Source organism: Kosakonia sp. R1.Fl (genome assembly GCF_023516815.1).
In the GTDB taxonomy this organism is placed as follows: domain Bacteria; phylum Pseudomonadota; class Gammaproteobacteria; order Enterobacterales; family Enterobacteriaceae; genus Kosakonia.
The window spans coordinates 168816-284158 of record NZ_JAMGSQ010000001.1 but is presented as its reverse complement, the minus strand read 5'-3'; the positions used below and the strand labels follow the sequence as shown (position 1 = coordinate 284158).

Below are 115343 nucleotides of genomic sequence, written 5' to 3'. Positions count from 1 at the left end.
CGACGGTTCGCCGAGCCAGTTAATCGGATCCAGACCAAACACGCCGATAAAGCTGTTCAGCAGGCCATCAATAGCGAACAGTGCGCGCCACAGTACGGCGATCGCGACAGAGCTACCGAGAATGGACGGAATGTAGTAAGCCGTGCGGAAAAAACCGATGCCGCGAAGTTTAAAATTGAGCACAAAGGCAATCCCCAGCGCGAAGGCGAGCTTCAGCGGGATTGTCAAAAATACATACGCAAAGGTGACGCCCATTGATTTCCAGAAGAGCGTGTCTTCGGTAAACATGTAGCGATAATTCTCAATGCCGTTAAATACCGGCGGGCTCATCAGGTCATACTCAGTAAAACTGAGAAAGAACGATGAGATGAATGGGAAAGCCGTAAAGACTATCAACCCAATAACGTAGGGCGATATCCAGGCCAATCCCAGTAGTCTGTTTTCATTCATACATACCTACCTGGCGAACAATGTGTAATACGGATTCGGAGATTAACTTTTTTCCCCCGCCGCATGGGCGTCCGGGGATTAAAACAGGCTCTGCGCGTGCGCTTGATCACAATAATCAATTGAATCAATACGTTTTGAAACTTTAACCACTGGAAATTACTCACGATATTCCGGGTTTTAAAATCCTGCGAACTTGCGTTCTCAGTTTGTGAAACGTCGTTTTAAAATATTTTATTGCGTTTTGAATTGGCGTCATTCGATTAATTCGTGAAATGTGATCGAAGTCGAAACGATGTTTCAATAAAGTGAGGTGGGTGTCATTTTTGCCGAAAAACAGCGGGTTTATTGCCAATAAGCGTAACGATTTGGGTAACAGCCTAACGTATTAAATATTGCGAAATGAAATCATTGGATATTTAAACGATTATCGGGCGAACTATTTTTATTGGCCTGGAAATAAAAACGCCCCCCCTAATTATGGGAGGCGTTAATTATTTTAGGGCGCGATCAACGTTTTAAAAAATCTTCACGTACCGGTGTAAAGGTATCGAGCAGCGTTCCGGCTTTTAAACACACACATCCGTGCATAATGTGCGGTTCCTTATAAAGTGTATCGCCTGCGGTGACGATATGTTTCTCATCACCAATGGTAAATTCGAACTCGCCGGATAAAACGTACGTAAGTTGTTCATGAGGATGGTTGTGCATTGGGCCGATGGCGCCTTGTTCGAACATAACTTCGACCGCCATCATTTTGCCGTCATGGGCAAGAATACGACGGCTAACGCCGTTGCCCAGGTCTTCAAGCTGAGTGTCTTTATGGAAGATAAACATCGGAGTGTCCTGTAGTAGGTATCGTTAGTGATTACGATAGAGTAAATGATGAAACGTTGTTTCAAAATAACTTATCTCAGCGTTCTATAAAAATAAACGCGAGGCCAGAGAAGTTGAAAGTCGATCACAACTTTGATTGACTGAGCGCTAAACCAGACGGAGACAAGCGATGAAAACGATAGGACTGCTGGGCGGTATGAGCTGGGAATCGACCATTCCTTATTACCGCCTGATTAATGAGGGCGTGAAAGCTCGTCTCGGCGGCTTGCACTCCGCCAGCTTGCTTCTGCACAGCCTGGATTTCCATGAAATTGAGACCTGCCAGGCAACCGCACAGTGGCACAAAGCCGGTGAAATTCTGGCCCAGGCGGCGGCGGGTCTGGAGCAGGCGGGCGCGCAGGCGATTGTGCTGTGTACCAACACTATGCACAAAGTCGCCGGGCAAATTGAAGAGCGCTGCCATATTCCGTTCCTGCATATTGCCGACGCGACCGGGCGGGCGATTGAAAATGCCGGCATGCGCAATGTCGCACTGCTGGGCACGCGCTACACCATGGAGCAGGATTTTTACCGTGGTCGCCTGGAAAAACAGTTTGGCATCGAAACCTCCGTGCCGGGTCCGGAAGATCGCGAGCGCATTAACGACATCATCTTTAGTGAGCTCTGTCTGGGGACGTTCACCGATGAGTCTCGCTACTATTTTGTTAATTTAATCAAAAAATTGGCTGGCGAAGGCGCGGAAGGGGTGATTTTCGGTTGCACCGAGATCGGCCTGCTGCTGCCGGAAACGCATTGCCCGATTAAGGTGTTTGATACGGCGGCGCTGCATGCCGCCGATGCGGTGGATTTTATGCTCTCTTAACGTTCGCCCAGCATGGCAGCCAGCGGCCCGCTAACCAGCGGCATGGCTGCCTGTAAATGGGCGGTAAACGCCTCGACCAGCGCGGAAGCGGGGCGGTGCAGTGGACGGATCAGGCTTACCGTAAACGGCACATCAATACTGAAACGACGCACGGCGACACCGCTGGCCGCGTAATCCAGTGCGGTCAGCGGGTTCACCACCGAAATGCCCACCCCGGCGCGTACCATCGCGCACACTGAGGCGGCGCTGTGCGTTTCCAGTACCATCCGCCGCTTCACCTGATGTTCAGTAAACAGCGCGTCCAGCAACTGTCGGTAACTGTCTGAGCGCGACAAACTAATGTAATTCTCGCCCTGAAAATCTGCTGGTGTTAATACCGCTTTGCGCGCCAGCGGATGATCCTGCGGCATGACGCAGACTTCATTGCAGGTGAGTAGCGGCGTGCGCTCGGTGCCCGCTGGCGTGCTGAGTGTTTCGGTTAAACCCAGATCGTGGCGCTGTGCCGACAACCACTCCTCAAGCAATGGCGACTCCTGCGGTACAATATTCAGGCTGACATCCGGGTAGCGCGCCAGAAACGGCTGCAGCAGTAGCGGTAAAAAAGACTGTGAAAATACCGGCAGGCAGGCGATGGAAAGCTCACCCTGGCGGAACTCACGCAGGCTTTCGGCGGCGCTGACAATCCTGTCCAGCCCGTACCAGGAGCGCTGCACCTCTTCGAATAACCGCAAGCCTTGCACTGTGGGTTGTAAACGCCCGCGCGTGCGCTCGAACAGTTTCAGCCCCAGCACTTTTTCAAAGCGCGCCAGCTCGCGGCTCACCGTCGGTTGCGAGGTATGCAGCAGTGCGGCGGCCTCCGTCAGATTGCCGGTGGTCATTACGGCGTGAAAGATTTCGATATGGCGCAGATTGACAGCGGGCATCGGCAGATCCAGTTTCAGTAGGTTATCCATATCATTTTTGCATAGAGTCGCGATAAAACGATATTTTTTATTCTTTTCGCACTGTGGCGTAATCAGTAAAAATTTTGTTGCCCGGAGTCACCATGCCACGCTCATTACACCAGACTGAAACCGACCTTAACGCCGCAAATCTGCTGCGCTTACCTGCTGAATTTGGCTGCCCGGTATGGGTTTATGACGCGCAAATCATTCGCGCGCAAATCGCCAAACTGCGCGCCTTCGACGTGGTGCGCTTTGCGCAAAAAGCCTGTTCGAATATTCATATTCTGCGTCTGATGCGCGAGCAGGGTGTGAAGGTTGATTCCGTTTCGCTCGGTGAGATCGAACGTGCGCTGGCAGCGGGTTACGATCCGCAAACGCACCCGGACGATATCGTTTTTACCGCCGATGTGCTGGACGAGGCGACCATCGCGCGGGTAAGCGAACTGGGTATCGCAGTAAACGCCGGTTCGGTGGATATGCTGGAACAGCTTGGCGCGGTCTCGCCGGGGCATCGCGTCTGGTTACGCGTTAACCCTGGTTTTGGTCATGGTCACAGCCAGAAAACCAACACCGGCGGCGAAAACAGCAAGCATGGCATCTGGTACAGCGATCTGGCCGATGCGCTGGCGGTAATGCAGCGCTACCAGTTGAAACTGGCGGGCATTCATATGCATATCGGTTCCGGCGTGGATTATGGTCATCTCGAGCAGGTGTGCGGGGCGATGGTGCGCCTGGTGGTCGATTTCGGCCAGGATCTGCAGGCAATTTCCGCAGGCGGCGGTTTGTCGATTCCCTATCACGAAGGGGAAGAGCCGGTGGATACCGCGCATTATTTCGGGTTGTGGAACGCGGCGCGCGAGCAAATCGCCAAACATCTGGGGCACGATGTGAAACTGGAGATCGAACCGGGTCGTTTCCTGGTGGCGGAATCGGGCGTGCTGGTTTCACAAGTGCGTAGCGTGAAAAACATGGGCAGCCGTCACTTTGTGCTGATTGACGCCGGTTTTAACGATCTGATGCGCCCGGCGATGTACGGCAGCTATCACCACATTACCGCGCTGGCCGCCGATGGCCGCGATCTTCGCCATGCGCCACTGATTGATACCGTGGTTGCCGGGCCGCTGTGCGAATCCGGCGATGTCTTTACTCAGCAGGAGGGCGGGAAAGTCGAAACCCGTGCGCTGCCGGAAGTGAAAGCCGGGGATTATCTGGTACTGCATGATACGGGGGCGTATGGTGCGTCAATGTCATCGAACTACAACAGCCGCCCGCTGCTGCCGGAAGTGTTATTCGATAACGGCGTCGCGCGCTTGATTCGCCGCCGCCAGACCATCGAAGAGCTGATCGGTCTGGAGCTGCTCTAAGCCTTACTGCCCGGTCCCGCCGCGACCGATTCACGCAATACCAGTGTGCCGGTAAACGGTGGGATCGCGGCGATCTGTTCGTTGTTCACCAGTTTGATCGCCTGATCAATCGCGGTGGTGATCATGTTGTCGATCGGCAAATAGACCGTCGACAGGCCCGGCTCCAGCCAGCGGGCGCTCGGCGCGTCATCAAAGCCGAACAGCGAAATATCCTGCGGAATACGCAAACCCGCCTGCCAGATGGCCTTTGAGGCACCCAGCGCCATATCGTCGTTACAGGCGAACAGCGCGCTGAATTCCACCCCTTCCTGCAACATCTGCCGGCACAGCTCATACCCGCGCGTCATGGTCGAGTCGCCGTACTTCACTCTGTGCGGATCCCAGGGAATGCCGTGTTTTTCCAGCGCCTTGCGATAGCCCATCAGCCGCGCTTTACCGGTCGGTGTGTGGATCGGCGCGGTAATACAGGCAATATCCCGGTGGTATTGTGTGATCAGGTAATCCACCGCCTGGAACGCCGCGTCCTGCTGCTCGAAGAACACGCATTTGTCATGCGCCTGGAACAGCTCGCGATTGATGACTATCAGCGGCATTGGCGTGGCGTCAATGAGCGTTAAGATCGCTTTTTCGCTCATAAAGCGGGTGTAAAGAATAATGGCGTCGCAGCGCCTGTCCGCCAGCATCTGCACCGCCAGCTCTTCCCGTTCGGGCGTATCGTGACCGTCGGTGACAATCAGCTGTTTGCCGTGTAATTCCGCCTGACGCGACGCCTGCTGCAATAAGCGGCCGAAATAGAAACCGTCAAAACTGGACACCACCAGGCCAATGCTGTTGCTGGTGCGGTTTGCCAGCGAGCGGGCAAGAAAGTTGGGGCGATAATCCAGCTCCTCCATCGCCTTAAAAACCTGATTGCGGGTGCTCTCTTTGACCTGACCCGTACCATTCAACACGCGGGAAACCGTTGCTTTCGAAACGCCCGCGCGCAGTGAGACATCCAGCATTGTGACCATGACGAGTTCTCGTTTCGCGTAATGAAATGCAGTTTACCACACTCATTTCACGGGTTAAGGCCAGCGGTAACGGTTTGCGCTAAGTGTTGGAAATCCCTGCGAAGCGCAAGGTGGTATGCCAATGTTGTCATCCGTCTCGTTTTGGAATACCAGTAAGCGGGTTGCGAGTCTCGTCACAGAACTTTCCGCCACGCATCGCTATTTTTGGTATGCCAAATGGGACTGTGCTGTATCCCTGCATCGATAAAAAAGCCCCTTTACTGAGGTGTTAACTCATGGCCCTACAAGAAAAGCTCATCGATTCTCTGGGTAGTTTTGCGACAAAGTTCAACAGCTATCGCTATATCATGGCGATCAAAGCCTCGTTCATTACCCTGATGCCGGTGATCATCGTCGGCGCATTTTCCGTCCTGATCTCCAACATGGTGCTGGATCCGAAAAACGGCCTCGCCAGCTTCCAGTCACTCTCATTCCTTGCCGCGCTAAAGCCGATCACCAGCGCGATTAACTACGCCACGCTGAACTTCCTCAACATTGGCGCGGTGTTCTTAATCGGTATTGAACTCGGGCGTATCAACGGCATTAAGACGCTGTTTCCCGGTTTGCTGGCGGTGATCTGCTTTATCTGCGTCACGCCAACCACAGTGGAAATGCTGGTAGACGGGCAGATGCACGTGGTGAAAGACGTGCTGCTGCGCCAGTTCTCCGATACCCGTAGCCTGTTCCTCGGTATGTTTATCGCTATTTTGTCGGTGGAAATTTACTGCTGGCTGGAGAACCGCGACGGGCTGAAGATCAAAATGCCGGACACCGTGCCGCCCAACGTCTCCGCGTCGTTTTCCGCGCTGATCCCGGCGATCATTACCACCACCGTGATTGCCACCTTCGGTTTTGTTTTCCACCAGGTGACCGGCATGTACCTGTATGACGCCGTTTATCAGGTGGTGCAGCAGCCGCTGGAGCGCGTGGTGCAAAGCCTGCCGGGCATTTTGCTGCTGATGTTTGTGGCGCAACTGTTCTGGGTTATTGGTATTCACGGCAATCAGATGATTAAGCCTATCCGCGAACCGCTGCTGCTGGGTGCCATCACCGTCAATATGAGCGCCTTTGAGCAGGGCAAAGAGGTGCCGAATATCATCACCATGCCGTTCTGGGATGTTTATATGAGTATCGGCGGCTCGGGTTTAACCATCGGTCTGTTGATCGCGGTGATGATCGCTACCAAACGTAAAGAGATGAAAGAGATCGCCAAACTCTCCATCGGGCCGGGGGTATTTAATATTAACGAGCCGGTGATTTTCGGTATGCCGATCATGCTCAACCCGATCCTCGCGATCCCGTTCATCATCACTCCGCTGGTGACCGGCTCGATCGGTTATTTCGCCACGGTGACCGGTTTTGCCGGCAAAGCGGTGGTGATGGTGCCGTGGACCACGCCGCCGTTGATCAACGCCTGGCTGTCGACCGCCGGTTCAATGGGCGCGGTGGTAACGCAGCTTATCTGCATTATCACTTCCGTCATTATCTATCTGCCGTTTGTGAAAATTGCTTCTCGCCGCGCCGAACAAGCGCAACTGCAAGCCGAAGCGACGAACAACGCCTGAGGATGTCATGAGCACGAAAACAATTGCCATACCGCCGTCGTTTATTCTGGGCGCGGCGGCCTCAGCCTGGCAAACCGAAGGCTGGACAGACAAGCGGGAGGGCCAGGATTCCTGGCCCGATCTCTGGTACAAAAACGATCGTCACGTCTGGCACGACGGCTACGGTCCGGCGGTGGCGACTAACTTTTACCAGCGCTTTCGTGAAGATGTGCTACTGATGAAACAGGCGGGGCTGACCCACTATCGCACCTCGATCAACTGGTCGCGCTTTCTCACCGATTATGAAAACGGCGTGGTTGATGAACGCTATGCCGCCTATTACGACGAACTGTTTGACGAGATGCAGCGCCACGGCATTGTGCCGATGATCTGCCTGGAACATTACGAACTGCCGGGTTATTTGCTGGAAACTTACGGCGGCTGGGCGTCAAAAAAAGTGGTTGAGCTGTACCTGTTGTATGTCGAAAAGGTGTTTGAGCGTTTTCATCAAAAAGTGACCCGCTGGTTCACCTTTAACGAGCCGATTGTGGTGCAAACCCGCGTCTACCTGGATGCGCTGCGCTGGCCTTATGAGCAGAACACCGGCACCTGGATGCAGTGGAATCACCACAAAAACCTGGCCACTGCGAAAGTGGTGAAGCTGTTTCGTGAGAAGGGTTATCAGGGTACCGTGGGCTGTATTCTCAACCCGGAAGTCACTTATCCGCGTTCACGCGCGTCGCACGATGTACTGGCCGCCGAGCGCTACGATCTGTTCTATAACCGCGTCTTTCTTGATCCGATGGTGAAAGGCCACTATCCACCGGAGCTGTTCCCGTTGCTGGAAAAACACCAGGTCACGTGGGATTACAGCGAGGAAGAGCTGGCGATTATCCGCGATAACACCGTCGATGAGCTGGGCATTAACCTTTACTACCCGCACCGGGTAAAAGCGCCGTCGCGCGCCTGGCACCCGGAAACACCTTTTCACCCGGCGTACTACTACGAGCCGTTTGAGTTGCCGGGCAGAAAAATGAACAAATCTCGCGGCTGGGAGATCCTGCCGGAGATCATTTATGACATGGCGATGCGCATCAAAAACGACTACGGCAACATTCCGTGGTTTGTCGCCGAAAGCGGCATGGGCATTGAGAACGAAGGGCAGTTTCGCAACGTGGCGGGCACCATTGAGGACGATTACCGCATTGATTTTATTGCCGCGCATTTATACCAGACGCTGCGCGCCAGAGAAGCGGGCGCGAACTGCCAGGGTTACATGTTGTGGGCGTTTACCGATAACGTTTCGCCAATGAACGCGTTTAAAAACCGCTATGGCCTGATTGAGATTGACCTGCAAAGCAACCGCGACCGCAGGCCGAAAAAGTCTGCCGGCTGGTTTCGCAAGCTGCGCGACGAACGCCAGCTTACCCTGACTATTGATGACGAATGGAAATAAGGAGCCACCATGAAACGTATTGTGTTGTGCTGCTCCGCCGGGATGTCCACATCGCTGGTGGTGACCAAAATGGAAAAAGCGGCGGCGGAGCGCGGCCTTGAGCTGAAGATTTACGCTATTGCTGAGCAATCCCTGCGCGACGAGCTGCAAAGTTATGCCACCGAGATAACCGCCGTGCTGCTGGGGCCGCAGGTGCGCTTTAAACTGGCGGAAAATAAAAAGTTAACTGACGAATACGGCATTCCGATTGATGTGATCGATTCGGTGGCTTACGGCACCTTAAACGGCGCGAAAGTTCTCGATCAGGCGCTGGCTTTGGTAAGATAGCGCCGACAGGCCGGGGCGCCCGGCCTGCGCGATAACTCAGACTTGCAGGTGATATTGTGGAGAAGGCCGTCGTCCCGCCGGAAAAAAAACAGTACCAGGAGATTGGCGAAGATTTACGCGAGCAGATAATCCAGGGGCATTACCCCGTGGGTTCCCGCCTGCCGCCGGAGCGCAATATCGCCGAAAAATATGGCGTTAGCCGCACCATCGTGCGTGAAGCGCTGTTGATGCTTGAACTGCAAGGCACGGTAGATATTCGCCAGGGCTCCGGCGTCTATGTGATGCGTATTCCGCAGGAGCACGAGAACGAAGAGGAGCGCTTTCTGAGTAGCGATGTTGGCCCGTTTGAGATCTTACAGGCGCGCCAACTGCTGGAGAGCAATATCGCCGCCTTTGCCGCCAAAATGGCGACGCGCGCGGATATCGATAATCTTCGGCGCATTCTTGAGCAAGAGCAGCGCGCCATCGCGATGAACGATACCTCGCAGGACAACAGCAAAATGTTCCACCTGGTACTGGCGGGCGCATCGCAAAACCAGATGCTGCTGGCGACGGTGGAGAGTATCTGGCATCACATGGACAGCAGCCCGCTGTGGCAACAATTCAACGTGCATATCGCCAGCCGCCCCTATCGTCTGAAATGGCTGGGCGACCGGCAGACCCTGCTGGCAGCGCTACGTCGCCGCGATGTAATGGGCGCATGGCAAGCGATGTGGCAGCATCTGGAAAATGTCAAAAAGAGCCTGCTGGAGCTTTCCGACGAGGATGCGCCTGACTTTGACGGCTACCTGTTTGAATCAGTACCGATTTTTCAGGGAAAGATCGTATGAAAATTATTCCCCTTTACGAGGCGCCCCACTTCGCTGAGCAGGTAGTGGACTGGTTATGGCGTGAGTTTGGTGACTCGCTGCCGCGTGATTTTTTCGCCTCTATTATCACGCACAGCCAGACGCCCGGGCAGTTGCCGCTGACGTTTGTTCTGGTTGATGGGGAGCAACTGCTGGGCACCGTCGGGTTGTGGCGCTGCGATTTAATCAGCCGCCAGGATCTGTTCCCGTGGCTGGCGGCACTGTATGTGAAAGAGAGCGTTCGCGGACAGGGTTTGGCCGGGCAGTTACAGCGCTATGTTATCGAACAGGCGCAAGCGATGGGTTTTCAGGAGCTGCATCTTTACTCGGCGTGTCGCGATTTTTACGAGCGTTTTGGCTGGTGCTACATTGGCGACGGTCTCGACTATCCGGACAAGACCGTGCACCTCTATCGCTACTCTTGCGGCGCAATCACCGAATGACGACGCACCAGCGTTGGGTTAAACAGGTGCGTGATTTCTGGCAGCGGGCGGTTTTCCGCCAGCGCCAGCGCCAGCTCGGCGGCCTGTGTTGCCATGGTGACAATCGGGTAGCGTACGGTGGTTAAGCGCGGGCGAACATAGCGCGACACCAGCACATCATCGAAACCAATCAGGGAAATCTCACGCGGCACCTCAATGCCGTTGTCATTCAGCACACCCATCGCACCTGCGGCCATCGAATCGTTATAACAGGCGACGGCGGTAAAGTTACGCCCGCGACCGAGCAGCTCGGTCATCGCCTGTTCGCCGCCGCTCTCATCCGGCTCGGCAAACGTCACCAGCCGGTCATTGCAGGGCAAACCGTTCTCTTTCAGTGCATCGTAATAACCCTGCAAGCGATCTTCCGCATCAGAAATCGCGTGGTTGGAGCAGAGGTAACCAATTTTCGTATGGCCTTGCTGGATCAAATGGCGCGTAGCCAGCCAGGCACCATAACGGTCATCCAGCGCCACACAGCGTTGTTCAAACCCCGGCAAAATGCGGTTGATTAACACCATGCCCGGCATCTGTTTCATCAGCGAGGCGAGTTCATCGTCAGGAAGGGTTTTGGCATGCACGACCAGCGCCGCACAGCGGTGGCGAATCAATTGCTCAATGGCTTTGCGCTCTTTCTCTTCGTTATGGTAGCCGTTGCCAATCAGCAGGAAATTCCCGGTAGCCGAGGCGACTTGCTCGACAGCCTTCACCATGGCGCCGAAAAAGGGGTCTGACACGTCGCCCACCACCAGACCTACGGTTTCGGTGGACTGCTGCGCCAGCGCGCGGGCATTGGCATTCGGGTGATAATTGAGCGCATCCATTGCGCTTTGCACCGCCAGGCGCGAGGACTCGCTCGCTTTGGGCGAGTCGTTAATCACGCGGGAAACCGTTGCGACCGAAACTCCTGCCAGCCGCGCGACATCTTTGATAGTCGCCATTACGCACCTTCCTTTGGGTAAGCGTTTACACGCTGCATAGTGTTACGGAAAAGAGATGTGTAATCAAGGAAGCTACCCGGCAGGTGTCTGCAAACGTGAGCTGACGCGAAGGAAATCAGTGAAACCGTTACACGCGGGAAATTGCAAAGTAATTCAGGCACAACCTTTAGTTACACTTTGCGAAGGGCTGTTTCGATTGTCCGCTGGTGGCGGGTATCCCCCCGTGACAGAGTAGAACTCCCAGAGGTATTGATAGGTGAACGCGGCCCCCAGGGTTGCACACTCGAATTACACCAACCTGCGCAGATGCGCAGGTTTTTTTTTACCTTAAGTCTGTAACAGTAATCGCTAATGGACACACCTCGTTTCACTTCGGCTCACTCTCTTGCTTTTTCCCGCTGGTGAGGCGCGGTGCCGCACGCGACAATCAAGGTCCCAGAGGTATTGATTGGTGATTTATTCGGTACGCTTTTCGTACTCATTTCTTGCACCAACCTGCGCGGACGCGCAGGTTTTTTTTCGCCCGCGTTTTAACCCGCCGCACTTCTCATGTAATCTGCCACAATTTGATAACGTCCTTAATTTACTGGCAAAAGGAGTTGAAATGCTACTGGGCTTTTTCCGCGGCCTGTTCCGTGTGTTGTTTCGCGTACAACTGACCGGCAATACGCAGGTGCTGCACGGCGAACGTGTGCTCATTACCCCTAACCACGTCTCTTTTATTGATGGCATTTTGCTGGCGTTATTCCTGCCGGTGCGCCCGGTTTTCGCGGTCTACACTTCCATCAGCAGCCAGTGGTACATGCGCTGGATAAGCTCGATTATTGATTTTGTACCGCTGGATCCGACCAAGCCGATGTCGATTAAACATCTGGTGCGGCTGGTCGAGCAGGGGCGTCCGGTGGTGATTTTCCCGGAAGGGCGTATTTCGGTTTCCGGCTCATTGATGAAAATTTACGACGGTGCAGGATTCGTGGCGGCAAAATCGGGCGCGACGGTGGTTCCACTGCGTATTGATGGCGCGGAGTTAACCTACTTCAGCCGCCTGAAAGGGCTGGTCAAGCAGCGCCTGTTCCCGCGTATTACTTTGCATATTCTGCCGCCTACGCATTTACCGATGCCGGATGCGCCGCGTGCGCGTGACCGTCGCAAGCTGGCGGGGGAAATGCTGCACCAAATCATGATGGAAGCGCGCATGGCCGTGCGTCCGCGTGAAACTCTGTTCGAAGCGTTGCTATTCGCGCAGTATCGCTATGGTGCCAATAAGCACTGTGTTGAAGACATCAATTTCACCCCGGATAGCTACCGCAAGCTGCTGACTAAATCGCTGTTTGTTGCCCGTATTCTGGATAAATACAGCGCGCCGGGCGAGAAAATCGGCCTGATGCTGCCAAACGCCGGGATCAGCGCGGCGGTCATTTTCGGCGCGATTGCGCGTGCGCGCATCCCGGCGATGATGAACTACACCGCCGGTGTCAAAGGGTTGAGTAGTGCGATTACGGCGGCGCAGATCAAAACCATCTTCACATCCCGTACGTTTATGGATAAAGGTAAGCTGTGGCACCTGCCGGAGCAGCTCACGCAGGTGCGCTGGGTGTACCTGGAAGATCTGAAAGGCGATGTCACCTGGGAAGACAAACTGTGGATTTTCCGTCATCTGCTGACGCCATTAAAAGCGCAGCTGCCGCAAAAACCGGAAGACCCGGCGCTGATCCTCTTCACCTCCGGTTCTGAGGGCAATCCGAAGGGGGTGGTGCATAGTCATAAAAGCCTGCTGGCGAACGTTGAGCAGATCAAAACCATCGCGGATTTCACCGCCAACGACCGCTTTATGTCGGCGCTGCCGCTATTCCACTCGTTTGGCTTAACGGTGGGGTTATTCACTCCGTTATTCACCGGCGCGGAGGTGTTTCTTTACCCGAGCCCGCTGCACTACCGCATTGTTCCTGAACTGGTGTATGACCGTAACTGCACCGTGCTGTTTGGCACCTCGACGTTCCTTGGTAACTATGCGCGTTTCGCCAACCCGTATGATTTCTTCCGCTTGCGCTATGTGGTTGCCGGTGCTGAAAAATTGCAGGACAGCACCCGTCAGTTGTGGCAGGACAAATTCGGCCTGCGCATCCTTGAAGGTTATGGCGTGACCGAGTGTGCGCCAGTGGTTTCCATCAACGTACCGATGGCGGCAAAACCCGGTACTGTCGGGCGGATCTTACCGGGGATGGATGCACGTTTAATGGCAGTACCGGGTATTGAAGACGGCGGTCGTCTGCAATTAAAAGGACCCAACGTGATGACCGGCTATCTGCGGGTGGAAAACCCTGGCGTGCTGGAAGCGCCAGCTGCGGAAAATATCAATGGCGACATGGAAGCGGGCTGGTATGACACCGGCGATATCGTGCGTTTTGATGAGCAGGGCTTTGTGCAGATTCAGGGGCGGGCGAAGCGTTTTGCCAAAATCGCCGGCGAGATGATCTCGCTGGAGATTGTCGAACAATTGGCGCTGGCGGTGTCGCCGGAGAAACTGCATGCCACGGTGGTCAAGAGCGATGCCAGCAAAGGCGAGGCGCTGGTGATGTTCACCACCGACAGCGAACTGACGCGCGATAAGCTGCAACAGCAGGCGCGTGCGCAAGGCGTGCCGGAGCTTGCCGTGCCGCGTGATATTCGCTTCCTGAAACAATTACCCGTGCTGGGCAGCGGCAAACCTGATTTTGTGACCCTGAAAAGCATGATTGAAGAGGAAGAATCGACACATGCATGAGTCAGTAAGCACTAACTCCTCGCTGTGGTCGCGCGGGATGATGGCGGTGATTGCCGCGCAGTTTCTCTCCGCGTTTGGCGACAACGCGCTGCTTTTCGCCACGCTGGCGCTGCTGAAAGCGGAGTTTTATCCCGACTGGAGCCAGCCGATTTTGCAGATGGTGTTTGTGGGCGCTTACATTCTTTTCGCGCCCTTTGTCGGGCAGATCGCCGACAGCTTCGCCAAAGGCCGGGTGATGATGTTCGCCAACGGCCTGAAACTGATTGGCGCGGCGAGTATTTGCGTCGGCATCAATCCCTTTGTTGGCTATTTGCTGGTAGGTGTGGGCGCGGCAGCCTATTCCCCGGCGAAGTATGGCATCCTTGGCGAAATCACGACCGGCGATAAGCTGGTGAAAGCGAACGGTCTGATGGAGTCGTCGACCATTGCCGCCATTTTACTCGGCTCGATGGCTGGCGGTGTGCTGGCCGATTGGCATGTGCTGGCGGCGCTTGCTGTTTGTGCGCTGGTGTATGCCGGAGCGGTGATCGCCAATCTGCTGATCCCAAAGTTGCCTGCTGCGCGTCCGGGGCAATCCTGGCGCTTTACACCGATGACATCCAGCTTCTTCAACGCCTGTAAAAGCCTGTGGCGCAACGGTGAAACGCGCTTCTCACTGGTCGGCACCAGCCTGTTCTGGGGCGCGGGCGTGACGCTGCGTTTCCTGTTAGTGCTGTGGGTGCCGGTGGCGCTCGGGATCACCGATAACGCGACACCAACGTATCTTAACGCGATGGTCGCCGTCGGGATTGTGGCTGGTGCCGGTCTGGCGGCAAAGCTGGTAACGCTGGAAACCGTGACGCGATGTATGCCTGCCGGCATTCTCATTGGCGTGGCGGTGGTGCTGTTTTCCTTGCAACACGCGTTACTGCCAGCCTACGGCGTACTGATGTTGATCGGCATGTTGGGCGGTTTCTTTGTGGTGCCGCTGAACGCCTTGTTGCAAGCCATTGGCAAAGAATCCGTTGGCGCGGGTAACGCGATTGCGGTGCAAAACCTCGGCGAAAACATGGCCATGCTGCTGATGCTCGGCCTGTACTCGCTGGCGGTGAAAGCGGGCGTACCGGTAATTGGCACCGGCGTTGGCTTTGGCGTGATTTTTGCGCTGGCGATTGCGGCGCTGTGGATCTGGCAGCGCCGCCGTTAACCGTTACGGTGCCGGGTAGGTATAAACCTGATGCACCGCTTCGATCTCAGCCAGCACCTCTGCGCTGAGATCGAGATGCAAACTTTCCACGTTAGTTTTCAGTTGCTCCATCGTCGTCGCGCCCAGCAGGGTGCTGGCGACGAAGGGCTGACGCCGCACGAAAGCCAGCGCCATTTGCGCCGGATCCAGATTGTGGCGCTTCGCGATATCCACATACGCCGCGACCGCTTTTTGCGCCTGCTCGCCGCTGTAACGCGTAAAGCGGCTAAACAGCGTGTTGCGCGCGCCAGCGGGTTTCGCGCCGTTGAGATATTTGCCGGTTAGCGTCCCAAACGCCAGGCAGGAGTACGCGAGCAGCTCGACGCCTTCATACTGACTCACTTCCGCCAGACCCACTTCAAAGCTGCGGTTTAACAGGCTGTACGGGTTCTGAATTGTCACGATGCGTGGCAGTTCATGCTTCTCGGCCAGTTGCAGATAACGCATCACGCCAAACGCCGTTTCGTTGGAAACGCCGATATAGCGGATTTTCCCGGCGCGCTGGCACTCGGTCAGCGCCTCCAGTGTTTCCAGTAGCGTCACGACCGGCGCGCTATCAACCCAGCTGTAACCCAGCTTGCCAAAGCAGTTGGTCGGGCGCTGCGGCCAGTGTACCTGGTAAAGATCGAGATAATCGGTTTGCAGGCGCTTTAAGCTATCATCCAGTGCCACGCGGATGTTTTTGCGATCCAGCGCCTGGTTCGGGCGAATACCGCTGTCGTTGTTACGGCTTGGGCCGCTGACTTTGGAGGCGATAACCAGTTTTTCGCGGTTACCGCGTTTCGCCAGCCAGTTGCCGACATAAGTTTCCGTCAAACCCTGCGTTTCCGGACGTGGCGGAACAGGGTACATCTCTGCTACGTCAATCAGGTTGATGCCCTGGCTGACGGCGTAATCGAGCTGTGCATGGGCGTCGGCTTCGCTGTTTTGTTCACCAAACGTCATAGTGCCCAGCCCCAGGGTGCTTATTTCAAGCGAACTGTGGGGGATACGGTGATACTGCATAGCCGGCTTCCTTAAAAGTACAACGTCAGTTGACCTGACAAAGGAATATAAACATGGCAGAGGGGAGGAAAAAGGGAAAGAGAAAAATCAAATAAAGGCCAGCAGGTGACTGACCTTTATAGCAATTTCTTAGCGTTCAATAATCTGGGATACATCATCGCGGTTAATCTGCATCTTATTGCCCTGCTGATCGCGGTAGCTGACCAGCCCGGTATCATCGTCAATTTCCGGTTTACCGTCCGTCAGGATCATCCTGCCGTCTTTTGTCGCCATCACGTAATCACTGCTGCATCCGGAAACGGCGAAAGCTAACCCCACTGCGGAAATAATCACTGCCCATTTCTTCATCGTTCTGATCCTCTGGTGGCATGCGTCTGACAACAAGTTTAGTAATAACTTGCTGTCTGGAGACGAAAAAGCAGGATAATCTGAAAAAAGTTGTTAAAGGCAGATCAAAGATAAAAAAACGCTTCCCCGGTTGAGGAAGCGTTTTGTTTACAGCGGATTCTTCTTATTTCGCATCAGGTTGAGCGTTTCAACCGCGATGGAGAAGAACATGGCGAAGTAGATGTAACCTTTCGGTACATGAATGGAGACGCTTTCCAGAATCAACGTAAAGCCGACGAGGATCAAAAACGACAGCGCCAGCATTTTGACCGACGGGTGGCGGTCAACAAATTCGCCAATCGGGCGCGCAGCAAACATCATCACGCCAACGGCGATAACCACTGCCGCCATCATAATGAACAGATGATCGGACAGCCCCACCGCGGTGATCACCGAGTCGAGACTGAAGATAATATCCAGCAGCATAATCTGCACAATCGCGCCAAAGAACGAATGCACATTGGTCTTCAACCCTTCCTCTTCGCCTTCGATCGATTCGTGGATCTCTTTACTTGCTTTCCAGATAAGGAACAGACCGCCGAGGAACAAGATCAAATCGCGGGCCGAAACGCTGTGATCAAGCACGCTGAACAGCGGGTGTGTCAGCCTTGTCACCCAGGCGATAGACGCCAGCAGCAACAGCCGCATGATCATCGCCGCAGCCAGACCTAGCCGACGAGCGTGATTACGCTGCGCGGTAGGCAGTTTCGCGACCACCAGAGAGAGGAAAATAATATTGTCGATCCCTAAAACGATCTCCAGCAGCGTCAGCGTACCGAGCGCGAGCCAGGCGTTAGGATCGGTTACCCATGCAAATAACATCTCTATAAAGTCCTGCCAAAAAAAGAAGCGCTAATTATAAGCACCGCTGTGGCTTAGGCAAAAATTTAATGCTGTGAGAGCAAAAAGTGGCGCGCCAGCAGTGCGCCGGTGAAGTTCTTTTTCAGGTAAAAGCCGCGCGGCAAGGTCAGAATGGTTTCGCCATGTTCGCCGATGGCTTCGGTCAGCGCTTTGCTGTTGGCCGCCTTTGGCCTCAGTTGCAAAACTTCGCCGTGACGGGCGGTAATGCGGGTAACCTGGCCTAACACAATCAAGTCCATCAACTCTTCCCAGTCGAGCCGTAACTGCTGCTCTTCTTCCGCATTTGGGCTCCAGAGCAGCGGCGATCCGACGCGGCGATCCGCCACCGGGATCTCGCGGGAACCTTCAATTGGGATCCATAAGACGCGCTTGAGCTTATGTCGCACATGGCTGGTTTCCCACACGACGCCACTGTTGCCAGTAAGGGGAGCCACGCAAACAAACGTGGTCTCCAGCGGGCGTCCCTGGTTATCGACCGGAATGGTTTTTAGCTCAACGCCCAGCGCGGCAAAATCCTGCTCGGGTTTACTGCCTGCGCTGGCGCCGAGCCACAGCTCCAGCAGAACACCCGTCCAGCCTTTATCACGCTTTAAATCGCGCGGAACGGGCAAGCCTGCCAGCGCGGCCAGTTCGCCGAGCGTGTAGCCCGCCAGGCGCTGCGCCTGGGCCAGTAATTGCGCTTCTGATTCAGGCGGTGAAGTGAAAGGAGCCAACGCGAACATGTTAAAAACCTTTTGTCTAAAAAGTAACCGCTAGTTTTGCACCGTAGCCAGGCAGTGTACCTTTTTCTGTCCTGTGTGAGCAATTAGATGATTTATAAGGGAATTTAACGAGGGTTTTGATGAGTTGCGCAACTGTGTGCCGGGTTTTCCAAATCTGGTCACTGACAATAAACAGGATCTTACACCATGTTATCCACAGAAAAGTGGGATAACTGGGGAAAAGTGCCACTACTGTTTCGATTTACAGCCTTGACGTGCGAGGAAAATCGAAATTCTGCACAAAATGTGCCTAACTTATTGGCATAATCTGTGGATAAATTCGGCTCTGTTCGATCTTTCATCAGCGCCAGGATCCTTAAGGTGATGATCGTCACATTATGGGGCTGTTATCGGTTCAACAGCTATTTAACTACATGAATTACTGTATGTTATTTCTTTGGCCTAGAACGGGGCTATTCAGACTGTTCCGGGTTTTCCCTGGGTAATTCCATACTTTTTCACAACTCTATCCACAGAAAAGGTGAATAAAAACCGTCGTCAGCATCGCTTTCTGTTTATAACTTTGATGATTACTGTGAGTTATTCAAATGTTATTCGTTCGTATCCCTGTCATAGAGTGGTTTACCGTTTTCCGGGAGTGTGAAACAATCGCTTTATTCAGACTTTTTTTGAGGTAGTCCGGTGATTGATGACGATGGCTACCGCCCAAATGTTGGAATCGTAATCTGTAATCGACAAGGTCAGGTCATGTGGGCCAGACGCTTTGGACAGCACTCATGGCAGTTTCCCCAGGGAGGAATTAACCCTGGCGAGTCTCCGGAACAAGCAATGTACCGGGAACTGTTCGAGGAAGTGGGCTTAAGTCGTAAAGATGTTCGTATCCTTGCTTCTACGCGTAACTGGTTGCGTTACAAGTTACCGAAACGTTTGGTGCGTTGGGACACAAAGCCGGTTTGTATCGGCCAGAAACAAAAATGGTTTCTTTTGCAGTTGATCGGTAACGACAGTGAGATCAACATGCAGACCAGTAGTACGCCCGAATTTGATGGCTGGCGTTGGGTGAGCTACTGGTATCCTGTTCGCCAGGTAGTGTCGTTTAAACGCGATGTCTACCGGCGGGTGATGAAAGAGTTTGCAAGCGCGGTGATGTCGCTTCAGGAAACGCCTCCGAAGCCGCAAAGTGCGCCTGCCTGGCGACGTAAACGAGGTTAAGCCACCCATATTATGCTCACCCGACTGCGAGAAATAGTTGAGAAAGTCGCCAGCGCGCCACGCCTTAACGAAGCGCTGGAAATATTGGTTACCGACGTTTGTCTGGCGATGGAAACCGAAGTGTGCTCGGTCTATCTCGCAGATCACGACCGGCGTTGTTATTACCTGATGGCGACGCGCGGTTTAAAAAAGCCGCGTGGTCGCACCGTCACGCTCGCATTCGATCAAGGGATTGTCGGCCTGGTAGGCAGGCTGGCGGAACCCATCAACCTGGCGGATGCACAAAAACACCCCAGTTTTAAATATATTCCCGCTGTTAAAGAAGAGCGCTTTCGCGCTTTTCTTGGCGTACCTATTATTCAACGCCGCCAGTTGCTTGGCGTGCTGGTGGTACAACAGCGTGAGCTACGCCAGTACGATGAAAGTGAAGAATCCTTTCTGGTTACGCTTGCCACCCAGATGGCGGCCATTCTCTCCCAGTCACAATTAAATGCGCTGTTTGGTCAGTATCGGCAGACGCGAATTCGCGCCTTGCCGGCAGCGCCGGGTGTCGCTATCGCTGAAGGTTGGGTTGACGAAACGCTGCCGTTAATGGAGCAGGTTTATCCGGCCTCGACGCTTGATACCTCGCTTGAGCGCGAAAGGCTCACGGCAGCTCTTGAAGAAGCTGCCAATGAATTTCGCCGTTACAGCAAACGTTTCGCCGCCGGAGCGCAAAAAGAGACGGCGGCAATTTTCGATCTCTATTCTCACCTGCTTTCCGACGCGCGCTTGCGCCGTGAGTTGTTTGAAGAAGTCGACAGGGGCGTGGTGGCCGAATGGGCGGTAAAAACCGTTATTGAAAGTTTTGCTGAGCAGTTCGCAGCGCTCAGCGATGGCTACCTGAAGGAGCGCTCAGGGGATTTGCGCACGCTGGGCCAGCGTTTGTTATTCCACCTCGATGACTCTATTTCCGGGCCAAACAGCTGGCCGGAGCGCTTTATCCTGGTTGCCGAGGAACTCTCTGCCACTACGCTTGCGGAGTTGCCGCACGACAGGCTGGCGGGCGTGGTAGTGCGCGATGGCGCGTCAAACTCGCACGCGGCGATTATGGTGCGCGCGCTTGGCATCCCGACGGTAATGGGGGCAGATATTCAGCCCGCCGTGCTGCAACGTCGCATGTTGGTGGTGGACGGTTATCGCGGTGAGCTGTTGGTGGATCCTGAACCGGTGCTGTTGCAGGAATACCAGCGCCTTATCAGCGAAGAGAATGAACTCAGCCGCCTTGCCGAAGATGATGTGAACCTGGCCGCGCAGCTTAAAAGCGGCGAGCGGGTGAAGGTGATGCTGAACGCGGGTTTAAGCCCGGAACATGAAGAGAAACTGGGCAGCCGCATCGACGGTATTGGGCTTTATCGCACCGAAATCCCGTTTATGTTGCAAAGTGGTTTCCCGTCCGAAGAGGAACAGGTGGCGCAATACCAGGGCATGTTGCAGATGTTTAACGACAAGCCCGTGACGCTGCGTACGCTGGATGTCGGCGCGGATAAGCAATTGCCTTATATGCCCATAAGCGAAGAGAACCCTTGCCTTGGCTGGCGCGGAATTCGGATTACCCTCGACCAGCCGGAAATTTTCCTGGTGCAGGTGCGCGCCATGCTGCGCGCCAATGCGGCGACAGGGAATCTCAGCATTCTGTTGCCGATGATCACCAGCATCGACGAAATCGATGAAGCACGCAGACTGATTGAACGCGCCGGTCGTGAAGTCGAAGAGATGATTGGTTACGCAATTCCTAAACCGCGTATCGGGGTGATGCTGGAAGTGCCGTCAATGGTGTTTATGCTGTCGCACCTGGCGAACCGCGTCGATTTTATCTCGGTTGGCACCAACGACCTGACGCAATACATCCTGGCCGTCGATCGTAACAATACCCGCGTGGCAAATATGTACGACAGTTTGCACCCGGCAGTGCTGCGGGCGCTGGCGATGATTGCCGATGAATCAGAACGGTTAGGTATTGATATCCGTCTGTGCGGCGAAATGGCCGGTGATCCGATGTGCGTCGCCGTGCTTATTGGTCTGGGGTACCGCCATCTTTCCATGAACGGACGCTCAGTAGCGCGCATTAAATATTTGCTGCGGCGCATTGACTGTGAAGAGGCGCAAACGCTGGCGAGACGTACGCTGGATGCGCAACTGGCGACAGAAGTGCGTCATCAAATTGCCGCATTTATGGAACGCCGTGGGCTGGGCGGCCTGATTCGCGGCGGAATTTAGCTGGCTCAGGGATATACATAACTTTTACAACTTCGCCGCCACCCGCTCGCGGTGCCTTATGCTATGATTCGCAGCTTTGGAGCGACCAGCAATTGCGGTCGCGTAGGTGAACCGCTGTCCACTTTCGGCGGAATAACAACAAGTTGTGGTGACAGATGAACAGTGGCTATCTGCATTTTCCGGATTTTGATCCGGTGATTTTCTCCATTGGACCGGTTTCTCTCCACTGGTACGGATTAATGTACCTGGTGGGCTTCGTTTTTGCGATGTGGCTGGCAACGCGCCGGGCGAATCGTCCGGGCAGTGGCTGGACAAAAAACGAAGTTGAAAACCTGCTTTACGCGGGCTTTCTCGGTGTTTTCCTCGGCGGCCGTCTCGGCTATGTGCTGTTCTATAACTTCCCGGTTTTCCTGGACGATCCGCTTTATCTGTTCCGCGTATGGGACGGGGGCATGTCTTTCCACGGCGGTTTGATTGGCGTGATTGTGGTGATGATTATCTTCGCCAGACGCACCAAACGCAGCTTCTTCCAGGTTTCTGATTTTATTGCGCCTCTGATCCCGTTTGGCCTTGGCGCAGGGCGCCTGGGTAACTTTATCAACGGTGAGCTGTGGGGACGCGTTGATCCGTCATTCCCCTATACCATGCTGTTCCCTGGCTCACGGGCAGAAGATATGGCGCTGCTGCCTTCACATCCGGAGTGGCAATCACTGTTTGATACTTACGGCATGTTGCCGCGTCATATGTCTCAGCTTTACGAGCTGGCGCTGGAAGGCATTGTGCTGTTTATCATCCTTAACTTGTTTATTCGCAAACCTCGCCCGACGGGCGCGGTCTCCGGCTTGTTCCTGATTGGCTACGGCGCGTTCCGTATCATCGTTGAGTTCTTCCGCCAGCCCGACGCGCAGTTTACCGGCGAGTGGGTGCAATACATCAGCATGGGGCAGATCCTCTCCATCCCGATGATCGTTGCAGGCGCAATCATGATGATTTGGGCGTACCGCCATCGTTCGCCGCAACACGTTTCCTGAGGAACCATGAAACAGTATTTAGAATTGATGCAAAAGGTGCTGAATGAAGGCACCCCGAAAAACGACCGCACCGGGACAGGCACGCTGTCTATTTTTGGCCATCAGATGCGTTTTAATCTGCAGGACGGCTTTCCGCTGGTGACCACCAAGCGCTGCCATTTGCGTTCAATTATTCATGAGCTGCTGTGGTTCCTGCAGGGCGACACCAATATTGCCTATCTGCGCGAAAACAAAGTCACCATCTGGGACGAATGGGCCGACGAAGAGGGCAATCTTGGCCCGGTTTACGGCAAACAGTGGCGCGCGTGGCCTACACCTGACGGCCGCCATATCGACCAGATCACAACAGTGATTAACCAGCTGAAAAACGACCCGGATTCACGCCGCATTATTGTCTCCGCGTGGAACGTAGGTGAACTGGACAAAATGGCGCTGGCCCCCTGCCACGCGTTCTTCCAGTTCTACGTGGCGGACGGCAAGCTCTCCTGCCAGCTCTACCAACGCTCCTGCGATGTGTTCCTTGGTCTGCCGTTCAACATCGCCAGCTATGCGTTGCTGGTGCATATGATGGCTCAGCAGTGCGATCTGCAACCGGGCGATTTCGTCTGGACCGGTGGCGACACCCATCTTTACAGCAATCACCTGGAACAAACGCGTCTGCAATTAAGTCGTGAACCGCGTGCGTTGCCGAAACTGGTTATCAAACGTAAGCCTGAGTCGCTTTTTGACTACCGTTTCGAAGACTTCGAAATCGAAGGTTACGATCCGCATCCGGCCATCAAAGCGCCTGTCGCTATCTGACTTCTACCAACATGTCATAACCGGTGCGGCAACGTACCGGTTTTTTTTCCCCGATAATTGTTTCTTCGGCCCTGCTTCCAACCCATCTGCAACTCACTGCAACGTGATGCATTTCTTTCGTACCGCCTCGTAACCTCTCTGTTTGCCCCTCGATCTGAATGCATGCTAACGACACACTGCCGCCATGAAAAAAGAAGATGGCTTCACCCTGATTGAAACCCTCGTCGCAATGGTGCTGATTGTTATCCTGAGCGGAGCGGGCATCTCTGGCTGGCAGAGTTGGCAGGCGCAGCAGCGGCTGTGGCAAACCGCGTTGCAGGTGCGGCATTTGCTTGAACGTCTGCGCGATGATGCCAACTGGCACAACCGTTCACAGCTGGTATATGGCATTCGCGAAGGCGAACGCTGGTGCCTGGTGAATTCGCCGTCGCAAAACTGCGCTGTGCAGAACGCTTACTCACTGCAGCCTCAATGGCCTGATGTCACGCTGGTTGATGTGACACCTTCGCTGGGGTTCTTTGGACTGCGCAACACTGCCTGGCCCGGCAATATTCGGCTGCGTAGCAGTGCAGGAGAGTGGCGAGTGGTGGTTTCGGCATGGGGCAGGATCAGAATGTGTCAGCCATCAGCGGAGAATCTATGTTAGACAGGCAAAAAGGGTTTTCACTGTTGGAAACCGTGCTGGCGATGGCAATCGGCAGCGTGCTGTTACTGGCGTCTGCCCGTTTTTTACCAGCGCTACAGCTGGCAGTAACGCAGCACACGCGTATCCAGACGGTGGAAGACGATCTCTGGCTGCAACTGCGTGGCATCGCAAAACATCTCCAGCGAGCGGGATATTGCAATGGTAGCTGTAGTGGCCAGCCGCTGGTTATCAATAGCACTGGAGACTGTGTTATTGCTCAGTGGGACGCCAACAGCAATGGGCGCTGGGAGTCATCGGCAAGCAGCGAACCGGAACAAACCGGCTTTCGGCTGCAAAGTGGCGCACTCGAAATCATGCGTGGAGCAACGTCTTGCAATGGCCGGGGCTGGGAAAAAATCACCGATCCTGCCCAAATGAGCATTGAGCGTTTTCATGTCGCTCAGCGTCAGACGCCGGGGTTTGCACCACAGCTCGCGATCACACTCTCGGCGCGTGTTCCGGGGAATGTCGGGCAACCCTTTACCGCTGATTTAAATGTGACCGGGTACAACTTATGAACCGGCAACGAGGGATGTCGTCACTGGCGCTGGTTTTGCTGTTATTGCTGTTGGGTAGCCTGATGTTGCACGGTTTAAATCTGCAATTGAGCAGCCATATCTGGCGCGTGAACAATGAAAACCAGGGGATACGCAACGCTGCGGAAATCACTTCGGCCATGGAGTGGGCGCGTCATCAAACCTGGCCTGCCCAGCCCGCGCTGCAGTGCCAGCAAAGTGCCGGGCAAAATGTTCGCAGTTGTTTACGCGTTTTTACCGATGGAGCCGCGCTGCTGATTGTCGCAAACGCTGAAACATCGCTGTGGCATCTGGGGCGTGTGGAGGGGGCGCAGGTCCGTTTTTTGTCTCATGGCTGGAGTGATTTTTGTCCACTGAAAGAGGAAGCGCTATGCCGGTTGCCGTAAACAAACAACGGGGCTTTAGCCTTACCGAAGTTCTGCTGGCTATGGTGCTAATGGTGATGGTTGTTACCGCGCTTGGCGGTTATCATCGTGCGCTGGCCTCAGGGTTTGTATCCACCAGCCAGTGGCGACAGCTATGGCGCTACGCCTGGGAACAGGCGCAACCAGAAGTATCATCGTTACCGCCAGGCTGGCAGGTTCAGCGGGGGCAGACAACCACCGGGGGATGTGTCAGCATCAACGTTACCGTTAGTTCGCCAGCGGGCAGGCAGGGGCAAATGACGCGATTATTTTGCCCGAACAGTCAGTAGTCAGGAGCGCTTATGTTAAGGGTTTACCACTCCAATCGTCTGGATGTGCTGGAAGCATTGATGGAGTTTATTGTTGAGCATAACAGGCTCGACGATCCCTTTGAGCCAGAAGTTGTACTGGTGCAGAGCACCGGCATGGCGCAATGGCTGCAAATGATGCTCGCGCAGAAGTTTAGTATTGCCGCCAATATTACCTTCCCGCTACCTGCGAGTTTTATCTGGGAAATGTTCGTCACCGTACTGGACGGCATTCCGAAAGAGAGCGCATTTAACAAACAGAGTATGAGCTGGAAGCTGATGTCGCTATTGCCCGGCATGCTGGAGCAAGACGCGTTCACCATGTTGCGCAATTACCTGAATGACGACGATGACAAGCGTAAACTCTTCCAGCTCTCTTCACGCGTGGCGGATCTCTACGATCAATATCTGGTTTACCGCCCGGAATGGCTAACACGATGGGAAGCGGGTGAACAGATCGACGGGCTGGATGAAGCGCAGCGCTGGCAAGCACCGCTGTGGCGTGCACTGGTGGAACATACCGCCGCGCTGGGGCAGCCACACTGGCATCGTGCCAACCTCTACCAGCGTTTTATCGATAAGCTTGAATCGGCTGAGCAGCGGCCCGCCGGTTTGCCTTCGCGCGTCTTTATTTGTGGGATTTCCGCGCTGCCGCCCATCTATTTGCAAGCGCTTCAGGCGCTGGGTAAGCATATTGATGTTCATCTTTTGTTTACGAATCCCTGCCGTTACTACTGGGGCGACATTAAAGATCCGGCGTTTCTGGCGAAACTGATCACCCGTAATCGTCGGCATCACCGGGAAAACCGACAGTTTCCGCTGTTCCGTGATACGCAAAATGCCGAAGGTCTGTTCAATGCCGATGGCGAGCAGGATGTTGGTAACCCTTTGCTGGCTTCATGGGGCAAACTGGGACGGGACAACATTTTCCTGCTGGCGGGCATGGAGCGCTATGAAGAGCTGGATGCTTTCGTCGACATTACGCCCGGCTCGCTGCTGCAAAATCTGAAGTACGACATCCTGGAACTGCAAAATGGTGCGGTGGCGGGCGTAACGGCAGAAGAGTTTTCCCGCAGTGATAAAAAACGTCTGCTTGATCCCAACGATCGCAGCGTAACGGTGCATATCTGCCACAGCCCGCAGCGAGAAGTAGAGATCCTGCATGACCGGCTGCTAACGATGCTGGAAGAAGATCCTGAACTGACGCCTCGCGATATCGTGGTCATGGTCGCCGATATCGACAGCTACAGCCCGTATATTCAGGCGGTTTTCGGCAGCGCCACTGGTGAGCGTTATCTTCCCTATGCTATTTCCGACCGCCGCGCGCGGCAGGCTCATCCGGCGCTGCAAGCCTTTATCAGTTTGCTCTCCCTGCCGGACAGCCGCTTTGTGAGTGAAGATGTGCTGGCGCTGCTGGATGTTCCGGTGCTGGCGGCGCGTTTCAACATCAATGAAGAGGGGCTGCGTTACCTGCGTTTATGGGTCAATGAGTCCGGCATTCGCTGGGGAATGGACGACGACAACGTTCGCGAGCTTGAATTACCCCCGACCGGGCAGCACACCTGGCAATTTGGCCTGACGCGAATGCTGCTCGGTTATGCGATGGAAAGCCGCCAGGGTGAGTGGCAGTCGATTTTACCGTATGACGAATCCAGCGGGCTTATCGCGGAGTTAGTTGGCCACCTGGCGGAGCTGTTGATGCAGCTTAATATCTGGCGTCGCGGCTTGTCTGAGGCGCGACCGCTGGAAGAGTGGCTCCCGGTTTGCCGTGACATGCTTAATGACTTTTTCCTGCCAGACCAGGACACAGAAGCTGCGCTGGCTCTTATTGAACAGCAGTGGCAGGACATTATCGCGCAGGGCGTTGGTGCCAATTATCACGACGCGATCCCGCTTTCGCTACTGCGTGACGAGCTGGCTCAGCGCCTCGATCAGGAGCGTATCAGTCAGCGTTTCCTCGCGGGGCCTGTGAATATCTGCACCCTGATGCCGATGCGCTCTATTCCGTTTAAAGTGGTCTGTCTGCTGGGCATGAATGATGGTGTCTACCCGCGAGCACTGCCTCCGCTGGGGTTTGACCTGATGAGCCAGAAACCGCAGCGAGGCGACCGCAGCCGTCGGGATGATGACCGCTACTTGTTCCTCGAAGCGCTTAACTCAGCGCAACAGCAGCTCTATATCAGCTATATCGGCCGCTCTATCCAGGATAACAAAGAGCGCTTTCCCTCGGTGTTGGTGCAGGAGCTGGTGGATTACATTGGGCAGAGCCACTATTTGCCAGGCGATGCCTTGCTTAATTGCGATGAAAGCGAGCAGCGGGTAAAGGCACATATTACGCATCTGCATACGCGTATGCCGTTTGATCCGGCAAACTATACGGCTGATGAGTGGCAAAGTTATGTCCGCGACTGGCTACCGGCTGCGAGTTCAGAGGGCCAGGCGCATGCGGAGTTTATTCAAGCGCTGGATGACGTGCCGCTTGAAACGCTCACTTTTGATCAGCTCCAGCGTTTTTGGGCGCATCCGGTGCGCGCCTTTTTCCAGATGCGCCTGCGCGTTAATTTCCGCCCGGAGGAGAGTGAAATTCCGGATGCTGAGCCGTTTATCATTGATGGTCTGAGCCGTTACCAGCTCAATCAGGAGATATTAAATACGCTGGTCGAAGAGCAGGACGCAGAGAAGCTTTTTCGCCGCTACCGCGCGGCTGGCGTACTGCCTTATGGGGCGTTTGGTGAAATTATCTGGGAAACCCAATGTCAGGAAATGCAGGAACTGGCTAACCGCGTCATTGAATATCGCCAGCCTTCTGACAGCCTCGAAATTGACCTGCATTGTGCAGGCGTTCATCTCACCGGATGGCTGCCGCGTGTGCAGCCAGATGGGCTATTGCGCTGGCGCCCGGCCTTGTTGAACGTTTCACAAGGCCTGCAACTTTGGCTGGAACATCTTGTCTATTGTGCCAGAGGCGGCACCGGCACCAGCCGCTTGTTCGTTCGCAAAGAGGGCGAATGGTGTTTTCCCCCGCTACCCGCTGATAAGGCGCTGGAATATCTGGCAACGCTGATTGAAGGCTATCGGGAAGGCATGGTGAAACCGCTCCTGCTGTTGCCGGAAAGCGGCGGCGCATGGATAAAAGTCTGTTATGACGCGGCAAATGATGCCATGTTAAAGGACGAAGAGACGTTACAAAAAGCGCAGAGTAAATTCCTGCAAGCGTATGAAGGCAACATGGTGGTACGCGGTGAAGGCGATGATGTCTGGTATCAGCGCCTGTGGCGAACCCTTGAACCTGAGTACTACGCTGAAATTACCAAACAAGCGCAGCGTTTTCTGTTACCGCTTTATCGACACAACCAGTCCGATTGATTGTATAAAAATTGCGCGAAATGGTTGCATCCATTATCATGCGCGACGGTCACGGACTGATATAACAAGAGTGCTGGCTCAGCCAGCACAGGTTTACCCGGCTTTCTCGATTATCCCTGGGCGAGCCGGAAAAGTTAATGATGAGGTTCGTGAATGCCCCGCAGCACCTGGTTCAAAGCTTTCGTCCTGTTTTTTGCCCTCTGGGCTTCATTCAGTCAGGCAGACAACGGTTGGCAACCTGTTCAGGAAACTATCCGTAAGAGCGACAAAGATACCCGGCAATATCAGGCGATACGCCTTGATAACGGCATGGTTGTGTTGCTGGTGTCCGACGCGCAGGCGGTCAAATCGCTCTCTGCGCTGGTGGTGCCGGTCGGCTCGCTGGAAGATCCGGATGCGCACCCCGGCCTTGCTCACTATCTTGAGCACATGACACTGATGGGTTCGAAAAAATACCCGCAGCCCGATAGTCTGGCCGAATTTCTTAAGCTGCATGGTGGCAGCCACAATGCCAGCACCGCGCCTTATCGCACCGCTTATTATCTGGAAGTGGAAAACAATGCGCTGGAAGGAGCTGTTGACCGTTTAGCCGATGCCATTGCCGCTCCCATGCTGGATAAAAAATATGGTGAACGCGAGCGCAACGCGGTCAACGCCGAGCTGACAATGGCCCGCACCCGTGACGGTATGCGTATGGCGCAGGTCAGCGCGGAAACCATCAACCCGGCACACCCCGGTGCGCGATTCTCCGGCGGTAACCTTGAAACCCTGAGTGATAAGCCCGGCAGCCCTGTTCATGCCGCTCTGCTGGCGTTTCGCGATAAATACTATTCGGCCAACCTGATGAAGGCGGTGATCTACAGTAACCGCCCATTAGCGGATCTGGCGAAAATTGCTGTCGAAACGTATGGCCGTGTGCCGAATAAGAATATCGACAAGCCGGACATCACGGTTCCTGTGGTGACCGATGCGCAGAAAGGCATCATTATCCACTATGTCCCGGCGGTGCCGCGTAAAGTGCTGCGTGTGGAATTTCGTATCGATAACAATACCGCCGCCTTTCGTAGCAAAACGGACGAGCTTATCACCTATTTGATTGGCAACCGCAGCCCGGGCACGCTCTCGGACTGGCTGCAAAGTCAGGGGTTGGTAGAAGGTATTCGCGGTGATTCCGATCCGGTGGTGAACGGCAACAGTGGCGTGCTGGCCATCTCTGCAACGCTGACCGATAAAGGCCAGGCCAATCGTGATGAAGTTGTGGCTGCTATTTTCAGCTACCTGCAACTGCTGCGCGAAAAAGGCGTTGATAAACGCTATTTCGACGAGCTGTCACATATTCTCGATCTCGATTTCCGCTATCCCTCTATTACCCGCGATATGGATTACGTCGAGTGGCTGGCGGATACCATGATCCGCGTACCTGTCGCCCATACGCTGGATTCGGTGAACATTGCCGATAGGTTCGATGCCAAAGCGGTACAGGCGCGTCTTGATGAGATGACGCCGCAAAATGCGCGTATCTGGTACATCAGCCCGGATGAACCGCACAATAAAACGGCCTATTTTGTTGAAGCGCCTTACCAGGTGAATAAGATCACGCCGGAAACCTATGCCGACTGGCAGACGCGCCAGAGCCGTATTGCGCTGAAATTCCCGGAGTTGAACCCCTACATTCCGGATGATTTCTCGCTGATAAAACCGGCGAAGCAGTACGAACACCCTGAATTGATTGTCGATGAGCCGACGCTGCGCGTGGTGTATATGCCAAGCCAGTATTTCGCCAATGAGCCCAAAGCGGATGTCAGCGTGGTGCTGCGTAACCCGCAGGCGATGGATAGCGCAAAAAACCAGGTGATATTTGCCCTTAACGATTATCTGGCGGGGCTGGCACTCGATCAGCTCAGCAATCAGGCGGCGGTCGGTGGCATCAGTTTTTCCACCAACGCCAATAACGGGTTGATGCTCAACGCCAACGGTTATACCCAGCGTTTGCCGCAGCTTTTCCAGGCACTGCTGGCGGGTTATTTCAGCTATACGCCGACGGAAGAACAGCTTGCCCAGGCCAAATCCTGGTATGCGCAGATGATGGATTCTGCCGAAAAAGGCAAAGCGTTCGATCAGGCAATCATGCCGATCCAGATGTTGTCACAGGTGCCTTATTTCCAGCGTGAAGAGCGTCGCGCACTGCTGCCATCTATTACCTTGCAGGATATTTTGCACTACCGCGATGCGCTGAAAGATAATGCGCGTCCGGAATTCCTGGTGGTGGGTAACCTGAGCGAACAGCAGACGAAAGACCTCGCTCATGAGGTGCAAAAACAGCTTGGCGCTAACGGTACGGTGTGGTGCCGAAACCAGAACGTCGTGGTGGACAAGCAGCAGAATGTGAGCTTTGAAAAAGCGGGCAATAGCACGGACTCCGCACTCGCGGCGGTGTTTGTACCCACCGGTTTTGATGAGTTCAGCAGTTCGGCATACAGCGCGATGTTAGGGCAAATCGTGCAGCCGTGGTTCTATAACCAACTGCGTACAGAAGAACAACTGGGGTATGCTGTGTTCGCCTTCCCTATGAGCGTAGGCCGCCAGTGGGGTATGGGGTTCTTGTTGCAAAGCAATGATAAGCAGCCAGCCTATCTCTGGGAGCGCTACAAGGCTTTCTTCCCCACCGCAGAAGCGAAATTAAGGGCAATGAAGCCGGAAGAGTTTGCGCAGCTTCAGCAGGGCGTCATCGCGCAACTTACGCAAGCGCCGCAAACGTTAGGTGAAGAAGCTTCCAAACTCAGCAAAGATTTTGATCGTGGCAATATGCGCTTCGATTCGCGTGATAAAGTAGTCGCTCAGATAAAACTGCTGACGCCGCAAAAACTTGCCGATTTCTTCCATCAGGCGGTGGTAGAGCCGCAAGGTATGGCGATCCTGTCGCAGATCTCCGGTAGCCAGAGCGGTAAAGCAGATTATGCCCGCCCGCAAGGCTGGAAGGTCTGGGATAGCACCAGCGCGTTGCAGCAAACCTTACCGAAGATGACCGAGAAAGATGAGAGAAACGACCGCTGAGACCCTTGATCCCCTGCGCTTGCCGCTCACCGGCGAGCGCCTGATTGAAGCCTCGGCGGGTACCGGTAAAACCTTTACCATTGCCGCGCTCTATTTGCGGCTGCTATTAGGGTTAGGCGGCAGCGCCGCCTACCCGCGCCCACTCAGCGTTGAAGAACTGCTGGTGGTGACGTTCACCGAGGCCGCGACAGAAGAGCTGCGCGGCCGCATTCGCAGTAACATCCATGAGTTGCGCATTGCTTGCCTGCGCGAAACGAGCGATAACCCGCTATACGCACGCCTGCTGGACGAGATTGCCGATAAGCAACAGGCGGCGCAGTGGCTGCTGTTGGCAGAGCGGCAAATGGACGAAGCGGCAATCTTTACGATCCACGGTTTTTGCCAGCGCATGCTGAGTCTGAATGCCTTCGAATCCGGCATGCTGTTTGAACTGCAACTGCTGGAAGATGAGTCGCTGCTGCGTTACCAGGCCTGTGCGGATTTCTGGCGTCGTCACTGCTACCCGCTAGCGCGTGAAATTGCTGAAGTTATCCATGCTTCGTGGAAAGGACCGCAGGATCTGCTGAAAGCGATCGACCGCTATCTGCAAGGGGAAGCGCCGCAAATTAAAACGCCGCCAGCGGCAGACGAAACGCTGGCCTCGCGCCATCAGCAAATTATTGCGCAGATTGGCGAGGTGAAGCGTCAGTGGAGCGCTTGCGTTAATGAAATCGAGCCACTGCTCGAAAATTCCGGTATTGACCGGCGTAAATTTAACCGTGGCAACCAGGCGAAGTGGATCGAGAAAATCTCCACCTGGGCGCAGGAAGAGACCCGCAGTTACCTGTTGCCGGACGCGCTGGAAAAATTCACTCAGTCCTTTCTTACTGAACGCACAAAACCTGACGGCGTTGTGCCAGAACACCCGCTTTTCGTCGCCATTGAAAACTTGCTGGCGCAGTCGTTGACGCTTAACGATCTGGTGCTGACCAGCGCGATGCGTGAGATTCGTGAAACGGTGGCAAAAGAGAAACGCCGGCGCGGCGAGCTGGGCTTTGACGACATGCTCAGCCGCCTTGATGATTCCCTGCGAAGCCCGAACGGCGAAGCGTTGGCTGCGGCAATCCGCACCCGTTTCCCGGTTGCGATGATCGATGAATTTCAGGATACCGACCCGCAGCAGTACCGTATTTTTAGCCGCATCTGGTTGAAACAGCCGGATTGTGGTTTGTTGCTGATTGGCGACCCAAAACAGGCCATTTACGCTTTTCGCGGCGCGGATATTTTCACCTATATGAAAGCGCGCGATGAAGTAAGCGCCCGCTATACGCTGGATACCAACTGGCGCTCGTCGCCAGGCATGATTGCCAGCGTCAACCAGCTCTTCAGCCGGATGGACGACGCTTTCATGTTCCGTCAGATCCCGTTCCTGCCGGTAAAAGCAGCCGGCAAAAACGCAGGCTTACGCTTTGCGTATCAGGGAGAAACGCAGCCTGCGATGAAGCTGTGGCTGATGGAGGGCGAAGGCGTAAGCGTCGGAGATTATCAGGGATTTATGGCGCAGTTATGCGCAGCGCAAATCCGCGACTGGCTGAGCGCCGGGCTGCGGGGCGAAGCGCTGCTGTATGAAGGGGAAAACGCGCGGCCGGTAAAAGCGTCGGATATTACCGTGCTGGTGCGCAGCCGCCATGAAGCCTCGCTTATCCGCGATGCACTGACGTTACTGAATATTCCGTCTGTATACCTTTCCAACCGCGACAGCGTTTTTGAAACACCGGAAGCGCAGGAGTTGCTGTGGCTGTTGCAGGCGGTGCTGGCGCCGGAGCGCGAAAGTACGCTGCGCAGTGCGCTGGCGACTTCCTTGCTGGGGCTTACCGCGCAGGATATTGATGCGCTCAACCAGAATGAGCTGGCGTGGGATGAGATTGTCGAAGAGTTTTCCGGCTATCGCGAGCTGTGGCAAAAACGCGGTGTGATGGCGATGCTGCGCAGGCTGATGAGTGCGCGACATGTGGCGGAAAACTTGCTGGCGACCCCCGGCGGTGAACGACGGCTGACGGATATCCTGCACATCAGCGAGTTGTTGCAGGAGGCGGGGACGCAACTGGAAAGTGAACACGCGCTTACCCGCTGGCTGGCGCAGCGTATTGCCGAGCCGAACGCTAATGCATCAAGCGAGCAATTGCGGCTGGAGAGCGATAAACACCTCGTGCAGATTGTCACCATCCACAAATCGAAAGGGCTGGAGTATCCGCTAGTCTGGCTGCCGTTTATCGCCAATTTCCGCATTCAGGATCAGGGTTTTTACCACGATCGTGACTCCTTTGCCGCCGTGCTCGATCTCAGCCATGCCGAAGAGAGTGTCGCGCTGGCGGAAGCAGAGCGTCTGGCCGAAGACCTGCGTTTGCTGTACGTGGCGTTGACGCGTTCTGTCTGGCATTGCAGCCTGGGGGTTGCCCCGCTGTTTCGTCGCCGTGGCGAAAAAGCCGGAGCCAGTGATTTTCACCAGAGCGCGCTGGGGCGGCTTTTGCAGAAAGGCGAAGCGCTGGATGCCGCCGCGTTGCATAACGTTTTGCAGCAACTGTGTAATGACGATATTGCCCTTTGCATCCCGTCAATGCCGGACGCCGGGCGCTGGCAACTGCCGCAAACGGAATCACCGACGCTGAGCGTGCGTGAAATCACGCGGCGCATCAGCGATGACTGGCGTGTCACCAGCTATTCCGGATTGCAGCAGCGGGCTCATGGCATCGCTCAGGATCTGCTGCCGCGTCTGGATATTGACGCAGCCGGAGAGCGAGAAGCGTTGCAGGAGCCGGTATTAACGCCGCATCAGTTTCCGCGCGGCGCGGCACCGGGGACATTTTTGCACAGCTTGTTTGAAGACCTGGATTTTACGCAGCCGATAGCTGACACCTGGGTTGCAGAGAAATTGCTGGCGGGCGGTTACGAAACACACTGGCAGCCGGTGCTCAGCCGCTGGCTGGAAACCGTGCTGCATGTGCCGCTGGCGCAAACGGGCATCTCGCTGAGCCAGCTGACGAACAAAGAAAAACAGGTGGAGATGGAGTTTTACCTGCCGATTAGCGCCACGCTGAGCGCGGAGGCGCTGGATGAACTCATCCGGCGTTATGATCCGCTTTCGGCTGGCTGCCCGCCGCTCGATTTTCGCGATGTGCGTGGCATGTTGAAAGGATTTATCGACCTGGTGTTTCGCCACAACGGGCGCTATTACCTGCTGGATTACAAATCTAACTGGCTGGGCGAGAGCGCAGAAGCCTACACGCAAGCAGCCATGGCGGCGGCGATGCAGTCGCACCGTTATGACTTGCAGTACCAGCTTTACAGCCTGGCATTGCACCGTTTTTTGCGTCATCGCATTACAGGGTATGACTACGAACGCCATTTCGGCGGCGTGATTTATCTGTTCCTGCGTGGCGTGGATGCGCAAAACCCACAACAGGGGATTTTCACTATCCGGCCTGATGTTGAATTAATTACACAAATGGACGACCTGTTCGCAGGCGTTGCGCCGGAGGTTGCGCCATGAGTATGCAAAGTTTGCTACAGGAAGCGGTGGAGCAGAAGTTGCTGCGTGCGCTGGATGTGCAGTTTGCGCTGACGGTCGCCACGGAACAGGAACCCGCCGTGATGCTGGCTGCAGCGCTGCTCAGCCATGATACTGGTGAAGGGCACGTATGCCTGCCGCTCGCGCGTCTTACGCCTGAGACATACGGTAACGACTCACCGCTGTTTAGCGAGTTATTCGCCCTCGCGGGCAACCCGGATGACTGGCGTAACGTCTTGCTGCGTTCGCCCGCAGTGAGCGAATGTGAAGCCGCGACGCCGATGATCCTCACCGATTCTCGCCTCTACCTGAACCGCATGTGGTGTCATGAGCGGCGGGTTGCCGCGTTTTTTGCCGCACAAGCGCCACTGCAGGATGTTGATGAAACGCGAATGGCGCAGACGCTGGAGACGCTATTTCCCTCCTCGTCGGAAACGGAAATCAACTGGCAAAAAGTGGCCGCTGCCGTGGCGCTTACGCGGCGGATTTCGGTGATTTCCGGTGGTCCAGGAACCGGCAAAACCACAACCGTGGCGAAACTGCTTGCCGCGCTGGTGCAGATGGTGGACGGCGACAAGTGCCGAATTTGCCTTGCCGCGCCAACCGGTAAAGCTGCCGCGCGCCTGACCGAATCGCTGGGCAGTGCGCTACGCCAGTTGCAACTGGATGCCCGACAAAAAGCGATGTTGCCGGATGAAGCCAGCACGCTGCACCGGTTGCTTGGTGCCCAGCCCGGCAGCCAGCGCATGCGTCACCATGCGGGTAACCCGTTGCATCTGGATGTGCTGGTCGTCGATGAAGCATCAATGATCGACTTACCCATGATGTCCCGCTTGATTGATGCACTACCTTCGCGCGCCCGGGTCATTTTCCTCGGCGATCGCGATCAACTGGCCTCGGTGGAGGCCGGCGCGGTGCTGGGCGATATCTGCGCGTGGGTCAATGCCGGGTATAGCGCTGAACGTGCAGCGCAATTGTCGCGTCTGACCGGTACGCCAGTTCCCGAAGGTATCGCCGAGGCAGGCAGCTTGCGCGATAGCCTCTGTTTGCTGCAAAAAAGCTACCGCTTTGGCAGTGATTCCGGGATTGGCCTGCTCGCCGCCGCCGTCAACCGGGGCGATAAACGCGCGATGCAAGCGGTATTCAGCCAGGGCTTTGCGGACATTGAGCGTAAACCTCTGAACAGCGCGGAAGAGTATCAGGGCATGATTGACGATGCGCTGGCGGGTTACGCGCGCTTTCTCTCATTGGTGCGAAGCCACGCCGGGCCGAAAGAGGTGATTGCCGCCTTTGGCGAATACCAGCTGCTCTGCGCCTTGCGTGAAGGGCCGTTTGGCGTCAGCGGGCTGAATGAGCGGCTGGAGCTGGCGCTGTTGCGTCAGCACCAGATCACCCGGCTGGCGCATTCGCGCTGGTATCACGGGCGACCAGTGATGATTTCGCGTAACGATTCGGCGTTGGGGTTGTTTAACGGCGATATCGGCATCGCGCTGGATCAAGGGCAGGGGATCCGCGTCTGGTTCCCGATGCCGGATGGCGAGATCAAACCGGTATTGCCAAGCCGTTTGCCGGAGCATGATACCGCGTGGGCGATGACGGTACATAAATCGCAGGGTTCGGAGTTCGATCATGCTGCGCTGATCCTGCCCGGACAGATTGTACCGGTGGTGACGCGTGAACTGGTTTATACCGCGATAACCCGCGCCCGTAATCGCTTGTCGGTGTATGCCGACGAACGCGTGCTGGGGCAGGCGATCGCGACGCGCACTGAACGGCGCAGCGGGCTGGATTCACTCTTTCGTTCACGGATGTAAAAAGCCCCCGCAGAAGGCGGGGGCGAAAGCTCAGGTGAGATCGGCCATCAGCACTTTTGACCGGCGCTGGTAGTTGTACATCTCTTTTTTGGTTTCTGGCAGGGAATCAATATCCACTGGCGTGAAACCGCGCTCCTGGAACCAGTGAATGCTGCGGGTGGTCAGCACAAACAGTTTGCTCAACCCCATTTGCTTCGCCTGAGCGGCAATGCGCTCCAGCAGCACTTCGCCGCGCGATGAGCTGCGGTAATCGGGATGAACCGCGACACAGGCCATCTCCCCAATTTTCTCTTCCGGGAAGGGGTAAAGCGCCGCACAGGCGATGGTCAGGTTATCGCGCTCGATGATCGTGAACTTGTCGATCTCCATCTCCAGTTGTTCGCGCGAGCGGCGTACCAGGATCCCTTGCTGTTCCAGCGGGCGGATAAGTTCCAGGATCCCGCCGATATCGTTGATAGTGGCGCGGCGGATCTGCTCGGCGCTTTCCATCACAATTTGCGTACCGATACCGTCGCGTGAGAAGAGTTCCTGCAACAGCGCGCCGTCTTCCTGGTAGCTGATTAAATGGCTGCGGCGCACACCGCTGCGGCAGGCTTTGACCGCGCCACGCAGGAAACGCACGGTGCCGGAGTGATAATCGCCACGTGCTTCCAGCGTCTCGACGCGCGCCTGCGCTTCATTCGGGAACAGCTCAGAAACGATTTCGCCCTCATCGTTCATCACGCCTTGCGATGAACAAAAGCCGATCATCTTTTCCGCTTTCAGTTTGATAGCAAGCTGAGTGGCGATCTCTTCCGAGGTCAGATTAAAACTTTCGCCCGTGACCGAAACTGCCACCGGCCCCATCAGCACAATCGCGCCGCTGGCAAGCTGGCGGTTAATCGCCTCTTCATCAATACGACGAATACGGCCGCTGTGGCAGTAGTCGACACCATCATCCACGCCCAGAGGCTGAGAGATAATAAAATTGCCGCTAACAACATTAATATGCGCGCCTTGCAGCGGCGTATTGTTAAGGCTCATCGACAAACGTGCGGTGATGTCCAGTTGCAACAACCCGGCGGCTTGCTTAACCAGTTCGAGCGTTTTAGCGTCGGTAACGCGGGTGTGTTTGTGGTAAATCGGCTCATGGTTGTGTTCGGCGAGATTCGCGTCAATCTGTGGACGCGCACCGTAGACCACTACCAGCCGGATACCCAGGCTATGCAGCAGGCCGATGTCATTGACAATACTGGAAAAGTTTTCATGCTCAATGGCTTCACCGCCGAGCATAATGACAAATGTCTTGCCACGGTGGGCATTAATATAGGGAACGGAGTGGCGAAATCCCTGCACCAGTTCGGTTCTACGCTCTTTTACCACGGCCTGTCCTCAATGCATGATTATTCGTAAATTGTGTATTTTTATTCTTTTCTGCCGCCGCGTGCAAGTGCAAATTTTGCTGTCGTATAACAAATGTTCCTAGCCGCAGCCCGCGGGCAGACATATGTTTACCCTTTAATAGATGACAGTTTATGCATCATTCGTTAAAGTTTTCCGTCAATTTTGACGAATATTATTACGTAGATAAAAATTGCTCGGGAGAAGCATGTCGGGAAGTCAATCAGCGCTGAGCCGCCGCAGATTTTTAAAAGGCGCGGGGGCCATGTGGTTATTAAGCGTGAGCCAAATTGGTTTGGCTGCAGTCAGCCAGGTGGTGGCGGTTCGCGTCTGGCCAGCGTCAAGCTATACGCGCGTGACGGTGGAATCGAACCATGTCGTCAAATATAAGCAGTTCGCGTTGAGTAATCCCGACCGGCTGGTGGTGGACCTTGAAGGTGTGCATCTGAACTCCGTGTTAAAAGGCATGGGCGCGCAGATCCGTGGCGACGATCCTTATATCAAATCCGCGCGGGTAGGGCAGTTCGATCCGCAGACCGTGCGCATGGTGTTTGAGCTGAAACAGGACGTGAAGCCGCAGCTGTTTGCGCTGGCGCCGGTGGCCGGTTTTAAAGAGCGTCTGGTGATGGATCTCTACCCGGTCAATGCGAAAGATGTGCAGGACCCGCTGCTGGCGCTGCTTGAAGAGTACAACAAAGGCGATCTTGAGCAGCAGGTGCCGCCCGCAGAGAGCGGCCCGAAGCCGGGGAAAGCCGGGCGTGACAGGCCAATTGTGATCATGCTCGATCCTGGTCACGGCGGTGAAGATCCGGGGGCGATGGGGAAATATCGCACCCGGGAAAAAGATGTGGTGCTGCAAATCGCGCGTCGGCTGCATGCGCTGATCGAGAAAGAGAGCAATATGAAAGCCTATATGACGCGCAACGAGGATGTATTTATTCCGTTGAAAGTGCGCGTTGCCAAGGCGCAGAAACAGCGCGCTGACCTGTTTGTGTCGATTCACGCTGATGCTTTCAGCAGCCGCCAGCCAAGCGGTTCTTCTGTCTTTGCCCTGTCGACCAAAGGGGCGACCAGTACCGCCGCGAAATATCTGGCGGAAACGCAGAACGCGTCCGACTTAATCGGTGGGGTGAGCAAGAGCGGCGATCGCTATCTGGATCACACCATGTTCGATATGGTGCAGTCGTTAACCATTAACGACAGCCTGAAGTTTGGCAAAGCGGTGCTCAATAAACTTGGCAATATTAATAACCTGCATAAAAACCAGGTAGAACAGGCCGGCTTCGCGGTGCTGAAAGCGCCGGATATTCCGTCAATTCTGGTGGAAACCGCGTTTATCAGTAACGTGGAAGAGGAGCGTAAGCTGAAGACGGCGAAATTCCAGCAGGAAGTGGCAGAGTCGATTCTGGCGGGGATTAAAGCCTACTTCGCAGATGGCGCGACGCTGGCGAGAAGGGGATAACAGAATGGCGCTGAAAAGCGCCATTTTCTTTTGCGAACCGCAGAAACAAAAAAACACCCGTTAAGGTGTTTATTGTGTTGGTTGCGGGGGCCGGATTTGAACCGACGACCTTCGGGTTATGAGCCCGACGAGCTACCAGGCTGCTCCACCCCGCGTCCGTCTTGTTTACACTTCCGTCATGTAAACTTTTTTCTTCACATTTTAATTGGTTGCGGGGGCCGGATTTGAACCGACGACCTTCGGGTTATGAGCCCGACGAGCTACCAGGCTGCTCCACCCCGCGTCCGTGGATGCGCACTATACTCTGCAAACTTATTGATGCAACCTTTTTTTTGCCTGGATCGCATAATTGGCGGGATTATGTGTAAAAACAATACAATCCGTTTATTTTTTGCACTAAATTAGCGCCGGGTAGTGATAGCGCATTTCATTAGCGGGTGGGGTTTGTTATCTTCACCCCGCTCCGGGTTAATCAGAAGATGAGAGATAATGAAAGGACGTTGGGTTAAGTTCGCACTCACAGGCGCAATGGTGGCAATTCTCGCGGCCTGCTCTTCAAAACCGACCGATCGCGGTCAACAGTATAAAGACGGAAAATTTTCCCAGCCTTTTTCCCTGGTCAATCAACCTGACGCCGTAGGTGCGCCAATCAATGCCGGAGATTTCTCCGAGCAGGTTAATCAAATTCGCAGCGCCTCACCGCGCCTCTACGGCAGCCAGAGCGGCGTTTATAACGCGATTCAGTCGTGGCTGATGTCCGGCGGCGATACGCGTAATCTGCGCCAGTTTGGCCTCGACGCCTGGCAAATGGAAGGCACGGATAACTATGGCAACGTGCAATTCACCGGTTACTACACGCCAGTTGTGCAGGCGCGCCATACCCGCCAGGGCGAGTTCCAGTACCCCATCTACCGTATGCCGCCTAAACGTGGTCGCTTGCCATCCCGCGCGGAAATCTACGCCGGTGCGCTCAGTGACAGTTATGTGCTGGCCTACAGCAATTCGCTGATGGACAACTTCATTATGGATGTGCAGGGCAGCGGCTATATCGATTTTGGCGACGGCAGCCCGCTTAACTTCTTCAGCTATGCCGGGAAAAACGGCCACGCCTACCGCAGCATCGGCAAAGTGCTAATCGATCGTGGTGAAGTGAAGCGCGAAGATATGTCGATGCAGGCGATTCGCGAATGGGGTGAAAAACACAGCGAAGCGGAAGTCCGCGCGTTGCTGGAAGAGAACGCCTCGTTCGTCTTCTTTAAACCGCAATCCTGGGCGCCGGTAAAAGGTGCCAGCGCGGTGCCGCTGATTGGCCGTGCTTCTGTCGCTTCCGACCGGTCGATTATTCCGCCGGGCACGACGCTGCTGGCGGAAGTGCCGCAGCTGGATAACAACGGCAAGTTCAACGGCAAATATGAGCTGCGCCTGATGGTGGCGCTGGATGTCGGTGGTGCAATTAAAGGCCAGCACTTTGATATTTATCAGGGCATTGGCCCGGATGCGGGTCATCGCGCCGGATGGTACAACCATTATGGCCGCGTATGGGTGTTGAAAAACGCCCCCGGGACCGGCGCTGGCGGCGGCGTGTTCAGCGGCTGAGTGTGCTACACTCGCACCCTCTTCCGGCTCCGGAAGAGGGTCTTTCGTTTCATCTTGAGGTTTGTTTATGTCAGCAGTAATCAGTGACGCCTGGCGCCAGCGCTTTGGCGGCACCGCGCGGTTGTATGGTGAAAAAGCGCTGCAGTGGTTTGCCGATGCGCATATCTGCGTGGTGGGCATTGGCGGTGTCGGCTCGTGGGCGGCGGAAGCGCTGGCGCGCACCGGTATTGGTGCGATCACGCTGATTGATATGGATGATGTCTGCGTGACGAACACCAACCGGCAAATCCACGCGCTGCGTGAAAATGTAGGGCTGGCGAAAGCCGAGGTGATGGCGGAGCGTATTCGCCAGATAAACCCGGAGTGCCTGGTGACGGTGGTTGATGATTTTGTCACTGCCGATAACGTCGCACAGTTAATGAGCCGTGATTACAGCTATGTGATTGACGCGATTGATAGCGTGCGCCCAAAAGCGGCGCTCATTGCTTACTGCCGACGTAATAAGATCCCGCTGGTAACGACCGGCGGCGCGGGTGGGCAGATCGATCCGACCCAGATCCAGGTGAGCGATCTGGCGAAAACCATTCAGGATCCGCTGGCGGCGAAACTGCGTGAGCGCTTAAAAAGCGATTTTGGCGTAGTCAAGAACAGCAAAGGCAAGCTGGGCGTGGATTGCGTGTTTTCCACCGAAGCGCTGGTTTACCCGCAGGCGGATGGCTCCGTGTGTGCGATAAAAAGCACGGCGGAAGGGCCAAAACGCATGGATTGCGCTGCCGGTTTCGGCGCGGCGACCATGGTGACCGCGACGTTTGGCTTTATCGCGGTTTCCCATGCCCTGAAAAAACTGATGGCGAAGGCGGAACGTCAGGCTAGCGCCTGACGGGCTGCTTCCTGCACGGCGGCGGCCAGCGCCGCCAGCCCCTGGCTACGTGAGGCGCTAAGCTGGGCGCGTAAGCCCAGCTCATCAAACAGCGCCAGCGGATCGTTTTCCACCAGCGTTTGCGGGGTTTTGCCTTCTACAGCGGTGAGCAGGACTGCCAGCAATCCACGCACGATGCGGCCTTCACTGTCGCCAAAAAAGTGCATTTTTCCGTCCACGCCGAGCGTGGAACCCAGCCAGACTCGGTTTTCGCAGCCGGGAATTTCCCGCGCCTGCTCTTTTAATTCGTCCGTCGCCGCAGGCAGTTGTTTGCCGAGCAGGATCAACTGGCGATATTTCTCTTCCCACTGGTTAAGTGCGCCAAATGTCTGGCGCAGCGTCTCTTCGGTTACCACCGTGCCGAACGGATGTCCGGCAAAAGCTGGGCTGGTCATGCATCCCCCAGAATGTCGAGCGCGCGATCAACAGCGACTATCAGCGCATCAACATCGTGTTGCGTATTGTATGGGGCAAATGAAGCGCGCAGCGTACCACTGACCCCCAGCGCCGCCAGCAATGGTTGCGCGCAGTGTTGCCCGGCGCGCAGCGCGATACCGTAACCGGCAAGGAGCGTCACCATATCGCTGTGGTGAATGCCGTCGAAATCGAAAGCCAACAGGCTGGAATCCTGGCAGCGGAAAGAGCGGAAACCCGAACGCTGCGCCAGTTGCTCCTCCGCAAGCGTGGCTAAACCACGGCTGTAGCTCTCTGCCTGGGCGATATCCAGCGTATCCAGCCACTCGAGCGCGGCGCTTAAACCAATCACCCCCGCGACGTTAGGCGTCCCGGCCTCCAGCTTGTACGGCACCGGTTGCGTGGTGAAGCCATCAAACGTCACTTCGGTAATCATCTTGCCGCCGCCGAGCCACGGTGTCATTTCATTGAGCAGTTCCGCTTTGCCGTACAGCGCACCGATGCCATTTGGTCCATACAGCTTATGGCCAGAGAAGGCGTAAAAATCGATATCCAGACGCTGAACGTTCGCCGGGAAATGCACCACGCCTTGTGCGCCGTCAACCACCACCACCATGCCTGCCGCATGCGCCAGGGTAATGGCGCGTTCCAGATCCGGGCAGCCACCGGTGACATTGGACATCTGTCCGAGCGCCAGAATCCGGCTACGTGGAGTAATTAATTGTGGTAACTGCGCGATATCCGGTAAGTAGTCGACGCACAGCGGTAATTTCACCACTTTTGCGCCGGTCTGCTGTGCGACCATCAGCCACGGCACCAGGTTCGCGTGGTGTTCCGCTTCACTGACGAGGATTTCATCCCCGGCTTGCAGACGCGGGCGGGCGTAGCATTGCGCGACCATATTGATGGCTTCTGTGGTGCCGCGCGTCCAGACAATATTTTTCCCGGAGGGCGCGTTAAGGAGGGCGGCAACTTGTTCGCGCGCCGCTTCATAACGGGCGGTGAGCTGTTGCGCCTGCGCGAACTGGCTGCGATGCACGTTGCCAGCGCTCAGGCTGTAGAACTGTTGCGTGGCGTCAATCACGGCTTGCGGCTTCAGGGCGGTAGCGGCGCTGTCGAGATAGACGCCCGCATCGGCAAGCGCCGGAAACTGCGCGCGAAAGTGCGCTGGGTTAAATGCGTTCATGCGATTCCTCATCTAATTACTCAGATCGTCGCGCAATTTTTCGGTCGTAGCAAGGCAGTTGATAACCATCGGAATTGTCTGTTTGTCCTGGCAGAGTCCGGTAAGCAGGTTATGCTGAATAGTGTTAGTTAATCGTTCGAGACTCTTCCGTGAAGAGTATTTCACAGCATTAATTGCCAGAAGGAGAAGAAGATGAAAAAGGCTGCCGCAATTATTTCTGCATGTGCTTTTGCTTTTGCCCTGAGCGCTTGTTCCAGCCCGAACTATGCATTACACACCAACGATGGTCGTACGATTATTTCGGAAGGTAAACCGAAAACCGACGATCAGACCGGCATGATCTCTTATAAAGACGCCAACGGTAATGAGCAACAGATCAACCGTACCGACGTTAAAGAGATGGTCGCGCTGGATAAATAACCCTGATTTCAGGTAAAAAAAAGCACCGCAATCTTGCGGTGCTACATTAATCACTATGGACAGACAGGGTAAATGTACAGGAAGTGAAAAAGGGGTAGCGTCGCTACCGGGGTCTGAATAGCAGACCAAATTGCAAACACAACAACACAACATCACAACCGTAAGCCAAAAGCCCTTCAGAACACACATTCCAAAAAAAGCTTCTCGTTCCGGCTCAGGAAGTGCCGCCACTATAGGTATTTGCTGGTAGAAGCTCAACGGACAATTTATAATGGCTCAGATAAAAAAAACTAATAGGTTAAACACTGTTTCCTGTTTGTTAAATTGCCTTTACATCTAAGCCTGATAACCATGTCCAAGCGATTACCACCACTGAATGCATTACGTGTTTTTGATGCCGCTGCCCGCCATCTGAGTTTTACTCGCGCTGCCGATGAGCTTTTTGTGACGCAGGCCGCAGTAAGCCACCAAATCAAGTCTCTCGAGGATTTTCTCGGTCTGAAACTGTTCCGTCGACGCAACCGTTCGCTGCTGCTTACCGAGGAAGGCCAGAGTTATTTTCAGGATATCAAAGAGATATTTTCCCAGCTCAATGAAGCCACGCGAAAACTACAAGCACGCAGTGCAAAAGGCGCGCTCACTGTTAGTTTATTGCCCAGTTTTGCCATTCAATGGCTGGTGCCGAGGCTCTCTAGCTTTAACTCAGCTTATCCGGGAATCGACGTGCGCATCCAGGCGGTTGACCGCGAAGAGGACAAACTGGCGGACGATGTCGATGTGGCGATTTTTTATGGTCGCGGCAACTGGCCGGGCTTGCGTGTGGAAAAATTGTACGCAGAATACTTGCTGCCCGTCTGCTCGCCATTATTACTCACCGGTGATAAGGCATTGAAAAAGCCTGAAGATCTGGCGCATCACACCTTGCTTCATGACGCTTCCCGGCGCGACTGGCAAACTTATACGCGCCAGTTAGGTCTTAATCTTAACGTTCAGCAGGGACCTATTTTCAGCCACAGCTCTATGGTGCTGCAGGCCGCTATCCACGGACAGGGGATCGCGCTGGCCAACAATGTAATGGCACAGTCCGAAATTGAGGCAGGTCGTCTGGTCTGCCCGTTTAATGATGTTCTGGTCAGTAAGAACGCGTTTTATCTGGTTTGTCATGACAGCCAGGCAGAACTGGGTAAAATAGCCGCCTTTCGTCAGTGGATCCTGGCAAAAGCGGCCAGCGAACAGGAAAAGTTCCGTTTCCGTTACGAACAATAATTCGCGCGCATATGGCGCGTATGACTTTTAGGGTACTCACATGACCAGCCGTTTTATGCTGATTTTTGCCGCGGTAAGCGGTTTTGTGTTTGTCGCGCTGGGGGCTTTCGGCGCGCACGTGTTACGTAAATCTTTGGGCGTGGTGGAGATGAGTTGGATCCAGACCGGGCTCGAATATCAGGCGTTCCACACGCTCGCGGTGCTTGGGCTTGCGGTGGCGATGCAGCGCCGTATCAGCATCTGGTTTTACTGGAGCAGCGTTTTTTTGGCGTTCGGCACCGTGTTGTTTAGCGGCAGCCTTTATTGCCTGGCGCTCTCACATTTACGCCTGTGGGCGTTTGTTACGCCGGTCGGTGGCGTCTGTTTTCTCATCGGCTGGGCATTAATGTTAGTTGGCGCAATTCGTCTGAAACGTAGGGGCGTTGTTCATGAATAAAGTGGTATTGCTGTGCCGCCCGGGTTTTGAGAAAGAGTGCGCAGCAGAAATTACCGATAAAGCCGGTCGCCTTGAGGTGTTCGGTTTCGCGCGTGTGAAAGAGAACGCGGGTTATGTTGTTTTTGAGTGCTATCAGGAAAACGACGCCGACAAACTGGCGCGCGAGCTGCCATTCAGTTCGCTGATTTTTGCCCGCCAGATGTTTGTCGTCGGCGAGCTGCTGCGCGACTTACCGCAGGAAGATCGCATTACGCCGATCGTCGGCATGTTGCAGGGCGTCGTGGATAAAGGCGGCGATTTGCGTGTCGAAGTGGCCGATACCAACGAAAGCAAAGAGCTGATGAAGTTCTGCCGCAAGTTTACCGTTCCGCTGCGCAGCGCGCTGCGTGAAGCGGGCATCCTGGCGCGTAGTGATTCAGCGAAGCGTCCGGTGGTTCACGTGTTCTTTATTGCGCCGGGTTGTTGCTACACCGGTTATTCGTACTCCTTTAACAACTCGCCGTTCTATATGGGCATCCCGCGTCTGAAGTTTCCGTCCGATGCGCCAAGCCGTTCAACGTTGAAACTGGAAGAGGCGTTCCACGTTTTTATTCCGGCAGACGAGTGGGACGAACGCCTGGCAAATGGTATGTACGCGGTGGATCTCGGTGCGTGTCCGGGCGGCTGGACTTACCAACTGGTGAAACGCAACATGTGGGTTGCGTCCGTGGATAACGGCCCGATGGCGCAAAGCCTGATGGATACCGGCCAGGTGACCTGGCTGCGTGAAGATGGTTTCCGCTATCGCCCGAACCGCAACAACATCTCGTGGATGGTGTGCGACATGGTGGAGAAACCCGCGAAAGTCGCTGCGCTGATGGCGCAGTGGCTGACTAATGGCTGGTGCCGGGAAACCATTTTCAACCTCAAGCTGCCAATGAAAAAGCGTTACGAAGAGGTGTCGAACAACCTGGCGTATATTCAGGCGCAACTGGATGAGCATAACGTTGCCGCGCAGATTCAGGCGCGGCAGCTCTATCATGACCGTGAAGAAGTGACGGTACATGTGCGCAGAATGTGGGCTGCGGTAGGCGGGCGCCGCGACGAGCGCTAGCCGCCGGTTGATCACTTCTACTGAACCCGGACGTGCGCAAAAATCTTTTCGTTTCGGTTTTTGCGCACAGAGCGGGTTCGGAGGATCTGCAAGATAACGCCAGCCATGCTGGCGTTAATTTTTGGTGGTTTTCGCCAGTTCGCTCACCAGCGGCAGCATGATGCGCACCACGTCGCGGCTGCGGCGCTCAATGCGCCCCGGTAGCGCCTGGTCGATATACTGCTGGTTATCCAGCCGGGCATTGTGGTGGCTCACGCCTTCCGGGAAAGTTTTGGATTTGGCGCGCTGCTGGTTGCCGTCTTTCAGACCCAGCGACCAGTTTGTCGCTTCCACCGACAGCACCGGAATAGAGGCCTGATCAAACACCTGCGCATCATTAGCGCTGTGGTTGCTTTTGGTGGCAGTGACCGGGGCGCTCATCGCCAGAATGCCGTGTGAACGGGCAATGGCCAATGCCCGATCCCGCGTCAGTTTGCGCACCGAAGCCGGGGTGTTTTTCCCGCTGGTAAAGTAGAGCTTGTCGCCGACGATCAGGTTATTCATGTTGATCACCAGCAGCGTGTTTTTGCGCTCTTTTTCGCTCATTCGCGCAAGATAACTCTCTGCGCCAAGCTGGCCTTCCTCTTCGCCGCTGGTGGCGACAAAACGAATACCGTATTGCGTTGGCGTCTGCTTCAGCGCTTGCGCCAGTTCCAGCATTACGCCCACAGCCGCCGCGTTATCATCGATACCCTGCAGCGTTAAACCACCGAGGTTGTTGTCAACATCCGCATCGCTGCGCGGCGCATAGGTATCGAGGTGCGCCATAATAATGATCTGCTGCGGCAGTTTGCCTTCATGCGCGGCAATCACCGTGCTGCCGGTTACGTTTTGCCAGTTCTGCTGGTTATCTTTCGCCGTATAGCGGTAACGGGTTTTGAATTTACGGATATCGCTCTGGTAGCCCATTTGTTCAAATTGTTGCTGAACATAATCCGCAGAGAGCATTTCAGCGGGGGTGCCGGTCATTCGTCCCGGGAACAGGGTGGCAATGTGACGAGCCTGCTCAGTTGCAAAGTCGCCGGGTTGAGCGGTCCGGGCAGAAACCGGGAGGATAAAGCATACGCCGAGCGCCAGGGCAGCGGTACGGAGGCGCAATGCGGAAAACATAGAGAGTCCTTTAAGCAGCAGAATTTTTACCGCGCTTAGTATGAAACTGTGACCCGCTTTACACAATTTCATTTCTTCTTAACATTCCGAAAATGCTGGTGTTAAGCACTTTTTGATATTTGCTTTGCACAAGCGTTATTCCTTTGCGGAACTACTCATTCCAATTCGTAATTTCATTCGTTCTAAACCGCCCCCTATAGTCCCTTTATTGCTGGCCTTGAGTGAGTTACTGCGTTGTGGATTACCTGCCGTTATTTGCTGCTGTAAAAGACCGCCCCGTTTTAGTGATTGGCGGCGGCGAAATCGCCGCGCGCAAGATTGCCTTTTTGCGTCGCGCTGGCGCACATGTGCAGGTGGTGGCACAACGGCTGGAACCGCAGTTGCAGCAACTTGCCGATGCGCAATCCATTCACTGGCTGGCTACCGAGTTTGACGAATCACAGCTGGACGCGGTTTTCCTGGTGATTGCCGCGACCAACGATTCGGCGCTGAATCGCCGGGTGTTCGACGCCGCCAATGCGCGTCATCGGCTGGTGAATGTTGTCGATGACCAACCGCTGTGCTCCTTTATTTTCCCGTCGATTGTGGATCGTTCACCGTTACTGGTGGCCATCTCTTCTGGCGGTAACGCGCCGGTGCTGGCGCGGTTACTGCGTGAAAAGATTGAAGCGCTGCTGCCGGGAAATCTCGGGCGCATGGCAGAGGTTGCCGGACGCTGGCGCACGCGCATCAAAGCGTTTCGCCGCACTACCGATGAGCGGCGTCGTTTTTGGGAAACCGCTTTTCGCGGGCGTTTTGCCAGCCTGATGGTGGCGGGCGACGAACCGGCAGCGGAAAAAGCGCTGGAAGTGGAGCTGGCGCAACCTGGCTCAAGCGGCGGTGAAATCATTCTTGTCGGTGCCGGGCCTGGCGATGCCGGATTGCTGACGTTGCGGGGTTTGCAGGTTATCCAGCAGGCAGACGTCGTGTTTTATGATCACCTCGTGAGCGATGCGGTGCTGGAACTGGTGCGGCGGGACGCAGAGAAAATCTGCGTCGGTAAACGTGCCGGTTCGCACGCTGTCGCGCAGCATGATACCAACCGCATGTTGGTGGACGCGGCGCGCGAGGGGAAAACGGTGGTGCGCCTGAAAGGTGGCGATCCGTTTATCTTCGGACGCGGCGGCGAAGAGTTGCAGGCGGCGGCTGTAGCGGGCATCCCCTTCCAGGTGGTGCCGGGCGTTACGGCAGCATCGGGTGCGACAGCCTATGCCGGCATCCCGCTGACGCACCGGGATTTTGCCCAGAGCGTTACGTTTGTAACCGGTCATTATAAAGCCGACAGCGCGCCGTTTGACTGGTCACAATTGGCGCAGAGCCGCCAGACGCTGGCGATTTATATGGGCACGATGAAGGCCGCCGAAATCAGCGAACAGCTGATTACCCACGGGCGGGAAAAAACCACGCCGGTGGCGGTGATTTCCCGCGGTACGCGCGTGGATCAACACGTTGCTACCGGCACATTAGAACAACTTGAGGAACTGGCGAAAGCCGCCCCGATGCCTGCCCTGTTGGTGGTGGGCGAGGTGGTTGGGCTGCATCGCGAACTCGCCTGGTTCCGGCATACGACAGCGACGGAGGCGTTTGACGCCTCCGTGATTAATCTGGCTTAAGGAATGGTTATGGATCAAAAACGACTCACTCACCTGCGACAACTGGAGGCGGAAAGCATCCATATTATCCGCGAAGTGGCCGCCGAATTTTCCAACCCGGTGATGATGTACTCCATCGGCAAAGATTCCAGCGTGATGCTGCATCTGGCACGCAAAGCCTTCTATCCTGGCACGCTGCCGTTCCCGCTGTTGCATGTGGATACCGGCTGGAAATTCCGTGAGATGTACGAATTCCGTGACCGTACCGCAAAGGCCTACGGCTGCGAGTTACTGGTGCATAAAAACCCGGAAGGGGTGGCAATGGGCATTAACCCGTTCGTACACGGCAGTGCCAAACACACCGATATCATGAAAACCGAAGGGTTGAAGCAGGCGCTGAACAAGTACGGTTTTGATGCGGCATTTGGCGGCGCACGGCGTGACGAAGAGAAATCGCGCGCCAAAGAGCGCATTTACTCCTTCCGCGACCGCTTCCACCGCTGGGATCCGAAAAACCAGCGCCCGGAGCTGTGGCACAACTACAACGGCCAGATTAACAAAGGCGAAAGTATTCGCGTGTTCCCGCTCTCTAACTGGACCGAGCTGGATATCTGGCAGTATATCTTCCTGGAAAATATCGACATCGTTCCGTTGTACCTGGCGGCGGAACGCCCGGTGCTTGAGCGCGACGGCATGCTGATGATGATCGACGATGACCGTATCGATCTGCAGCCGGGTGAAGTGATCGAAAAACGGATGGTGCGTTTCCGTACGCTTGGCTGCTGGCCGCTGACCGGCGCGGTGGAATCAAACGCGCAAACGCTGCCGGAGATTATCGAAGAGATGCTGGTTTCAACGACCAGTGAACGTCAGGGGCGCGTGATTGACCGCGACCAGGCCGGCTCCATGGAGCTGAAAAAACGTCAGGGATACTTCTAAGGAGCCGCCATGAACACCACAATTGCACAACAGATTGCCAATGAAGGCGGCGTCGAAGCGTATCTTCATGCCCAGCAGCACAAAAGCCTGCTGCGCTTTTTAACCTGCGGCAGCGTCGATGACGGCAAAAGTACACTGATTGGCCGACTGCTGCACGATACCCGCCAGATCTACGAAGATCAGCTCTCCACGCTGCACAACGACAGCAAACGTCACGGCACGCAGGGTGAAAAACTCGATCTCGCGCTGCTGGTGGATGGCCTGCAAGCGGAGCGCGAACAGGGCATTACCATTGATGTGGCGTATCGCTATTTCTCTACCGAAAAACGCAAATTTATCATCGCCGATACGCCAGGGCATGAGCAGTACACCCGAAATATGGCGACCGGCGCGTCGACCTGCGATCTGGCGATTTTGCTGATCGATGCGCGCAAAGGCGTGCTGGATCAAACCCGCCGCCACAGCTTCATCTCCACGCTGCTCGGCATTAAACACCTGGTCGTGGCCGTCAATAAAATGGACCTGGTAGACTTCAGCGAAGAGACGTTCGACAACATTCGTCAGGATTACCTGACTTTTGCCGGGCAACTGCCGGGCAACCTCGATATCCGCTTTGTGCCGCTGTCAGCGCTCGAAGGGGATAACGTTGCCAGCCAGAGCGAGAAAATGCCGTGGTACAGCGGCCCGACGCTGCTGGAAATGCTGGAGACCGTTGAAATTCAGCGCGTGGTGGATACGCAACCGATGCGCTTCCCGGTGCAGTACGTTAACCGCCCGAACCTCGATTTCCGTGGTTTCTCCGGCACGCTCGCCTCTGGCGTGGTGAAAGTTGGTCAGCGCATCAAAGTGCTGCCGTCTGGCGTCGAATCGACTATCGCCCGCATCGTGACGTTTGACGGTGATTTACAGGAAGCCGCAGCGGGTGAAGCGATCACGCTGGTGCTAAAAGATGAGATCGATATCAGCCGTGGCGACTTGATTCTGGATGCGCAGGAAACGCTGCCTGCGGTGCAGGGCGCATCGCTGGATGTGGTGTGGATGGCGGAACAGCCGTTGCAACCGGGTCAGAGCTATGACATCAAAGTGGCAGGCAAAAAAACGCGCGCCCGTGTCGATGGCATCCACTACCAGGTGGACATCAATAACCTGACGCAGCGCCAGGTGGATACGTTGCCGCTTAACGGTATTGGGCTGGTGGATCTGACGTTCGACGAACCGCTGATGCTGGATGCATATCAGCAGAACCCGGTGACTGGCGGCATTATCTTTATCGATCGCCTGAGTAACGTGACCGTTGGCGCAGGAATGGTGCGTGACGTTCATATTCAGCAGCAGGCCACTACATCCGGGTTCAGCGCATTCGAACTGGAACTGAATCAGCTTATTCGTAAGCACTTCCCGCACTGGGGCGCACGTGATCTGCTGGGAGGCAAGTAATGGCGCAGCATGACGAAAATGTCGTCTGGCACGCGCACCCGGTGACGCCTGATGCGCGTGAGCAACTTCACGGTCACCGTGGGGTTGTGCTGTGGTTTACCGGCCTTTCCGGTTCGGGAAAATCGACCGTCGCGGGGGCGCTGGAAGAGGCGCTGCACCGCGCGGGTGTCAGCACCTATTTGCTGGATGGTGACAATGTGCGCCACGGGCTGTGCAGCGATTTAGGCTTTAGCGACGCCGATCGTAAAGAGAATATCCGCCGCGTGGGCGAAGTGGCTAAATTGATGGTTGAAGCCGGTCTGGTCGTGCTCACCGCGTTTATCTCGCCGCACCGCGCCGAGCGGCAAATGGTACGCGAGCGCCTGGGAGAAGGGCGGTTTATCGAGGTGTTTGTAGATACGCCGCTGGAGATCTGCGAAGCGCGCGATCCTAAGGGATTGTATAAGAAAGCGCGTGCGGGTGAACTTCGCAACTTCACCGGCATTGATTCGGTATACGAAGCGCCGCAATCCCCGGAAGTGCATCTGGACGGCGAACAATTGGTAACAAATTTGGTCAGCCAATTATTAGACCTCCTCCGGCAGGGCGATATTATCAGATCCTGAGACGGTACTGGCGATACACGCCATCTTCAGGTTTCCCGGTGTTAATGTTGGCGCCGCCTGAGCGAGGGTGTGTATTTCCGTTACCGGTCGTACAGGCAACAGGATCAGATATGCGCAACAGTCAGAACATCACCATTCCACGGTCGCAGTCGATGACGACCACCACCGATGAAGCCACAACATGGTCGTTCCCTGGAGCGGTTGTGGGCTTTGTCGCATGGCTGCTGGCGCTCGGCATCCCGTTCATGATTTACGGTTCCAATACGCTGTTTTTCTTTCTCTACACCTGGCCTTTTTTTCTCGCCCTGATGCCCGTATCCGTTGTGGTCGGCATTGCGCTGCATTCGCTCCTCGATGGCAAGCTGGTTTACAGCAGCGTGGCGACACTGTTGACGGTGATCGCCATGTTCGGCGTGCTGTTTATGTGGCTGATGGGGTAACGCAATCCCTACGTCAAACCGTAACGCTCATTAAGGCAATGTGTCCGGCTACGGATCGACAGACATTTATGGTAAAGTCTGGCGCTTGTGCGGCATCACCCGGCTGGAGTGGAGTCTGACGAAAAGTTATGGGATGATGATGCCGTTTTTCAGGGGGCAGGATGGGTAAACTAACGCTGCTATTGCTGGCTTTGCTGGTCTGGCTACAGTATTCGCTGTGGTTCGGCAAGAATGGTCTGCATGATTACGGCCGCGTCAGCGAAGATGTGGCGGCACAGCAGGCGACAAACGCCAAATTAAAATCGCGTAACGATCAGCTTTTCGCCGAAATTGACGATCTCAATGGTGGCCAGGAAGCGATTGAGGAACGCGCTCGCAACGAATTAACCATGACGAAGCCGGGCGAAACATTTTATCGTCTGGTGCCGGACGCCTCAAAGCGCGCGTCGGGCTCAGCGCAAAACACGCAAAATACACAAAATACGCAGAACAGACCTTAAATAATCCCGGACTCACGACATGTCAGCAATGATCCCGGACGTCTGTGCCGTGGTGCCGGCCGCCGGATTTGGCCGCCGCATGCAAACGGAATGTCCTAAGCAGTATCTCTCCATCGGTGATAAAACCATTCTTGAGCACGCGGTCGCCGCGTTGCTCGCCCATCCGCGCGTTAGCCGCGTGATTATCGCGGTCAGCCCTGGCGATGAACGTTTCGCGCAATTACCCCTTGCCTGCCATCCGCAAATCACCGTGGTAAACGGTGGCGCAGAGCGCGCGGACTCCGTGCTGGCGGGCCTGAAGGCCGCCTCGGGCGCGCAGTGGGTGCTGGTGCACGATGCCGCGCGGCCTTGTCTGCATCAGGATGATTTAAACCGCCTGCTGGCGCTGAGTGAAACCAGCCGCGTGGGAGGAATTCTTGCCGCCCCGGTGCGCGACACCATGAAGCGCGCCGAACCTGGTAAAACCGCGATTGCTCACACCGTTGAGCGCAACGATTTATGGCATGCGCTAACGCCGCAGTTTTTCCCGCTGCCGCTGCTGCACGATTGCCTGACCCGCGCGCTGAATGAAGGCGCTGTAATTACTGATGAAGCCTCAGCGCTGGAGTATTGTGGTTTTCACCCGGAGCTGGTCGCCGGACGCGCGGATAATATTAAAGTCACCCGCCCCGAAGATTTACGACTTGCAGAATTTTACTTGACCCATGCAGACCTCCAGGAGAAAGCATAATGCGCATTGGACACGGTTTTGACGTACACGCCTTTGGAGGCGTTGGCCCGATTATCATTGGCGGTGTGCGCATTCCCTTCGAAAAAGGCCTGCTGGCTCACTCTGATGGCGATGTTGCGCTGCATGCGTTGACCGACGCGCTGCTGGGCGCGGCGGCGCTTGGCGATATCGGTAAATTGTTCCCGGACACCGATCCGGCGTTCAAAGGCGCAGACAGCCGCGAGCTGCTGCGTGAAGCCTGGCGGCGCATTCAGGCGAAAGGCTATACGCTTGGCAATGTTGATGTCACCATCATCGCTCAGGCACCGAAAATGCTGCCGCATATTCCGCAGATGCGCGTGTTTATCGCTGAAGATCTCGGTTGCCATATGGATGATGTCAACGTCAAAGCCACCACTACCGAGAAACTAGGCTTTACCGGCCGCGGCGAAGGTATCGCTTGTGAAGCGGTGGCGTTGCTGGTGAAGGCGGCAAAATGACAGATTTTGAGAACCTGACATTTTTGCACGGCAAACCGGTGGCAAGCGGCGTTCTGAAAGCCAATCCGGAAGATTTCGTGGTGGTGGAAGATCTTGGCTTTGAGCCTGATGGCGAAGGCGAGCATATTCTGGTGCGCATCCTGAAAAATGGCTGCAACACGCGTTTTGTCGCTGATGCGCTGGCCAAATTCCTTAAAATCCACGCGCGTGAAGTGAGCTTTGCCGGGCAAAAAGATAAACACGCTGTCACTGAGCAGTGGCTGTGTGCCCGCGTACCGGGTAATGCGATGCCCGATCTTAGCGCCTTTCAGCTTGAAGGTTGCAAAGTGCTGGAATATGCCCGTCACAAGCGCAAGCTGCGCCTCGGTGCGCTGCAGGGCAATGCGTTTACGCTGGTACTGCGCGAAATCAGCGACCGTGCGGACGTTGACGCGCGTTTGCAGGCCATCGCGGAGAAAGGTGTTCCGAATTATTTCGGCGCTCAGCGCTTTGGCATCGGCGGCAGCAACCTGCAAGGCGCGCTTCGCTGGGCGCAGAGCGATGCGCCGGTGCGCGACCGTAACAAGCGCAGTTTTTGGTTGTCGGCGGCGCGTAGTGCGTTGTTTAATCAAATCGTCAGTGAGCGGTTGAAAAAAACAGACTTTAATCAAGTTGTTGACGGCGATGCGCTACAATTAGCGGGGCGCGGCAGCTGGTTTGTTGCAACCTGTGAAGAGCAGGCGGAACTGCAAACGCGCGTTGAGGCGAAAGCGCTGATGATTACCGCGTCGCTGCCAGGCAGCGGCGAGTGGGGCACACAGCGTGACGCGCTGGCGTTTGAACAACAGGCGGTTGCGGATGCGTCGGATCTACAGGCGCTACTGGTGCGGGAGAAAGTCGAAGCCGCGCGCCGCGCAATGCTGCTCTACCCGCAAAAATTAAGCTGGAACTGGTGGGATGACGTCACCGTCGAATTACGGTTCTGGCTTCCGGCGGGCAGCTTTGCCACCAGTGTCGTCAGGGAACTTATCAACACATCGGGTGATTATGCGAATATTGCTGAGTAACGATGACGGGATCCACGCGCCGGGTATCCAGACGCTGGCAAAGGCTCTTAGAGAGTTTGCCGACGTTCAGGTCGTCGCTCCCGATCGTAACCGCAGCGGTGCGTCTAATTCACTGACGCTTGAATCCTCGCTTCGTACTTTTACGTTTGAAAACGGCGATATCGCCGTCCAGATGGGCACGCCGACCGATTGCGTTTATCTGGGCGTTAATGCGCTGATGCGTCCGCGCCCGGATGTGGTGGTGTCTGGTATTAATGCCGGGCCGAACCTTGGCGATGATGTTATCTACTCCGGTACGGTTGCCGCTGCGATGGAGGGGAGACATCTGGGATTCCCGGCGCTGGCGGTGTCGCTTAACGGGCATACGCATTATGACACCGCCGCAGCGGTCACCTGTTCCATCTTGCGTGCGTTAAGCCGCGAACCGCTGCGAACCGGTCGTATTTTGAACATTAACGTCCCGGATCTGCCGCTGGATGAGATCAAAGGTATTCGCGTTACGCGTTGTGGTAGCCGCCATCCGGCGGATCAGGTGATTCCACAGCAAGATCCGCGCGGCAATACGCTTTACTGGATTGGCCCGCCCGGCGAGAAATGCGATGCCGGGCCGGATACTGATTTCGCCGCCGTTGATGAAGGCTATGTTTCCGTGACGCCGCTACATGTGGATTTAACCGCTTACAGCGCGCATGATGTGGTGTCGGGTTGGTTGGATCGTGCCGGGGTGAACAGGCAATGGTAAGCAAACGCGTACAAGATCTTCTCAATCAATTACGCGCGCAGGGCATTAAAAACGAGCAGGTGCTTGAGGCGTTGTCACAAGTGCCGCGCGAGAAATTTATCGACGAGGCGTTTGAACACAAAGCGTGGGATAACGTCGCGTTACCTATTGGTCAAGGGCAAACTATTTCGCAGCCTTATATGGTGGCGCGAATGACCGAGCTGCTGGAACTGACGCCGGCCTCGCGGGTGCTGGAAATTGGCACCGGTTCGGGGTATCAGACCGCAATTCTGGCGCGCCTGGTGCATCATGTTTGCTCGGTTGAACGCATCAAAGGGTTGCAATGGCAGGCGCGTCGCCGCCTGAAGCAGCTTGATTTACATAATGTTTCTACTCGTCATGGTGATGGCTGGCAGGGATGGCAAGCTCGTGCGCCGTTTGACGCCATTATCGTGACCGCTGCACCGCCGGAAATCCCGGCTGCGCTGATGTCGCAGCTTGATGACGGCGGTATTCTCGTTTTGCCCGTGGGCGATGAACTCCAGCATTTGAAGCGGGTTCGTCGGCGGGGAAGCGAATTCATTATCGATACCGTTGAAGCCGTACGCTTTGTTCCGCTGGTGAAAGGCGAACTGGCCTGAGAAACAGAGTTTTCCTGGGTTTTTCAGGCGATAACAGCGTATGGTGAGCACATTTGCCGTAAACGTTCGCGGTTATCTTTAAGTCATTGGTAATTTACATATTGTTGGGGGATAAATGAGCGCGGGAAGCCCAAAATTAACCGTAAGCCGTGTTGCGGCATTATCACTGGTTTCACTTTGGCTGGCAGGGTGTTCAAATTCCACTAATGCTCCGGCCCCGGTCAGTTCCGTTGGCGGCATGAAGAGCGCCAGCAGTAATAATTCCAGTTCCGGTATGTTAATCACACCGCCGCCAAAACTTGGCACGTCCGCGCAGCAACCGCAGATTCAGCCGGTACAACGTCCTGCCGTTCAGCCGACGCAGATCCAACCCGTCGCACAGCAGCCCGTTCAGACGGTGAATGGTCATATCGTCTATAACCGCCAGTATGGCAATATTCCTAAAGGCAGCTACACCGGCGGCAGTACCTACACCGTTAAACGTGGTGATACGCTGTTTTATATCGCGTGGATCACCGGGAACGATTTCCGTGACCTCGCGCAGCGTAATCACGTTGCCGCGCCGTATAGTCTTGAAGTCGGACAAACATTGCAGGTTGGCAATGCATCCGGTACGCCAATCACTGGTGGTAACGCCATAACTCAGGCTGATGCTTCTGCGCAAGGAATCGTCTCAAAACCTGCACAAAATTCAACCGTAGTGGTTGCTTCGAAACCGACAATTACGTATTCTGAAGATTCAGGTGAACAAAGTGCTAACAAAATGTTGCCGAACAATAAGCCTGCGACTATCGTCACAGCGCCTGTTACGGCTCCTTCTGTAAGCTCAACCGAACCGACTGCCAGCAGTACATCAACCAGCTCGCCGATTGCTTCATGGCGCTGGCCGACTGATGGCAACGTTATCGACAACTTCTCTGCGACCGAAGGTGGCAACAAAGGCGTCGATATTGCGGGCAGTAAAGGGCAGGCTATCGTCGCGACCGCAGATGGGCGCGTTGTATATGCCGGTAACGCACTGCGCGGTTACGGTAATTTGATCATCATAAAACATAACGATGATTACCTGAGTGCCTACGCCCATAACGACACAATGCTGGTCCGGGAACAACAAGAAGTTAAGGCGGGGCAGAAAATCGCTACCATGGGTAGCACCGGAACCAGTTCTACACGCTTGCATTTTGAAATTCGTTACAAGGGGAAATCCGTAAACCCGCTGCGTTATTTGCCGCAGCGATAAATCGGTGCAAAGTGATTGAAGTGCTCCCCATATGAGTCGTTGCAGCGTGCGCAGATGCCGCTGCAGCCGGCGAAATGAGTAGTCTTCAGGTGCTTTGCCCAGGGATCACGGGTAGGAGCCACCTTATGAGTCAGAATACGCTGAAAGTTCATGATTTAAATGAAGACGCGGAATTTGATGAGAACGGAGTAGAGGCTTTTGATGAGAAAGCCTTAGTAGAAGAGGAACCCAGTGATAACGACCTGGCTGAAGAGGAGCTGTTGTCGCAGGGTGCTACCCAGCGGGTTTTAGACGCTACTCAGCTGTACCTTGGGGAAATTGGGTACTCCCCGCTCTTAACGGCCGAAGAAGAAGTTTATTTCGCACGCCGTGCGCTACGTGGTGATGTAGCCTCTCGCCGTCGCATGATCGAAAGTAACCTGCGTCTGGTGGTGAAAATTGCCCGTCGTTATAGCAATCGTGGTCTTGCGCTGTTGGATCTGATTGAAGAGGGTAACCTGGGGCTGATCCGCGCCGTTGAGAAATTTGACCCGGAACGTGGGTTCCGTTTCTCAACGTATGCCACCTGGTGGATCCGTCAGACCATTGAACGGGCAATCATGAATCAAACCCGTACGATTCGTCTGCCAATCCACATTGTTAAAGAGCTGAACGTCTATCTGCGTACTGCCCGCGAGTTGTCCCATAAACTGGACCACGAGCCGAGCGCGGAAGAGATTGCCGAACAGCTGGATAAACCTGTTGATGATGTCAGCCGTATGCTGCGTCTCAACGAGCGCATTACCTCAGTTGATACGCCGCTGGGCGGTGATTCTGAAAAAGCGTTGCTGGATATCCTGGCCGATGAGAAAGACAACGGCCCGGAAGACACCACGCAAGACGATGATATGAAACAAAGCATCGTTAAATGGCTGTTCGAACTGAACGCCAAACAGCGTGAAGTGCTGGCGCGTCGTTTCGGTCTGCTGGGTTATGAAGCTGCAACACTGGAAGATGTGGGCCGCGAAATTGGTCTCACTCGTGAACGTGTTCGCCAGATTCAGGTTGAAGGTCTGCGTCGTCTGCGTGAAATCCTGCAAACGCAAGGGCTGAATATCGAAGCGCTGTTCCGCGAATAAGCACCATTTCACGACAAAAAGGCCGCTCGCAGATGACGCGGCCTTTTTTCTTTGCTTTCAATTTGCCGTTACGCTGCCTGCGCCGTCTCATGCAAATGACGCCACAACACACGCCCTTGCTGTAATTGAAACACTACCGTCGACCAGCGTACATGCTCGCCCTGCGTTTCCCGGTAGCCGATTACCGCGCCACCGTCCCACTCCGCCAGCGGTTCGATGTTATCGACCACGATCTTCAGCCCTGCTCGACTACCGCGCTGCGCCTGGAAAAAACCGGCAAGGGCCGCGTAGTCCAGAGATGCGCCGGAAAGCGTCACCATGGAAAAGTTTTCGGCAAAGCGCGCCATTAATGCCTCCAGCTCACCTTCACCCCGGCTGAGCCAGTTTTCGATGGCGACATGCGCGTCAATAATTTCAGTAACATAGGCTTTCATGGTTTCTCCTGTTGCAAATAGTGCAGTGTTTGTTGGTTATTCAGCCGCAGGGCGGCCACCAGCGGTAACAAGGAAAAGGCGGCAGCGGTAACAAACGTGCCGCGCCAGGCCAGTAACGGGGGAAACAGATGTTGTAAGGCGCTCAACACCAACGTCAGCAAGGTTGTCCCGAGAAAGAAGCTCAGTTGCCGGTTAAGATTCCACAGCGCGCTGGCATCGGGCATTTCATGATGGGTAATCGTCAAAAAAGCGCTGCTTTGCGCGGTGCTACTGCACAAACTCCCGCCGGTGCCCATCAACGTAAATGCCGCAATAACGACACTGGCAGGCGTCTGTGGCGTAACGCCCGTCAACATCAGTATCCCGGCAGCCTGCAATAAACAGCCGGTGATGATTAATGGTCGCGGGCCAAGGCGGTTGAAATAACGACCGCTAAAATAGATCGCGGCGAAAGAAGCCAGTGACCACGGGATCATTAATGCGCCGGTTACTGCGGGCGACATCCCGGCGCTGCGCTGCAAATAAAACATGCCCACCACACTCACACCGATGAACATCCCCGGCACGCACAGATAAATCAGCATGGCGAAGCGCAGCAGCGAGTTACGCAGTAAGGGTAAATGCAGCAGGCGCGACGACCCGCTTGCCACAGGCTCGTCTTTTAGCCAGAGGCTCGCGAGCAGCAGCGTTAGCAGCGCAACAGGTAGCGTGGCGAAGAAAATCCAGCGCCAGCTAAAAGACTGTACCAGCACGCCACCGATCGCGGGCGAACAGGCGGGAGCCAGCAGTGCGACCATCATCACGGCGGATGAGACTTTGGCGCGTTCATGGGGCTCAAATTGTTGCCAGGTTAACGCTTGTCCCACCGGGATCAGCAGCCCGCCGCCTGTGCCTTGCAGCACGCGCCAGAAAATCAGGCTACCGGCGGAGTTAGCGCAACCTGCCGCCATCGCCGCTGCGCTAAATACAACCAGTGAAAAGATAAAGACGCGTCGAGCGCCAAAACGTCTGGTTAGCCGGGCGCTAAACGGGATTGCCAGCGTTAAACCGGCGATATAGCCGTTGCTGACCCATGCCAGCGCAGAAACCGACGCCTGCAGGCTAACCGCCATCGCCGGAAACGCTACGCTGGCAATAAACATGTTGATTAAGTCGAGAAAAAAGCCCAGCAGATATACCACCGCGACCTTGTTGCGATACACCATTTTCTGCCCTCCTGTGTGGAGGCGTAATGTAGCGGGGCCATGGGGCGGGATAAACGGCGCGCCGGGCGATATACTGTCAAAATTATTTTTACAATGATGGAACCCCGATGCTCAATTTATCGCGTATGGCTATCTTTGTTGCCGTGGTCGATACCGGCAGTTTCACCGCGGCTGCCGTTGCACTTGGGCAAACCAAAGCGGTGGTCAGCTTTAATATCCGCCAGCTTGAAAACGAGCTCGGCGTAACCTTGCTGCTACGTTCGACGCGACGGCTAACGCTAACCGATGCGGGGCGTGTGTTTTATCAGCGCGGCGTTGCGTTGCTCAATGCCGCAGAGAGCTTGCAAGATGACGTCCGGGCAAGCCACGTGAGTTTATGCGGTGAGCTGCGGATCACCAGCACGCCGGAGTATGGCGCACAGGTTGTGGTGCCGGCGCTGGCGGCGTTTGCAAAGTTGCATCCTGGTTTGCGCATCCGCCATGTGGCCTCGTCTCAGCATAATGATTTGATTTCAGAGCGTTTTGATGTGGCGATCCGCTTAGGATCGCTGGCGGATTCGCGCTATCACGCCGCGCTGATTTCACGCTTTGCGATTGTGCCAGTGGCGACGCCCGAATGGCTGCGCGCCCATCCTGTGACCTCGCTGCAATCGCTGGCGCAGGCGGAGTGGATCATTCATGAGCGCTTAAGCGCACCGCTGCGCTGGCAGATTACCGATGCCAGCGGGCGCAGCGAAACGCTGGAAATCATCGCGCCAGCGCGGTTATCCGCCGATAGCGCGCAGGCGTTAATGGCATTCGCGCTGGCTGGTTGCGGCGTGGCGTTGTTACCGCTATGGCTGGTGCAAACGGCGCTGGACAGTCATCGGCTTATTCATTTGTTGCCGGAATACCGCTTCGCGCAGCAGGGGGTTTATGCCGTCTATGCGGATGCGCAGCATCAGCCCGCGAAAGTCCGCGCGTTTGTGGATTTTTTGCGTGCTCGTCTGGCTTAGTACTGCCTCAGTTTTATAGCTCATCAGTCACGCTTAAACGGCATGAAAACGCGACATCCAAAACCTGGACGTAAACGGACCGGCACCGTCAATAAGGCGGAAACACCATCTGTCCATCCAGGCGAGTAATCGCCGGTAAAAGGTGGTTCAGCCTGGTGATCGCGAACCGCTGCGCCGATCCAGATGTGCGTTTTGCATGATGTCGTAAGTGTTGATACTGCACCGCGCGGGGGGCGGGAGATGTCGGCGTGGCTGGCGAAGAAGTGAAAATCCCTCTCCGAGCGGGAGAGGGAAGAGGGGTTACAGCAGGTTTTTCAGCCGGTAGATCCACTCCAGCGCCTGGCGCGGCGTTAAGCTGTCCGGATCGAGGTTTTCCAGCGCTTCAACCGCCGGGTTTGTCTCTTCTGGCGCAGCCAGCAGCGACATTTGCGTGCCGTCGATCTGCGTGGCTGCCGCGCTCGGCGACAGGCTTTCCAGCTCGCGCAATTTACCGCGCGCGCGCTTGATCACCTCTTTGGGCACCCCCGCCAGCGCGGCGACCGCCAGGCCGTAGCTCTTACTGGCAGCGCCATCCTGCACGCTGTGCATAAAGGCGATGGTATCGCCGTGTTCCAGCGCATCGAGATGCACATTCGCCACGCCTTCCATTTTTTCCGGCAGTTGCGTCAGCTCGAAATAGTGGGTGGCAAACAGCGTCAGCGCTTTGATCTTATTCGCCAGATTCTCCGCACACGCCCACGCCAGCGACAAGCCATCATACGTCGATGTCCCGCGGCCAATTTCGTCCATCAGCACCAGGCTGTTTTCCGTGGCGTTATGCAGGATGTTCGCTGTTTCGGTCATCTCCACCATAAACGTGGAGCGTCCGCTGGCGAGATCATCCGCCGCGCCGACGCGGGTAAAGATGCGATCGATTGGCCCGATCTCCACTTTTTGCGCCGGCACATAGCTGCCGATATAGGCCAGCAACGCAATCAGCGCGGTCTGGCGCATATAGGTGCTTTTACCGCCCATATTCGGGCCGGTGATGATCAACATCCGCCGCTGCGGTGACAGGTTCAGCGGGTTGGCGATAAACGGCTCTTTCAGCACTTGCTCCACCACCGGATGGCGGCCTTCGCTAATGCGAATGCCCGGTTTTTCGCTGAAGGTCGGGCAGCAGTAATTGAGGGTATAAGCACGCTCCGCCAGGTTGACCAGCACATCCAGCTCTGCCAGCGCGGCGGCGCTCTGCTGCAAATCCGCCAGATGCGGCATCAGCAGATCAAACAGCTCTTCATAGAGCTGTTTTTCCAGCGCCAGCGCTTTGCCTTTGGAGGTCAGAACTTTGTCTTCGTACTCTTTCAGTTCCGGAATAATGTAGCGCTCAGCGTTTTTCAGGGTCTGACGGCGTACATAGTGAATCGGTGCCAGGTGGCTCTGCCCACGGCTGATCTGAATGAAATAGCCGTGCACCGCGTTATAGCCCACTTTCAGCGTATCCAGCCCCAGCCGCTCACGCTCGCGGATCTCCAGGCGGTCGAGATAATCGGTCGCGCCATCTGCCAGCCCGCGCCACTCATCCAGCTCGGCGTTATATCCCGGCGCAATCACGCCGCCATCGCGCACCAGCACCGGAGGTGCTTCGATGATGGCGCGCTCCAGCAGTTCGCGTAACTCGACAAATTCGCCCATTTTTTCACGCAGCGCCTGTACCGGTGCGCTGTCGATATCCGCCAGTTGGCTGCGCAGTTCCGGTAATTGCTGAAAAGCGTAACGCATGCGCGCCAGATCGCGTGGACGGGCAGTGCGCAGCGCCAGACGCGCCAGAATACGCTCCAGATCGCCCACCTGACGCAGCACCGGTTGCAGCTCACTGGTGTGTTCCTGCAACGCGCTGATAGTTTGCTGGCGCTCGGTCAGCACTTTCGTATCGCGCACCGGCATATGCAGCCAGCGTTTGAGCATGCGGCTGCCCATTGGCGTGACGGTACAGTCGAGCACCGAGGCCAGCGTGTTTTCGACGCCACCTGCCAGATTCTGGGTGATCTCCAGATTTCGGCGCGTCGCGGCATCCATAATGATGGTGTCCTGCTGGCGTTCCATGGTGATGGAGCGAATATGCGGCAGGGCGGTACGCTGCGTGTCTTTCACATATTGCAGCAGGCAACCGGCGGCGCACAGGCCGCGCGGTGCGTTCTCGACGCCAAAACCGACCAGGTCGCGCGTGCCGAACTGCATATTTAATTGCTGGCGCGCGGTATCAATTTCGAACTCCCACAGCGGGCGGCGGCGCAAACCACGACGGCCTTCAATCAACGCGGTTTCCGCGAAATCTTCCGCATAGAGTAATTCCGCCGGATTGGTACGTTGCAGTTCGGCGGCCATGGTGTCGCGATCCGCGGGTTCGCTAACGCGAAAACGCCCGGAACTGATATCCAGCGTCGCATAGCCAAAGCCTTTGCTGTCCTGCCAGACGGCGGCGAGCAGGTTGTCCTGGCGCTCCTGCAACAGCGCTTCATCGCTGATGGTGCCAGGCGTGACAATGCGCACCACTTTACGTTCGACCGGCCCTTTGCTGGTGGCCGGATCGCCAATCTGCTCGCAAATCGCCACCGATTCACCCAGGCTCACTAGCTTCGCCAGATAATTTTCCACCGCATGATGCGGCACACCCGCCATCGGAATCGGTTCACCGGCAGACGCACCGCGTTTGGTCAGTGAAATGTCCATCAGCTGCGAGGCGCGTTTGGCGTCGTCGTAAAACAGCTCGTAGAAGTCGCCCATACGGTAGAACAGCAGAATATCCGGGTGCTGTGCTTTCAGTTTCAGATACTGCTGCATCATTGGGGTATGCGCGTCGAAATTCTCTAGTGTACTCATCAGTTTATGATGTCCATTTTCTTAAATTTTAATGAGTTAGTGATGTTTGTTGTTCTCATTGAGTTTCACTTTGTCTCATTGGATCTCATGAAATCCTACATTTAAATGTAGGTTAAAGTGTAGCTTGCCAACCTATAGCCTGGTAAAATACGGCTACTTACAGCACAACCTACATTTCGTTTCATAAATGCGTAGGGAGCATGATAACGGAGTCTTTATGGCAGGAAAACAAGAGGCAAAGCCACTGTCGTTTAAAGCGATAGAAATGATGAAGCCAGGTGACAAAGATAAAGCTGATATTGGCGAAAATCGTGGTTTACGTGTCTCCTGTGGTGCTACTGGTGTTAAGTCTTTTTTCTACCGTTACACGAGCCCTGTGACTGGAAAACTTGCTCAGGTCAAAATTGGCAACTTCCCGCAGACTTCTCTCGCCGTTGCACGCCTTAAACTCAACGAATTAAAGCTCCTCCGTCAGGAGGGGCGGTGTCCTGCATCAGAACTCAAGCAGGAAAAACAACTTCGTGCAATCGAGGCTGAACAGGCCAAAGTACCTGAATTAACTGTGCAGGGATTAGTTGAGCTCTACCTGACTGAGCGCATTGAGGACCGCAAAACTAAGGATGGCAAAATCATTCCGGGAGCCCGGAAGAAGAAAGGCCAGGATGAAGTGCGCAGAACACTGTATGCCGATGCGGTAGATAAGCTGGGCGATCGTAATGCCGCAGAAATCACACGCAATGACGTGATTACGCTTATCAATGGCATTGTTGCCAGAGGCGCAAAAGTGCAAGCCGGTAACGTTCTAAGGGAGCTCTCATTGGCCTATGAGTTCGCTATCGGTTTGGGACGTTTTGATGCCAGTTTTGCCAATCCTGCGCTACTGGCAAAATCCAGCCTCCGTCAGACTCGAATCAAGCTTACTAATAATCGTGGTACGCGTGTGCTGAGTGAAGCTGAGCTTAAAAAGTTTCTCCAGTGGCTGCCAGGCTCTGCTTTTTCCCCAACAATCAAAAACGTGCTTCGTCTAACCTTGTGGACAGGTTGCCGCACAGGAGAGGTCTGCAACATGGCGTGGAAGGATGTTGATCTGGAGAAGGGGACGATACACCTGAGAGAGACTAAAACAGGCGTGGAACGTTACGTTCAGCTATCTACACAGGCTATAGATTTTCTAAAAGTGCTCCGCCTCAACTCGGACACCTATCTTTTTCCGTCTACACGAACAAGACGACCAATCCAGCAAAAGTATCTGACGGAGAATGCGTGGCGCTTACGTGAATCCGGCCAGATGTTGGATATACCGAGTTGGACACCTCATGATTTACGGCGGACAGTGCGTACTGGACTATCACGGCTGCAATGTCCTAACGAAGTGGCAGAGGCGATTCTGGGGCATACGAAAGGTGGTGTTGAAGGGATTTATAACCTTTACAAATATGATGTTGAGTGTAAAAAATGGCTGCAAGTATGGGCAGATTATATAGATTGTTTTAAATAGTTTGAATCGCTACTGGCCTGCTGCCACTAGTCTAGCGCACGACTATGTTTAAAAAGTGCCCCAGAGGCCAGAATAATTTTGTACTTCCGTTCCTCGCTCAGAGCGAACTGCGAGACTCATATCAGTCTGCACCGTGTTACAAAAAGACGATCGCATGATATAAGACACATAGTGCAGTGATAGTTAGAATTGAATTATTTAAACCAGCCTCTTAAATAACATGGAGTGACAGAGTATGCCTTTTAGAATTTATAATTGGGTGGAAATAGCGAATGATTATAACAGAGGTTCATTGTTATTAGGAAATGGAGCGAGTATGGCAATAGACGATCGTTTTGGTTATTCGTCGATTATTGAATATGCACGTGATCATGGACTTCTAACTGATGATATTGAACAGTTGTTTTGTTTTTTCAATACTGCTGACTTTGAACTTGTTTTACGCTTGGTGTGGCAAGCATCAAATGTTAATCGCTCGCTACGAATTCCAGATGAAAGAACACATGCTGCATATGTGCGAGTACGCGAATGTTTAATACAGTCAGTGAGAGATATACATCCTGAACACCAGGAAATCTCACGGGATTTACCTGCGATATATAACTTTATCAAGAGATTTAGTACAGTTATTTCATTGAATTATGATTTGATAATTTATTGGGCTATTATGTATGGCACTAGAATAAATGACAATCATTTGCTGAAAGATTGCTTTGTTAGTAGGCGATTCTATGAAAATTGGAGAAATTTGCGAGAATCATTTTTTTATGGACAAAGTGTTACGCTTGTTTTTTATCCTCATGGCAATTTGGTATTATGCCGAAATAATGTTGAGGCTGAGTTTAAAATAACCAACCATGAGCATGGTTTGCTCGAAACTGTACTGAGAGAGTGGCAATCCGAACAAGTTGTACCTTTATTTGTTAGTGAAGGTACCGCTTGGCAAAAGATAAATTCAATTCAAAATAGCAGCTACTTAAACACTGTGTATAGAGAAGTTCTCACCAGTTTAGAAGATCACTTGGTCATCTATGGTTGGGGTTTATGGCCACAAGATGAATATATCTTACAACGTATAGTTTCATCAGGAATCAGAAAGATTGCCGTTTCAGTTTATAGGAATGATCAGGCCTACTGTAACAGGGTTTATGATACAATCATTAGAATTTTGGGTGTCAATGTTCAGGTGGATTTCTTTAATAGTGAAAGCCCTAATTGTTGGAACAACATTGATTAATAAAAAGATGACGCAGTCTATTCAATGTATAAATGAACCTGCTGCTACTGTATATTCATCTTAAAGTTAGTTATCACCTCGGATCCTAACTCATAGTGAGGCTTAAGTGCCCCTTTGCAAGGCCGATTTTAGCTAGTATTGGGCATATCTAGGAACCTAGTATATTCATTATTGAGGATCGGGTTACCCCGTAGATTAATACCCTGCGATGTTAAAATGTCTTACGAACTTCTGCTCTTCGATCATAGCAGTCCTTCAACTCAGAGGGCGCGACAGCTTTGTGCCAAATACGGACATTCCTAACGTACAGTGAGTTAAAATATGGGAGCATGTCAACATTTTTGTGATTGTGGAAATGCACGTGAATAAAAAACGGCCAAGCAGGAATTAACCTACAAAAATTCGTTTGTAAGTGGGGCGCAGGGCACTAGTAATATTTTTTACTTGCCCTGCTAAGAGGTGCTAATGATTTAAAAATTTTTAAATATCCCTTGTGATTTCAAACTCCTTATGTAGAGCATTTGCTTTTCTTTTTCTCTCTTTGATTAATGGTGTATAAACTGAATGATAATAATCTTCGACAGCTTTTCTTAATCTATCAGCCATTTCAAGTAATAAATTATTTTCTTTAATGAAACTAGCAATACTGATCTTGTATTTCTTGTCTGATGTATTTTTTGAAAAAATGTTTTGAGTTATTGCGTAGTCATATTTTTCTAGCTCTGAAATAGTGAAGTCTTCATTTGCAGTATTAAGGATAGGGTAATCCAATGTATCATCTAATAATCGCTGTTTACCGTTCATAATACTTAATACGTCTAGCCCGAAAGCCTGTGATACAACCTCGCATTCTGCCCAGGATAATTTTTCTTTGTCGCTTTTATTAGCATATATATACAGGTTTCTGGTTTTCATTAAAATCATTTCGCAAGCTGTCTGCATGTCACCCTGAGCAATATCAACCAATCCAAGTTCTTCGAAGTGCTTTATAGTAATTTGATCTTGGAAAACATTTCTATCAATATAGTGCAAGAATTGTAGTACGTTGTCGTATTTATCATCTGAGGATAAATTTGCTGCAACTGATTCGTAAAACTGTAATTTTATTGTTTGTGGTAAATTACTAATAATATAGGCAGCATGGTATTCTTGAACTGATTTATGAAGAAATACATAACGGTCTAAACCATCCTGTTGTATTAAACATGTAATATTGACTATGTCATCAATAAAAGGTTCGCATTCCTTAGATGGGATGCTTGCTGCTTTAAGAGCCTTTCTGGCATATTTTGTTAATGTTCTAGTATCAAACTCAAAAACCTCTTCCCTCATGGCAAAATAGCAAAGAGCTGAGAAACACCACAAAGAATCGTCTGTGCTCAGTGTTGATTTTCGCTCTCGAGCCCATGACTTCATTCGGTCATGTTTAAGATATAAAGTAATAAATAGCTTATTATAAAACTCAACTATATTACTTGGTAGTTCATCCCAATATGGATAGCATACATAAAGTAGGTTAATGAGAATTGGTGTTTTAAGAGTTCCTTTGAGCTGAGCGTTGTTACTAATCACACTTGATATTTCGTCGTATTCTGTTTGATTGGATATAACTTGTAAGATGCCAAGCTGACTTTGTTCATCTAGCTCTTGCACCAAAAGATTGTTGATAGACGTTTCTCTGCATATCTCCGTTTCTGGTCTGCTTGTAACAATAACTGGACAGTTATATCTTACATTGAGTTCTTTTATTTGAGATAAAATCTCAAGTCTTGCATTAGCTTTGATTTCATCAAATCCATCAAGCATTATGATAATTTTACCTGATTGGAGTAAAAGTTCGATAAGATAGTCTTCACATTTTATATCAACCCCAAGTGATTCAAGAGTAATTTTGAGGAAATCTAAAATAGAGCCATTTTCTATTCTTCTTAGCTCTAGAAAAAAAGGAATTCGGTTGCCGAATTTGATCTCATTTTGAAATAGTTTTCTTAGTATAGTGCTTTTACCTTGCCCAGCGATACCTACGATGTTTAATATGCGAGAGTGTGATATGATACAGTCATCATTAATGATTATGTTATCATCGTTTGCGATATTTTTTATTGTCAAAGGATAATATATATCATCAAGCAAAATATCATGTTCACGCTGATGGAGTGTTCTCATTCGTAAAGCATTTGATACGTGTTTTTCAATATATCTAGAGCGTATTTCTGGGTCTTCGAACTGCTCGATGATTTCCATTGAATTTTCTGTTCCTTTCACCCACTTAGAAGAAAGGAGTTTATCAGTCATAACTTTTACTGCTTCGCCAGTACCGCTGACAATTATTTGAGTAAGTAATGGATCCATGTTGGTTTTCTCACTGTTAGGTTTTTTATGAACTTATCTTAAAAATAGAGGGTTTAAAATACTAGTAACTTAAAGTGCCTATGCTCGTCTCACGGGGGTAAGCCGCCAGACTGTGTATGACTGGGTGGCAAAAGGTGAGGTTGTGGTGTCTGGAAACAAAATAGATGTCGATGCAACAGAGTGCAGACAGGCAGATTCAAGGAAAGCTAAGCCGTCAGACAAGGCTGGATGACCCTGACCCGGAATCCCGCACCATTCAGAAACAGAATGCCGGCATAATCTACACTCCCTGAACGGAGGTGGTGCCGATGAAAAAATCACGATTCACCGAAGAGCAGATTGTCTTTGCCCTGAAGCAGGCTGAACTGGAGACGTCCGTGCCGGAGGTCTGCCGTAAGCTGGGTATTTCCGATGCTACGTTCTATACATGGTGCAAGAAATACGGCGGGATTTCGCCCTCAGAACTGAAACACATGCGTCAGCTGGAAGAGGAAAACCAGCGGCTGAAGAAACTGGTGGCCGATCTGAGCCTCGACAAGGCGATGCCGCAGGATGTGCCGGTAAAGTAAAAAAGAACTAATGCTGACACCGCTGCGAGAATGAGGCCGGAATCTACAGACACGTTACGTGGCCAACGAACGGCTGGTCTGTTTTGTATTGAAGATCTGCCAATATTCATTCCGTTATCACAATGTGGCGGCATGAAAACGCCCTATGATTGAATGCCTGTGAGAGCATGGAAATCAGCGAGAAGCTCCATTCCGCACAGGGTTGTATGACGTAGCCGAATTAGTCCTAAAAACTGTCGGCTGCGAGAATAGATAACCGACCTGAGGCTGGTTATTCCTGAATATACTCCAGCTGTAATCAGGGGGAGGTGCAGCTCTATGAGGTACAACGTTGAATAACCCTTGACATTTGAAAATGTTTTTCACAAATTGTTGTTAGTAATATCAAATACAGAAAAGGAGCGTTGACTATGTCTGGATCGGGCAGCTTTTCCTCTGGTAGCTCCTCAGGGTTCTACAGCTGTGAGGTTATAAAATTCTATACAAACATTCGCTCGCCTAACCCCATGATAGTTAAAAAATTAAAAATAGGAGATATATTAGATATCGAAATTATCGAAAATTCTGTATGTGCTTTAAGTGAGGACGGTGTTTTAGGTGGTATCACATCGCCTCAATATTTAGAAAGCTTATATAAATGTCTTGATGGAGGTACGACGTACAGAGCTTCTATATGTGAAATCAATAATGGTCAAATAAAAGTTTTTATCTATTCTACCTAAGGGGAGAACATGCATATTATTGGAGGTGTATATCGTGAAATATGTTTGCGTCCTCATTGGAACTATATATATGGATCTGGTGGACGAGCTGCATTAGCAATGTGTGAAATGGGAGTAGATATAAAGCTACATGCATATCTTGATGACGAATATAAAAAATACCTTGAAATTGAGGCTGGTTTTTGTAAGGGCAACCTCACCATTGATCAATACAAAACTGATGAAAAATTAGTGTTCCACTATGCACATGGCTTATCTAACATTATACCGCCACAAAGTAAAAATACTAATGCTGAAATTTTTATTAAAACTGAATCAGCTCTCGTGTTCGGCATGATTGAATGCCGAACACGAATTGAAGCAACTCATGCAGTTTATGATCCACAAAGTACATTTCAAACGTTGTCTTTCCGAGGCGCGGGCTCTATTGCAAAACATTTAGCTTTAGTTTTAAATGAAAAAGAAATATATGCGCTTACAAACACAAAGTGCCAGTTTAACTTAAAAGATTCTGTAAGAATTATTTCTGAAAAAGAAAGCGCAGAGGTGGTTGTTGTAAAAAGAGGCCCGGAAGGGGCGCTTGTTTATCATGAAAATAGATTTTCTGAAATCCCTGTATTTATTTCGGAACGGGTATGGAAAATCGGCTCCGGAGATTGCTTTTCAGCGCACTTTGCACTTAATTGGATCTTGCTAAAAAAATCCCCTGAAGAAAGTGCTATGAATGCCTCAAAAGCCACATCATACTATTGCCAAACGCAATGTTTACCATCAGTAGTTAATCTTCAACATTATGAACCAAATGCCTTAACTTTCAATAAAAATAAAAAAAAGAAAGTTTATATAGCAGCGCCAATTTTTACCTTAGCGCAGTTATGGATTATTGAACAAGCCAGAAATAATTTTATTGAAATGGGTTTAGAAGTTTTCTCTCCATACCATGATGTGGGGCTGGGAAACGATAAGGAATTTATATTTACTCACGATATTCTTGGGCTGGAAAATTCTGATATAATTTTCGCCATATTAGATGGATTAGACAGCGGTACAATTTTTGAAATTGGGTTTGCTAGTGCAAAAGGTAAAAAAGTTATAATCTATAATGAAAACGTTGATGATAAAGATTTAGTTATGTTTTCTGGTGAAAATATATTTATTGTAAATGAGTTTGTATCAGCAATCTATAAGACATTTTGGGAATCATGATGCAAAAAAAAACAGGCTTGATTCTGTCAGGTGGTATGGATTCTGTATGTATTGCTTGGTGGAAAAAACCCGAAGTAGCTTTCACAGTTGATTATGGGCAAAAAGCTGCTGATGCAGAAATCCAAGCATCTATGCAAATCTGCAAACTCCTTAATATAGAACATCATATATTAAGGATTGATTGTAGTAGTCTTGGGTCTGGGGATATGGCAGGAAAAAGTTCGGACAAAAATGCCCCTGAAACTGACTGGTGGCCTTATAGAAACCAAATGTTAGTAACTTTAGTTGCAATGAAGGCAATAAGCCTGGACGTAAACAAACTTCTTATTGGAACAGTAAGCAGTGATTCTAATCATAGAGATGGTACTTTGGAATTTGTTTTATCAATATCTAAATTGTTAGAGTTCCAGGAAGGCAATCTAAAGTTAGAGGCTCCAGCCATAAATATGACAACTATTGAATTAGTAAATGAATCGAAAATTCCTTATGATTATTTATTATGGGCGCATAGTTGCCATACTAGCAATATTCCATGTGGAAGATGTCGTGGCTGTAACAAGTATCATAAAGTGATTTATGACTTAAATATTTTATAATTTTAATAGTCGGACTACCACAATAATGGTGAAAAAATGATTAATAATATTTGCATTAATAACTTTAAATCTTTAAATATTTTAAACCCAATTGAGATGAAATCATGTCTGTTTTTGTGTGGCCCAAATAGCAGTGGGAAAAGCTCATTTATTCAGGCTATTTTAATGATGTCTCAAACATTTTTGAATAATTTTAAAGATGGAAGGGTTATCCTTAATGGTAGCCTTGTCAAACTAGGAGCATTCGAAAATATACTAAGTCATTCAACAAGATCAAATGATATATCAATATCATTTGATCTTTTTCCTGAAAATAAGTTTTCAAAAAATGATGAAATTCACAAAATATCTTTAGAATTTTCATTTGGTGGCATTGAGTCCGACAATGATAAAACAAGATATAATCCTAAGTTAAGTAGAGTTAAATTAGATGCTTATAGTAAGAGTGTTGATTCGGTTGATTTGAAATTAAAACTATCTTTTGAGATCAATAATTTTTTATTAACCAGATTGGATTTATGTACTGAGGATAAAGCTCTTCTAAATAAATCTTATCCAGAATTTGAATTTACGGGGATATCTACTTTCGACGGATTTATGCCAACGAAGATTCAGCTACAATATCAAGTATCAAAAAAAATTAGTCAAGATTTGATACCCTTAATGATCAACGAAGAAAAATTTATTTTAAAAAAAATGCAATTTAAAGATGTTGAAAAAAAAGAATTATCTAATATCTCTATCCCGGAAGAGTTTGCTGTTAAAATTATTGAAATTATAAATGATAAATTAAATAATTTAAAACAAGGATTGAACATTCCTTCTGGGGAATTTAATAAACGTTATGCTGGTTTAGAAGGTCTTCTATCTGTTGGATTAGAAAATTTCAAAGAGGATTTCATTGCGATAAATTTTAAACTAAAACCTACTGATATACCTGAGCATTTTTTAAAATCTAAAACACATATTAAAGAATGGCAATATTTAATATCAAGTTTAGACTTAGAAAAACGCCAACAATTGATAGTTTTATTGGATGAGAACAGGGCTCTGCTTCAGGAAATTTGGCTGGAAAATTCTCATAAAATAATTTCAAGAACAGAATATGAGATGCCAATTCTTTCTGAAATAAATAAATTAATATTTGAACATTTTTCAAGGAAAATAAAATATCTAGGTCCTTTGCGAAATGCACCTGGACCATTTTATGCTACAAATCAGTATGACGATGAGAGTGTAGGTTTGATAGGCGAATTCACGGCAGCACTGTTATATAAAAAGAAAGATAATGTTATTTCTTTTAACTGTCCTGATATAATAAATAAGGGGGGGGATATATCATTTGTGGAAAAGAAAGATACTTTATATAATGCATGCATATCGTGGCTGTCTTATTTAGGTATTCTCTCGGAAATAGAAGTAGGGGATAAAGGTGAGCTTGGTTATAACTTGCAAGTGAGAAATTTTAATGATAAAGAATTACAAGGACTAAGTCATGTAGGAGTTGGGGTAAGTCAGGTTTTACCTATTATCGTAATGCTATTACTTTCTGAAAAGAATGACATTCTTATATTTGAACAACCAGAATTACATTTACATCCAAAAATTCAATCAAGATTATGTGATTTATTCGTGGCTTGTTCTTTAACCGAACGACAATGCATAATAGAAACTCATAGTGAATATATTATAAATAGATTAAGACTGAGGATTGCACAATCCTCAGATTTGAAAATTATAAATGCTAACTCTTTATATTTTGTAAATAAAATAGAAGCCAGTTCTTTATTTGAAAAAGTAAATATCAATAGATTTGGTGCAATTCCTAATTGGCCTGAGGGTTTCTTTGACCAGACTGACAAAGAAATTGAAAAAATAATAATTGCTGCCAGTAATAAGAGCAAAAAAGAAAGCAGTACAGGGGAGGGGACAGATGTTAATTATTAATTCTGAGTATTTAGTCGCTCCTCTTCTCTGTACTGGTAATTGTATCAGTCAGTATGTTGAAGACTTAAGGATAATTAATGAAATTGTAGCTAATTCTGACATTAAAGTTTTCAAAGAATTAGATATTTTTTCTGAAATGGGCAAGGCTGGATTTTATCCTTCAGATTCCTCTTTTAGAAAGATAATTTCACAAGATAATGATTCTATACATAGTGCTCAGGATGTTGTGAGAACTCTGTATAGACTAGTAAATGCTCTGCCTGACTATAAAAATATTATAGATAATTATTATATTGAATGGAACACGCAATCAACTTCTCCTGTTCTATCTTATCTTTCTGAGAATAGGGAATTACATTATAAAAACCTATTTCATGAAATAATTTTTAATTCTCTATTGTTGAAGGAGAAGGGTTTTATATTTTCACTACAGAAAAATAATTCATTTAACACCAATTTAGAGATTGCAGTTGAGACGGGTATAATTCGTTTAGAACCAAATATTTTAAACGATATGCCTGTCAGTTTAAAAGAGAATGTTACGCTTTTTGGTAATGTTAGAGATGTAATTGTAAAATTTAGTGGTTATGATCTTTATAAGGCCGCTGATTGTTTACAGGGTTTAAAGTTGGCATTTTATTTTGGTGTCTTAAATTACTCTGCTATTAATAATATTAACAGAACTATATCATGGAATGATTTCGATATAGGTGAGAATTTTTATGAGTCTTTGGTGATTAATCAATGTGCTAATTCACAGAAGTTTTCTTCTTTACTGTATGATATGGTTTTAAGAGTAATTTGCAGAAAACCCGTGGATCTTGAAGTTAATCCGTTTAGGAAATCAAAAGATTCTAAGGAACAAATTGTTTTTGAAGGTTTAAAAGGTTTCAGATGTCATCTTACTAAACACCATCAGGGACTAAGGTTAATGTTCTGGGTTGAACCTGAAACTCGAAGAATAATTTTGGCTAACGTAGGTCCAAAAATGGAAGAGAAAATTTCTGAGCCGTGATTAATTATATCGAAACCTTTTAGCAATAATCGATATAAGCTCTTTTATTATTTTAGGGTTTAATCATGATATGACTTATAGTCATAGTAGGCCTATCATTACCTTTCGATAATCGACAGTTTGCAATTTTTTCATTAATAAAGAGAATATTTGATGCGTTAGCTCATCTCAGTCCATTTAAACAAATTCCAATAATCGGAATGTGTGTTGCTGCGGCGATTTTGTAAACTGAAAAGATTCGAAAAGCAACCGATTGTTCAGCGGTAGTTTCAGCGGATAACTCCGGTTAACCACTATCTTGTTCAACACCCGGACTACCCGCCGTGCCGGGACACATTCAATTGCTATTAAGCTGTTGGATATGTCAGCATCATAGCAGTACGAACAGCCTCACTGAATTGCTTAAGAACTTCTTTATCCCTTTTTAAAGTTTCACGGAGTGACTTTGTCAGCTCAAGCTGCATACCTTGTTGGCTAATGCCTCGATTGCAGATGTTGTTGGTTCTTTGCCTAAAAAACTTGAGTTAAATTCAACTAAAAGATCTAACAGTTTCAATGAATTATTCAAGTGAACCTCAAATTTTTCACGAAGATTCCCTCCAACTCAGATTCTTTCTTTCGGCTCTGTTTCGGGATCTCTTCCACCATGTATGGCTAAAACCGTCTCCACGTTTCTTAACATATTCTCGCATTATGGTTCATCGAAATTAACGCTTGTTATGTGAAGTATTGTATTATTATAGGGTTTATTTGCATTGAACGCATAGAAGGATAGATCTTTATGAGAAATAGCTAGCGTAATTTCTGTTGTTCCTGTTTCAAGCTTTCCTCCGTGTGGAGCCATAATTGCATAGACATTGCTACGGCTTTCTATCTTACAGTTAATGTTAAAACTCTCTTCAGTTTCATATTCTTTTAAATCAGAGAATCGAGAGTATTTGTCATTATTCATAAGCCCTCTTTTAATTACATATAAATTAATGCATGATGTGTTTAATTTTACCCAGTGAGTATGGTTCATGATGTCTCGATACATCGGGTTCATAAGCGCGATTTTCTACTGTATTGCCGCCTCAAGCTTCGGTTTCCTTCGCAGTCCTTGTTGTGGCATCGTCACTGACCATATACCAAACAAAAACTGTCGCATATGACGCTACAGTTTTTGTTTGGTATATGGCCACACTGCGTGGGCATTGAACAGATTATGACAAAACATTGCTCATTCAGTCAGGAGTTTTTAGATAACTTCCTCTATATGCCATCCTTTAGATACAAGCGCCTCACGTAGATCCTGAGAAACTCGACTTTCGTTCGCAGCAAGACATAACAATTTTGTCGGTCGAGACATTGCTACGTAAAGGTTACGCATTTGAACCTGCTGAGTTTTAGGCAGCTTTGAAATGCTTTTGGTCGCAGTCCCTGCAATATACTGTAGCCCCAGTGCAACATCGAATTTACGGCTGACCCCGCCATATGATTCAAGGATTAAAGATGCTGCATGAGTTTCTCCCTTCATACCTGCAACCGTACCGATTCCAATATCAAGGCTTTTTCCCTGAAAGTTAATTACATACTTGTCCGCGACAGAAGTGTTAAGTATTTTTTTTTCGCCTTTATCTTCGAAAATGCTCAGCCCCTTAAATTTTTCTAGGCTTAGTGTTTCAGGAATATATGGCTTAAGTTGCGTGTAGAGCAGTTCTGTCATTGTATCAAGCTGCCCCTCCGAACAAAGTTCCTCACCGGACAATGTAAGTAGCCTTGTTAACTTATCAAATGCTCCAGTGGGCGTAACGGCTTTTGCAGCTCGTGGAAGCGCTCGTTCATCACGAATCTCGTGCGCAAACGATGCCCCAGCAGCCCGCAGAACAAGTAATAGCGCTCTGCGAATGTCAGAAACTCTAGAATTCAAAGATGTTTCATTCAAGGTCCCTTTACTATCCCCGACAAGACTCCAGAAACTTTCGGAGCGTATTCCTGTACTAAGCTTATCTCCACCATAGGTTGGACAGTAATCAATAAGGTGACGGCCTGCGTCAACGTCGCTCTCACCGGTTTTGCGAGCGCTCATCGCCTTAATCTCGCGCACACCAATGTTATCTTCACTCAATTGGTCAATAACAATTCGACCAAAGTGTTCAACCACTTTGGTAATACTATCCGTTTTGTATAACAACAGAACTGGGGGGTGGGCATTCTCGCCTTCACCAACAACGGCCCCACCACTGACGCGGACACTCCCTACAGCATCGGAAATTGCTTTCCCGAACCGCTTGCTAGTACTGATACATCCATACCCCGCACGTGGAAATGTGAGTAGTTCAGCTTGTTCTTCATCAGAGAGAATCTTCTGATCGATATCTCCAAAACGTTGCATTACCGATTGACCATCGAAAATACGATTTAATAAGGACTCTTGATCCCAGGAGGTATCTTGCATCTCATCGATAAACACCATTGGGAAACGACGATGGACAACATCAATAAGCCTCGGGCAGGTCTGGAGCGCTAGGTCAGCAAATGAAAACATGTCACGATATCGAAAAATGCCCTGGTTCGTCAGCATGTTTTTAAGAGTCATCAAAGATTCATATGATTTGGTGTGAGATGCGGGCAGGCTGCCGCTTTCAGCATGCACTTCCAGCTCTGCTGTCCTATAAAAAAGCGTAGTGGCAATATCTTCGCCATTCATCTGTTTCTCTAGATAAAAGCGAAGGCTTGAAAATTGCCTCGTCTGCAAAAGAGAGCGGACTTTGTCTGCAAACACTTGATCATCAATGACTTCAATTTCCACTCCTAGACTACGCAGTAAGGGCATTGCAAAGAAATAATTGACGAAGCTATGGATAGTACCGATAAAATGGGGGTAGCTCAGAAGCTGAGCTCCTTCAACAGTTCCTGCCAGGCGATTTGCAATCTCATCGCGAGCAACTTTAGTGTGACTTAAAACACATATGCCTCTTCGTGCATGAGGCCATTTCCTAGCCAGCAACAAAAGTTTTGCAGCAAGCAGCGATGTCTTCCCACTACCGGGTACTGCATTAAAATCACGCGATCCGTTTTCAAGTAGGGCAGAACGACGTTCAGCATCGTCGAAGTTCAGGTCACTGACTAGTGTCGTCAATTCGGCTAAGTCGTCTGGTGAAAGATGGACAGCACTCATTTTTGGTCCCCTAAATACCGTTTGTAGTCGCATTAGCTGGAACGGTAGAGCTTGCCTGTATGGTTGTTGCTGCCGGCGCCGCAGTTGAATCAGTCGATATGGTAGCTCCGGAAACAACCCCAGACCTCGCTGAGAATTTGGATTTTGGATCTATCGTCAGGTGTGATAGAGCAGTTTGCAGATACGGAGGTAGTTTATTGAACAGTTCGTCATCTTTGCCGTACGCACCTGTACAAACCAGAAAAGCTGCATACTGAGCTGCTATGGCTTTCGAAGCTTTTTTCTCTTGAAGAGGCTGATAAATAATTGCAGCGAGAGCTTCATCGGAATGACCCGCAACCTCCAATTCTAACCAGTTTTTTTCTTCTGCTGTAATTATCTCAATTTCTTCGCTTTCTTCTAACCTTTCATCGCGAGACTTTGCTTTTACGGCAAGGGAAATGGCGAGGTACATCAGCTTAGCGCAACCATAGTGTGCAAGATCATATTCGAGTGTCCAACGATCAGATACGCAGACAATCGTATTTCCGCCTTCCGCACGGTCCTTCTTGCTTTGAACTACTTGCGTTATTTCCTCGACGTCATAATCAGAATCGAAGCGTTTACCCTTGGAGGGTTTTGAGACGTAGCTCTTCGCAACGTCAGGTACAATGTCCCGGTCTGTCAGGCATACGACCGGAATTGGGATATCAGGGCCGCTTCCTTCCCGCTGTAGAATTCGGGCGTAATGGTAAAGCCCTGTATTTCCTACGTTAACAAGCGAGACACCATGCTTCGAGAATGAGCGGCCACACATCTCTGCAATAGCCGGTAGTAAGATTGCTTCAGCAGGCCCTTCTACCATCATTACACCTCGTGCAAAAAAGAGGTTCGCCTTAGTTGCATCGATAAAACGGCGAAGAAAAGAATAATCGGTTCGTTTGAGTTTCGTCTTACCGACAGCCAAGGGAAAGGTCTGTGCCTTGTGCACCAGTGTCATATCTTCAATGCGCGCAGTTGATACCAAAGATGGGCTGTGTGTCGTCATAATGACCTGAACCCGCTTATGCGACTGATCATCAGTAGAGTGCTCTTTCAATAAATCCATCACGCGCTCTTGCAATTGCGGATGGAGGTGCGCCTCCGGTTCCTCAACGAGAAGCAGGCCAAGTTCTTCGCCATCTCGTAGCAGCACTAGTTCAGTGGCCATAAACAATGCATTGTTGTATCCAAGACCACGAGCACACCGACTATCAGGATCTATCTGTGCTCCGGGAAGTAGCGACAGCTCGAACTTCTCCAGAATAGGTGCGAGCGCTAGATTGGGTGCGATACGGATGCGAGACTGAATTACATCACCGGAAAACGCAAATTGACTCAAGTAGTTGTCATTGATATCCCTTTCCACACTTTTGATGACTTGATGCTGGCCAAGGTGATGCTGAGTGAATGCCATCAAACCGACTAGCCTCGTAGGGATGTTAGCTGGCATTGTTTGATCGAAGTCGTTTACTTCTTGGCCAGCAATCTGGTTATGTGCACTAAGAATCTGTGACAAACGTGATTGGCGACCTGAACTTAACTCCGCTTCAGCGTCGCGTAAGGGTTTTAAGTAGGTTGCCCGCACCAGTTCTCTTACCGCGTAACCTACTTCTGGGCCACTGCCATTTACTCCGGTTCGAACAATTGTTTCAACACGTGGACGCTTGGTGGGCTGGGGCGGATGAAAGCGCGCCTCAAGATGTAGAATGAGCGAACAGGTGCCATCTTCACCAAGTGTCAACCATTCAAGTACTGAGGCTTCCTGGTCGGCACTTAGCCCGCATAAGGTAGCTTCGATACAAAGGGTATTAGAACGAGTTACACCATGAATATGAAAATCCTGCTCGAAGAGCCGAATGTTTTCATAACTGGTCGTCAGCAATACCTGACGGATAGCATCGATTATACAGGTCTTTCCTGCATCATTTTCTCCAACAAGGATGTTGAGACCCGGATTAAGCTCCCAGTCTAGTTCAGGTGCAGACACACTATCTCCAAAGGTACGATAGTTGCGTGCGCTGATGTGCTTCAAATACACGTTCTCTCCTTAGTACGATGCTCTCATTACATGCATCGCGAATATAACGAAAGGATGGCATTACGTTCTGAGTTCCATCCGTTAAAGTGCCGGACAATGAATTTTGACGCGCGGGATTCGCAGCAAAGAACCTACCAACGTTCCATAGCGGAGGTTGTCTTCTCGCTCAGCTCCGCCGCTAGCGTGACTTACGGTAAGTGCAGCCTTAAAAGGAAGTCATATACAGGTAATAACTATAACCAGTAACGCCTTTTGTTCATCCGCTCGGCTTTTTATGGTGTATAATATTGCGCCATTAACGCTAACCTTTTTGATTGATTTCAAGCCAGGGCGCATTATCCATTAAAATGACATATTCATTAGCCCATTTTTATGATCGCGGCTGAAGATTTATCAATTATTCCCTGCAAGTCATACTGGCAACTTAGCGATGTATTATTTAACGTTTCTTTGAAATCTGATTCTGAGTCTATCCTGACAATGTTTCATCAACAGAAACCCTCATGTATCCAATCTCCATCGTGTGGGGAAACGCTTAGCAAAACATCAGTAATATCGATATTGTGGGTGGTTTACAAATAGAAGGGCAAATCGTGACTTTTTATTCACTGTTTTGAATAGGAAATGCATACATCCAGTTGAAACAAACAGGACATTTTTTAGAACCATGCCAGCAAATAGTGCACCAGACGTAACACCAGTTCTGCACTACCTTGACCTAGAGCAACTATCGCAGCTTGGGAGGTTCTGTCCATACTGAACCTCTAGTGTTCTGCAGTACTACTTACAAGCATTTAAATGTAAAAGTGTAAGCATCCAACTTATCTTTACCGTTTAAATATCATAAACCATGTACATTTATATAAAATTGTCCTTTCCCATCATCCGTTTTCTGTATCCGGTAAGTGATTGGCAATGAGTCTTTCATGTTTGGTTTGGCGAATGTAAGGTCAGCAGCACACTGATAAACATCAAGACCCGATTCATGACTTACCGTCCGGACGTTTTCTACAGAAATACGTACATCCTTATCAAGTGTCATTCCTTTCTCTATCGTTTTTCGCGCTATATCGACGACCAGATTCTTGGCATCATCACTGTTGCATTTGGGCGTCTTATCACCGCAACCCATCATTAAACCCGCTGCTGCCAGCACCAGAAGTATGTTCAATTTCATTCATTGTTTCCCTTCAATTCAAAAGTGGTTGTCTTGTTACTTTTTGTTGTATTGACCATCCATTAAGCCCGCCGCAGAAGCCCCGCAGTATCCTTCACAACCACGAGTCATCACGCTGGTTTTCCCATTATTCATCTCACTGAACACGGCAACACACTGGCTGGAACTATCATTCCAGACCCAACGGTGTTTCTGATTCTCGCCAGCAGCTATTTGTTGAGCTGTACCTTCCATGTTGCAGGTCCCTGACCCATCTTTGGCTGATGCGTTGATGCTGAACTCCGCATTCCCGTTCCCAGGCTTTAGCGTTAAAACTGCACCAGGCTTAGCGTATTGAGCTGCGATTGTCGGGAAGGCTAAGGCTGTCAGTACTAATGCAGTAACAATTCTCTTCATCATTAAATATCCTGTTAGCTGATACGAATGTTTTTGGTGATTTTCCCCAGTGCCAGCGGCCTGCGTTTTTCCACAAAGAAATACACTACGTTGAAAGCTGATTTACGGTGATTCCCCCGACCCAGGGAGGGCCAGTTACGAAAAGATTCGATCTGTTCTTCTGAATAGGGCGTGTCAGAGAAGTCAAACAGTACAAGCAGGGCTTTGCCGTCGTGCTTCATTAGCTTCTTCACTTCCGTGCTGTTTACGGTTGCGGAGACATTGGAACGAGCTGCTGTTGGCTTACGGACTGCAAACTCAACGGCCACATCGTCAATGACAAAATCAATGAAACCATGTCCGGATACCGTTCCTGGTAACCTGCTTTTGACTTCTGGCGAGACGTTATCCGCAAACCAACCCAGTAAATAGCAACGTACTAATGGCAGTAGTTCCCGCTCGCTACATTCATTCAGACGCAGTGTTTTCACAAATTCACGCCGATAAAGGGAACTGAAAAAATACTCAAAACATTCCGTTATTTCTGTAATGGTCGTCGCCATTCTTGTCTTCCTTACTTGCTTTGCCGCTCTGATTTAAGGGCATATCGTTCCGGCCATAAGCTCTCCGGCGTAGTTTCCAGAGCATCTGCGATAATACGTTCCGCACGAGGGTAATGGCGCTCCAGAGCATTGTTCAGTGTGCGGGGAGCGAGTCCATGGCTGCGTGAAAGGGCTGCAAGAGTAAGCCCGCGTTTGTGCAGCGCAGCCACAATATCGGCACGATGCCAATTCCCGGAACTTCCGTTGCCCCGGTTTTTCTGCGATGCTGTTGAGTTACGCACTGTATTAACTCCATGGAATCAGTACATAGATATTAAATGCAAACAAAAGATACCTTTCAAGTATTTTTATTATCTTTTTATAGTTTTTGAATTAACGCATTGATATCTGTGAGAATTTAGATGAGTAACGCAAAGGCTAATATGGACAAAAAAACCTTACCTTCCACGGTTGCAGATGAACCCAGAGACTGGCTGACGGCTGACGAATTTACGCGGATTGAAGGGATGCCGGGCACTGCAAGGGGAGCAAGAATGCGCCTTGAAAAGCTGGCAGAGATCCACCCGGAAATCCGGCGTAAGCGAAATGTCGGCAAAGGTGTGGTTTACCATATAAGTGCTGCTGCGATGTCGCTTGAAAACGAACGAAGTAGGGCCAAAGATGATGCATTCAGCGTTGCAGGCGCTGATAAACAGTTGAGTCTGTGGGTTCAGCTTTTCCGTAACATGTCTCCAGCATCACGTGCATTGCTGATGGAGCAGGCTTTAAAGCAGGTGACAAAAGATTTGGCCAACCAGCACCAGGATGTATCCCTTCTGGCTGAACAAATAATGAAACTTCCCCAGGAAGAGCGGGAGCGCTTGCTTGAGCAATTCAAAGACCAGTAATGAGCTTATTTACTATGCCGGGATAGCCGCCCGATAATAAATAACTTTAATTGGTTACCTTTATTTCCCGCCACGGCAGGCAGGAGGAACCACCCTGGAACCCTGCCCACCTGCCATGGAGGTAAATCAGTATGTCATTCTTCTTTAGAAATAACTTTTTGGGTTGGCAGAATTATATTCCAAAATTAGTTTCTGTATGAAATTATTTGCTTTGTAAGTATATTCCTGGTAAAATGTCATTACTGGATAGTGTCATATTATTCAGTAACTGATGCATAAACTAATAGCCAACTTAGCGTTTCATTTTATATCCCTTCTGGCGGGAGGACGTCCATCGTCTGAAAAGTCAGTGCGGGTTAGGGTTAATTAGTGGTTTGTGTCATCAATCCAAACTTATATTTACCGGAAGAAATACAATGAATATTATCCGTCAGGAAGGGCTGTCCATGCCCGTAAGTCAGGAGCTCATTAATATTATACTGGCTGAACTCAGTAAAAAGCCGCCAGTTAAACCGAATATTCGTGCTGTCACATTGCTGTTCAAAGATATCAATTACAGTGCTGAGAATGGTGGTTTTCACCCGGTCGAAATAAGGCTTATTTCCCGCAACGATGAATGGTATTTCGATTACATCACTGACTTCAAATATATGGGGACAGACCCGGAGCTCGAAAAGGAAATCGATATCAGCTGGAGCCAGCGCTATGTCTTCCTGTCCTATGCCGGTGATTTACCGCCAGGGGAAGGGCGCGACATTTTTGCACTCTGGCAGAGAAATTTCGTTCATTACCACTTCCTGAATATCTACACACTCACCGTTATGTGGGAAAGCTAATCCCGCCACACTGACAGCTAATTATTGATGGAGACATTATCTGTGACTGCTAACAGAGGGATACACGCGTCTGTACAGGGAGAGCTTGATTGTCTTTGCGGCGCGTACTGTGTGGTGAATATGCTGAGCTGGCTGTATGACGGTCGGGTGAAGCGAAAACCACTCATGAACCGACTTCTTCAGGCCTATCAGCAACGCTGGCCTTTGCATGAATGGCTGACCGAAGGGATAGATGAAAACCGGCTCGACTGGCTGATTGCACAGGTACTCCGGAAAGGCCACTACCACCGCCAGTTTCCGGTCCAAATCACCAAACCTTTCGACGGAAGTCGCGGTCTTGTGGAAGGGCGGGTTTTCAGTGAAATGAGACGGTTTCTGGCGGTCACAGACCACTCCCGCCTGATTATGCTCAGCGACCAGTTTCACTGGTCCCTTATCACCAGAATGGACGAAGAAACGCTCTGGTTTTTCGACAGCAACGGGCGAACCTCCATGCCCCGTAAGGCCTTCTCCTTACGTGCTGGCGCGACCCGGCGCCAGTTGTTTCCCGAAGCCATTTACTTCATCGAACGGGAGTTCTGAACATGACGACGTTTACCCTGCGTGAAACCCGCATCCTCGACCAGGCCCGCGATATTATCAGCCGGTGCTACCAGCGTGGCGTTCAGCTTTGCTCTCCTGATGATGTACGACGGTGCGTAATGTATGAAATGGCCCTGCTGGAGCATGAGGAGTTTGGCATTATCCTGCTCGATAACCAGCACCAGTTTCTGCATCGGGAAATGCTGTTCAGGGGCTCGTTAAACACGGTCAGCGTTCATCCCCGTGAGGTAATCAAGCGGGTACTCAGACATAACGCCGCCGCAGTCATCCTTGTGCATAACCACCCCAGCGGCGAGGCTGAACCCAGCAAGTGCGATATCCAGATAACTAAGCGGCTGCAGGAGCTACTGCAAATGCTGGATGTGCGGTTGCTGGACCACTTTATTGTGGCCGGGGCTGAGACGGTGTCACTGGCTGAACGAGGGCTGGTGTGATGCAGACAGTTGCCTGGTTTAATACATGTTATAACAGGTTAAATGCATGAGCAGGGCTGCGCTGCACCAGGTCGTGCCAGTGGTGGAAACCACCGTGCTGGACGCCTATATCAGCGGTCTTGCCCCGTCCGGACGGCGGGGTATCACCAGCCTGTTAAACCGTAGTGCCAGCATACTCAAACGCGGTGCGGATGCGGCCAGTTACCCGTGGGAGCAACTTAGCTTCGCCGCTGTCGCTAAAGTACGTGCGGCACTGCTGGATGGCGGTTACGCCGTGTCGTCGGTCAACATGGCACTGTCAGCACTCCGGGGCATAGCGCAGACGGCCTTTAACCTCAATTGCCTGGAGGCGGAGACCCTTGCCCGTATCCGGGCAGTTAAGCGCGTTAATGGCGATAACCAGCGCAAGGGAAGGGCACTCAGCCGGGAGGAGGTTCGTGCACTCGTTGAGGCCGCTAAACGGCATCCGCAACGTATCCGTTGCTGTCGTGATGTCGCCATTGTAATGACCCTTTGCGGTGCGGGTTTGCGGGCCGGGGAACTGGTCAGCCTTGAGCACCGGGACTATGACAATTGCATTCTTAGAGTGAGGCAGGGGAAGGGGCGTAAATATCGGGAGATACACGTTGCGGCAGCGGTAGATAAAGCCATCCGCGCATGGATTAAAGCCAGTGGCGCGAAAGAGGCCGGGGATGCATTGTTTAACCGCATTCAGCGCAACGGCAGGGTTGCCAGCCAGCCTCTGACAACGACCGGTTTAACCGGCATTCTGGAGCAGTTACAGCATGACGCAGGCATAGCGCGTTTTACTCCGCACGACATGCGCAGGACCTTCATTACGCGCTTGCTAGAGCAGGGCGTGGATATCAACACGGTACGCCAGCTGGCAGGGCATGGCGACATATCCACGACTACTCGTTATGACTGCCGTATCGAGAGAGTAAAAAACAGCGCCAGCAGGCAGATTAAGTGCTGGTAACAATACTGGTATCTGTTGGCTATAGACCTTGAAAATATTAAACCTACCTGGCGTTTCTTTTGGCCTTTTTTTCATTTGATTCAATCATTTTTATAACGAGAGCTGAGTTGGAAAGTGTTGCTATATCGTCTTTTTTCCATATGCCTGTATCAACTACTATTTTACCGCTTTGGCTATCAAAATACGGTATGCGGGTGCCAGCATTATTAAGTTCCCTGGCTATCTTATCAGAGGGTTTTCCGTCAAAGTTAGCTTGCCATATCTGATTATAAACGTCGTATAACAGTTTCGAATTTTCATGCTCGCGGGACAAAATATTATCTATGTAATACTGGTTAACCAGTTCCGCTATGACTGCGCTTCGTTTCTCTGCCGCATTTTTTTCCTTACGACTTATGGCTGTTTTCTCAGCGATCATCTCCAGCCGCGCTTTGGTTTCCTCCAGCATAGGGATGGGTACAATCTTTCCAAACTTTCTTACTACAAATTTCATCCTTTTTTGCTGTCTCTTCTTGTCGAGGTCCCTTTCCCTTTCTTTTTTCTCCTGCTCCAGTTGCTGCGAAATCATATCGTCATTTGGCATGAGTACATCTCCTGACATTGAACAATGAACTTACCGGCTAAGCATTCCCCAAAAGGACCATGATTATCACGATAGGACGGTATCGCAATCGGTATTTTGCATAAGTGATTACTGCATGCTCTTCGCCTGGTCAGTAAATTCGTGATTATCACGATGAATGTAGTCTGCGCGTGATAATCACGATTTTCAATGGGAAATAATGACCTTTTACCGTGATTATCACGAAAAAAGTCTGGTTTTCATGAAAAAGAGGCGGTTTGCGTGGTTGTAAATAGCAGCGCTCCTGAAACAGCTCAAAGGAGCGCAAGCATGAACACCAACCGTATTCTCCGTAAAAAAGAAGTTCTTTATCTGACCGGGATTTCCGCCGCCACGATGTACCGGCTCATATCAAAAGGGGAATTTCCCGCATCCAAAAAGCTCACTGGCAATGGTGGTCGGGCTGTGGGGTGGGGGTTACATGAAATTGAAAGCTGGATTCAGTCACGCGGGCTTAGCAGTACGCGTGCTCTGTAAGCCTCATTCCACCCCTGATATACCAGCCATATAAACAGTAACAGTGGTAGTACCTGCATATGCATGAGTGATCACTGTTGCTGCTAGAACTATTGGAACAGAATATGAAGCAGCAATTTAATCGTGAACGGGTGACATCTTTAACTGACAAAGTTCCCCTGGGAGTTAATGGTGCAGGCCAGTCTATGTATGGAGGTGTAGACAAACTGGCATGGGTAACGGACATGCATGACTGGAAGAAAAATCTTGTACTCAAACAGCGGTTGCTTGGCCTTGTCTCTGGTGGTGACTATCTGATAAAAGTTCGGCCTGCGGGCAAGGATGAGTGCGATGGACACTATCGCCGGGTAGTGGAAATCCGACTGAAAGGTAAAACGCGTAATCACCCCATACTGCTGGTGATCCATTTTGACCCGACCAATAGGCAACGCGGATTTCAGCGAATGGAATTCAGTCCCCAGCACTACTCTTCGCAACGGATAACGGATTTGTTTGTGTGGCTGGGGCGTAAGGGGCGCATAGGTAAGTACCTGTATTGCGGCTTGCGCAATGCCTGGGTAACAACTATCCACTACGCACTGGATGTGGTTGGCATGAAACTCCATGATTATTTCATTGGGTTGTCTGGGGTCAGGAGGGGCGATTTTTATGACTTACATGGAGAGCAGGAAGGGTTAAGGCTGGGGTCTACGACCATTGTGGCCTCCGTATACGAAAAGGTTGATGCACCGGAGATAAGTACTCAGAAGAGGTACGAGCAAACGGTTCTTGTCCTTGATGAGCACCAGTTCCGGCGGTTTCTGCGTCTGGAATTGCGTTTGTCTCCTGGCAAGCAAAAACTGATGCTGAACAATCTGCGTAATATGGAGAACCTGATTGCTAAGCTGGCTTTTTATGATCGTGACGCGCTGGCAAATCCGATGCTTGAATCCGAGTTCGCCCGCTTACTACGTGAGTATGTCCCTTATCCGGTTGCCAGAGCAAAGTACAGGCCGTCAGCGAGCATAAATGGTAAACAGGTCAGCTCAACGAAAAAAGCTGCTGACAAACGCGTTGATAAACTTATGGCACGCTACCGTATCCAGTTGTTCGACTCAGAGGCTATTTGGGCTATGTTGCCGCTTGTGCTGGATAAGCTTGGGATTCTTGCGCAGCCGCAGTACTGGCAATACAACCTTCGTCTGAAGTGGCTTCAATCGCGTCAGAAACAGGGATAAAAGTGTTGCGGCAGGGATGCCGTTTTTTTGGGGGACGTCGAAATGGTCGGTGTATGAAACCAGAATTCTGTAAAGATATGGTTTTAAACCGCCTAAATTTACCAGATTTTGATACGACAGACCTGTTAACTACCGCCAGGGTTTAGCTCAATAGCCTTACCTCGTGAATAACAGGGGAAAGCCAGAGATCATTTTCCCCATAACCTGGGTTTATAAGGATTGCCGGTTTTAAGCGATTTAAAGCTTTCAAAGCGATGAAGTTCAGAAAATAACATGCGCCCCAACTGTTGTTCAATATCACTGGCCGTGAGTTTCAGCGTTTAATAAACCGGTAATATTTTGCATATCCGCTAATCCCATTCTGGCTGAGCTGATATTTATTCGCTATTTTCGTCTGCAAGGTATATAGCTGCATCTGCAGGGCTATATATACGGTCTGTTGCTGTATTATTATATATATGTCATTACATACTATAGCCATTATCCAGTATCAGCTATCATGAGGCTCCAGCCTCCAATATATTATCATCTAATAACCATCTGAACCTTGTTGGGTTCACGTAAGGTTTTTTTGAGTAATTCAGCTGTAAATAAATGGGGTCAGGGCATGGGGCTTTGATCTCTATATACAGGTGAATTATGAAACCATACATTACGTACAACAATATTCTTGTCACAGATTCAACGCTGGATTATTTCAAAGAAGTTGTTTTCAGTATTCCTTATAATGGTGTGCCAAGTCTACGGCGCCCTTTTTATCGTAATATTGCAGTATTTCTCCAGCACGTTATTTGTGTTGCTACCTGTTGTCGCAAGAACAGGAAAAAAGCAAAGATTAAGGCCAATAAAAAATGGTCTTATTCTGTGCCAGTAACCTTTGAGCTGGGTAGGGCGAAACTCCCTGGAGTATTCAAGAAAAGTGGGCCGACCAATGAGCGTGCAATGGAGGCACTTGCAAGCGCGGGAATTATTAAACTAACCGGGTATTCCAATGCTCGACGCTCATGCCGGGAATATGCTATTTCTAAGCGTTTTTTGCGTAAGTTGTTTGGCAACGACCGCGAGGCATACCTTAGCCGTCAGGATCGTTACCATTATCTGACTGACATTTTCACCAAGCGTAAAAGTTACTCATTTGATGAACTGATTGGGATTGCCATTGATCGTGGGCAGCATGCCAAACATGAGCAGTCTAAACGCGATATCCCTAACGCTGCCTTCAGGGAGTTAGTTGTGGGCGTGTGGAACAATCTCGAGCCGCTTGAAATCAATCTGGATGCACTGCTGGATTACTATAACGAGAATTCCACTACGAAGAACAAAATATTCATTTTCAATTTCCTGTCGAGACTGGCTGATACAGGCGTGGATCTGGTGAACGAGTCACCGTTAACGGTGGCTTACAGGCAATCTTATAAAACTGCGCACATTGGCGGAAGATCCTTTGAGGTTGGTACAGGCTTCCAGAGTCTGCCGTCTGACATGAAGTGGGGATGTCTGGCGCGTGGTATCAATTATGATATCAAGGGATGCCAGCTTGAGATTCTGCGCAATGAGTTGTGGTCTGTCGGTATGTCAGCAAAGAGCCTTGAAGTACTGGAAACGAGCTATATCTGCCGGGTACTGCGTGTTGCGGAAGAGCTGGTTAAGCAATTCCGGTTTTCCAGCGTATTCAATGCCGGGGTTGTTACCCTATCACTTAAATCCCGCACAAGACGCTTGTTGAATCGTGAACTAGGTAAGGCAGAGGCTGAACGAGTACTGAAACGCTGGAAACGCCTTCTGAAGCCTTTAAGGCTAGATTTGGCTTTATTGCTGGATCATTATGAAGGCACAGCTAAAACCAATCGTTACGGTAAATGTGTTACCAATGCGGTAGGCCAGCCCTTCAATATCACCTACAAAGATATTGCATCACGTAAACGCTGGAAGTCGGATGTGATGCGCCGGAAGTTGTTGTCGCACATGTTACAGGGCCTGGAAAGCCGGGCTGTATACGATTACGTCATCAGCCACAAGGGGGTATGTGCACTGGAGCACGATGGGTTTGTTTCATACGAAGAAGTAACTGACTGGTCTCATCCATATCTTTTGATTGAGAAAAAACATTAAAGGGCCATTCAGTTAGCTGAGGCTCATCACCGGTTGATAAGCTCAGCGTGATGACCTCTTGCCCAAAGATCAACATAGCCAGATACAAGGAACGTCTGCTCTGAGCGCAGGCTGTGTGAAAACTCATAGCTTCAATTAGCCAAACAATATTTCTCATCTGTGTTTTAAGAATGTCGTTTAAGTTGACGAGGTAATCTGTGATTTTATTCGGATGACTCAGAAGTTTTTATTGCGGGGAAGAACCTGATATCTGTTGTTACTGGAGGATAAAACGGCTGGAACCGTTAGCCGTATTGTTCCTGCAGCTGAATTATCAATCCTGAAGTACCCCATATCGATAGCATCCTTTTCAGGTTATAAGCCAATATATGTAGACTGATTTCCGTACTGACGTTTTTAAATTTCCGCATCAGGAAGTGCGTTGCACCCATCCACATTTTAATTGTCCCAAACGGATGTTCTACCGTTTGCTTTCGCATGACTACCGCCTGAGGAAATGACTCAAGCCTCGCATGCATTTCTTCCATTTCAGCTTCATGAACCCAACGCCGTATACGCCTTGGATCGCGTTTTGATGTAGTGCATCTGGAGCGCTGGCTGCAATCGCGACAGGCAATATTGTTAAAGTACAACTGTTGCTCCAGTCCGTCCTCTGTTGAGGTAAATCGATTCTGAAGCTCATTGCCCATTGGGCATACATAAACATCTTTTTCCCTGTTATATCTGAACATTGAGCGGTTATAGAGCCCCTTACGTTCAGCACCAGAGGTATCTCCCTTTGGCACCAAAGCCACTGCTCCGCTATCCAGAACTGTTTTAATATCGCTGCGACTGTAATACCCTTTGTCGGCCAGTACTGTTATGTCTTTCCGGCCAACAGCTTTCTGAGCCAGTGTTGCCATTGAACCAAGTTGTCCATTATCTGTTGTGTTGGTGACTTCATGCGCAACAATCAAATGGTTCTTCGTATCCACAGCTGTCTGAACGTTGTAGCAAACTTGCCGGTTCATATTATTTGTTTTCATCAACCGGGAGTCAGGGTCGGTTAAAGAGAGTTGTTTATCTGGCTGTTGTGCGACTGCTTGTTGAATTTCCTGAAGCTCACGTAAGCGCTTTTTTAGCCAGGCCAGTTTAGTGGCTGTTAACTTTGTGTTTGCATCGGGCTCAGTATTCTTGTCGGCTTCATCCAGCTTGTTTAAATAATAAGTAATACTTTGCTCAACGCGCTCAATATGGTCATTGGCTTTCTGGGATGTGAAGTTGTTGGGTTTGCTGTTTACTGCTTTGAATTTGCTGCCGTCAATGGCAACAACGACATCAGTGAACATTTGCATTTGCCGGCACAGGCCAATAAAGGCCCGACAGGCATTCCTGATACCTTCACCGTTATCTTTTCTGAAGTCTGCAATGGTTTTAAAGTCAGGCGTTAATCGTTCAAGTAACCACATCAGTTCAACGTTCCGATGGGCCTCTTTTTCCAGTCTACGGGAGGACTGAATTCGGTTGAGATATCCGTAAATGTACAACTTCAGTAGGGTGGCAGGGTGATATCCAGGCCGTCCAGTTCGCTTTGCATCAACTCTTCTGAAACCAAGAGAATCAAGCTTTAATCCATCTACAAATATATCAACCACTCTGACGGGGTTATCTTCAGTGACAAAATCATCCAGTGTATCAGGGAGCAATGTCACCTGATGCCTGCCTTGTCCTTGAATGTGATGGACCATGTCGGTATCCGCAGTATTCATTTGTATGTTTATAATTTTAATGAAAAAATCATTCCGTCGCATGGGTTTATCAAGAATGGTTGATCATATGAAACCATCGCTTAGACCAAAAAGTGATCAGGAGTTTTCACACAGCCTGAGCGAGGGGCGGACGTTGCAACTTTGTTGGCGCACTTTTAACACCTATTTTTGAGGGTAGTTAGAAAGCTTGTGGCATAAAGGCTCTTCTCCCCGATTGTACTTTTGATCATGAAGGGATCATAACAATCGCCAGAAGAAGTGATGTCAAAGTATTGAGCTCGGCGCTAAGATTAAATAACTTGCAGATAAATCCAATGTTTTATGGAAGGATAAGATGGCAGTTAAGCGCGTATACTACGGTAACGATAGTGACCGAGACTACTTTGAGCGGGTATTTCAGTCAGCTAACATTAACTTTCTCATCGGTTCTGGTGCATCCCTCCCTGCGATTAAAGTACTGGGGACAATCGAAACGGACCTTCAGCAGCTAATTAATGATGAGCAAGAAGAGGAATACTTCAGGATGGGCACTGACTTTTTGTCAGCTGTTTGGCTTCCTCATGAATGTATGCTGCAGCGCGGCCACGGCGCCCCCTTCCCACCTCAGGTGATCACCAATTTAGAATGTACCCGTAAGAATTATGATGCATTTATGTCTTCACTGGAAAAGATACTGACTCGACGCCGGACTGGCCTACTTCCGAGGCGTATTAACGTTTTTACAACTAATTATGATTTGTTCATTGAAGAAGCTGCCACTCGTAATAATAACATTCTTTTTAATGATGGTTTTAATAGGAGATCAAATATCTGGGGAGATGAGGAATTTGATGCGGGCAGCTTTAACCACTCGGTAAGTGCAACTGGGAACCTGTATAATTATAAAGTTGAACTCCCTACTGTTAACCTTATAAAACTTCATGGGTCACTTTCTTGGAAGCATTCTAAAGGAAAGATTATTTATCGTATTGCAGATATTAAGCCGCTTAACTTTTCCACCCCAGCCGAGATGAAAGGATGGGTACTTGCTCATACACTTATTCTTCCACGCAAGGAAAAGTTTAAAGAGACTCTACTACAAAACGTTTATTATGATTTACTGAGAACCTATTCCAATGAGCTTGATAAAGAAGCAACCCTACTAATTGTCTTTGGGTTCTCGTTTGCTGATGAGCACCTTGAAACAATAACTAAAAAAGCCTTGCGCAACGCCACCCTGAAACTACTGATCTTTGCTTACGATGAGGCCAGTGTTAGTGGGTTTATGGAGAGATTTCGAGATTACTCAAACGTAGAGATTATTTATCGCCCGGGAGGAAATGTTGATTTCTCGGTAATGAATAACATTATCACGTGCTATCTGGGAGGCTCGAGATGAGCAGGCATTTTACTGAAGAGGAAGCGGTGCTCCGTATAGGCGAAGTCTGCGAGGTTTCTGGACGTGCTGTGACCATTTTGGTAGATAAAAATAAAAATCTCAGCGATTTATTTTATCATGGGAAAGTTCTAAGAAATGTATCAGTGGGTAGCTTTATTGAAATAAAAAAAGGTTTCATGAGCCTGATCGGCAAGGTTGAAGCGGAACGAATCATTGAGGAAAAACATCTCGGTGGGAGCGGCAGTGATGCTTGGCGATATCGGCGATACCTGACCTCGACTCTGACAGGTTACATTAATCGTACTGGTTGCTTCATTGGTGGTTCGCGTGAACTACCTCTCATCGGTAATGAAGCTTTTGTGGTGACTGAAGAGATCATACATACGGTGCACCAGATAGCTGATGCAGACGAAACTGTAATGAGGTTTACTCGTACAGATCTTGAAAATATTGAAATTGCACTACCAATCAATGGCCTTATTAATTCTCACATTGCAATTTTCGGTAATACTGGTAGCGGAAAATCAAACACCCTAGCCGCGCTATACAAAGCAGGTACTGCCCAAGTTAAACATATTCTCGGTAACCATTTTAGAGAAAAATGTAAATTTATTCTATTCGACTTTAATGGAGAATATACTGCCCCACACTGTATTACTAACGAGAAGACGGTTTATAATCTCAATACGCATCATGCAGGTGGTGACAAACTTCCTCTACCCAGAGAGGTTCTACTTGAGCATGATATGCTCTCCGTTCTAACCGATGCAACAGACAAAACACAGAAACCATTTCTGAAGCGAGTGCTTGAATTTCGCAAGAAGGTGATGACCGCTGACAATCCTCTTGAGTTTATGCGTAATATCCTGAGGAAAAGAGTTAGGCAGAATCTCTTTAGTGGCGATAAGCCCAAATGCGATGCTATAAATCAATTTTTCAGTCCAATTTTCAACGATGACCCAGAACTTATATCTGATCTTGAGTATCATTCAACTGCATATAAATGGAAATTGAGGGGTGGTATCATTTTCAATGCTGAGGCTGATACTGAACGTTCCTATCTATTCAGTCTCGCTAGCAATTTTTTATTTAAAACAGACATGATTGAAGATTTGTTGGATTTTATGTATTTACAGTTAATTCAGGAATGCTTTTCCAACAAGTCTAACCCTGAACATATTTCACCAGTTATAAATAGAATGAGTGCTAACCGTAAAGATATAGCTAAGATATTTGACACATCAGGACGGTTTGATTTTTGGGGTGAATATAACTTCACGGTTTTGAATCTAAATATGGTTAATATAACCATGAAAAAAACGCTTCCTCTTTTAATAGCCAAGTGGGCTTACAACATGAAGAAAATGTCTACCGAGACATCCACACTGCACATAATTATAGATGAAGCCCACAATATTTTGTCTAATACTTCTTTTCGAGAAACGGAAAGTTGGAAAGATTATCGTCTGGAAACCTTTGAGGAAATCATAAAGGAGGGGAGGAAATTTGGAGTTTTCATCACAATTTCCAGCCAACGCCCTAATGATATATCGTCGACAATCATATCCCAAGCACACAATTATTTTATTCATCGCCTTATTAATCAGAATGATCTCTACGCAATTGAAAAATCGGTATCATATATAGACAGACTGACTGAAGAGTCGATTCCCACGCTATCTACAGGAACATGTATTTTTAGTGGTGTCGTCTGCCCCATGCCGCTCAAATTAAAAGTAGCTGAACTTCCAACTGAAGAGAAACCTAAGAGTAATACTATTTCCTTCAACGATTTAATACCTGAGAGGCAGGGAGACGATGGCTAGAGCGGCTACATAATAATCAGTCTCGCTAATTAACTAGGTGCTGAAGCGGTAGCGTCCGCATCTGGCACTAACCTGCCGTAGGTAAAGGTGTGTTTAGAGGGTGTTGATAGCGACAACCACTCGTGTGACGCCAATGTCTGTGTCACTTACCGGTTTCTCATGGCGCTAAGAGCCGCATCAAGTGACACAATTGACTCCACGATTGTTCTCACTGTGGCGCGGTCGAACTCGTGATCCCGCTGTGAATCGTGCACGCCGCTGTTCAGATATCCCCATTCAATGCTGGAACCATTGACTCCGAGTAATCTTTCTAATGCAGCAACTGCAGCTGGGGCCCCGGGATGCTGCCCTGCAATGCGATTGACGGCCGATTTCAATTTAGAGCATTTATTATTTAACTCCCAAGGCGAGCGTGGTCCGCTGAGTTTGATATCAATGCGTCCGTCACCACGTCTGCCCATCCATGACCAGAGGCTGTCTGTCAGGCTTTCTAAGGCAGGACGTGACTGACGAAGAGCTTCACGCTTTTCATCCCCATCAAGAGCCTGTTGCGCAAGTAGAACGTAATTCTTAACCGGTGGATTGCTGTCTACCCGCAGTTCGTGTTCGCCATCGTGTGGTAGGAATTTGTAGCGCTTGATGGCTCCTGCCCTTGCTGCACCTAACTCCTGTTGAATTCGGATCAGGAATTCTTCGGCGTGGGAAGTCAAGATTACCTGTTTGTCGTCCAGTAGCCCATCCTCAAAGAAGGTACGCCATATACCGTCTCGATGCTCATCATCAATCGCGTTAACCACATCGTCAAAGATAACAACCGGGCATCCCTGGACAATATTTTTGGCCAACAGAATTGCCAGACCAAGACACTTGATGTGCCCTTCACTGAAAATAATCAACGCGTCGTAACGAATACCTGGTTCATCAGCGAATTCGACTTCAATTTTGCCATTTTCAGCAACTGGCAGATGAAGTGCGTGTAGCTGATCGCCAGGTGCATCGCTTCGGTTGAATGCGTTATACAGATCTCGAGCTTGTCCACCCAATCCCTGAAGCAATACGCCAGGCAGTGCGGCCATGTATTTTTGGATTTCCGGTAGGAATCCGTCGTAAGCCACTTTAATTCTTTGATTTAACTGTATGACTGTTTCTTCTACAGCAATGGCCTGGAGCAGGTCTCGATTATTGTCATTGAACTGAGTCAAATTAGTTTGAGCTGCCGCTAGTTCAACGTTGGCGGCTGTGCGCTGCGTACGTAGTCTTTCAATTTCAAATCGATACTGAATCAGACGGTCCCGCTCCTCGGCCAGCGCACCACGTTGACTATGTACTGCGAGAGACTGTGTATCTATATGCTCAATTTCTTTGGCAATGCGCAGGAGAGTGTTCCAGGGCTGTTTATCTCCTGCAACCCAGTTTTCAAGCCACGTTCCAGCTGATGTTTGGGGGAATACCGGCAGTGCTGCAGCCTGAAGAGTTTCAGGGCATGCGGCCATTGCTGCCGTTACAGTGCGACGCATTTCCTCCAACAGAAGCCGGACAGACTCGCTCAGCTCTGCTCGTAATGTTTGCTCCCGCTGCTGGATCTGTGCCAGCTGTGCCAGGGCTTCAAGTCCCGTACGCGCTCGTACAAAAGGATCCTCCGTTACTGCATCAAGCTTTGTACCGCACGCAGGGCAGGTGGTTGCTCCGACCGCCAAGGCCTGCACTGCTTCATACAGTTTTGCATAAGATACCTCGGTCGCGCGTGTTGCCAGTTCTCTTGAGGTCTCTTGCCAACTCTGATGCAGCCGATATGCTTCAGCGAGAAGCGCTTCCAGTCGGGTTTGCGTAATCCCATAAACCAGTGGTGGGACGGCATCCAGTTGAGACTGAATATATGGAAGACGTCCCTGCTGAAGTGGTGTACCTTCCAGCCATTCAACACAAGCCTGATAGGTCGCTTCGGGGGATATGCGCTGCGCGAGCGCATTTTCCTGCAATTCAATCGAGGTGATTTTCTGTGGATGCGCTGCAATCACCTGCTCTGACGTGGCTACCTGCTGTCTCCGTTCGACCAACTGAGCTGCCATTGGTCCGGAAAGCATCAGGTCCTGATCGAGTGATGGGTTAAAACCACGAACAAATTCACTGAACTGATCGACACCAAACAACGTTGCGATGAGCTGTCGCTGATCGCTAGGAGTTCTTGCAGCAATGCGGGCAAAGTCATCAAGCCGGTTCTTCTCTATGAAGCAAAAACGATACTCTGATTCATCCGGCTGGACGGGCCTTGGGGCCTGAGCCTCACCAGCAAGGAGTACTGGCGCATTATGGTGCCTAAGACGAGCGTTGTTGCAATAAAGCCGTTGGTCCACCCGCTTTAACTGCGCTTCACTGATACTGCCCAGCATTGTCAATTCGAGAGCTTCAAAGAAGCTGCTTTTACCGGTGCCGTTTGCGCCATAAATGAGCGTGATATCATGGGAAAGGTCAAATATCTCTTGCCGCATGAACCCTCGGAATGGACCAACCTCAAGCTGGTACAATCGGCCCAGACCAATACCTGCTTCTGGAGCAATAGCATTGCCTTCGTAAGCGACGGGCATTTCAACTAGATGCCTTACGGCGAGGGGGGCCAGACGCACTGAGCGCCCCCGACGAGTAGCGCCGACTTCAGCGAGAAGTTGAAGGTGATTGAGAATCAGATGCGCAAGTCGCCGCACATCGTCAGGTACGTCCTGCTGCGAGAGATAGGCGAGAAATCGGTGGTACTCTGAAACAATGCTTGCCATGTATTCTCCTTTACATAGTTGGACGTTGCAGAGCGTCCCGGCTGTAATCATTGTTGTTTAGCGCTAACTGGCCTGACGCATTGTTTGGCATTCAAAGCTGTAGCATCTTCGTGAGAATGACGGAATCATCGGATTCATCTTATCTAGAAATTATCGGCAATGTTTATCAAATCCTTATCGTTTTCCTATGGCTCCCCGGCAAATCGGGTTGTCAGCTCAACGGCATTAACCGGCAAGCTTGGTAAGCTGAGCTGAACTGTGAAAGGAAGCGTTTTGGGCCTGACGATTGGAGGCTGATAGAAACGGGCAAAACAATTCTGGATAACTTGCTTTAATTCGCGGGTTCATTCACCGGAAGGAGTTAAGATCTGAAGCCGACATTAACTCTTTTCACCTCGTCGCGTTAATGTGTTTTCACCTGTCGGCATAAACCGTGGCGGCTTATATCGCTGATTTCTGCATTGTACAATTCTGTATGCCAATTCATGCAGTAACGTTCACTGTGGAAGTTATCTCTAGAGCGTGAGTAATTCAGCCAAGCTGCGTGGACCAATGGCTGGGGTGAGGTAAAAACTGGTGGCGTTATTAAGGACGTGATTGTGCAATACGTTCCTGCAACCAGGCTTCCACTTCACTTTGCAGCCAGCGGGAACTACGTCCCAGTTTAATGGGTTTCGGAAACTCCCCGTCCTTGATGAGCTTATAAAACCATTTATCCGTTAATCCTGTCAGGCGGGTGATGAAAGCCATATCGACAAATTGGTCTTCGAGCAAGGTTGGTTTGGTCGTCATCATGAATGTCTCCGGTTGCATTATGGAAACCGGAGCTGTGTTGATGGTTGTTGCTGTCCTCTCCGGCATAGCAACGGGTCGTCATGTAAAAAATGTAAGAGGGTCTTCTCTGCAGCCAGGCCCATCCGGGAATGGCTGTTACAGGATTTGAATTTAGGCCAGCCTGTATGCGGGCTGGCCCTGTTTGTTTTCATCTCGTCTCTTTGCTGTAGATGCCTGTTTTACATAAAGAGCAGAATTTCGTTCCTTCGTAGTGCCGCACGCACATCGTGCAATGCCAGTGGGTTGTCGTATCTACTGCTGGTAACTGATTCAACAGCCTTTTAAATCTTGCCACTCTGTCGGTATGGCCTGATTCCGGGGCCAGGTAAGGGCTGTGCAGGAAACTGACTGGATCTCCGCGAGTGAGGTCGTGCTCGAACCACGGCGGTGAGGTTCTGGTGGGTAAACGAAATATCAGTGGGCACTTGCAGTGGTGACACGACCAGTGTTGGTTCATGGTGGAATGGACCTCCCGGGCGGCGACTATCGCGCCTTTTTCATCCAGCGCCATATAACATTTTGAAACTGACATGGTGCCCCCTCAGTACGGTTTAATGGCGTGGAGATACGCACCTGTTAGCCTGCTTAGCCCAGGATGTTTTTCCTGGCTGTCGCTGATCCACTGTCGCAACCCCTCAGATCGCAGACAGGGAATACACCATCCAGAGGCATCGCTGTTCTTTGCCAGTTCGCACCAGCACAACAGGGTAAGGGACTCCCGCATACCGAAAGCAGTATTTAGCCAGAATGCAGATTTCAGTTGTTTAGCCAGACTTAGCAATCCCAGACGGGCACATTCACTGAGTAATACCCCGGGAAGGAGGGGGTAATCGGCGTATTTTGTAATTTGAGTCCGCTCAGTTGGGTTATCCGTAATGTGTGTTTGCGTCACACTTAGCAGAAAGTGGGGAATGATGACCAGAGATGACGCAAGACCATTAAGCAGCCTGCAGGTTGTCATCGCCAGTTTATGCCAGTGCTTTATCTCCGGCTGACACAAGCCATGGGTAAGATTCGCCCGGGTAAAGTCGTCAAGCCAAGCCTGATAATGGTTGAGTAAGGGTGTCGTTATCATTGTCGAATACCTTAAATTCTGGATTACAGGCAGCCGAAGTACACCGCTTTTACCGGTGAATTCCGTAAACTGCCAGTGAGTGGAAAGAAGAAGGCGGCTCTTTGGTTATGCTGGCCAGCCATAGCTACTGGTGGTGCTGTGAATAAGAGGGGAGTACGGTGTTAGTACTGGCTGCAACCAAATGATCTTTCCTCTTTGCTGTAACATTTACTGTGCTCTTTCGCAAAATAACTAAGGCGAAACATTAAACTCTGGAATTGCTCATGGAAATCAGGTGCTTTTGCATCAAGATAATAGAGTGGGCTTTTAGGGAAATGCACTAACGTACGATATTCTGGATACCCCACTAAATCCAAGGCACTTAGCCACGCCTCTTCAATAAATGAGCCGAGATTACCGGCTTTCTGATTAAATCCCCCCAGAGAGTGAAATCTCTGAGTATTTACCAGTAAAGCAGCGTGGTAATGTTTTTTACCGTTTATGCAAACTTCCCTGACCCAAAGGTAACGCAATGTCGTGGGATGTACTCTGATCCCATTTTTTTCTTTGCGCCTGGTTTGAGCTATTATTTTTTGTCTTATGGAGTTGGTGAATCGCGACATTAGCCCGTCATCGAGATTCACCAGTGTGGAAATCGAATCTCCATTATCTCTGTACTCCGGCAGTCGTAAAATTAGCATCACCACAGTCGTCCTTGGATAATTACTCAGTGATTTGGCTACGACTTGCGTTATTCGATGAATATAGTGTTTATTAAAGGGTGCATGAGCATAATTAAGACTTAATGAACTAAACATGTTATCGCCTCTGATACTGTCATGGTTGTATATTCCATAACAAGAGGTACATCTGTTTTTATTCACATTGCTTAAGTAAGAAGTTAGGTGATGGAGCTGTAAAGATTTAAAAAGAGATACATATGAGAGGTATATAATACAAAACATACAGCTTTTTTTAATGAAAGGCAGAGCTCATGCAGGTTATAACGGTATAAAAACTGTAATATTGCTCTGAAGTTAAATGGCAAGTTCGCAAATCGCTACACAAGTGCACCTAGGTAAAACTGAGCAACTGTGTAGTGCCCCCGCCTTTGCGTCAGGGGGCAAGGTTCTGCTTTCGTTGTTTCAGAGAAAAGGGTACATAGCAGGCATGCCTGCTATGGGCTTAGAAAGTAAAATCACCTTTATCCTGTACATATATTCACATGAAAAGTCGTTGACTTTTGTGGTTAGCTCTGCCTTTATGTACATAAAATCACGTAGTGATTCATAGGGGCAAGTCATGGTAAAACTTATTGAGGATAGGGATGCTGTTCTTTTTTTGTCTAACGCTCTTGCCACTAAGGGGATTACTTTCCCTCCGGAAGCAACTGAAAGTAATATTCACCGCTATCAAAGCAAGGCCAGAGATTTTTTAATTAGGAAACGGCTTCCTGCTGAAGAGATTAATACCTTTTTTACTCAGACCCTGGAACGGTACAGACAAAGGACCCCTACAGAGAACGAACTTAATTGGTTTATGGATGATCCTCGGGCAAGCTTTTGGCTGATGTGCAAACTGGACCATGCTGATGATATAAATTCTCTGAGTGCCCTCATCTATTCCGGTAATAGCTTGCTCGATGAGCTCGGAACGAAGAAAAATGATACCCCTCCGAATCATAATCTACGGGTTAATTACATAAAGGACAAAATCCGTAATCAGGGCGGCATACTAACCCCAAGAGAATATTTGCGCGATCTAAATAATGAATGGGAACGTAATCTGGAATGCCGGGACATTTTTCGAGGTGTCAACAGTTCATCAGGTGTAAGTATTGACTGGCTGAACGACTATCTGAAAGATAATAATATTACACTTGCGAACTATCAATGTGGTTCCAGTATCGAAGAAAAACTCGCGTATTGTTATGCATCTTATTTTATCTGGTGTGAGAGAAATAATCGTGATGGTGTGATTGAGTTCGCTTTTGCCAATAAGTTCAAAAGTGCTTTCAGTACCCAAAAGGCGAGGGTGAAGAAAAATTCATCCAAAGCCAAACAGCTTAATGTACATATAGCAGAAGAGTTTTATGACAAAATGAGAGATATTGCCATATCTGAGGGTATCTCAAATGCCCGTGTAATTGAGCATGCAATACAGTTTGCATGGAATAATAAAAAACGCCATCACTCCAAATAATTTCAGACAGATTTTATCAGCATGACTATTCCTGAACGCTGGCTCATCAGAGCCCGTTTTCTTTTCCCATCAAGGAAACAATCATGCAAGAGAACAATGGCTTTACCGTTATTGAACATTCCCTGTCTGTTCTTCCTGACACCATACGCAGACATATCCTGAGCCACATCCGCAAGCTCACCGATTACGAACCCGTTATTGGCATCATCGGTAAAACCGGTGCGGGGAAATCGTCGCTGTGTAATGCCCTCTTTAAGGGGGAAGTGTCGGCGGTCAGCGATGTCTCGGCCTGTACCCGTGAACCGTTACGGCTCAGGATTTCAGTCGGACGGCACAGCCTGACGCTGGTGGATTTACCCGGTGTCGGGGAAAGTCTCGCCCGTGACCGGGAATACCGGGCGCTCTATCAGGAATGGCTCCCCCGGCTGGACCTGGTCCTCTGGGTGATAAAAGCCGATGACCGGGCACTCTCCATTGATGAGCAATTCTACCGGCAGGTGATTGGCGAAGCACACCGGCACAAGGTGCTGTTTGTGGTGAACCAGGCCGATAAAATTGAACCCTGCCATGAATGGGATGCGCTCACGGGCAGTCCGTCCGCGATGCAGTACCTCAATATCCAGAGCCGGCTTATCGATATCGGTAACCTGTTTTCCCCCACTGCACCGGTGGTGGCCATCTCCGCCCGGGCCGGATGGGGGCTGACCGCGATGGCCGAAGCCATGATGAAACATTTACCGGCACAGGCGGGCAGTCCGGTGTCCACACAGTTGCGTGAGGAGGTTCGCACTGAGCAGGTAAAGTCCCGGGCCCGGTACGGATTCGGTGAGGCAGTGGGACGCTCACTGGACACGGTGGCCGAAGGCCCCTTTATTCCTGCCCCTGTCAGCACACTGATACGCTGTGTCCGCGATGCGGTCGTGTCCGTTGCCCGCGCCGTGTGGGATTTTTTCTTCTGAGCCGTTAATCCGCTACTTCTCCCTGAGCCCTGTCGCCACCGCGACGGGGCTTTTTTATTTTCACGCTATTTCAAGGAGTTCATCATGACCCGTCTGGCCTCGCGCTTTGGCGCAACACACCTTATCCGCCGTGACCGCCCGCTAACCCGGGAAGAGCTGCTCCGCACGGTACCGAGTGTGTTCAGCGAAGACAAACACGCTTCACGCAGTGACCGTTACACATACATCCCGACCATCACCCTGCTGGATAACCTGCAGCAGGAAGGTTTTCGTCCGTTCTTTGCCTGCCAGGCGCGAGTGCGGGATGAGGGTAAACGTGAACACACAAAACATATGCTGCGCCTTCGCCGTGAAGGGCACATCACCGGCCATCAGGTGCCGGAAATTATCCTGCTCAACAGCCATGACGGCTCCAGCTCGTATCAGATGCTGCCGGGGCTGTTCCGCGCTGTCTGTCAGAACGGCCTTATCTGCGGTGAGTCATTCGGGGAGGTTCGAGTCCCGCACAAGGGAGATGTGGTGGGCAAAGTGATTGAAGGGGCGTATGAGGTGCTGGGTATCTTTGACCGGGTGGAAGAGAAACGCGAGGCGATGCAGTCGCTGTTGCTGCCGCCTCCGGCACAGGAAGCCCTGGCCCGGGCGGCCATCACCTACCGGTTTGGTGAAGACCACCAGCCGGTGACCGAAGCGCAGGTGCTGTCCCCCCGCCGCTGGCAGGATGAAAGCAGCGACCTGTGGACCACTTACCAGCGGGTGCAGGAGAACCTGATTAAGGGCGGGTTATACGGACGCAACGCAAAAGGGAACCGCATGCACACCCGGGCCGTGAAGGGCATCGACGGTGACGTGAAGCTCAACCGGGCACTGTGGGTAATGGCGGAAACACTGCTGGAAAAGCTGGGCTGACAGCGGCTCCTGCCGGTGAAGTTTAGGTTAGGGAGAAATCCCGGTCAAATTCAGTCTGTTACCGGAATGTTATAAACAGACATCTCCTGTCCGTCAGGGGCCCGCCCGGGGGCCTGAAAATGTCCCTGTGCGTGGCCAGCCCGCGTCCTGACTCACTTCCTTTTTCTGAAAAAATAATTCCCGGTGTGTCCATACCCTGTCCGGCCCCCTCTTTAAAGTAATCACATTCATTTCAGTCAGTTAACTGCCACGGAGTGTATCCAATGGTTCAGACAGAACGCCGCCATGACCGGCTGGCTGTCCGGCTCTCCATCATTATCAGCCGTCTGCTGGCGGGGGAGACCCTGAGCGTGCAAAAGCTGGCCGCTGAGTTTGCCGTTTCTCCCCGCACCCTGCGCCGGGATTTCCGCGAGCGGCTGATGTACATGGACCTGGAATACCACAACGGTATCTGCCGTCTGCGTTCCGGTGGTACACAGCGCGAGCTGGACATTCTGATGTTTGTCCACCGTTCCGGTCTGGCGGACCTGTTCCCCGGGCTGGACCGGCGTCTGGTCAGTACCCTGCTGGAAAGCGAGGCCTCACCCTGTCTGGTCTGGCCGGTGCCTTCCGGCAGTTCACCGGCACTGGCATTGTCCTTTTACCGTCTGATTAAAGCCATAACGGCACGCCAGCAGGTCGGGCTGCAGACGGAAGGCCAGCGCACGGAGTACCTGTCGCCTTACCGGCTGGTGGCACAGGAGGGGGCCTGGTATCTGGTGGCGGAACACAACGGACAGCCCGCGGTGTTCAGGCTCGATGACATTCAGGTCGTGCAGCCGACTGCCGAAACGTTCAGATGGAATGAACAGCTGTACCGGCTGTCGGAAAACCCCGGCTTCGTTCGGGCCCTGCCGCATTTTCGCTGTATCCGGCAGTCCCTGGATGTTCTCTCTTCCCCGTAGCTGTTTCTTACCGGTCTGCCCCGCACCTGCGGGCGCAGGCCTTTTTTTTATCTAAAACTCAATAAGGTTACTCCAGTGAAACGAAACCTGAACACCAGCTACCGGCTGGTATGGAATGATGTTCCGGGTGCATTTGTGGTGGTCTCTGAGCTGGCCACAGCCCGGGGTAAACGCAGCCGCACCGTACTGGCCATTGCCGTGGCCGGGCTGATGAGCACTGCCGCGCTGGCTGCCGGTAATACCACGGTTTCCGCCGGACAGACGGTGGACGGCGCGGTTATCAGCAACCACGACACCCAGGAGGTCTGGGGCAGCGCCACCGGCACGGTGGTGAATACAGGCCAGGAATACGGTGACAATGATGATGCCAACACCGGCGGGCAGTTTGTACAGTCCGGTGGTGTGGCAGACAACACCACGGTGAACCGCAACGGCCTGCAGGCAGTCCTGTCCGGTGGCTCCGCCACCCATACGACGATTAATGCCGGTGGCGGTCAGAGTGTGCACGGTCAGGCAACGGACAGCCTACTGAACGGCGGTGAACAGTGGGTACAGAGCGGTGGCAGTACCACCGGTACCGTCGTCAGTGCCGGGGGGTATCAGCTGGTGAAAAGCGGTGCGCAGGCCAGCGGCACGGTGGTCAATACTGGGGGGGAAGGCGGTCCGGATGCGGAGAACAGCGACGGGATGTTTGTCAGCGGCATTGCAACGGACACGCTGATTAATGCAGGCGGACGGCAGATTGTGGCGACGGGGGGCTCATCGACCGGTACCACCATTCAGGCCGGTGGCGACCAGAGCGTGCACGGTCAGGCACAGAACACCACGCTGGACGGCGGTAATCAGTATGTCCACGCCGGAGCCCTGGCCACCGGGACGACGGTGAATGGCGGTGGCTGGCAGGTGGTTCAGCGGTCCGGGACCGCCGACGCCACCACGGTGAACCGTGACGGTAAACTCAGCGTGGCCGCAGGCGGCACCGCCAGCAACGTCACCCTGAATACCGGTGGTGCACTGGTGACCAGTACGGCGGCCACGGTCTCTGGTATCAACAGTTTCGGCAGTTTTAATGTGGATGCAGCCACGGCCAGCGCCACTAACGTGTTGCTGGAAAACGGTGGTCGTCTCGATGTGCTCTCCGGTGGTTCAGCGGACACCACCACCGTCAGTAATGGCGGTGTGCTGGCGGTGGCCACCGGCGGTGTGGCACAGCATATCGTGATGAATGAGGGCGGTGTGCTGATTGCGGACAGTGGTTCAACAGTCAGCGGCACAAACACTGTGGGTACCTTTGGTATTGATGCGGCCACCGGCAGGGCCAGTAACCTGCATCTCGGTAACGGCAGCATGTTCAGCGTGCGGGCAAACGGTGTGGCGGACAACACCACTGTCAGCAGTGGCGGCACACTGAATGTCAGCCAGGGCGGTGTACTGAGCGGGACCACCACGCTGACTGACAGCGCCACACTCAGCGGCAGCGCCATCAGCAATGACCGGGTGCAGGTTACCACCGCGACGGGGACGGGGGCACTTATCACCGGTTCGCTGGGCGGCAGTGGTCAGTTGCTCAAGGACGGTGGCGGTACCCTGACCGTCAGCAATGGTACCCTCACGCAGTCTGCTTTGAACCTGAATCAGGGGGCTCTGATACTCGATAATGCGCAGGTCAGCACGGACATCATTGCACAGTCCGGCACGTCACTGACGCTGACCGGCACTACCGTGATGAACGGGGCCATTGACCCGACAGATGTCACTCTGGACAGCGGTGCCACCTGGAATATCGACCGTCACGCTGCCGTGGCTTCCGTGCTCGACACGCTCACTAACGCCGGGACCATCAGTTTCTCAGCCCCTCAGGGGAACTTCGTGCCTGCCACCCTGACGGTGAAAAACCTCACCGGTCGCGGCGGGAGTATCCGTATGTTTATCCGCCTTGATGACCCAACTTTCCCGACCGACAGGCTGGTGATTGACGGTGGTCAGGTGACCGGCAAAACCTGGCTGAATTTCACCAGCGCCGGGAACAGCGGACTGGGCCTGGCCACCACCGGCAACGGTATTAAAGTGGTGGATGCCATTAACGGGGCAACGACCACCGGTGATGCCTTTGCGCTGGGCCATAAGCTGCAGGCCGGGGCCTATAACTACACCCTGAACCACGGTACAACGGATGAAAGCTGGTATCTCAGCAGTGAATCTGTTTACCGGTCCGAAGTTGCCCTCTACGCCTCGCTGTATGCACAGAGTATGGATTACGACCGGGCACTTGCCGGAACGTACAGTCAGCGCAGCACGGCACAGGAAGCCAGAGGGATGTGGGGACGTGTTCAGGGCGGGCATACCAGCCACGGTGACCGCAGCGGTATTGCGCAGGGTGCAACGCCGGAAAGCAGCGGCAGCTATGGTTTTGTGCAGCTCGGGGGCGACCTGGTGAAAACGCAGACCGGTCCGGTATCACTGACGGCGGGGATTTACGGTGCGGCAGGTGAGTCCCGTTCAGATGTGAAGAACGATGACCGCTCTGCCGCCGGGACCGCGCGTGACACGGTATACAGTCTGGGCGGATACCTGACAGCCGTGCATCAGCCATCAGGCCTGTGGGCGGATGTGGTGGCGCAGGGTTCACGGCATTCCCTGAAAGCGCAGTCTGATAACAACAGTTTCGATACTCATGGCCAGGGCTGGCTCGGTTCGCTGGAGACCGGCCTGCCACTGAGTATCAGCCAGGGGCTGGTGCTGGAGCCGCAGCTGCAGTATGTCTGGCAGGGGCTCAGCCTGAACAACGGTCATGACGATGGCGGCTATGTGGATTTTGGTCACGGCAGCGCACAGCATGTCCGTGCCGGTCTGCGCTTTGGCAACCAGTCTGAAATGGCCTTCGGTCAGGGTTCATCCACACTCCCGGGCCATGAGCGCAGTATGAAGCACAGCATCAGCGAGCTGCCGGTAAGCTGGTGGGTCCGGCCGTCGGTGGTCCGGACATTCAGCTCACAGGGCGACCTGAATATGGGTACCGCCACACCGGGCAGCAATATCGCGTTCAGTCCGTCACAGGACGGTACGTCGGCTGAGTTGCTGGCCGGGGTGTCAGCCCAAATCCGGGATAATGTGACGCTGGGTGTTCAGGGGGGATATACCCGCAGTATCAGCGGCAACAGTGCTGAGGGTTATAATGGACAGGCCAGTGTGAAAGTCATGTTCTGATAAAAAACAGTACAAACGCTCCCCAGTTGGGGGAGCGTTTTGCACAAATCAGGTATCGAGAATGGTTTGAAGGGGCGTCATAACTTCCCGGCACCATTACCATATTTCTAATACGAAAGTGGGAGTTGACTGAACGTTATAAGTGAAATATTTACTGGCTCCGGAAGGGAGATATTCTCCCTTGCTGAAGTCATATAGTGCTTGTCGATTGTATCAGTGCGTGATGCTGACATTAATGAATAAAAGTAAAATTATGCTTACATAACATTATACATTAAATTGCTATGCTATTTTCTAACATAAAAAGTTGGCGTTTTCTACTGGGTAAATCAATCAAAAAGGGTATGAGATGAGCGGTTATGAACTGTATATATCTGTTGATGTCGAAACTTCAGGGCCAATACCTGGTGAGTTTAGCCTGCTATCTATAGGGGCTTGTTTGGTGCACCAACCTGAGACATCAATCTATTTGGAATTGCAGCCAGACGGGATAAGAGTTGACCCAGAAGCATTAGTCGTAACGGGATTGAACCTGAATCATCTTAAACAACATGGTCTCGCACCTTTAGATGCAATGACTCAGTTTGAAAACTGGATCAATGCAGCCACCAATTCGGAAAAAAAAGCTGTTTTTGTTGGGCTGAATGCTCCTTTTGATTGGTCATTTATAAATTATTATTTCCATAAATATCTTGGAAATAACCCTTTCGGGTATACTGCTATCGACATAAAAGCATACTTTATGGGCCTTACGGGGAGTGATTGGTCTGCTACTAAATCATCTCATATGGTTAAGGCACTATGCCCGAGTCGTAGGTCAAGCCATAATGCACTTGATGATGCACAATTTCAGGCTGAATTATTTTCATTGATGATGCAGCGATGATCATTTGTGTGTTGAAGTGAATGCGTCTCGAGGACGCATTTATCCTGCAGAGATTTTAAGGGGCCGAGTTATTATGTTTAATAAAACCACCGTCTTCATGTTCATGCGATAGTCCATATATACCCCATGGATAGGGGGACGGTCCTGTCCGTTCATATTGATAAACGATGATCTCTGGCATGTTTCTGCTGTCGTAGCGTCTTCCTAGGTTCAGCGCTAAGCTGCTCTGAGCCGCTAATATTAGATGTATGGTCTGAATTCCTCTGTCAGAAAATGATTTTATTTTTTCTGCAAATTCTAATGCCAAACGTCGTTGTTTAGTCAGGGACCAGTGATTTCCAAACGAATTATTCTCTAGCCTCAGATGCTCGATGCTCATGCCTTTAAAGCTGTTTTCAACTTGCTCTATACTAACTTTATACGAGCAAGAAAGAATAAGAACAATCTCTTTTGATGGGAGTGTTTTAATTTTTTCTTGTATGAAACATTCTCCATCATCAATATTTTCTTCAGAGATAAGTCTCCAGACTTCATCTTGACGGTCCCAATCGAATACAGTGATATTTCCTTTATCATCAAGAATATTTCCCAAAAAGAAGGTAAATGGAACGGGCAGGAATCCACCATATGCAACTTGAGTATATTCAGGAGTTGAATTTTCTATAAGTTGTCCGATGTTTTCTTTTGCTGGCAAAATCTGTCGTTTAAAGGTGCTTTCTGGATCTATGATTAAACCATCATGAATTCGTTGTGTAATATCAATTGGTACAGAATAGACAGTTCCCTTTAGTGTTTTCCTTGCGAGCGTTTCGAAGCCTGTGCCTAGGGTTGTTCTTAGACCATCTCCAGTAATTAAAATTAAACGCTTTCGTGAATTAAGTCTGTGTGATTGTATTTCACTTATTGAAATAAAAAATAAACCAAAAATGCAAAGGGTAATACCAATAAGAGGAACTATAAAATCAGTAACAAAATTACCCTCTGCTGTACCTATACTTAATGTACCCCAGCTAAATGTACCTGTGATGGCAAAGTTAATTGCGCTTTTAACACTCAGGATAGCAACACCAGCAGTTATTAGAACAAATCCAGGACGCTTTTTCCTGGTAATCCAACCAATAATTATAGAAAGCTGCTTTTTAGTGTATTCGTCCATGTTTTCCTCTCAAGGACAGCTATAGATTCAGAGCAGAGTGGTTTTGTTATTTTTTTTTGGGCATTCTTCATAGTATACCCCCTTATCATCAGGATTAGGGTGTGCGCCACTTCCTTCCCATATTTTGGTATGAAGCCATTGCTCAAAATAGAATAGCCACAGAGATGCCCAAGGAATCATTGTTTCACTAAGCAATAACTGTGGTCTCCATTCAGCATGATTCTCTGGATGTCTTGAGCGTGGTAAAAAAAGGCAAAGATGCGTCCGCTCTGACAGCTCCGGGGTGGCGTATATGTGCGGGATTTTCTGATCTTGTGCTAGCTCCTTGAGGTTGGGAGAAAGGACATAGCAGTCAGGTGTCTCAGGGGGAGTATACTCAATACGAACTTCATACTTACGGCTAAAAGGGGTTGGTGAAATAACTCCTTGCCAAATTAGGGTTCGATCTCTGTTCGTTAAATAGCACTTTCCTTCAGGAAAACGGGCGCGAAGCCCGTGAAACTGTTTAGCAAGAGATATGCGGCGATTAGGTTTAAATATATTCATTAGGATCAATCCCCAAAAAAAGTATTTTTCTGTACTGTCGTCGGGGATACTGCATTGCCACCATAAAAAGTATTCGATGGGATCGATTGCTGTGACATAGCTGTGCTAGCTGCAGCGCCCATGGTTAACGTCGCTGTTCGTGGAGCAATCTTAAGTGTGTTGTTATTGCGGGCATTATTTACATTGTTAACTAGCATCTGCCGAATAGCCTGAACCGGGCGCTCACCAAAAGATTTACTAAGATTGCTTAGCAATTGATCTTCACCGTATGAGTTTGCGATTTCGTTGATGTCAGAAATGACAGCCGTGTGCCATGCGAGAAAGTTGTTTCTAAGTTTACCCCCTTTACTTCCTTCTGTGATGTTCCATTTTTCAGCAAAATTCTCTGCTGCCATCATTGGGTTGGTGACGAACAATTTTCCTTGACTGGATTTAATGTATTCAGGCATGAGATCCAATACATCAAGAATAACATCAAAATCAGTATCATAAACTCTTTTTTCGTCACAAATTTGGTTATAAGCGTGAGCTGCAAGAGTAGTAATAATGGCTGAGATCGGTTTTAAATCTACACATTCTTTCCCTTGTTCTTCAGCCCACACATCTCGATGGCGTTTGAATAGTTGAACAATCCGATTAAGGAGCTTTTTCTTTGTATGGTCTGGCAAAGGCATCACCGAGTCAGCTGTAGCTCTACTCTCAAAGGAAGCGACAATTAGTCTCCGGAAAATGGGTTTTTTTTCAGTTAATTGGTCAAACCAACTTGCATAACCAGCAGGGTTTGATGCTTTCCAGCTCATAAGCCTTGAATCTGGTACCCATAAAGGATGGTTTTTTTCTGACGGGTTATAGCTCGCGTCTATTCCAGGGGTGATATCCAAATGGTATTGTCCCGCATACATTATGCGAAAACCCCTTGGCAATGGGGTAAGCATTTTACTATAAATCCCATGAGCGGATAGTCGCTGTCGTACAGCTTCAAGTACTTTTGCCCAACCTGTAGCATTACTGGCATTAGGCAAGTAACAAATCAAATCCACATCATATTGATCACTACCTTTCGGTTTGACAGTTGTGTTGAGTCTGACGCTGCCCTGCGAATAAATTATTGCTTCAGCTAGGATTTCATCATCGCCTTCGGCAAGATAAGTCCCCACAGCTTCATACGCCGTTTTAATATTCTTGTATTGCGTTGCAGACAGATCTAAGGACTCGACGATGCAATCCAGAAAACCACCGACATACAGCTTTTCATCTCTGCTAAGGGCTGTTCTTGCTGTTGAACTACTCATGAGATCACCTTTAATCTAATCAATATGCTGTGTGTGTTTTTTGCGTGAGGCCATACATCTTGTGTTTTTCAGGTGTGTCATGAATATAATAATAACGAAAATTTTTAGATCAAGGGTTGATCTTTTGAACAATCCGGAGGCTGTTTTTATATACAGCCTCCAAGCCTTGTCCGGTAAGACTTATGAAGAATGTCAATGCAAAAAATTATTTATTTTGCGGCTATTTTTTCTTTTCCCTATGTGAGTGATTGACTTTTTTAGTCAATAGATAGGGCTGAAAGTCCGTTTTAACAAAGCTCGTCACCTTAACCTTATGGGCGAATGTCGTCGTGTTCGTCATATGACGGGCAGGTAGCCGGTTACTCTTGCTTTGGTGATAGATTTGATATCACAATTCTGGCTTATAGCCTTTCATGTAATCAAATAATTAGTACTCTTTTTCAGGAGGTAAAATGCTGCATGCTATTTTGCATGGAAAGGCTGGACGCATTGGGCTGGAAGGGAAATCTCTTCGTTGGCGAGATATCTTCAAAGGCAGCGAAGACCTTCTGACTGCCACTATATTTGGTCGGATCCCCCACCTCTCAGATCAAGCACTCCGGGCTTTCATGTCTTTTTTGCTGGGTGATCCAGCTGAAAACCTAACTGAGTTCCAGCAACTGGACCTGTGGCCAAAACTTGAGTCACTATCGAATCGCCATTATGTTGAGCCTGATATATTGCTCCACTTTGAAGACGCACTGGTGATTGTAGAAGTGAAACCCTCTTTCGGCGGTAATCAGTACAGGGAACAGTGGCTGGCCCAGGTGAACTCGGTGATAAGTGCTGAAGAATTTAATGACTATGAGAGCAGGCTCTATTACGTCGCGCTGGGTAATATCCCGACGAATCCCCTTACACACCCGGACCTCCCTGAACGCTTTGTGCAGATGACCTTACGTGAGTGGGAGCCTCTGCGCAGCTATCTGCAATCAGAATCCGAATTTCAAACCTGCCGCCAGGACAGAGCAATTCGTAATGAGTGGCTGCAAGCTTTCGAGTTGTTTGGTATGGCACCATCAGTTCCTGAGTGGGCACCACTGTTTGCGTATGCACAGCAATTAAATCTGGATAATAATTTATTCCCACTTCAGGAAATAATCACGAAGAGTGACGTTATTGACTGGGCTCCCTTGTTAAACTATGCGGGTACATTAAACCTGTCGAGCCTGTGTTTTCATCGTTAAAATAATTACATACGCTAAGGATACATTGATGCAAAATAATCTTGAGCAGGCTACCCACTTTGTAATACAACTACAGCAAGCCCATCGAATCGTTGCTGCTTTCTACCAGCGCATCCTTCCTCTTTTTGATAACCTGGCCAGCCAGGCGATGGATGCCGATTTTTGGTACTGGTATCCCAGCGAAACCAGTCGTCCTTGCCGCACATTTACACGCCCATCCAGTAGTTGGGCATGGGATTTTTTGCCAATTTTCGCCTCAGAACATGCTTACAAAAATTGGGATAGTGATACAACAAAGAAAGGTGATGAAACGTTAGTTTTCCGTCTATGGGTTGATGACGA

101 protein-coding genes, 2 tRNA genes and 2 pseudogenes (2 of these 105 cut by a window edge) are annotated in these 115343 nt (G+C 50.9%); 68 read left to right on the top strand and 37 right to left on the bottom strand.

The features are described from left to right. Positions 1-450 carry the 5' portion of a carbohydrate ABC transporter permease gene (locus M8Q36_RS01370; protein ID WP_025263850.1) on the bottom strand. Its footprint begins 441 nt before the window's first position, so 450 of the gene's 891 nt are visible here — the first part of the coding sequence; it begins with the start codon at positions 448-450; its stop codon lies beyond the left edge, outside the window. Between the two features lie 507 nt (positions 451-957). Then, positions 958-1284: a cupin domain-containing protein gene (locus M8Q36_RS01365; protein WP_086873585.1), complete on the bottom strand. Its 327-nt coding sequence runs from the start codon at positions 1282-1284 to the stop codon at positions 958-960. A gap of 169 nt (positions 1285-1453) precedes the next feature. On the opposite strand from M8Q36_RS01365, the gene M8Q36_RS01360 reads away from it, so the two are divergent. Then, a complete protein-coding gene (locus M8Q36_RS01360; RefSeq protein ID WP_249879779.1) occupies positions 1454-2146 on the top strand; it encodes an aspartate/glutamate racemase in 693 nt (230 codons plus the stop codon). On the opposite strand, the gene M8Q36_RS01355 is transcribed toward M8Q36_RS01360, so the two are convergent. Next, positions 2143-3069, bottom strand: coding sequence for a LysR family transcriptional regulator (locus M8Q36_RS01355; RefSeq protein WP_249882703.1), 927 nt, complete (start codon positions 3067-3069; stop codon positions 2143-2145). The two genes, M8Q36_RS01360 and M8Q36_RS01355, sit on opposite strands and share 4 nt — an antisense overlap. Before the next feature lie 122 nt (positions 3070-3191). Here M8Q36_RS01355 and lysA point away from each other — a divergent pair, with 122 nt between their 5' ends. Next, positions 3192-4454: a diaminopimelate decarboxylase gene (gene lysA / locus M8Q36_RS01350; protein WP_249879778.1), complete on the top strand. Its 1263-nt coding sequence runs from the start codon at positions 3192-3194 to the stop codon at positions 4452-4454. On the opposite strand, the gene M8Q36_RS01345 is transcribed toward lysA, so the two are convergent. Continuing rightward, positions 4451-5455, bottom strand: coding sequence for a LacI family DNA-binding transcriptional regulator (locus M8Q36_RS01345; protein WP_249882702.1), 1005 nt, complete (start codon positions 5453-5455; stop codon positions 4451-4453). The two genes, lysA and M8Q36_RS01345, sit on opposite strands and share 4 nt — an antisense overlap. A gap of 284 nt (positions 5456-5739) precedes the next feature. Here M8Q36_RS01345 and M8Q36_RS01340 point away from each other — a divergent pair, with 284 nt between their 5' ends. From M8Q36_RS01340 to M8Q36_RS01320, 5 genes are read left to right on the top strand one after another with little or no spacing between them, the layout of a single operon-like run. Further along, a complete protein-coding gene (locus M8Q36_RS01340; RefSeq protein ID WP_017457673.1) occupies positions 5740-7068 on the top strand; it encodes a PTS sugar transporter subunit IIC in 1329 nt (442 codons plus the stop codon). A gap of 7 nt (positions 7069-7075) precedes the next feature. After that, entirely contained in the window at positions 7076-8503 is a 1428-nt protein-coding gene (locus M8Q36_RS01335) for a glycoside hydrolase family 1 protein (RefSeq protein ID WP_249879777.1), read from the top strand. Between the two features lie 9 nt (positions 8504-8512). After that, entirely contained in the window at positions 8513-8830 is a 318-nt protein-coding gene (locus M8Q36_RS01330) for a PTS sugar transporter subunit IIB (protein ID WP_020455064.1), read from the top strand. 56 nt (positions 8831-8886) lie between these two features. Further along, positions 8887-9660, top strand: a complete 774-nt coding sequence (locus M8Q36_RS01325; protein ID WP_065370137.1) for a GntR family transcriptional regulator — start codon at positions 8887-8889, stop codon at positions 9658-9660. Further along, positions 9657-10121, top strand: a complete 465-nt coding sequence (locus M8Q36_RS01320; protein WP_249879776.1) for a GNAT family N-acetyltransferase — start codon at positions 9657-9659, stop codon at positions 10119-10121. The genes M8Q36_RS01325 and M8Q36_RS01320 overlap by 4 nt, the downstream gene beginning before the upstream one ends. On the opposite strand, the gene galR is transcribed toward M8Q36_RS01320, so the two are convergent. Continuing rightward, the gene (gene galR, locus M8Q36_RS01315; protein WP_020455061.1) at positions 10094-11098 is read right to left on the bottom strand and encodes an HTH-type transcriptional regulator GalR; all 1005 of its coding nucleotides are present in this window, start codon (positions 11096-11098) and stop codon (positions 10094-10096) included. The two genes, M8Q36_RS01320 and galR, sit on opposite strands and share 28 nt — an antisense overlap. A 604-nt stretch (positions 11099-11702) precedes the next feature. Here galR and aas point away from each other — a divergent pair. Continuing rightward, entirely contained in the window at positions 11703-13862 is a 2160-nt protein-coding gene (gene aas, locus M8Q36_RS01310; RefSeq protein ID WP_249879775.1) for a bifunctional acyl-ACP--phospholipid O-acyltransferase/long-chain-fatty-acid--ACP ligase, read from the top strand. Next, positions 13855-15048 carry a lysophospholipid transporter LplT gene (gene lplT / locus M8Q36_RS01305; RefSeq protein WP_249879774.1) on the top strand — a complete coding sequence of 398 codons (1194 nt, stop codon included), beginning with the start codon at positions 13855-13857 and terminating at the stop codon, positions 15046-15048. Before aas ends, lplT begins: the two co-directional genes overlap by 8 nt. Before the next feature lie 3 nt (positions 15049-15051). Here lplT and M8Q36_RS01300 read toward each other — a convergent pair whose 3' ends face one another. The 4 genes from M8Q36_RS01300 to mutH form a co-directional block, all read right to left on the bottom strand. Next, on the bottom strand, positions 15052-16092 hold the full coding sequence (locus M8Q36_RS01300; RefSeq protein ID WP_020455058.1) for an NADP(H)-dependent aldo-keto reductase: 1041 nt from the start codon (positions 16090-16092) through the stop codon (positions 15052-15054). 129 nt (positions 16093-16221) lie between these two features. Further along, positions 16222-16440: a lipoprotein YgdR gene (gene ygdR / locus M8Q36_RS01295; RefSeq protein ID WP_007370351.1), complete on the bottom strand. Its 219-nt coding sequence runs from the start codon at positions 16438-16440 to the stop codon at positions 16222-16224. Positions 16441-16587: 147 nt separating this feature from the next. Further along, positions 16588-17301, bottom strand: coding sequence for a TerC family protein (locus tag M8Q36_RS01290; RefSeq protein ID WP_249879773.1), 714 nt, complete (start codon positions 17299-17301; stop codon positions 16588-16590). Between the two features lie 65 nt (positions 17302-17366). After that, positions 17367-18062 (bottom strand): DNA mismatch repair endonuclease MutH, encoded by a 696-nt coding sequence (gene mutH, locus M8Q36_RS01285; protein WP_249879772.1) that lies wholly within the window; start codon positions 18060-18062, stop codon positions 17367-17369. A 681-nt stretch (positions 18063-18743) separates the two neighbouring features. Here mutH and rppH point away from each other — a divergent pair. The 12 genes from rppH to recD all read left to right on the top strand — a co-directional run bounded on the left by rppH (position 18744) and on the right by recD (position 37079). After that, entirely contained in the window at positions 18744-19274 is a 531-nt protein-coding gene (gene rppH, locus M8Q36_RS01280) for an RNA pyrophosphohydrolase (protein WP_017457684.1), read from the top strand. Positions 19275-19286: 12 nt separating this feature from the next. Then, complete coding sequence (gene ptsP / locus M8Q36_RS01275) at positions 19287-21533, top strand: phosphoenolpyruvate--protein phosphotransferase (RefSeq protein ID WP_249879771.1); 2247 nt, start codon at positions 19287-19289, stop codon at positions 21531-21533. A gap of 155 nt (positions 21534-21688) precedes the next feature. Beyond that, entirely contained in the window at positions 21689-22564 is an 876-nt protein-coding gene (gene lgt, locus M8Q36_RS01270) for a prolipoprotein diacylglyceryl transferase (RefSeq protein ID WP_045512476.1), read from the top strand. Positions 22565-22570: 6 nt separating this feature from the next. Further along, entirely contained in the window at positions 22571-23365 is a 795-nt protein-coding gene (thyA, locus tag M8Q36_RS01265; protein ID WP_020455052.1) for a thymidylate synthase, read from the top strand. A 184-nt stretch (positions 23366-23549) separates the two neighbouring features. Beyond that, a complete protein-coding gene (locus M8Q36_RS01260) occupies positions 23550-24011 on the top strand; it encodes a prepilin peptidase-dependent protein (RefSeq protein ID WP_249879770.1) in 462 nt (153 codons plus the stop codon). Continuing rightward, positions 24005-24568, top strand: a complete 564-nt coding sequence (locus tag M8Q36_RS01255) for a prepilin peptidase-dependent protein (RefSeq protein ID WP_249879769.1) — start codon at positions 24005-24007, stop codon at positions 24566-24568. Before M8Q36_RS01260 ends, M8Q36_RS01255 begins: the two co-directional genes overlap by 7 nt. Then, positions 24565-24972 carry a DUF2509 family protein gene (locus M8Q36_RS01250; RefSeq protein WP_249879768.1) on the top strand — a complete coding sequence of 136 codons (408 nt, stop codon included), beginning with the start codon at positions 24565-24567 and terminating at the stop codon, positions 24970-24972. Before M8Q36_RS01255 ends, M8Q36_RS01250 begins: the two co-directional genes overlap by 4 nt. Beyond that, positions 24957-25280, top strand: a complete 324-nt coding sequence (locus M8Q36_RS01245; RefSeq protein WP_045512468.1) for a prepilin-type N-terminal cleavage/methylation domain-containing protein — start codon at positions 24957-24959, stop codon at positions 25278-25280. Before M8Q36_RS01250 ends, M8Q36_RS01245 begins: the two co-directional genes overlap by 16 nt. 12 nt (positions 25281-25292) lie before the next feature. Continuing rightward, positions 25293-28664, top strand: a complete 3372-nt coding sequence (gene recC / locus M8Q36_RS01240) for an exodeoxyribonuclease V subunit gamma (protein ID WP_249879767.1) — start codon at positions 25293-25295, stop codon at positions 28662-28664. Between the two features lie 153 nt (positions 28665-28817). After that, positions 28818-31718, top strand: a complete 2901-nt coding sequence (ptrA, locus tag M8Q36_RS01235) for a pitrilysin (protein ID WP_249879766.1) — start codon at positions 28818-28820, stop codon at positions 31716-31718. Continuing rightward, a complete protein-coding gene (gene recB / locus M8Q36_RS01230; RefSeq protein ID WP_249879765.1) occupies positions 31699-35247 on the top strand; it encodes an exodeoxyribonuclease V subunit beta in 3549 nt (1182 codons plus the stop codon). The genes ptrA and recB overlap by 20 nt, the downstream gene beginning before the upstream one ends. Then, positions 35244-37079, top strand: coding sequence for an exodeoxyribonuclease V subunit alpha (gene recD / locus M8Q36_RS01225; protein ID WP_249879764.1), 1836 nt, complete (start codon positions 35244-35246; stop codon positions 37077-37079). Before recB ends, recD begins: the two co-directional genes overlap by 4 nt. A gap of 30 nt (positions 37080-37109) precedes the next feature. On the opposite strand, the gene argA is transcribed toward recD, so the two are convergent. Next, positions 37110-38441, bottom strand: coding sequence for an amino-acid N-acetyltransferase (argA, locus tag M8Q36_RS01220; protein WP_020455043.1), 1332 nt, complete (start codon positions 38439-38441; stop codon positions 37110-37112). A gap of 226 nt (positions 38442-38667) precedes the next feature. Between argA and amiC the strand changes: the two genes are divergently transcribed. Beyond that, positions 38668-39921, top strand: a complete 1254-nt coding sequence (gene amiC / locus M8Q36_RS01215; RefSeq protein WP_249879763.1) for an N-acetylmuramoyl-L-alanine amidase AmiC — start codon at positions 38668-38670, stop codon at positions 39919-39921. Between the two features lie 78 nt (positions 39922-39999). On the opposite strand, the gene M8Q36_RS01210 is transcribed toward amiC, so the two are convergent. Together M8Q36_RS01210 and M8Q36_RS01205 are read right to left on the bottom strand one after the other, a co-directional pair. Then, positions 40000-40076 (bottom strand) — tRNA-Met (locus M8Q36_RS01210). Positions 40077-40127: 51 nt separating this feature from the next. Next, positions 40128-40204: transfer RNA gene (locus M8Q36_RS01205), tRNA-Met, on the bottom strand. A gap of 206 nt (positions 40205-40410) precedes the next feature. Here M8Q36_RS01205 and mltA point away from each other — a divergent pair. Continuing rightward, positions 40411-41517, top strand: coding sequence for a murein transglycosylase A (mltA, locus tag M8Q36_RS01200; RefSeq protein ID WP_086873609.1), 1107 nt, complete (start codon positions 40411-40413; stop codon positions 41515-41517). A 67-nt stretch (positions 41518-41584) separates the two neighbouring features. Next, positions 41585-42397 carry a tRNA cyclic N6-threonylcarbamoyladenosine(37) synthase TcdA gene (gene tcdA / locus M8Q36_RS01195; RefSeq protein ID WP_249879762.1) on the top strand — a complete coding sequence of 271 codons (813 nt, stop codon included), beginning with the start codon at positions 41585-41587 and terminating at the stop codon, positions 42395-42397. Here tcdA and csdE read toward each other — a convergent pair. Together csdE and csdA are read right to left on the bottom strand one after the other, a co-directional pair. Then, positions 42382-42831, bottom strand: coding sequence for a cysteine desulfurase sulfur acceptor subunit CsdE (gene csdE / locus M8Q36_RS01190; RefSeq protein WP_249879761.1), 450 nt, complete (start codon positions 42829-42831; stop codon positions 42382-42384). The genes tcdA and csdE overlap by 16 nt on opposite strands. Then, positions 42828-44036 (bottom strand): cysteine desulfurase CsdA, encoded by a 1209-nt coding sequence (gene csdA / locus M8Q36_RS01185; protein ID WP_249879760.1) that lies wholly within the window; start codon positions 44034-44036, stop codon positions 42828-42830. Before csdA ends, csdE begins: the two co-directional genes overlap by 4 nt. Before the next feature lie 192 nt (positions 44037-44228). Between csdA and M8Q36_RS01180 the strand changes: the two genes are divergently transcribed. From M8Q36_RS01180 to rlmM, 4 genes are all read left to right on the top strand, one after another. After that, entirely contained in the window at positions 44229-44456 is a 228-nt protein-coding gene (locus tag M8Q36_RS01180; RefSeq protein ID WP_020455037.1) for a YgdI/YgdR family lipoprotein, read from the top strand. 351 nt (positions 44457-44807) lie between these two features. Then, positions 44808-45722: a glycine cleavage system transcriptional regulator GcvA gene (gcvA, locus tag M8Q36_RS01175; RefSeq protein ID WP_017457703.1), complete on the top strand. Its 915-nt coding sequence runs from the start codon at positions 44808-44810 to the stop codon at positions 45720-45722. A gap of 40 nt (positions 45723-45762) precedes the next feature. Further along, the gene (locus M8Q36_RS01170; RefSeq protein ID WP_020455036.1) at positions 45763-46158 is read left to right on the top strand and encodes a DUF423 domain-containing protein; all 396 of its coding nucleotides are present in this window, start codon (positions 45763-45765) and stop codon (positions 46156-46158) included. After that, a complete protein-coding gene (rlmM, locus tag M8Q36_RS01165; RefSeq protein WP_065370154.1) occupies positions 46151-47251 on the top strand; it encodes a 23S rRNA (cytidine(2498)-2'-O)-methyltransferase RlmM in 1101 nt (366 codons plus the stop codon). The genes M8Q36_RS01170 and rlmM overlap by 8 nt, the downstream gene beginning before the upstream one ends. A gap of 114 nt (positions 47252-47365) precedes the next feature. On the opposite strand, the gene M8Q36_RS01160 is transcribed toward rlmM, so the two are convergent. Further along, the gene (locus M8Q36_RS01160) at positions 47366-48400 is read right to left on the bottom strand and encodes an aminopeptidase (RefSeq protein WP_249879759.1); all 1035 of its coding nucleotides are present in this window, start codon (positions 48398-48400) and stop codon (positions 47366-47368) included. A gap of 236 nt (positions 48401-48636) precedes the next feature. Here M8Q36_RS01160 and cysG point away from each other — a divergent pair, with 236 nt between their 5' ends. The 13 genes from cysG (at position 48637) to rpoS (ending at position 59927) form a co-directional block, all read left to right on the top strand. Next, positions 48637-50052: a siroheme synthase CysG gene (gene cysG / locus M8Q36_RS01155; RefSeq protein ID WP_249882701.1), complete on the top strand. Its 1416-nt coding sequence runs from the start codon at positions 48637-48639 to the stop codon at positions 50050-50052. A gap of 9 nt (positions 50053-50061) precedes the next feature. Continuing rightward, on the top strand, positions 50062-50970 hold the full coding sequence (gene cysD, locus M8Q36_RS01150; protein ID WP_017457708.1) for a sulfate adenylyltransferase subunit CysD: 909 nt from the start codon (positions 50062-50064) through the stop codon (positions 50968-50970). Positions 50971-50979: 9 nt separating this feature from the next. Beyond that, complete coding sequence (cysN, locus tag M8Q36_RS01145) at positions 50980-52407, top strand: sulfate adenylyltransferase subunit CysN (RefSeq protein ID WP_249879758.1); 1428 nt, start codon at positions 50980-50982, stop codon at positions 52405-52407. Then, positions 52407-53012 carry an adenylyl-sulfate kinase gene (gene cysC / locus M8Q36_RS01140; protein WP_200552464.1) on the top strand — a complete coding sequence of 202 codons (606 nt, stop codon included), beginning with the start codon at positions 52407-52409 and terminating at the stop codon, positions 53010-53012. Before cysN ends, cysC begins: the two co-directional genes overlap by 1 nt. 110 nt (positions 53013-53122) lie before the next feature. Continuing rightward, a complete protein-coding gene (locus M8Q36_RS01135) occupies positions 53123-53452 on the top strand; it encodes a DUF3561 family protein (protein ID WP_020455030.1) in 330 nt (109 codons plus the stop codon). A 161-nt stretch (positions 53453-53613) separates the two neighbouring features. After that, positions 53614-53952 (top strand): cell division protein FtsB, encoded by a 339-nt coding sequence (gene ftsB, locus M8Q36_RS01130; RefSeq protein WP_017457712.1) that lies wholly within the window; start codon positions 53614-53616, stop codon positions 53950-53952. Positions 53953-53971: 19 nt separating this feature from the next. Continuing rightward, the gene (ispD, locus tag M8Q36_RS01125) at positions 53972-54682 is read left to right on the top strand and encodes a 2-C-methyl-D-erythritol 4-phosphate cytidylyltransferase (RefSeq protein WP_249879757.1); all 711 of its coding nucleotides are present in this window, start codon (positions 53972-53974) and stop codon (positions 54680-54682) included. Beyond that, on the top strand, positions 54682-55161 hold the full coding sequence (gene ispF, locus M8Q36_RS01120; protein ID WP_017457714.1) for a 2-C-methyl-D-erythritol 2,4-cyclodiphosphate synthase: 480 nt from the start codon (positions 54682-54684) through the stop codon (positions 55159-55161). Before ispD ends, ispF begins: the two co-directional genes overlap by 1 nt. Then, positions 55158-56207: a tRNA pseudouridine(13) synthase TruD gene (gene truD, locus M8Q36_RS01115; protein WP_249879756.1), complete on the top strand. Its 1050-nt coding sequence runs from the start codon at positions 55158-55160 to the stop codon at positions 56205-56207. Before ispF ends, truD begins: the two co-directional genes overlap by 4 nt. Then, on the top strand, positions 56188-56949 hold the full coding sequence (surE, locus tag M8Q36_RS01110; RefSeq protein ID WP_200552469.1) for a 5'/3'-nucleotidase SurE: 762 nt from the start codon (positions 56188-56190) through the stop codon (positions 56947-56949). The genes truD and surE overlap by 20 nt, the downstream gene beginning before the upstream one ends. Beyond that, the gene (locus tag M8Q36_RS01105) at positions 56943-57569 is read left to right on the top strand and encodes a protein-L-isoaspartate(D-aspartate) O-methyltransferase (RefSeq protein ID WP_017457717.1); all 627 of its coding nucleotides are present in this window, start codon (positions 56943-56945) and stop codon (positions 57567-57569) included. Before surE ends, M8Q36_RS01105 begins: the two co-directional genes overlap by 7 nt. Positions 57570-57735: 166 nt before the next feature. Further along, positions 57736-58809, top strand: coding sequence for a murein hydrolase activator NlpD (nlpD, locus tag M8Q36_RS01100; protein WP_233500430.1), 1074 nt, complete (start codon positions 57736-57738; stop codon positions 58807-58809). 125 nt (positions 58810-58934) lie between these two features. Beyond that, a complete protein-coding gene (gene rpoS, locus M8Q36_RS01095; RefSeq protein WP_002442472.1) occupies positions 58935-59927 on the top strand; it encodes an RNA polymerase sigma factor RpoS in 993 nt (330 codons plus the stop codon). 68 nt (positions 59928-59995) lie between these two features. On the opposite strand, the gene M8Q36_RS01090 is transcribed toward rpoS, so the two are convergent. Together M8Q36_RS01090 and M8Q36_RS01085 are read right to left on the bottom strand one after the other, a co-directional pair. Next, the gene (locus tag M8Q36_RS01090; RefSeq protein ID WP_249879755.1) at positions 59996-60361 is read right to left on the bottom strand and encodes a DUF4440 domain-containing protein; all 366 of its coding nucleotides are present in this window, start codon (positions 60359-60361) and stop codon (positions 59996-59998) included. Further along, the gene (locus tag M8Q36_RS01085; protein WP_249879754.1) at positions 60358-61566 is read right to left on the bottom strand and encodes an MFS transporter; all 1209 of its coding nucleotides are present in this window, start codon (positions 61564-61566) and stop codon (positions 60358-60360) included. Before M8Q36_RS01085 ends, M8Q36_RS01090 begins: the two co-directional genes overlap by 4 nt. Before the next feature lie 107 nt (positions 61567-61673). Here M8Q36_RS01085 and M8Q36_RS01080 point away from each other — a divergent pair, with 107 nt between their 5' ends. Then, positions 61674-62561 (top strand): LysR family transcriptional regulator, encoded by an 888-nt coding sequence (locus tag M8Q36_RS01080; RefSeq protein WP_249879753.1) that lies wholly within the window; start codon positions 61674-61676, stop codon positions 62559-62561. A 300-nt stretch (positions 62562-62861) separates the two neighbouring features. Here M8Q36_RS01080 and mutS read toward each other — a convergent pair whose 3' ends face one another. Further along, complete coding sequence (gene mutS, locus M8Q36_RS01075; protein ID WP_249879752.1) at positions 62862-65423, bottom strand: DNA mismatch repair protein MutS; 2562 nt, start codon at positions 65421-65423, stop codon at positions 62862-62864. Between the two features lie 217 nt (positions 65424-65640). Between mutS and M8Q36_RS01070 the strand changes: the two genes are divergently transcribed. Further along, positions 65641-66921 carry a tyrosine-type recombinase/integrase gene (locus M8Q36_RS01070; RefSeq protein WP_249879751.1) on the top strand — a complete coding sequence of 427 codons (1281 nt, stop codon included), beginning with the start codon at positions 65641-65643 and terminating at the stop codon, positions 66919-66921. A 235-nt stretch (positions 66922-67156) separates the two neighbouring features. Continuing rightward, complete coding sequence (locus M8Q36_RS01065; RefSeq protein ID WP_249879750.1) at positions 67157-68158, top strand: DUF4917 family protein; 1002 nt, start codon at positions 67157-67159, stop codon at positions 68156-68158. Positions 68159-68638: 480 nt separating this feature from the next. Here the strand turns inward: M8Q36_RS01065 and M8Q36_RS01060 are convergent, their stop codons facing one another. Then, the gene (locus tag M8Q36_RS01060; protein ID WP_249879749.1) at positions 68639-70510 is read right to left on the bottom strand and encodes an NACHT domain-containing protein; all 1872 of its coding nucleotides are present in this window, start codon (positions 70508-70510) and stop codon (positions 68639-68641) included. A gap of 308 nt (positions 70511-70818) precedes the next feature. Between M8Q36_RS01060 and M8Q36_RS01050 the strand changes: the two are divergent. From M8Q36_RS01050 to M8Q36_RS01025, 6 genes and pseudogenes are all read left to right on the top strand, one after another. Continuing rightward, positions 70819-71067: pseudogene (locus M8Q36_RS01050) on the top strand (transposase); the annotation flags it as partial. A 422-nt stretch (positions 71068-71489) separates the two neighbouring features. Next, positions 71490-71801, top strand: coding sequence for a hypothetical protein (locus M8Q36_RS01045; RefSeq protein ID WP_249879748.1), 312 nt, complete (start codon positions 71490-71492; stop codon positions 71799-71801). 9 nt (positions 71802-71810) lie between these two features. After that, on the top strand, positions 71811-73007 hold the full coding sequence (locus M8Q36_RS01040) for a PfkB family carbohydrate kinase (protein WP_249879747.1): 1197 nt from the start codon (positions 71811-71813) through the stop codon (positions 73005-73007). Then, the gene (locus M8Q36_RS01035; RefSeq protein WP_249879746.1) at positions 73004-73603 is read left to right on the top strand and encodes a 7-cyano-7-deazaguanine synthase; all 600 of its coding nucleotides are present in this window, start codon (positions 73004-73006) and stop codon (positions 73601-73603) included. The genes M8Q36_RS01040 and M8Q36_RS01035 overlap by 4 nt, the downstream gene beginning before the upstream one ends. A 36-nt stretch (positions 73604-73639) precedes the next feature. Beyond that, positions 73640-75550 carry a DUF3696 domain-containing protein gene (locus M8Q36_RS01030; RefSeq protein WP_249879745.1) on the top strand — a complete coding sequence of 637 codons (1911 nt, stop codon included), beginning with the start codon at positions 73640-73642 and terminating at the stop codon, positions 75548-75550. Beyond that, entirely contained in the window at positions 75537-76565 is a 1029-nt protein-coding gene (locus M8Q36_RS01025) for a hypothetical protein (protein WP_249879744.1), read from the top strand. The genes M8Q36_RS01030 and M8Q36_RS01025 overlap by 14 nt, the downstream gene beginning before the upstream one ends. 347 nt (positions 76566-76912) lie before the next feature. On the opposite strand, the pseudogene M8Q36_RS25535 reads toward M8Q36_RS01025, so the two are convergent. The 8 genes and pseudogenes from M8Q36_RS25535 to M8Q36_RS00990 all read right to left on the bottom strand — a co-directional run. Then, positions 76913-77062 (bottom strand): annotated as a pseudogene (locus tag M8Q36_RS25535) (poly-gamma-glutamate hydrolase family protein); the annotation flags it as partial. Between the two features lie 194 nt (positions 77063-77256). Beyond that, the gene (locus M8Q36_RS01020) at positions 77257-77517 is read right to left on the bottom strand and encodes a poly-gamma-glutamate hydrolase family protein (protein ID WP_249879743.1); all 261 of its coding nucleotides are present in this window, start codon (positions 77515-77517) and stop codon (positions 77257-77259) included. A gap of 285 nt (positions 77518-77802) precedes the next feature. After that, a complete protein-coding gene (locus M8Q36_RS01015) occupies positions 77803-79725 on the bottom strand; it encodes a UvrD-helicase domain-containing protein (RefSeq protein ID WP_249879742.1) in 1923 nt (640 codons plus the stop codon). A 10-nt stretch (positions 79726-79735) separates the two neighbouring features. Beyond that, a complete protein-coding gene (locus tag M8Q36_RS01010; protein WP_249879741.1) occupies positions 79736-81784 on the bottom strand; it encodes an ATP-dependent nuclease in 2049 nt (682 codons plus the stop codon). Between the two features lie 841 nt (positions 81785-82625). Next, the gene (locus tag M8Q36_RS01005; RefSeq protein WP_249879740.1) at positions 82626-82961 is read right to left on the bottom strand and encodes a hypothetical protein; all 336 of its coding nucleotides are present in this window, start codon (positions 82959-82961) and stop codon (positions 82626-82628) included. Between the two features lie 36 nt (positions 82962-82997). Beyond that, positions 82998-83357: an acyl-CoA dehydrogenase gene (locus M8Q36_RS01000; RefSeq protein WP_249882700.1), complete on the bottom strand. Its 360-nt coding sequence runs from the start codon at positions 83355-83357 to the stop codon at positions 82998-83000. 14 nt (positions 83358-83371) lie between these two features. Further along, positions 83372-83899: a hypothetical protein gene (locus tag M8Q36_RS00995; RefSeq protein ID WP_047370582.1), complete on the bottom strand. Its 528-nt coding sequence runs from the start codon at positions 83897-83899 to the stop codon at positions 83372-83374. Between the two features lie 11 nt (positions 83900-83910). Beyond that, positions 83911-84180, bottom strand: coding sequence for a helix-turn-helix domain-containing protein (locus M8Q36_RS00990; RefSeq protein WP_249879739.1), 270 nt, complete (start codon positions 84178-84180; stop codon positions 83911-83913). Positions 84181-84321: 141 nt separating this feature from the next. On the opposite strand from M8Q36_RS00990, the gene M8Q36_RS00985 reads away from it, so the two are divergent. The 5 genes from M8Q36_RS00985 (at position 84322) to M8Q36_RS00965 (ending at position 87638) form a co-directional block, all read left to right on the top strand. Next, complete coding sequence (locus M8Q36_RS00985) at positions 84322-84786, top strand: hypothetical protein (protein ID WP_249879738.1); 465 nt, start codon at positions 84322-84324, stop codon at positions 84784-84786. A 416-nt stretch (positions 84787-85202) separates the two neighbouring features. Beyond that, on the top strand, positions 85203-85622 hold the full coding sequence (locus M8Q36_RS00980) for a DUF2787 family protein (protein ID WP_039079231.1): 420 nt from the start codon (positions 85203-85205) through the stop codon (positions 85620-85622). A 120-nt stretch (positions 85623-85742) separates the two neighbouring features. Further along, positions 85743-86204, top strand: a complete 462-nt coding sequence (locus tag M8Q36_RS00975; RefSeq protein ID WP_249879737.1) for a hypothetical protein — start codon at positions 85743-85745, stop codon at positions 86202-86204. A 2-nt stretch (positions 86205-86206) separates the two neighbouring features. Next, positions 86207-86659, top strand: a complete 453-nt coding sequence (gene radC / locus M8Q36_RS00970; RefSeq protein WP_048993054.1) for a RadC family protein — start codon at positions 86207-86209, stop codon at positions 86657-86659. A 46-nt stretch (positions 86660-86705) separates the two neighbouring features. Further along, positions 86706-87638 carry a tyrosine-type recombinase/integrase gene (locus M8Q36_RS00965; protein ID WP_249879736.1) on the top strand — a complete coding sequence of 311 codons (933 nt, stop codon included), beginning with the start codon at positions 86706-86708 and terminating at the stop codon, positions 87636-87638. A 43-nt stretch (positions 87639-87681) separates the two neighbouring features. On the opposite strand, the gene M8Q36_RS00960 is transcribed toward M8Q36_RS00965, so the two are convergent. Further along, entirely contained in the window at positions 87682-88221 is a 540-nt protein-coding gene (locus M8Q36_RS00960; RefSeq protein WP_249879735.1) for a hypothetical protein, read from the bottom strand. A 309-nt stretch (positions 88222-88530) separates the two neighbouring features. Here M8Q36_RS00960 and M8Q36_RS00955 point away from each other — a divergent pair, with 309 nt between their 5' ends. The 3 genes from M8Q36_RS00955 to M8Q36_RS00945 all read left to right on the top strand — a co-directional run bounded on the left by M8Q36_RS00955 (position 88531) and on the right by M8Q36_RS00945 (position 92066). Beyond that, positions 88531-88737 carry a helix-turn-helix transcriptional regulator gene (locus M8Q36_RS00955; protein ID WP_249879734.1) on the top strand — a complete coding sequence of 69 codons (207 nt, stop codon included), beginning with the start codon at positions 88531-88533 and terminating at the stop codon, positions 88735-88737. A gap of 104 nt (positions 88738-88841) precedes the next feature. Beyond that, positions 88842-89954 carry a hypothetical protein gene (locus tag M8Q36_RS00950; protein ID WP_249879733.1) on the top strand — a complete coding sequence of 371 codons (1113 nt, stop codon included), beginning with the start codon at positions 88842-88844 and terminating at the stop codon, positions 89952-89954. Positions 89955-90593: 639 nt separating this feature from the next. After that, positions 90594-92066: a hypothetical protein gene (locus M8Q36_RS00945; protein WP_249879732.1), complete on the top strand. Its 1473-nt coding sequence runs from the start codon at positions 90594-90596 to the stop codon at positions 92064-92066. Positions 92067-92350: 284 nt separating this feature from the next. Here M8Q36_RS00945 and M8Q36_RS00940 read toward each other — a convergent pair whose 3' ends face one another. Next, entirely contained in the window at positions 92351-93793 is a 1443-nt protein-coding gene (locus M8Q36_RS00940) for an IS1182 family transposase (RefSeq protein ID WP_249879731.1), read from the bottom strand. Between the two features lie 355 nt (positions 93794-94148). Between M8Q36_RS00940 and M8Q36_RS00935 the strand changes: the two genes are divergently transcribed. Next, positions 94149-95192, top strand: coding sequence for an SIR2 family protein (locus tag M8Q36_RS00935; RefSeq protein ID WP_249879730.1), 1044 nt, complete (start codon positions 94149-94151; stop codon positions 95190-95192). Beyond that, complete coding sequence (locus tag M8Q36_RS00930) at positions 95189-97018, top strand: ATP-binding protein (protein ID WP_249879729.1); 1830 nt, start codon at positions 95189-95191, stop codon at positions 97016-97018. Before M8Q36_RS00935 ends, M8Q36_RS00930 begins: the two co-directional genes overlap by 4 nt. Before the next feature lie 146 nt (positions 97019-97164). Here M8Q36_RS00930 and M8Q36_RS00925 read toward each other — a convergent pair whose 3' ends face one another. From M8Q36_RS00925 to M8Q36_RS00905, 5 genes are all read right to left on the bottom strand, one after another. Beyond that, positions 97165-99789 (bottom strand): AAA family ATPase, encoded by a 2625-nt coding sequence (locus M8Q36_RS00925; protein WP_249879728.1) that lies wholly within the window; start codon positions 99787-99789, stop codon positions 97165-97167. 585 nt (positions 99790-100374) lie between these two features. Then, positions 100375-100581 carry a helix-turn-helix transcriptional regulator gene (locus M8Q36_RS00920; RefSeq protein WP_041852669.1) on the bottom strand — a complete coding sequence of 69 codons (207 nt, stop codon included), beginning with the start codon at positions 100579-100581 and terminating at the stop codon, positions 100375-100377. Positions 100582-100771: 190 nt separating this feature from the next. Further along, entirely contained in the window at positions 100772-101134 is a 363-nt protein-coding gene (locus tag M8Q36_RS00915) for a putative zinc ribbon protein (protein ID WP_249882699.1), read from the bottom strand. Between the two features lie 30 nt (positions 101135-101164). Beyond that, positions 101165-101698 (bottom strand): secretoglobin family protein, encoded by a 534-nt coding sequence (locus M8Q36_RS00910; protein WP_249879727.1) that lies wholly within the window; start codon positions 101696-101698, stop codon positions 101165-101167. A 161-nt stretch (positions 101699-101859) separates the two neighbouring features. Further along, complete coding sequence (locus tag M8Q36_RS00905) at positions 101860-102495, bottom strand: inovirus Gp2 family protein (RefSeq protein ID WP_249879726.1); 636 nt, start codon at positions 102493-102495, stop codon at positions 101860-101862. 484 nt (positions 102496-102979) lie between these two features. On the opposite strand from M8Q36_RS00905, the gene M8Q36_RS00900 reads away from it, so the two are divergent. The 6 genes from M8Q36_RS00900 (at position 102980) to M8Q36_RS00875 (ending at position 110781) form a co-directional block, all read left to right on the top strand. Beyond that, a complete protein-coding gene (locus M8Q36_RS00900) occupies positions 102980-103879 on the top strand; it encodes a hypothetical protein (protein ID WP_249879725.1) in 900 nt (299 codons plus the stop codon). Between the two features lie 83 nt (positions 103880-103962). Then, positions 103963-104838, top strand: coding sequence for a GTPase family protein (locus M8Q36_RS00895; RefSeq protein WP_249879724.1), 876 nt, complete (start codon positions 103963-103965; stop codon positions 104836-104838). 84 nt (positions 104839-104922) lie between these two features. Beyond that, entirely contained in the window at positions 104923-105744 is an 822-nt protein-coding gene (locus M8Q36_RS00890) for a DUF932 domain-containing protein (RefSeq protein ID WP_249879723.1), read from the top strand. 263 nt (positions 105745-106007) lie between these two features. Then, positions 106008-106688: a helix-turn-helix transcriptional regulator gene (locus M8Q36_RS00885; RefSeq protein WP_249882698.1), complete on the top strand. Its 681-nt coding sequence runs from the start codon at positions 106008-106010 to the stop codon at positions 106686-106688. Positions 106689-106763: 75 nt separating this feature from the next. Then, complete coding sequence (locus tag M8Q36_RS00880; RefSeq protein WP_249879722.1) at positions 106764-109895, top strand: AIDA repeat-containing protein; 3132 nt, start codon at positions 106764-106766, stop codon at positions 109893-109895. A 349-nt stretch (positions 109896-110244) separates the two neighbouring features. Continuing rightward, complete coding sequence (locus tag M8Q36_RS00875; protein ID WP_249879721.1) at positions 110245-110781, top strand: 3'-5' exonuclease; 537 nt, start codon at positions 110245-110247, stop codon at positions 110779-110781. Between the two features lie 55 nt (positions 110782-110836). Here the strand turns inward: M8Q36_RS00875 and M8Q36_RS00870 are convergent, their stop codons facing one another. The 3 genes from M8Q36_RS00870 to M8Q36_RS00860 are packed head-to-tail and all read right to left on the bottom strand — an operon-like array spanning position 110837 to position 113775. Then, positions 110837-111937, bottom strand: coding sequence for an SAVED domain-containing protein (locus M8Q36_RS00870; RefSeq protein WP_249879720.1), 1101 nt, complete (start codon positions 111935-111937; stop codon positions 110837-110839). A gap of 27 nt (positions 111938-111964) precedes the next feature. After that, positions 111965-112483: a type II CBASS E2 protein gene (locus tag M8Q36_RS00865; RefSeq protein ID WP_249879719.1), complete on the bottom strand. Its 519-nt coding sequence runs from the start codon at positions 112481-112483 to the stop codon at positions 111965-111967. Positions 112484-112488: 5 nt separating this feature from the next. Then, a complete protein-coding gene (locus M8Q36_RS00860; protein ID WP_169039791.1) occupies positions 112489-113775 on the bottom strand; it encodes a nucleotidyltransferase domain-containing protein in 1287 nt (428 codons plus the stop codon). A 452-nt stretch (positions 113776-114227) separates the two neighbouring features. Between M8Q36_RS00860 and M8Q36_RS00855 the strand changes: the two genes are divergently transcribed. Together M8Q36_RS00855 and M8Q36_RS00850 are read left to right on the top strand one after the other, a co-directional pair. Next, positions 114228-115001, top strand: coding sequence for a hypothetical protein (locus tag M8Q36_RS00855; protein ID WP_249879718.1), 774 nt, complete (start codon positions 114228-114230; stop codon positions 114999-115001). 28 nt (positions 115002-115029) lie between these two features. After that, positions 115030-115343, top strand: the 5' portion of a protein-coding gene (locus tag M8Q36_RS00850; RefSeq protein ID WP_249879717.1) for a PM0109 family protein. Its footprint extends 289 nt past the window's final position; the window shows 314 of its 603 coding nt (coding positions 1-314); its start codon is at positions 115030-115032; its stop codon lies beyond the right edge, outside the window.

Bases quoted from the DNA above. Each gene is read 5' to 3' on its own strand.
- M8Q36_RS01030 (WP_249879745.1), top strand. From the start codon at position 73,640: ATGATTAATAATATTTGCATTAATAACTTTAAATCTTTAAATATTTTA.
- galR (WP_020455061.1), bottom strand. From the start codon at position 11,098: ATGGCGACTATCAAAGATGTCGCGCGGCTGGCAGGAGTTTCGGTCGCA.
- M8Q36_RS01000 (WP_249882700.1), bottom strand. From the start codon at position 83,357: ATGAAGAGAATTGTTACTGCATTAGTACTGACAGCCTTAGCCTTCCCG.
- lgt (WP_045512476.1), top strand. From the start codon at position 21,689: ATGAACAGTGGCTATCTGCATTTTCCGGATTTTGATCCGGTGATTTTC.
- M8Q36_RS01040 (WP_249879747.1), top strand. From the start codon at position 71,811: ATGCATATTATTGGAGGTGTATATCGTGAAATATGTTTGCGTCCTCAT.
- ispF (WP_017457714.1), top strand. From the start codon at position 54,682: ATGCGCATTGGACACGGTTTTGACGTACACGCCTTTGGAGGCGTTGGC.
- M8Q36_RS00920 (WP_041852669.1), bottom strand. From the start codon at position 100,581: ATGACGACCAAACCAACCTTGCTCGAAGACCAATTTGTCGATATGGCT.
- M8Q36_RS01105 (WP_017457717.1), top strand. From the start codon at position 56,943: ATGGTAAGCAAACGCGTACAAGATCTTCTCAATCAATTACGCGCGCAG.
- M8Q36_RS00950 (WP_249879733.1), top strand. From the start codon at position 88,842: ATGAAGCAGCAATTTAATCGTGAACGGGTGACATCTTTAACTGACAAA.
- M8Q36_RS00985 (WP_249879738.1), top strand. From the start codon at position 84,322: ATGGACAAAAAAACCTTACCTTCCACGGTTGCAGATGAACCCAGAGAC.
- M8Q36_RS00975 (WP_249879737.1), top strand. From the start codon at position 85,743: ATGCTGAGCTGGCTGTATGACGGTCGGGTGAAGCGAAAACCACTCATG.
- M8Q36_RS00885 (WP_249882698.1), top strand. From the start codon at position 106,008: ATGGTTCAGACAGAACGCCGCCATGACCGGCTGGCTGTCCGGCTCTCC.
- M8Q36_RS01340 (WP_017457673.1), top strand. From the start codon at position 5,740: ATGGCCCTACAAGAAAAGCTCATCGATTCTCTGGGTAGTTTTGCGACA.
- M8Q36_RS01245 (WP_045512468.1), top strand. From the start codon at position 24,957: ATGCCGGTTGCCGTAAACAAACAACGGGGCTTTAGCCTTACCGAAGTT.
- M8Q36_RS01290 (WP_249879773.1), bottom strand. From the start codon at position 17,301: ATGTTATTTGCATGGGTAACCGATCCTAACGCCTGGCTCGCGCTCGGT.
- radC (WP_048993054.1), top strand. From the start codon at position 86,207: ATGACGACGTTTACCCTGCGTGAAACCCGCATCCTCGACCAGGCCCGC.
- cysC (WP_200552464.1), top strand. From the start codon at position 52,407: ATGGCGCAGCATGACGAAAATGTCGTCTGGCACGCGCACCCGGTGACG.
- M8Q36_RS00940 (WP_249879731.1), bottom strand. From the start codon at position 93,793: ATGGTCCATCACATTCAAGGACAAGGCAGGCATCAGGTGACATTGCTC.
- M8Q36_RS01135 (WP_020455030.1), top strand. From the start codon at position 53,123: ATGCGCAACAGTCAGAACATCACCATTCCACGGTCGCAGTCGATGACG.
- cysD (WP_017457708.1), top strand. From the start codon at position 50,062: ATGGATCAAAAACGACTCACTCACCTGCGACAACTGGAGGCGGAAAGC.
- csdE (WP_249879761.1), bottom strand. From the start codon at position 42,831: ATGACCAGCCCAGCTTTTGCCGGACATCCGTTCGGCACGGTGGTAACC.
- M8Q36_RS01360 (WP_249879779.1), top strand. From the start codon at position 1,454: ATGAAAACGATAGGACTGCTGGGCGGTATGAGCTGGGAATCGACCATT.
- rlmM (WP_065370154.1), top strand. From the start codon at position 46,151: ATGAATAAAGTGGTATTGCTGTGCCGCCCGGGTTTTGAGAAAGAGTGC.
- M8Q36_RS01070 (WP_249879751.1), top strand. From the start codon at position 65,641: ATGGCAGGAAAACAAGAGGCAAAGCCACTGTCGTTTAAAGCGATAGAA.
- M8Q36_RS00870 (WP_249879720.1), bottom strand. From the start codon at position 111,937: ATGGACGAATACACTAAAAAGCAGCTTTCTATAATTATTGGTTGGATT.
- csdA (WP_249879760.1), bottom strand. From the start codon at position 44,036: ATGAACGCATTTAACCCAGCGCACTTTCGCGCGCAGTTTCCGGCGCTT.
- truD (WP_249879756.1), top strand. From the start codon at position 55,158: ATGACAGATTTTGAGAACCTGACATTTTTGCACGGCAAACCGGTGGCA.
- M8Q36_RS00965 (WP_249879736.1), top strand. From the start codon at position 86,706: ATGAGCAGGGCTGCGCTGCACCAGGTCGTGCCAGTGGTGGAAACCACC.
- M8Q36_RS01080 (WP_249879753.1), top strand. From the start codon at position 61,674: ATGCTCAATTTATCGCGTATGGCTATCTTTGTTGCCGTGGTCGATACC.
- M8Q36_RS00955 (WP_249879734.1), top strand. From the start codon at position 88,531: ATGAACACCAACCGTATTCTCCGTAAAAAAGAAGTTCTTTATCTGACC.
- M8Q36_RS01090 (WP_249879755.1), bottom strand. From the start codon at position 60,361: ATGAAAGCCTATGTTACTGAAATTATTGACGCGCATGTCGCCATCGAA.
- M8Q36_RS01045 (WP_249879748.1), top strand. From the start codon at position 71,490: ATGTCTGGATCGGGCAGCTTTTCCTCTGGTAGCTCCTCAGGGTTCTAC.
- M8Q36_RS01060 (WP_249879749.1), bottom strand. From the start codon at position 70,510: ATGGATCCATTACTTACTCAAATAATTGTCAGCGGTACTGGCGAAGCA.
- M8Q36_RS00915 (WP_249882699.1), bottom strand. From the start codon at position 101,134: ATGGCGCTGGATGAAAAAGGCGCGATAGTCGCCGCCCGGGAGGTCCAT.
- recC (WP_249879767.1), top strand. From the start codon at position 25,293: ATGTTAAGGGTTTACCACTCCAATCGTCTGGATGTGCTGGAAGCATTG.
- ygdR (WP_007370351.1), bottom strand. From the start codon at position 16,440: ATGAAGAAATGGGCAGTGATTATTTCCGCAGTGGGGTTAGCTTTCGCC.
- mltA (WP_086873609.1), top strand. From the start codon at position 40,411: ATGAAAGGACGTTGGGTTAAGTTCGCACTCACAGGCGCAATGGTGGCA.
- recB (WP_249879765.1), top strand. From the start codon at position 31,699: ATGAGAGAAACGACCGCTGAGACCCTTGATCCCCTGCGCTTGCCGCTC.
- M8Q36_RS00930 (WP_249879729.1), top strand. From the start codon at position 95,189: ATGAGCAGGCATTTTACTGAAGAGGAAGCGGTGCTCCGTATAGGCGAA.
- M8Q36_RS00925 (WP_249879728.1), bottom strand. From the start codon at position 99,789: ATGGCAAGCATTGTTTCAGAGTACCACCGATTTCTCGCCTATCTCTCG.
- M8Q36_RS01065 (WP_249879750.1), top strand. From the start codon at position 67,157: ATGCCTTTTAGAATTTATAATTGGGTGGAAATAGCGAATGATTATAAC.
- thyA (WP_020455052.1), top strand. From the start codon at position 22,571: ATGAAACAGTATTTAGAATTGATGCAAAAGGTGCTGAATGAAGGCACC.
- lysA (WP_249879778.1), top strand. From the start codon at position 3,192: ATGCCACGCTCATTACACCAGACTGAAACCGACCTTAACGCCGCAAAT.
- M8Q36_RS00890 (WP_249879723.1), top strand. From the start codon at position 104,923: ATGACCCGTCTGGCCTCGCGCTTTGGCGCAACACACCTTATCCGCCGT.
- M8Q36_RS01255 (WP_249879769.1), top strand. From the start codon at position 24,005: ATGTTAGACAGGCAAAAAGGGTTTTCACTGTTGGAAACCGTGCTGGCG.
- M8Q36_RS00900 (WP_249879725.1), top strand. From the start codon at position 102,980: ATGGTAAAACTTATTGAGGATAGGGATGCTGTTCTTTTTTTGTCTAAC.
- M8Q36_RS01355 (WP_249882703.1), bottom strand. From the start codon at position 3,069: ATGCCCGCTGTCAATCTGCGCCATATCGAAATCTTTCACGCCGTAATG.
- M8Q36_RS00960 (WP_249879735.1), bottom strand. From the start codon at position 88,221: ATGCCAAATGACGATATGATTTCGCAGCAACTGGAGCAGGAGAAAAAA.
- mutS (WP_249879752.1), bottom strand. From the start codon at position 65,423: ATGAGTACACTAGAGAATTTCGACGCGCATACCCCAATGATGCAGCAG.
- M8Q36_RS00995 (WP_047370582.1), bottom strand. From the start codon at position 83,899: ATGGCGACGACCATTACAGAAATAACGGAATGTTTTGAGTATTTTTTC.
- M8Q36_RS01365 (WP_086873585.1), bottom strand. From the start codon at position 1,284: ATGTTTATCTTCCATAAAGACACTCAGCTTGAAGACCTGGGCAACGGC.
- aas (WP_249879775.1), top strand. From the start codon at position 11,703: ATGCTACTGGGCTTTTTCCGCGGCCTGTTCCGTGTGTTGTTTCGCGTA.
- M8Q36_RS01335 (WP_249879777.1), top strand. From the start codon at position 7,076: ATGAGCACGAAAACAATTGCCATACCGCCGTCGTTTATTCTGGGCGCG.
- M8Q36_RS00875 (WP_249879721.1), top strand. From the start codon at position 110,245: ATGAGCGGTTATGAACTGTATATATCTGTTGATGTCGAAACTTCAGGG.
- recD (WP_249879764.1), top strand. From the start codon at position 35,244: ATGAGTATGCAAAGTTTGCTACAGGAAGCGGTGGAGCAGAAGTTGCTG.
- M8Q36_RS01330 (WP_020455064.1), top strand. From the start codon at position 8,513: ATGAAACGTATTGTGTTGTGCTGCTCCGCCGGGATGTCCACATCGCTG.
- M8Q36_RS01085 (WP_249879754.1), bottom strand. From the start codon at position 61,566: ATGGTGTATCGCAACAAGGTCGCGGTGGTATATCTGCTGGGCTTTTTT.
- M8Q36_RS01260 (WP_249879770.1), top strand. From the start codon at position 23,550: ATGAAAAAAGAAGATGGCTTCACCCTGATTGAAACCCTCGTCGCAATG.
- ptrA (WP_249879766.1), top strand. From the start codon at position 28,818: ATGCCCCGCAGCACCTGGTTCAAAGCTTTCGTCCTGTTTTTTGCCCTC.
- M8Q36_RS00905 (WP_249879726.1), bottom strand. From the start codon at position 102,495: ATGTTTAGTTCATTAAGTCTTAATTATGCTCATGCACCCTTTAATAAA.
- M8Q36_RS00945 (WP_249879732.1), top strand. From the start codon at position 90,594: ATGAAACCATACATTACGTACAACAATATTCTTGTCACAGATTCAACG.
- cysN (WP_249879758.1), top strand. From the start codon at position 50,980: ATGAACACCACAATTGCACAACAGATTGCCAATGAAGGCGGCGTCGAA.
- M8Q36_RS01025 (WP_249879744.1), top strand. From the start codon at position 75,537: ATGTTAATTATTAATTCTGAGTATTTAGTCGCTCCTCTTCTCTGTACT.
- M8Q36_RS01320 (WP_249879776.1), top strand. From the start codon at position 9,657: ATGAAAATTATTCCCCTTTACGAGGCGCCCCACTTCGCTGAGCAGGTA.
- amiC (WP_249879763.1), top strand. From the start codon at position 38,668: ATGTCGGGAAGTCAATCAGCGCTGAGCCGCCGCAGATTTTTAAAAGGC.
- tcdA (WP_249879762.1), top strand. From the start codon at position 41,585: ATGTCAGCAGTAATCAGTGACGCCTGGCGCCAGCGCTTTGGCGGCACC.
- M8Q36_RS00865 (WP_249879719.1), bottom strand. From the start codon at position 112,483: ATGAATATATTTAAACCTAATCGCCGCATATCTCTTGCTAAACAGTTT.
- ispD (WP_249879757.1), top strand. From the start codon at position 53,972: ATGTCAGCAATGATCCCGGACGTCTGTGCCGTGGTGCCGGCCGCCGGA.
- M8Q36_RS00895 (WP_249879724.1), top strand. From the start codon at position 103,963: ATGCAAGAGAACAATGGCTTTACCGTTATTGAACATTCCCTGTCTGTT.
- surE (WP_200552469.1), top strand. From the start codon at position 56,188: ATGCGAATATTGCTGAGTAACGATGACGGGATCCACGCGCCGGGTATC.
- M8Q36_RS01035 (WP_249879746.1), top strand. From the start codon at position 73,004: ATGATGCAAAAAAAAACAGGCTTGATTCTGTCAGGTGGTATGGATTCT.
- M8Q36_RS00860 (WP_169039791.1), bottom strand. From the start codon at position 113,775: ATGAGTAGTTCAACAGCAAGAACAGCCCTTAGCAGAGATGAAAAGCTG.
- M8Q36_RS00980 (WP_039079231.1), top strand. From the start codon at position 85,203: ATGAATATTATCCGTCAGGAAGGGCTGTCCATGCCCGTAAGTCAGGAG.
- M8Q36_RS01005 (WP_249879740.1), bottom strand. From the start codon at position 82,961: ATGAAATTGAACATACTTCTGGTGCTGGCAGCAGCGGGTTTAATGATG.
- M8Q36_RS01170 (WP_020455036.1), top strand. From the start codon at position 45,763: ATGACCAGCCGTTTTATGCTGATTTTTGCCGCGGTAAGCGGTTTTGTG.
- M8Q36_RS01015 (WP_249879742.1), bottom strand. From the start codon at position 79,725: ATGAGTGCTGTCCATCTTTCACCAGACGACTTAGCCGAATTGACGACA.
- M8Q36_RS00855 (WP_249879718.1), top strand. From the start codon at position 114,228: ATGCTGCATGCTATTTTGCATGGAAAGGCTGGACGCATTGGGCTGGAA.
- gcvA (WP_017457703.1), top strand. From the start codon at position 44,808: ATGTCCAAGCGATTACCACCACTGAATGCATTACGTGTTTTTGATGCC.
- M8Q36_RS01250 (WP_249879768.1), top strand. From the start codon at position 24,565: ATGAACCGGCAACGAGGGATGTCGTCACTGGCGCTGGTTTTGCTGTTA.
- M8Q36_RS01345 (WP_249882702.1), bottom strand. From the start codon at position 5,455: ATGCTGGATGTCTCACTGCGCGCGGGCGTTTCGAAAGCAACGGTTTCC.
- M8Q36_RS01160 (WP_249879759.1), bottom strand. From the start codon at position 48,400: ATGTTTTCCGCATTGCGCCTCCGTACCGCTGCCCTGGCGCTCGGCGTA.
- mutH (WP_249879772.1), bottom strand. From the start codon at position 18,062: ATGTTCGCGTTGGCTCCTTTCACTTCACCGCCTGAATCAGAAGCGCAA.
- M8Q36_RS01300 (WP_020455058.1), bottom strand. From the start codon at position 16,092: ATGCAGTATCACCGTATCCCCCACAGTTCGCTTGAAATAAGCACCCTG.
- ptsP (WP_249879771.1), top strand. From the start codon at position 19,287: ATGCTCACCCGACTGCGAGAAATAGTTGAGAAAGTCGCCAGCGCGCCA.
- rpoS (WP_002442472.1), top strand. From the start codon at position 58,935: ATGAGTCAGAATACGCTGAAAGTTCATGATTTAAATGAAGACGCGGAA.
- lplT (WP_249879774.1), top strand. From the start codon at position 13,855: ATGCATGAGTCAGTAAGCACTAACTCCTCGCTGTGGTCGCGCGGGATG.
- M8Q36_RS01020 (WP_249879743.1), bottom strand. From the start codon at position 77,517: ATGAATAATGACAAATACTCTCGATTCTCTGATTTAAAAGAATATGAA.
- M8Q36_RS00935 (WP_249879730.1), top strand. From the start codon at position 94,149: ATGGCAGTTAAGCGCGTATACTACGGTAACGATAGTGACCGAGACTAC.
- M8Q36_RS01180 (WP_020455037.1), top strand. From the start codon at position 44,229: ATGAAAAAGGCTGCCGCAATTATTTCTGCATGTGCTTTTGCTTTTGCC.
- ftsB (WP_017457712.1), top strand. From the start codon at position 53,614: ATGGGTAAACTAACGCTGCTATTGCTGGCTTTGCTGGTCTGGCTACAG.
- M8Q36_RS00910 (WP_249879727.1), bottom strand. From the start codon at position 101,698: ATGATAACGACACCCTTACTCAACCATTATCAGGCTTGGCTTGACGAC.